This window comes from Caulobacter sp. GW821-FHT12A07, from assembly GCF_058807655.1.
Window position 1 is genome coordinate 1 of the sequence record NZ_JBXAQX010000005.1, and the last position, 112,512, is coordinate 112,512.

The following is a 112,512-nucleotide window of genomic DNA, read 5'->3' on the forward strand; positions in this document are numbered from 1 at the left end:
CGAGATGGCCGGGCCGGTGTTCGTCTATCCGCTGTCGCTGTCGCTGGCCGAGCGGATCACCGCGCCGCGCCCGCGCCTGCCGCCCCGGCTCCGGCCGCTCCGGTCGCCGCCGACGGCTCGCGCGTCTTCGCTTCGCCGCTGGCCCGTCGCCTGGCCGCCGCCGCCAGCCTCGACCTGAAGTCCATCAAGGGCTCGGGTCCGCACGGTCGCGTGGTCAAGTCCGACGTCGAAGCCGCCAAGAGCGGCGGCGCCCCGGCCGCCAAGGCCGCGCCGGCTCCCGCCGCCGCTGCTTCGGCCCCGGCCGCCGAGCCGCGCAAGGTCCAGTCGCTGGAGCAGATGGGCATCCCCGCCGGCTCCTACGACCTCGTGCCGCTGGACGGCATGCGCAAGACCATCGCGCGCCGCCTGACGGAAAGCTTCCGCGACGTGCCGCACTTCCCGCTGACGATCGACATCGAGCTGGACGGCCTGCTGGCCGCCCGCGCGAAGATCAACAGCCTGCTTGAAGGCCAGGGCGTGAAGGTGTCGGTCAACGACATCGTCATCAAGGCCGCCGCCGTGGCGCTGAAGCGCGTGCCGGAGGCCAACGCCTCCTACACGCCTGAAGGCATCGCCATGCACAAGCACGCCGACATCGCCGTGGCCGTGGCCATCGACGGCGGCCTGATCACCCCGATCATCCGCGCCGCCGAGACCAAGGGCCTGGCCCAGATCTCGGCCGAGATGAAGGACCTGGCCGCCCGCGCCAAGGCCAAGAAGCTGAAGCCCGAGGAATTCCAGGGCGGCACCTTCTCGGTCTCCAACCTCGGCATGTTCGGCATCAAGGCCTTCTCGTCGATCATCAACGAGCCGCAAGGCGCGATCATGAGCGTCGGGGCCGGCGAGCAGCGTCCGGTCGTCAAGAACGGCCAGCTGGCCGTGGCCACGGTGATGACCGTGACCCTGACCTGCGATCACCGCGTGGTCGACGGCGCGGTCGGCGCCAAGTTCCTGGCGGCCTTCAAGCCGCTGATCGAGGAGCCGCTGACCCTGATCGTCTAAGGGCGGCCTTTGCCTTGAAATCCTCGCCCCTCGACCAAACGCGGGGCGGGGATTTCGAAAGCGGCCGGGCAGGGTCCCATCCTGGATTTTTCAGGACGGGGACGGCCCCCGGGGAGAACACGCGATGTCGGTCTACGAATTCTCGGCCAAGACGCTCGAAGGCAAGGACGTCAGCCTGGCTGACTATCGCGGCCAGGTGCTGCTGATCGTCAACACCGCCAGCAAGTGCGGCCTGACCCCGCAGTATGAGGGCCTGGAAGCGCTCTACAAGGCCAGCAAGGATCGCGGCCTGACCATCCTGGGCTTTCCCTGCAACCAGTTCGGAAGTCAGGAACCGGGTACGGCGGAGGAGATCGGCAGCTTCTGCTCGCTGACCTACGACGTGACCTTCCCGATGATGGCCAAGATCGACGTCAACGGCCCCTCGGCCCACCCGCTCTACGCCTATCTGAAGAAGCAGCAGAAGGGCGTGCTGGGCACCGAAGGCATCAAGTGGAACTTCACCAAGTTCCTGATCGACCGCGACGGAAACGTCGTCGAGCGTTTCGCCCCGACCACCAAGCCTGAAGAGCTCCAGGCGGCCGTCGAGGCGCTGTTATAGATTTCCCAGGCCGGCCCCGCGGGGCCGGTCGTTCGACGCCGCCGCTCCCCCGTGCGACGTCCAAGCTAGGGTAAGACTACCATGTCCACGGAATTCGATGTCGTCGTCATCGGCGCCGGTCCGGGCGGCTACGTCGCCGCCATCCGCGCCAGCCAGCTGGGCCTGAAGACGGCGATCGTCGAGCGCGAGAACCTGGGCGGCATCTGCCTCAACTGGGGCTGTATCCCCACCAAGGCGCTGCTGAAGTCCGGCGAGATCTTCGAACAGCTGTCGCACCTCGACAGCTACGGCCTGGCGGTCGAGAAGCCTTCGTTCGACTTCAACAAGATCATCGAGCGCTCGCGCGGCGTGGCCAAGACCATGTCGGGCGGCATCGCCTTCCTGATGAAGAAGCACAAGATCGAGGTCATCGAGGGCGAGGCCAAGCTCGAGAAGGGCGCGCCCGCTCCGAAGGTCGTGATCGCGCTGAAGGCCGGCGGCAGCCGCACGGTCCAGGCCAAGAACGTCATCCTGGCCAGCGGCGCCCGCGCCCGCAACATCCCGGCCATCGGCGCCGTCTCCGACGGCGACAAGGTCTGGACCTATCGCGACGCCCTGGCGCCGAAGTCGATGCCCAAGTCGCTGGTCGTGATCGGCTCGGGCGCCATCGGCATCGAGTTCGCCAGCTTCTACCGCGCCCTCGGCGCCGAGGTGACCGTCGTCGAGGCCGTCGACCGCATCATGCCGGTCGAGGACGCCGAGGTCTCCAAGGCCGCCCAGAAGGCCTTCGAGAAGCGCGGCATCAAGTTCCGCATCGGCGCCAAGGTCACCAAGATCGACAAGACCGCCACCGGCGTGTCGGTTTCGGTCGAGGTCGGCGGCAAGGCCGAGCAACTGACCGCCGAGAAGTGCATCGTCGCCATCGGCATCGTTCCGAACACCGAAGGCACGGAAGCGGTCGGCCTGACGCTCGATCGCGGTCACGTGGTCACCGGCAAGCACGGCGAGACCAACGTGCCCGGCCTCTACGCCATCGGCGACGTCGCCGGCGCGCCCTGGCTCGCCCACAAGGCCAGCCACGAGGGCATCCACGCCGCCGAGTACATCGCCGGCTACAAGACGCCGAACGTCCACTCGCCGATCCCGGGCTGCACCTACGCCAACCCGCAGGTCGCCTCGGTGGGCTACACCGAAGCTGGCGCCAAGGCCGCGGGCCTTGAGGTCAAGGCCGGCCGCTTCCCGTTCAAGGTCAACGGCAAGGCCGTGGCCGCGGGCGAGACCGAGGGCTTCGTGAAGACCGTGTTCGACGCCAAGACCGGCGCCCTGATCGGCGCCCACATGATCGGCCACGAAGTGACCGAGATGATCCAGGGCTTCGTCACGGCCATCACGCTGGAAGCCACCGAGGAAGACCTGCACGGCATCGTCTACGCGCACCCGACCATGTCGGAAGCCATGCACGAAGCCTCGCTCGACGCCTACGGCCGCGTCCTGCACATCTGATCCGGCGAGGGTTCCGGAGTTTGTCCGAACCCGGATGAACTCCCGTTCCCGGGGCTCTCCCAGACACACTTTGTCACGGGACAGCAAAGGCCCGGTCGCTATGAAGACCCGCCCGACAGGCCGTCGGGCGGGTCTTCTGCATTCCGGGTGACGATCTTGCGCGCCTCCATACAGCTCCCGCTGGCGACCCTCGTCGCCGGCCTTTGCCTCGCTGCGTCTTCAGCCCAGGCCCAGGATGGGTCGCTGGGCGCCGAGGACGCCGCTGCGCTGCGGGCCGAGATCGCGACCCTGAAGGCCCAGCTCCAGCGGATGGAGCAGCGGCTCGACGGCGCGACCGGCGCGCCCCAGCGCACGGCCCCGCCGACGGCTCCTCCGGCGACGGTCGCGGCCGCCAAGCCCGGGTCGCCGACCGAGATCGCCTGGAAGGGCTCGCCGCAGTTCACCGCCAGCGGCGGGCGCAGCTTCAAGGCCAAGGGCCGCATCCAGACCGACGTCGGCTATGTCGGCCGGCCCGACGGCTCGACCGATCGCGGCCTGGGCTACGCCGCCGAGATGCGCCGCATCCGCCTGGGCGGGGAGGGCGGCCTGGGCGCCGGCATCGGCTACAAGCTGGAGCTCGAGCTTTCCGACAACGGCGTCGACCTGGTCGACACCTTCGTCACCTACAAGACCGGCGGCTGGCAGTTCGCGCTCGGCAACCAGAACCAGTTCCAGTCCCTCGACGAACTGACCGGCGACACCTCCGGCTCGGTCATGGAGCGCGCGGCCTTCACCGACGCCTTCAGCTTCGAGCGCCGCTTGGGTTTGGCCGCCCAATACGAGAAGTCCGCCTGGCTGCTGCAGGCCGGCCTGTTCGCCGACGACATCACCGCCCTGTCCAACGACAGCGACGGCGCCAGCGGCGGCGACGAGAACAACAGCTACGGCCTCGACGGCCGCGTGGTCTATGCGCCCAAGCTCGGCAAGACCCAGCTGCACCTGGGCGGCTCGGCCCACTGGCGTGACCTCAAGCGCGTGGGCGACGCCGGCACGCGCTATCGCCAGCGACCCTACGTCCACACCAGCAACACCCGCCTGATCGGCACCTCGACGCTCGCCGTCAGGGACGAAGCCCACTTCGGCCTGGAAGCCGCCTTCGTGCGCGGCCGCCTGCACGGCGCGGCCGAGACCCACTGGCTGGAGAGCGACCTGGCGTCAGGCCCGGACGCGCGTTTCTTCGGCGGCTATGCCGAACTCGGCTGGTTCCTTACCGACGACACCCGCGGCTACAAGTCCGGCATCTTCGACCGCGCCAAGCCCAGGAAGCCCTTGGGCGGCGGCGGGATCGGCGCGGTGCAGGTCAACGCCCGCTACGACCATCTCGACCTCAACGACGGCCCGATCGTCGGCGGCCGCCAGGATGCGCTGATCGCCGCCCTGATCTGGCAGCCGGTCGAATATCTGCGCTTCAACCTCAACCACGCCTACCTGGCCTACCAGGACGCCACGCCCCTGGCCGACGGCGATCGCGACTATGGCGTCCACGTCACCGGCGCGCGGATGGAGCTGGATTTTTAGATCTGGAACCTCCCCCTTTGGGGGAGGCGGCCGAAGGCCGGTGGGGGGATGTTTTCAGCTTCCGAGACGCTGGCCGATTTTGCAGCCGCTCCCCCCACCGATCGCTTCGCGATCACCTCCCCCAGAGGGGGAGGTTCCTCGGATTTACGGCCGCTTGCGCACCTGCGCATCCACGCTCCATTCCCCCGGACCGGCGAACACCAGGTAGAGGAAGATGAAGCTGAACAGGATCGCGGCCTCGCCGCCGTTCAGCGCCGGCCAGAAGCCCTGGCTGAAGTGGGCCAGGAAATAGGCCACGGCCATCTGGCCCGACAGCAGGAAGGCCACCGGCCGGGTGAACAGACCCAACACCAGCAGGCCGCCGCCCACGACCTCCAGCACGGCCGCGGCCAGCAGCAGCGGCGGTAGCGGATCGGGCGCGCCGGGCTGGGCGGCCGGGAAGTGGAAGAGCTTCATCAGGCCGTGCTCCATGAAGAGCAGGGCGGCGATGATGCGCAGCAGGCTCAGCACCCGCGGGGCCCACACGTACAGTCGTTCCAAGGCTTTCTCCCGTTCCAACGCTTCGGTTCACGCGATCGACCGCCGCTCTTTCCGCAAAGGATCGGAGCGACGGCCGCAAGCTCTACTGAAACGCCCGGGGAGGGGCGAAAGTTCGTCGGGCCATCAGGCCGCCTGGCTGTCGGTCTCGGCCATGCGCTGGATGGCGACATAGTCGGTCTTGCCGCTGCCCAGCACGGGCACCTGGGTGACCTTCAGGATCTTGCGCGGCACCGCCAGCTCCGGCGCGCCGATGGCTTGAGCATGAGCCACCAGCGGCGCGGCCGTGGCGGTCTGGCAGTCGGTGACCAGGATCAGCTTCTCGCCCTTCTTCTTGTCGGGCATCGAGATCACGGCGTGGCGGCCGTTGGGCCACACGGCGACGGCCAGGTCCTCGGCCGCGGTCAGCGACACCATCTCGCCGCCGATCTTGGCGAAGCGCTTCACCCGGCCCTTGATGGTGATCCAGTCGTCGTCGGTCATGGTGACCACGTCGCCGGTGTCGTGCCAGCCGCCCTCGGGAGCGTCCAGGCCGCCGTCCTCGCGCAGATAGCCCGACATGATGTTGGGGCCACGCACGTAGAAGCGGCCGCCCTCGGCGATGCCTTCGACCGGCTCGAGACGGGTCTCGATGCCCGGCAGCAGGCCGCCCACCGTGCCGGCGCGGTTGTCGGTCGGCTTGTTGACCGCGATGACCGGCGAGGCCTCGGTCGCGCCGTAGCCTTCCAGCACCGGCACGTCGCCGAAGCGCTCCTTGATCAGGGCGTGGGTCTCGTCGCGCACCTTCTCGGCGCCGCAGACGATGAACTGCAGACCGCCCAACTCGTCGGTCTCCGAAGCCCGGGCGTACTGGTTGACGAAGGTGTCGGTGGCCAGCAGCAGCGAGGCCTTGCTGTCCTTGATCAGCGGCGGGATCTGCTTGGTGTGCAGCGGCGAGGGATACTCGAACGCCTTCATGCCCTGCAGCAGCGGCAGGATCACGCCGGCGGTGAGGCCAAAGCAGTGGAACACCGGCAGCGGGTTGAACATCACCCAGGCCGGATCCAGCGGAATGTGGGCGGCGATCTGGGCGGCGTTGGAGACAAGATTGGCCTGGCTCAGCACCACGCCGCGCGGCGCGCCGAAGCTGCCCGAGGTGAACAGCACCACGCCCTTGTCCGAGGGCTTGGCCGGGCTGCGGAACTGGCGCGGGAAGGCGCCGGCCGCGGCCGCGAACAGCTTGTCGGTGAGGCCGATCGTCTTGCGGACGTCTTCCAGGTAGACGACCTTGGCCAGGTCGTCGATCGCGTCGACCACGTCGTGCAGCTTGCCCAGCTCGATGAACTTGTGGGCGGTCAGCACGTGCTGGACGTTGGCCAGCTTCACCGCGGCCTTGATGTTCCGCAGGCCCGCCGTGAAGTTCAGCATGGTCGGCACGCGGCCGAAGGCGTGCAGGGCGAAGAACACCACGACCGCGCCGACGCCCGAGGGCAGCAGCACGCCGACATGCTCTCCGGGCTTGGTCATGGCCGCGATCTTGCGGCCCAGGGCGAAGCTCGCCCGGATCAGGTCGGTATAGCTCAGAGGATTGCGGTCCTGGTCCTCCAGGATCGGCTTCTTGGCTCCGAACTTGTCCTTGGCGTCGATCAGGGCGTCGAAGAGCGCCTTTTGGCCGTCTTCGGCTTTAAAAACTACCGGCATGCCGGCGAAACCTCCCACAAAGGCGCGAGTTCCGCCCTCGTTCGATTGAGCAGGGAGCCTAGCGATCCCGGCGGGGTTTGCAAAGATCGGTCACGTTTCGTGATCGAACCCCGTTCTACAGGTGGGATGCAAACCCTTGCGGCTCAAGGGCTGGCGACCGATCGGCGGCCGGCGCCGCGCACGGTCTGGATCACGCCCTCCAGCCAGGGGCCTCGCACCGAATCCCGCTCCAGGTGCAGCGCATGGCGCCCGCCCGGCAAGCGGGTTTCGCGGCAGTCCGCCAGCGCCTTGCAGACGCTGGCCTGGGCCGAAGAGGGCGTCACCATATCGGCGTCGCCGGCCAGCAGCAGGGTGGGGATCTTCACGCCGCCCAGGTCGTGGGCGGCAGCGTCCAGCACGTCGTAATAGGCCGCGTAGAGGCCAAGGCTCGGCGCGCCCATCCGCAGGTCCGGATTGGCCGTCTGCCAGGCGTGATTGACCGCGCCGCGCACCGCATCGCCGGTCAGGCCCAGCGCCTTGTCGTCGGGACCGTCGCGCCGCCAGTCCTGGGCCGTCGGCCAGGCCAGGAACGACAGCCTGGCCTGTCGCGCCAGACGGGCGGTCTTGATCAGCTGGGCCTTTGGGGCGGGCAGGGCGTTGAGTTCGAAGGTCGGCGCCGACAGCACCAGGGCGTCGGCCATCAGGCCTTCCTCGGCCGCGCGCAGGGCCACCAACCCGCCCTGGCCCTGGCCCAGCACCGTCAACGGCAGGCGGCCGTCGGGACGGATCACCGCCTTGACCATGGCCTTGGTCGCCGTGACGTCGGGGGCGTAGCTGAGCACGTGGCCGCGATCGCGCTTGCCGGCCAGCCGCTCGGAGCCGCCCTGGCCCTGGCGCTCCAGGATCCACACCACCACGCCCTTGGCGTTGAGATCCTGAGCGGTCTCGAACCAGGTCTCGGCGCTTTCGCCGTAGTCGGTCAGGATAAGGATCTGGCTGGTCGGCGCGCCGTGCGGCGCCGAGACGCCGTAGCGCTGCACCGCGTCCTCGCCGACCTGCACATAGCCCCAGGCCCAGCCGTTCGGCGGCAGGAAGCGGCGCTCCAGGCCCGGCGGGGTTCGGCTGTCGGCGAAAGGCGCGCGCGATCCTTGCTCGCCGCAGGCGAAAAGGGGCAGGGCGAGCAGCAGGACGAGCACATGGCGAAGCATATAGGCCACTCATTTCGCGCCTTTGCGCCGCATGCAAGATCGAGAGCTTGATCCGGAGGCCAAGAAGGCCGATCTAGGCCCACATGGTCACGTTGATCGATACGCTGAAGGCTCGCGGTCCCGAGGAACGCGCCGTCCGCCACCCCGAAAAGCAGAATCGCCCGGATACGCCGGTCCTGCGCAAACCCGATTGGCTGCGCGTTCGCGCGCCCGGTTCGGGCCAATACAACGAGACCAAGGGCATCGTGCGCGAGCACAAGCTGACCACGGTCTGCGAAGAGGCGGCCTGCCCGAACATCGGCGAGTGCTGGAGCCAGAAGCACGCGACCATGATGATCATGGGCGAGATCTGCACCCGCGCCTGCGCCTTCTGCAACGTCACCACCGGCCTGCCGACCCAGCTGGATCCGGACGAGCCGCGCCGCGTGGCCGAGGCCGTCGCCAAGATGGGCCTCAAGCACGTCGTGATCACCTCGGTCGACCGCGACGACCTGATCGACGGCGGCGCCCGCCACTTCGCCGAGGTCGTCACCTCGATCCGCGCGATGTCGCCCGGCACGACCATCGAGATTCTGACGCCGGACTTCCTGCGCAAGGATCAGGCCGAGAACGTGGTGATCGACTCGCGGCCCGACGTCTTCAACCACAATCTGGAGACCGTGCCGCGGCTCTATCTGAAGATCCGTCCCGGTGCGCGCTACTACAACTCGCTGCGCCTGCTGGACCGCGTCAAACAGCGCGATCCCTCTCAGTTCACCAAGTCCGGCCTGATGGTCGGTCTGGGCGAAACGAAGGAAGAGGTCATGCAGGTGATGGACGACATGCGTTCGGCCGGCGTCGACTTCATCACCATCGGCCAGTACCTGCAGCCGACCCGCAAGCACGCGGCCATCGACCGCTTCGTGACGCCGGAAGAGTTCAAGGCCTATGAGGCGATCGCCCGGGCCAAGGGCTTCCTGATGGTGTCGTCCAGCCCGCTGACCCGCTCGTCGCACCACGCGGGCGAGGATTTCGCCAAGCTGCAGGCGGCCCGCCGCGCGCTCGACGCCAAGGCTCGCTGATCCTTGCACCGCCACGTCGTCACTCGGGTGCTGCCCTACGCGCCCGAACAGCTCTTCGCGCTCGTGGGCGACGTCGAGGCCTATCCGTCGTTCGTGCCGTGGATCACGGCCATGCGCACCTGGAACGCCCACGAGGCCGGCGACGTCTCCAGCCTGGACGCCGAGGCCCAGGTCGGCTTCTCGTTCCTGCGCGAGAAGTTCGCCACCCGCGTCCGCCGCGACAAGGCGGAGCTCAGCGTCGGGGTCAGCCTGCTCTACGGGCCGTTCAAGCGGCTGTCGAACCAGTGGCGGTTCTCGCCGCATCCGGACGGGACCACCGTCGACTTCGCCATCGACTTCGCCTTCAAGTCCAAGGTGCTGGACGCCCTGCTGGCGGCCAACATGGACCGGGCGGTCGACAAGCTGATCGCGTGTTTCGAGGCGCGCGCGGCGCAGCTCTACGGGGCCAAGGCCTAGTCCCGCTTCCCCGCCGTTTCTTCCACACGGTCGGCGAAGTCTCCCAGATTCGCGAACAGGTTTTCCACGGCGAACACCAGGCCGAAGGTCCGCGCCGCGTCGTCGAAGGCCAGCTCCCGCGTCGCGCCGACGTCGCGCATGCCCTCTACGGCGTCCTGGAAGGTCTGATGGCCGGCGGCGAAGGCGATGCGGTCAGGCCGGGCGGTTCCCGACAGGCTCTGGGCCACGCCGCGCAGATAGGCTGACGAGGCCGACAGCATGGCCGCCGTCGGCGGGCCCAGCGTCGGGGCGGGTAGGGCTTCGCGCAGGGCTCGGCCGATCATCACGCAGTCGTTGCGCAGCCTCCACAGGGTGCGGGGCAGGGCGTCCGACACCGAGCGGTCGGAAAGCTTGCTGGCCGTCTCGCGGTCGGCCTCGGTCATCGCCGTCTGCAGCTTCGACAGCGCCTTCAGGGTCTCGTCATAGTGCTCGCGCGGATCCAGGGTGGTCGGCGCCCCCTCCAGCTTGGCGGCGTAGTGCGACAGCAGGTCGGCCAGCAGTCCGGCCGCCTTCTGGCTGCTCGACACCACCGACTGGTGCGCCCGCGCCGGGAAGATCAGCAGGGTGGCGGCGACGCCGACCAGACTGCCGACGGTGATCTCGGCCACCCGCAGGAAGGCCGCCGTCAGCGGGTCCATGTGGGTCGTGGTGCCGATCAGCATGATAACGGCGGTGATCGGCGCGACCTTGAAGGCCGGGCGCACGGCGGCGAGGAAGGCCAGGGCCGCGGCCGTGACCGCCAGGATCGGTCCGCCCCATTCGGGATGACGGCTGTGCAGCCAGGCCGCGACGGCGCCGCCCGCCGCGCCGACCACGGTGCCCATGAACCGCTCGATCGAGGCGGTGATGGTCGCGCCCAGGCTCGACTGCACGACGATGACGGCCGTGAACACCGCCCAATAACCCTGGGGCAGATGCAGCAGCGTGGCCAGGGCATAGGCGACGACGACCGCCGCCGACACCCGCACCGCATGCCGCAGTTCGCTCTTGCGCTTGGCCGCCGCGCCCAGGGCCGACCGCGAGAAGCCCGCCCCGACGAACCGCCGCCAGTCGGAGGGCGCGCTGTCGGGCATCAGGCCACGGCCTCGCGCAGCATCTCCAGCGCCGTGCGGATCGCCGCCAGCTGCACAGCCTCGCGGGTCTGGCCGTCGAAATGCTCGTGGCGATGGACGACCGAATGGTTGGCGCGGGCGACGGCGAAGTGGACGGTGCCGACCGGCTTCATCGGCGTGCCGCCGCCGGGACCGGCGATGCCGGTGATGGCCACGGCCACGTGAGCGTTGCTGTTGGCCAGGCCCCCTTCGGCCATCATCCGCGCCACCGGCTCGGACACCGCGCCGTGGTCGGCGATCAGGTCGCCCGGCACGCCGACCATCTCGCTCTTGGCGCGGTTGGTGTAGGTGACGAAGCCTCGCTCGAAGACGTCCGACGCCCCCGAGATCGCGCAGATCGCGCCGGCCACCAGCCCGCCGGTGCAACTTTCGATCGCCGTCAGGCGCAGCTTCTTCTCGCGCGCCTCGTCGATCAGCAGTCGGGCCAGGGTTTCGATCTCGATGGGAAACATGCCGCGACTCCTTTGAGCGTCACTCTAGAGGGGCGTCTCGACCGTCGCCACCGCCTGGGCGGCGAGGCCCTCGCCTCGGCCGGTGAAGCCCATCTTCTCGGTCGTGGTCGCCTTCACGCTGACGCGGTCGAGCGGCAGGTCGAGGATCTGCGCCAGGCGCGCCCGCATGGCCTCGCGGTGCGGCTTGATCTTGGGTCGCTCGCAGATCAGCGTCACGTCCACATTGATCAGGCGGCCGCCGCGCTGGCGGACCAGATCGACGGCGTGGATCAGGAACTTGTCCGAGGCCGCGCCCTTCCACTGCGGGTCGGTCGGCGGGAAGTGGTCGCCGATGTCGCCATCGCCGATCGCGCCGAGAATCGCGTCGGTCAGGGCGTGCAGGCCGGCGTCGGCGTCCGAATGGCCGATCAGGGTCTCGTCGTGGGCGATCTCGACGCCGCACAGCCACACCGACTCACCCGGACCCCAGCGGTGGGCGTCGAAACCCTGGCCGATGCGGGTGATGCGGGCCGCGCCCGCCAGCCGTTCGGCCATGGCGAAGTCCTCCGGATAGGTCAGCTTGGTCAGCAGCGGGTCTCCCGGCGCGATGGCGACCTTGCCGCCGCCGGCCTCGACGACCTGGGCGTCGTCGGTCGGTTCGGTCTCACCGCTCCAGGCGGCGTAGGCGGCTAGGAGGCGGTCGCGGCGGAAGGCCTGCGGGGTCTGGGCGCGCCAGAGGCCGTCGCGCGACGTCGTGGTCGCCCCCGACTCGCCGCCGCGCTTGCCAACGTACTTGAGCGTGTCGGCCACGGGCAGGGCGGGGACCACGCCGTCGGCGTTTTCGAGGGCGGCCAGCACGCCGTCCACGACGGCCTTGGTCAGGAAGGGGCGGGCGGCGTCATGCACCAGCACCGGCTCGTCGGCCGGGCGATGGGCGAGGGCGGCCAGGCCCGATTGCACCGACAGCGCCCGCGTGGCACCGCCCGGCGCGAACCGCCAGCCGTCCAGGCCGGCCAAGGTTTCGCCCAGGATGTCCTGCATGGTGGGATCGGTAACGATTACGAGATCGGCGGCCCCGGCCGCCAGCAAGGCCTCGACCGACCAGCGCAGGACCGGCTTTCCCGCCAGATCCCGCCACTGCTTGGCCTGGCCGGGTCCGGCACGGGTTCCGCTGCCTGCGGCGACGACGACGGCTGAGAAGGTCATGGCCCGTGTCTAACGTTGTCGTCGCGCATGTCCAGCGAACGGAGGGCTTTACTGCGCTGCACAATGTGCCTAAAAACACAGCGGTGGGGATGATCATAAAATGAGCAAGCAGCTCGCAGTCGGCGCCGTCACGGTGCCCGGACGGGTGTGGATTGCGCCTATGACAGGCGTTTCCGACCTTCCGTTCAGAGAAACGGCCACGCGCCTCGGCGCTTCATACGTGGCCACCGAAATGGTCGCCTGCGCGGAATTCGCGAAGGGCCGGCCCGACGTCGTCCGCCGCGCGGCCGTCGGCGAAGGCCTGCCGCTGATGGTCGTACAGCTTGTCGGCCGCGATCCGGAGCATATGGCGCACGGCGCCCGCCTGGCGGCTGAAGCCGGGGCCGAGATCATCGACCTGAACTTCGGCTGCCCGGCCAAGGAAGTCACCGCCGGCGCCGCTTCGGGCTCGGCCCTGATGCGCGAGCCCGACCTGGCCGAAGCCCTGGTCGCCGCCGCCGTCGAGGCCGTCGACGTGCCCGTCACCGTCAAGATGCGCCTCGGCTGGGACGACGCCAGCCGCAACGCCCCCGAGATCGCCGCCCGCGCCGAAGCCGTCGGCGCCCGCGCCATCACCGTGCACGGCCGCACCCGCTGCCAGTTCTACAAGGGCGAGGCCGACTGGTCCGCCGTCGCGGCGGTCAAGAACGCCGTCTCCGTGCCCGTTCTCGTCAATGGCGACATCACCGACGCTGACAGCGCTCGCCGCGCCCTTGAGCAATCGGGCGCCGACGGCGTGATGATCGGCCGGGGCGTCTATGGCCGCCCGTGGATCGCCCAGGCCATCGAGGCGGCCCTGGACGGTCGCGACTTCGTAGAACCGGGTGTCGACGAGCGCCTGGCGATCGTCCTGACCCATTTCCGTCGCAGCCTCGCCTTCTACGGCGATCGCCTGGGGCTCAAGATGTTCCGCAAGCATCTGGCGTCCTACATCGAGGCCGCGCCTTGGCCGGAGAGCGCCGAAGCGCGCCGCCAGGCGCGCGCCAGCCTTTGTCGCATAGAGGATCCGGTTGTTCTGGAGGCGGCCCTGGCCGATCTCTGGCTCGCCGGCGGAAGGATCGCCGCATGACCGACCGCGCCCGCGCCATTACCGGTCCCGCGCTGGACGCCCTGAAGGCCGCCGCCTTCGAGCTGAGCCCCGAGCCCGCCCTGGTCGTCGACCGCGACGGCGCCCTGGTGGCCGTCAACGAGGCGGCCGAGGCCCTGTTCGGCCATGGCCTGTCGCTGCTGGCCCGCGGCCGCTTCCGCGCCGCCTTGCCGCCCGGCTCGGTGCTGGTCTCGCTGATGGACCGCGCCGTGTTCGAAGGCGCGCTGGTCCGCGAGCACGGGGTCGAGGTCAATCTCTTCGGCCAGCCGCCGTTCGAGGCCGACGGCGCCGCCTCGCCCCTGGGCGACGGCTCGGTGCTGCTGACCCTGCACGTCAAGGGCGCGCTCGGCGTCGAGAACGCCGCCGACGCGGCGGGCCTGCGCTCGGTCGTCGGCCTTGGCCGCATGTTGGCCCACGAGATCAAGAACCCGCTGGCCGGCATCCGCGGCGCGGCCCAGTTGCTGAAGACTGGCGCCAGCGCCGCCGACCAGCCGCTGGCCCAACTGATCGTCGACGAGACCGACCGCATCCGCCGCCTGGTGGACCGCATGGAGGCCTTCTCCGACCAGGCCCCGACCCCGCGCGAGGCCGTCAACATCCACCAGGTGCTCGACCGCGTGCGGGCGCTGGTGGTCAATGGTGTCGCCGACGGCCTGCGCTTCCGCGAGCAGTACGACCCCTCGCTGCCGCCGGTCTGGGGCGACGAGGACCACCTGATCCAGATCTTCCTGAACCTGGTGAAGAATGCCTCCGAAGCCGCCCACATGCGCGGCGACGGCCGTGGCGAGCTGGTCATCCACACCGCCTGGCGCCCCGGCGTGCGGGTGCGGGGCGTGGACGGCAAGCCCGCCTCCAGCGCGCCGATCGAGATCCGCGTGCAGGATAACGGGCCGGGCGTGCCCCAGAGCCTGCGCGAGCACCTGTTCCAGCCCTTCGTGACCACCAAGGCCAACGGCACCGGCCTTGGCCTGGCCTTGGTCACCAAGCTCGTGACGGCCCATGGCGGCCTGATCGATTTCGAATCCGAGCCCGGCCGCACCGTGTTCCGCGTGCTGCTGCCTGTGGCGCCCGAACCCTCCTTGGGAGACGCGTGAGTAGATGAACGCCGCCAACAAGAAGATTCTGATCGCTGACGACGACTCTTCGGTTCGTCTCGTCCTCAGCCAGGCCTTCACCCGTCTGGGCTACCAGGTCCGGGCCACCGGCAACGCCACCACCCTGCTCAAGTGGGTCAGCGACGGGGAGGGCGATCTCGTCGTCACCGACGTGATGATGCCCGACGAGAACGTGTTCGACGTGCTGCCGCGCATCCGCAAGGAGCGCCCGAAGCTGCCGATCATCGTGATGAGCGCGCAGAACACCCTGCTGACCGCGGTCAACGCCGCCGACGCCGGGGCCTTCGAGTACGTCTCCAAGCCGTTCGACCTCGACGACGTCACCGCGGCCGCCCGCCGGGCCCTGTCGCGTCCGGCCGACGCCGAGGCCTCCAAGGCCCAGGCCCGCGCCATGCGCGACGAGCGCCTGCCGCTGATCGGCCGCTCGGCGCCGATGCAGGAGGTCTATCGCACCATCGCCCGCCTGGTCGGGGCCGACCTCACCGTGCTGATCCTCGGCGAAAGCGGCACCGGCAAGGAGCTGGTCGCCCGCGCCCTGCACGACCTGGGTCGCCGCCGCGACGGCAAGTTCGTGGTCCTGAACCTGGCCGCCGTGCCGCGCGAGCGGGTCGAGACGGAACTGTTCGGCCGTGGGGAAGGGGACTTGGGCCGCCTGGTGGAAGCCGATGGCGGCACCCTGTTCCTCGACGAGATCGGCGACATGCCGCTCGACGCCCAGACCCGCCTGCTGCGCGTGATCGACGGCACCGAGCCGGTCGTGAACCCCAAGACCGGCCGTCGCCCTAACGTCCGCATCATCGCGGCCACCAACCGCGACCTGCGCGGCCTGATCCAGCAGGGCCTGTTCCGCGAAGACCTGTTCTTCCGCCTCAACGTCGCCCCCGTGCGCCTGCCGCCGCTGCGCGACCGTTCGGAGGACATCCCGGACCTGGCCCGCACCTTCCTGCTGCGCGCCAACCGCGAAGGCCTGCCGGCCAAGACCATCGACCAGAGCGCGCTCGACCGCATGAAGAGCCACTCCTGGCCTGGCAACGTGCGCGAGTTGGAGAACCTGATCCGGCGGATGTGCGCCCTCTACGCCGAGGAGCTGATCACCGCCCGCATCGTCGATCGCGAGCTGCAGGACCATTCGCCCGCGCCCCGCGCCGACGAAGGCCCGGTCACGCTTGCGGCCCTGGTCGAGCGCCACCTGGCCTCGCACTTCGCCGAACAGCCCGACGGCGTCCCCGCCGCCGGTCTCTACGACCGGGTGCTGCAGGAGGTCGAACGTCCGCTGATCCAGCTGACCCTGTCGGCCACGCGCGGCAACCAGGTGCGGGCGGCCGAAATCCTCGGCCTTAACCGCAATACGCTGCGCAAGAAAATCCAGGATCTGGGCGTCGAGATGAGCCGCGGTCGCCGCTAGGCGCTCAACGGATTTTGTTGCTGACGCTTTTTCAGCACATGGGTGTTGAGTTTGGGGCACACCCCGCCCTAAACTCAACCCGATGTCGTCGATCCCGTCAGTTTCGGAATCGGAAGACCGCCCGCGCCGCTTCAGCCGGCTCTGGTGGCGTGAGCTTCTGAGGTCACGCTACGTCCTCGGCGGCGGTTACGCCCTGGCGGCCGTACTCACGGCCACCGGCGTCGGCCTGGCCTCGTCGCCGCCGACCACCGGACCGATCGGACCGGCCAGCACCGTGATCCTGGTGGTGCTGGGCTTCAACCTGGCCCTCATCCTCTGCATCGCCGCCATCGTCGGCTGGCGGCTGCTCGACCTGATCGACGCCCGCTCCAGCGACGCCGGCGCCCGCCTGCACCTGCGCTTCGTCGGCCTGTTCTCGGTGGCGGCCGTGGCCCCGGCGGTGATCGTGGCCCTGTTCTTCGGGGTGCTGGTCAACCGTGGCGTCGACGGCTGGTTCAGCAAGCGGGTGACGACCGTGGTCGAGAACTCGGCCACCGTGGCGCGCTCCTACGTCTCCGAGCAGACGGCCTATATCAGCCAGCACATGGGCCCGATGGCCGGCATGCTGAACACCGCCGCCCCGGCCATGGCTGAGTCGCCGGTCGCCTTCGGCCACTTCCTGAAGAACCTCGCCGACGACAACGGCTTCTCGGCCGCCTACGTGCTCGACCGCGACGGCCGGATTCTCGCCCGGGCCGAGGCCGAGAACGCCCCGCCGTTCCTGGCCCCGCCGCCCTCCAGCTTCCGCTGGACCGACACCGGCGAGATCACCTCGCAGCGCTTCGTGTCCGAAGACCTGTTCCGGGCGCTCTACAAGCTCAAGGGCTTCGAGGACGGCTACCTCTACATCGCCCGGCCGATCGACAAGGGCATCCTAGCCCACCTGATCGAGTCCGAGGAGTCGCTGATCTCCTATCGCGACGCCGCCGAGAACCGGGCCCGCATCCAGGCGATCTTCGGCCTCAGCTACGCCGAGACCGCGCTGCTGGTGCTGGTCGCCGCCGTCTGGGTCGGGATCGCCGCCGCCAACTCGATCGCCGCGCCCGTCTCCGGCCTCGTCCAGGCGGCCGGCCGCGTCTCGGCCGGCGATCTGGATGCGCGGGTCGATGTCGAGCTCGGCCCCGAGGAGATCCGGGCGCTGTCCAACGCCTTCAACATGATGACGGCCGATCTTCAGGCCCAGCAGGCCGCCCTGAAGGCCGCCAGCCTCGACGCCGAGTCGCGCCGCCAGTTCATCGAGACCGTGCTCTCGGGCGTCAGCGCCGGGGTCATCAGCCTGGACGGCGCGGGCCGGATATCGGCCCTGAACCGCCGCGCCGGCGCCCTGCTGGCGCTCGACGACGAGGCCGTGGGTCAGGACCTCGTCGAGGCCGCCCCCGAGTTCGCCGAGGTGCTGGAAGAGATCAGCCAGGGCCGTCCCAACGCCGAGGTCGAGATCGACGTCGTGCGCGGCGGCGAGACCTTGCGCCTGCGCGTGCGGGCCGCCGGCCACGCCGCCGAGGGTCAGGTCCTGACCTTCGACGACGTCACTCGCCTGATGGCCGCCCAGCGCAACGCAGCCTGGAAGGACGTCGCCCGCCGCATCGCCCACGAGATCAAGAACCCGCTGACCCCGATCCAGCTGTCGGCCGAGCGCATCCGCCGCAAGTACCGCAAGGACATCACCGGCGATCTCGAGACCTTCGACCGCTGCACCGACACCATCATCCGCCAGGTCGGCGACATCGGCCGGATGGTCGACGAGTTCTCGGCCTTCGCCCGCATGCCCGCGCCGCGCTTCGCGCCGGCCGACGTGGCCGAGCTGCTGCGGGCCGGCGTCTTCGCCCAGCGGGTGGTCGACGTCGAGACCGACGTCGTCATTGACGAGCCGGGCGGGGCGGTCTGGGTCAATTGCGACGCCCGCATGATCGGTCAGGCCCTGACCAACATCCTGAAGAACGCCGGCGAGGCCGTGGGCGCGCGACGCCACGCGACGCCCGAGCCGCGCGGCCACATCGACGCGACCCTGGTCTCCGACGACGAGAACCTGTGCATCGTCGTCGAGGACAACGGCGTCGGCCTGCCCGCCAAGGACCGCGACCGGCTGGCCGAACCCTATGTGACCACCCGCGAGAAGGGCACGGGCCTTGGCCTGGCCATCGTCAAGCGGATCATGGAGGACCACGGCGGCGAGCTGGTCCTCACCGACGCGCACGGCCACGCCGGCGCGCGCGTCGTCCTGAAGTTCCCGGCGTCGGCGCGGCTCGCCGCCGCGCCTTCCGTCCACGGCGTAGAGGAGATGACATGAGCGCCGACGTGCTGGTGGTCGACGATGAAGTCGACATCCGCGATCTGGTGGCCGGGATCCTGGAGGACGAAGGCTACGCCGTTCGTACGGCCGCCGATTCCGACCAGGCCCTGGCGGCCATCCGCGCCCGCAAGCCGGCCCTGCTGATCCTCGATATCTGGATGCAGGGCGGCGGTATGGACGGTCTCGAGCTGCTCGACATGATCAAGACGCTCGACGCCGACCTGCCGGTGATCATGATCTCGGGCCACGGCAACATCGAGACCGCCGTCAGCGCCATCAAGCGCGGCGCCTACGAGTTCCTGGAGAAGCCGTTCAAGTCCGACCGGCTGCTGCTGGTGGTCGAGCGCGCGCTGGAGGCGACCAACCTCAAGCGCGAGAACCGCCGCCTGCGGGCCCAGAGCTTCGCCTCCGACGGCCTGATGGGCAAGTCGCAGGCCGCCCAGGCCCTGCGCCAGATGATCGCCAAGGTTGCGCCGGCCAACAGCCGCGTGCTGGTCGCTGGTCCGCCCGGCTCGGGCAAGGAGCTGGTCGCCCGCCTGATCCACAGCGCCAGCGCCCGCACCAAGGCCGAGTTCGTCGCCGTCAGTTCGGCCGGCATGGCCCCCGAACGCCTCGACGTCGAACTGTTCGGCGAGGAGGGCGAGAACGGTCGTCCGCGCAAGATCGGCGTGTTCGAACGCGCCCACGGCGGCACCCTCTATCTCGACGAAGTGGCCGACATGCCGCGCGAGACCCAGAGCCGCATCCTGCGGGTGCTGGTCGAGCAGCGCTTCCGCCGCGTCGGCGGCGACAATGATGTGCAGGTCGACGTCCGCGTGATCTCGTCCACCTCGCGCGACCTGCGCGAGGAGATCGCCGCCGGTCGCTTCCGCGAGGACCTGTTCCACCGCCTCAACGTGGTGCCCGTGCGCGTGCCCGGCCTAGCCGAGCGGCGCGAGGACATCCCCGAGTTGATCAGCTATTTCGTCGAGCGGATCTCCGAGGCCACCGGCATGCAGCGCCGTCGCCTCGGCGAAGACGCCCTGGCGACGCTTCAGGTCCAGGCGTGGCCCGGCAACGTCCGCCAGCTGCGCAACAACGTCGAGCGGATGCTGATCCTGGCGGCGGGCGAGCCCGGCGACCTGATCACCGCCGACATGCTGAACGCGGCCGACCAGCCCTCCAGCGGCGGTTCGGGCGCGATCGGCGCCGAGCGGATCATCGCTCTGCCGCTGCGCGAGGCCCGCGAGCTGTTCGAGCGCGAATATCTCAACGCCCAGATCCTGCGGTTCGGCGGCAACATCTCGCGCACGGCCAACTTCATCGGCATGGAGCGCTCGGCCCTGCACCGCAAGCTGAAGTCCCTGGGCGTGGCCGGCGGCCGCGGCGAGGAAGAAGAGTAAGGACCCCGATGTCGCGTTTCGCTTACGTCAACGGCCGCTTCGTGCGTCACGGCCAGGCCGCCGTGCACATCGAGGACCGCGGCTACCAGCTGGCCGACGGCGTCTATGAGGTCTGGGCGGTGTTCGACGGCAAGCTGGCCGACGCCGCCGGCCACTTCGCCCGCCTGTGGCGCAGCCTCGACGAACTGCGCATCGCCCACCCGATGAGCGAGGCGGCGCTGACCATCGTGCTGCGCGAAGCCATCCGCCGCAATCAGGTGCGCGAGGGCCTCGTCTACCTGCAGGTCACCCGCGGCGTCGCCAAGCGCGACCACGCCTTCCCGAACCCGGAAGTGCCGCCGGCCGTGGTGATCACCGCCCGTTCGGTCGATCGCGCCGCCGCCGAGGCCAAGGCCGCCAAGGGCTCAGGCGTCGTCACCGTGCCCGAGAACCGCTGGGGCCGCTGCGACATCAAGACCATCGGCCTGCTGCCCAACGCCCTGGCCAAGCAGGCCGCCCGCGAGCGCGGCGCCATCGAGGCTTGGTTCGTCGACGACCTGGGCCTGGTCACCGAAGGCGCCTCGTCCAACGCCTGGATCGTCGACGCCGAAGGTCGCCTGCGCACCCGCGACACCCAGGCCAACATCCTGCGCGGCGTCACCCGCCTGACCTTGCTGGACGTCATCGCCGAGACGGGCCTGCCGGTCGAGGAGCGGCCGTTCACCGTGGAAGAGGCCAAGACCGCCCGGGAAGCCTTCATCACCGGCGCCGGCAGCCTGGTCACGCCGATCGTCAGCATCGACGGCGACAAGATCGGGGATGGAACGGTCGGGCCGGTGGCGAGCCGGCTGCGGCGCGCCTATATCGAGCGGGCGAAGGCGGGAGCGATCTAAGCTTCCTCGCCGCCACGCGTGCATTTTTCGCCGAAGGCCATGTCCAACGGCGAAAAATGCTCTAGCATGAACTTGTTTGTGTGGAGGGCGTGTTGCCCTCCGAAATCAACGAGAGGGGAATCCCCAATGTCCGCCGACAAGAAACAAAACCTTCAGGACACCTTCCTGAACAGCGTGCGCAAGTCCAAGACGCCGCTCACCATCTTCCTGGTCAACGGCGTAAAGCTGCAGGGCGTGGTCAGCTGGTTCGACAACTTCTGCGTCCTGCTGCGCCGCGACGGCCAGTCGCAACTGGTCTACAAGCACGCCATCTCGACGATCATGCCGGCTCAGCCCGTTCAGCTGTACGAGCCGAGCGCCGATCAAGACGACTAAGTCCAAGGCTCTTTTGTCAAAATCCACATCTAAGTCCCCCGATGGACTTATCGATCACGCCGACCCGATCCTTAAGGCGTTCGTGATCCACCCGGTGCGGCCTGCTCGTGGGCAGGCCGCTCTCGAGGCGCGCGATCCCAAGGCGCGTCTCGAAGAGGCCGTCGGCCTCGCCGTAGCCCTCGATCTCGACGTTGTCGAAACGGCCATCGCGCCGTTGCGCACCGTCACGCCCGCCACCCTGTTCGGCAGCGGCAAGATCCAGGAATTCAAGGCGATCTGCGAGGTCGAGCACATCGACGTCGCCGTGTTCGACGACCAGCTCACCCCCGTCCAGCAGCGCAATCTCGAGCGCGGCCTGGGGGTCAAGGTCGTCGACCGCACGGGCCTGATCCTCGAGATCTTCGCCCGTCGCGCTCGCACGCGCGAAGGCAAGCTGCAGGTCGAACTGGCGCGGCTCGACTACGAGCGCTCGCGCCTCGTGCGCACCTGGACCCACCTGGAACGCCAGCGCGGCGGCACCGGCAACACCGGCGGCCCCGGCGAAACCCAGATCGAACTCGACCGGCGCCTGATCGCCGGCACGATCGGCAAGCTCAAGCGCGAGCTGGAAGAGGTGCGGCGCACCCGCACCCTGCACCGCAGCGCCCGCAAGAAGGTCCCGTACCCGACCGTGGCGCTGGTCGGCTACACCAACGCCGGCAAGTCGACCCTGTTCAACCGCCTGACCAACGCCGAGGTCGTGGCCCAGGACATGCTGTTCGCCACGCTCGACCCGACCCTGCGGACGGTCAAGCTGCCCGACGGCCGCCCGGCCATCCTGTCCGACACCGTCGGCTTCATCTCCGACCTGCCGCACGAACTGGTCGAGGCCTTCCGCGCCACCCTCGAGGAGGTGCAGGAGGCCGACGTGGTCTTGCACGTGCGCGACGTCGCCAATCCCGACACCGACTCCCAGGCCCGCGACGTCCAGGCGGTCCTGACCGAGCTGAAGGTCACAGCCGACGAGGGCAAGACCGTCGTCGAGGTCTGGAACAAGATCGATCTGGTCGACGACGAGGAACGCGAGATCCTCGAAGGCCGCGCCAAGCGCTCAGACGCCTCTGCGGTCTCGGCCGTCACTGGCGAGGGCTGCGCCGAACTGCTCAAGCGCGTCGGCGGTCTGATCGACGACACCCCGCCCATCGCCCTGCGCCTGTCGCCGGCCGACGGCGAGGCCCTGGCCTGGATCTACCGCAACGGCCGCGTGGTCGAGCGCGACGATCGCGAAGACGGCGAAGTGCACCTGGTGGCCCGCATGGACCCCCAGGCGCTGGGCCGCTTCGAGCGGCAGTTTCCGACCGTCTGGGTGATGCCGATCGGGGAGTAAAAACCCTCTCCCATAGGGAGAGGGAGGGGCCCATGCGCAGCATGGGAGGGTGAGGGGCTACGCCTTTGGACGTCGTGTCGGCACGCCGTCTTCTGTCCCTAACCCCTCATCCGGCGGCCTCCGGCCGCCACCTTCTCCCTATGGGAGAAGGGCTTATTTCCGCTCCGCCGCCTTCGCCGCGTCCCACAGCGCGTCCATCTCCGCCAGGTCCGACTGATCCGGCGTGCGCCCGTCCTTTGCCAGTTCCGCCTCGATGAACGCGAAGCGGCGGGCGAACTTGGCGTTGGTGGCGCGCAAGGCGTCCTCGGGTTCGACGTCGAGCTTGCGGGCCAGGTTGGCGCAGACGAACAGGATGTCGCCCAGCTCCTCGCGGGCCTTGGCCTGATCGCCGGCGTCGATCTCGACCTGCAGTTCGGCGACTTCCTCGGCCAGCTTGGCCAGCACCTCGTCGGTCGAGGGCCAGTCGAAGCCGACGCGGGCGGCGCGCTTGGTCAGCTTCACGGCGCGGGTCAGGGCGGGCAGGCCGGCCGGCATGTCGTCGAGCACGCCGCCCTTCTTCTTGGCCTTGCGCTCCTGAGCCTTGAGCTCCTCCCAGCCGGCCTTCTGGTCGGCCAGATCGTCATAGGCGTGGTCGCCGAAGACGTGCGGGTGCCGACGGATCATCTTGTCGGAGATCGACTGGGCCACGCCCGCCAGGTCGAACGCGCCCTGTTCTTCGGCCATCCTTGAATGGAACACCACCTGCAGCAGCAGGTCGCCCAGTTCCTCCTTCAGGTCCGACAGGTCGTTCCGCTCGATGGCGTCGGCGACCTCGTAGGCCTCCTCGACCGTGTAGGGAGCGATGGTCGCGAAGGTCTGCTCCACGTCCCACGGGCAGCCGTGGTCGGGGTCGCGCAGGCGGGCCATGATCTCCACCAGGGTGAAGAGCGGATGCTCCTCACTCGGCTGCAGAGGACGCGGGGCTGGGGTCGGGGCGGCGGTCATGCGGGCTCGTGTCTGCGGCGGTGGCGGCGTCGGCCGCGTCCCGCGCGTCCAGTTGGGCGCGGATCTCGGCGTGGCGTTTGGCGTCCAGCGGATAGCGCACGATGATCAGGCAGACCAGCACCCCGAGCGCCGCCGGTACGACGGTGTAGAGCGCCACCAGCGCCGCGTCGCCTTGGGCGCTGGGCACCTTGGGATCGAAGCCGAGCTTCTCCAGCACCAGGAAGACGCCGATGGCCAGGGCGAAGCCCAGCTTCACCGTGCCGTTGACGACGGCGTAGAGCAGGCCGGTGCGGTCGACGCCGGTGTTGAGCCGCTCCTCGCCGCCGATGTCGGCCATCATCGAGCGCACCAGCAGCGGCGCGGCCGAATAGGGCAGGCCGGCCAGCACCAGCACCGCCACGCCGAACAGGTTCATGCCCGGGGGCGTCAGGATCGCGGCCATTTGGAAGACGGCGTACATGATCCCGGCGATGGCCAGGGCGGTGTGCTTGCCCAGGGTCTTGGCCAGCCAGGGCCACAGCGGCGCGCCGGCCAGGGCGGCGACGAAATAGATCAGCAGCAGGATCCCCGCCTGGTCCTTGGGGATCCCCTTGATCCGTTCGAAGAAGAAGAAGAACAGCGCCCCGCCGATGCCCGGCGCCAGACCCATCAGCAGGTCGGCCGCCAAGAGCTTCTGCACGCTGGGGCGTGTCAGCAGGCCCAGATACTGCTTGAGACCCGCCTCGTGGCGGTGGGGCGGCGCGGCCGGTTCGCCGACGACGACGCTGGCCAGCAGCGCCGTCAGCGGCGTCAGCACGATGATGAACCAGCCCATTGCCGCGATCCCCGAGGCGTGGTTCCCCTTGAAGGCGAAGGCCATCAGCGGCGGCAGCAGCAGCACCAGGATCATGCCGATCACGTTGCCCGCGCCCCAGAACCCATAGATCCGTGAGCGTTGCTGGTAGTCAGGCGACAGCACCGCCCCCCAGGCCGTCTGCGCCAGCACCGCCATCGAGAAGCCGACATAGGCGATGATCAGCCAGGCCCAGAGGAAGACCGGTCCGATCCCGGGCTTGGCCATGAACAGGGCGTAGGACGCCGCCATCAGCAACGGGGCGCTGGCGATCAGCCAGGGCCGGAAGCGGCCCCAGCGGGTCCGCGTGCGGTCCATCAGGCCGCCCAGGATCGGATCCAGGATGATGTCGGCCAATCGCACCAGCAGGAAGGCTGTCCCGACGACCGACAGCGAAAGGCCAAGCTCGCTGACGTAATACTCAGGCAGGTAGACCACCAGCGGCAGGCCCAGGCCCGCAAGCGGCAGGGTGGGCGAGGCATAGGCCGCCAGGACGGCGTTCGATCGTCGTGGCGCGGCGCTCATGCTTCCTCCCCGGCGCATTACGCAGCGCCTCACTGAACGGCGATCAGACGCTGCGTCGAGGCGTCTGGCAAGCGAGGGGACCGGATCCGCGCCTTCTTCACCGGGACCCCTGCTTTCGCGGGGGTTTTACGGAGACCTGTGCGAATCCTAGTCCTGCGCCAGTTTTCCTTCGCCCAACCGGCGGGCCAGGCGTTCGAAGGCGGTTTCGGCGTCGCTCCAGGTGAGGTTGAAGGCCGCCTGGCGGATGTCGTTCTCGTACCAGCTGTAGCGGATCGGCGAGCGAACGCCGTCGGCGGCCACGTACTCGCCCGATATCTTCGCGCCGCCCAGACTGAAGCTTTCCAGCGACAGGCCGGGCTTGTCGCCCAATTGCTTGGGCGTCGGGCGGTTGGGCTGGGCGTCGTCGATGATCAGCTTCAGCTGGCCGCCGGCGGGCGACAGAGCCCCCCGGGCGCTGAGCCGGCGCTCGACTGTCCTTTTCAGGTCCGCCGTCAGGTAATCGAACTCACGCGCGCCCAACTTGTCGGCCTTGGCGACGAGGTCCGGACCGATGGTCACCTCGACGGTGGCGACGATCGGCGCCTGGGCCCACGCGGTCGCGGGCAGGACGGCGGTCGGCGCGGCCAGCAGGGCGGCGGCGAGGAAGGCGCGCAGCATGGCGATGCTCTCGGCGGGACGTCGGCTCATTGTGGACCCGCCGGCGCCCCCGCGCCAGCCTTGCGGGCGCATAGAGCGAAGATCAGCCAGGCCAGCAGAGCCGACGCCAGCGAGCCGGCCAAGACGCCGATCTTGGTCTCCTCGCGCAGCAGCTCGGCGTCGAAGGCCAGGTTGTTGATGAACAGGCTCATGGTGAAGCCCACCCCGCACAGCGCCGCCACGCCATAGAGCTGGCCCCAGTTCACGCCCGATGGCTTGCGCGCCAGCCCCAGTCCGATGGCGGCGGCGCTGAAGGCGAAGACGCCGACCTGCTTGCCCAGAAAGAGGCCCAGCGCCGCGCCCACCGTCGCCGGCGCGGCCAGGGCCGAGGCGGAAAGGCCGCCCAGGGCGACGCCGGCGTTGGCGAAGCCGAAGACCGGCACGATCAGATAGGCCACCCACGGATTGAGCCCGTGCTCCAGCCGGTGCAGCGGCGAGCGGCCATGGTCGGGCGACAGCGGAATGGTCATGGCCAGCAGCACGCCGGCCAGCGTCGCGTGGATCCCCGACTTGAGGAACAGCACCCACAGCACAGCGCCCAGCAGCAGATAGGCCCACAGCGCCGTCACCTTCAGCCGGTTCAGCGCGACGAGCGCGGCCAGCACGACGGCCGCGCCGCCCAGCGCCCACAGGGTCAGGTGGTCGGTGTAGAAGATCGCGATGATCAGGATGGCGCCCAGGTCGTCGATGATCGCCAGGGCCGCCAGGAAGATCTTCAGCGCGCCCGGCACGCGCGGTCCCAGCAGCGACAGCACCCCTAGCGCGAAGGCGATGTCGGTCGCCGCCGGGATCGCCCAGCCGGCCCGCACGTCCGGCGCGTCGCGGGCGATCAGCAGGTAGACCAGCGCCGGAACGACCATCCCGCCCAGGGCCGCGAAGCCGGGCAGGGCGCGGCGCGGCCAGGTCGAGAGCTCGCCGTCGACGACCTCGCGCTTGATCTCCAGGCCCACCAGCAGGAAGAACACCGCCATCAGCCCGTCATTGATCCAGTGCTCGACCGACAGCGGGCCGAGATAGGCGTGCAGGGCGTGGAAATAGCCGGCCGCCAGCGGCGAGTTGGCCACGACCAGCGCCGCCGCCGCCGCGATCATCAGCAGCACCCCGCCGGCGGCTTCGCTGCGCAGGAAGGCGCGCAGGGCGGATACGGCGCGTCGCGGCATGTCGGCTCCCGGTTCGGATTCGTCGCGAGCAGTTTGGCCGCCGGCGAAGGTCGCGGCCAGGAAAACCGGATCAGGGCAAGCCTGCGATGCGGGCGATGGCCTTGATGTCCAGCGACCGCTCCAGAATCTCGGCGATCTCGTCGAGCGCCGCATCGACCCGCGCCGACTGGTCGAGGCCGTCGGTCGCGACGCCGAGCGGGGCGAGCAGGGCGGTTCGCGCCGAGGCCTTGTCGAACAGGCCATGCACGTAGCCGCCGGCGATCCTGCCGTCGGCCGAGACGGCGCCGTCCGAGCCGTGGCCATCGATGGCCAGCAGCGGCCGCGCGGTCCCGGGGCCGGTCGTGCGGCCGACATGGATTTCGTAGCCCTCGAAGGCCGCTCCGTCGGCCAGACGCCCGGCGACCGGCCGCACCGTCTTGTCGCCGGCCAGCACGGTCTCGACGTCCAGCAGGCCAAGCCCCGCCGCCGCCCCCGGCGCGCCCTCGACGCCGTCCGGATCGCTCACCGTCCGGCCCAGCATCTGGTAGCCGCCGCAGACGCCCAGCACCCGGCCGCCGCGCCGGGCGTGGGCGAGGATGTCAACGTCCCAGCCGTTGGCGCGCAGGAAGGCCAGGTCCGCCAGGGTCGCCTTGGTCCCCGGCAGGATCACCAGGTCCGCGTCCGCCGGCAGCACCCCGCCGGGCGGCAGGAAGATCAGATCGATCGCCGGATCGTTCCGCAGCGGGTCGAAGTCGTCGAAATTGGCGATCCGCGACAGCATAGGCACCACCACCTTGGCGCGGCGGCCTTCGACAGGGGCGGCGGCGCGCTCCAGCACCACGGCGTCCTCGGCCGGCAGGAACCGCACCGGCGGCAGCCAGGGGACCATGCCCAGGTCCGGCCAGCCCGTCCGCTTGACGACCTCGGTCCGCCCGTCGGCGAACAACGCCGGATCGCCCCGGAACTTGTTGATGATGAAACCCTTGATCCGCGCCCGGTCGGCCTCGTCGAGCACCAGGTGCGCCCCGGCCAGGGCGGCGATCACGTGCCCCCGGTCGATGTCGCCGACCAGCGCCACCGGCACGTCGGCGGCGTGTGCGAAGCCCATGTTGGCGATGTCGCCGGCTCGGAGGTTGGTCTCGGCCGGACTGCCCGCGCCCTCGACCAGCACGAGATCGGCCTCGGCCGCCAGCCTTCGATAGCTGTCCAGCGTCGTGGCCAGCAGGTCCGGCTTCAGCCCCTGGAAGGCCCGGGCCTTGTAGTTTCCGACCACGCGGCCCTGCACCACCACCTGGGCGCCCACATCGCTCTGGGGTTTGAGCAGCACCGGGTTCATGTGCACGCTGGCCGGAGTGCGGCAGGCGATCGCCTGCAACGCCTGGGCCCGCCCGATCTCGCCGCCGTCGGCCGTGACGGCCGCGTTGTTGGACATGTTCTGCGGCTTGAACGGCCGCACCACCAGGCCGCGATTGGCGAAAAGTCGACACAGCCCCGCCACCAGGGTCGATTTGCCGACGTCGGAGCCGCAGCCCTGGATCATCAAGGAAGCCATGCCCTCGCGCCTAAAGCCGTCAGCAGGCGCGGTCAATCGACGCCGCAAAGCTGGCGCCCGGCGGCGGCGCGCTCTATATCGGCGGCCGCATGACCATCGATCACGACGCCCGCCTTCGGCGGCTGAAGTTCCGGGCCTGGCATCGCGGCTTCCGTGAAGCGGACCTCATTCTGGGGCCGTTCGCGGATACGCTTGGCCCGACCCTGACCCCCGACCAGCTCGACGTGCTGGAAACCCTGCTCGAACAGTCCGATCGCGAGATCTACGCCTGGATCGTCGGCCAGGAGGCCACGCCCGAGGCCTTCGAGACCGAGATCATGGCCATGATCCGCAAGTTCCGCTTCGAGGCCCACACCTCGCGGCCTGTCGGCGACGGCGCCTGAACCCTTTGCATCTCGGCGGGTTGTTCCTCGCCCATACTTGAAGAGCAGCATGGCCTACGACGCCAAACAGATCGCCAAGGCCGCCGGCGGCCTGACCCTGGCCGGCGCGCCCGAGGGCTTCGACGCCCTGGCGATGGCCGACATCGCCCGCGCCCGCGGCGGCCTGACCGTGTTCGTGGCCCGCGACACCGCCCGGGCCAGCGCCTTCATCGACGCGCTGAAGTTCTTCGCCCCCGAGATCGAGGCGGTGCTGCTGCCCTCGTGGGACTGCCTGCCCTATGACCGCATCGGTCCGTCGGCCGGGGTCGCCGCCACCCGCATGTGCACCCTGCATCGCCTCGCCAACGGCCTTGGCGAGGGCAAGGCGGCCATGCTGGTCGTCGCCGCGCCCGCGCTCCTGCAGCGCGTGCCGACCAGGGAAGTGCTGCTGCGCGCCAGCTACGGCGCCAAGGTCGGCCAGTCGGTCGATATCAAGGACCTTGAGCGCTACTTCGCCGTCAACGGCTATGTCCGCGCCTCCACCGTCTCCGAGCGCGGCGAGTTCGCCATCCGTGGCGGCGTCATCGACGTCTATCCGCCGGCCGCCGAAGAGCCCGTGCGTCTCGACCTGTTCGGCGACACCCTGGAGAGCATCCGCGCCTTCGATCCGGAGACCCAGCGCTCGACCAAGCAGCTGAAGTCGATCGAGCTCTTGCCAGTCAGCGAGGCCCTGCTCGACGCCGACGCCATCTCGCGCTTCCGCGGCTCCTACGTGCGCCTGTTCGGCGCGCCGGGCGATGATGCGCTCTACGCCGCGGTCAGCGACGGCGGCCGCCGCGCCGGCATGGAACACTGGCTGCCGCTGTTCTACGAGCGGATGGCGACGATCTTCGACTATCTGCCGGCCGGAACCCTGGTCGGCGTCGACCACCAGACGGCCGAGGCCCGCGACGAGCGCCTGGCGATGATCGCCGACGCCTATGACGCCCGCGCCGCCGCCGACCGCAAGTCGGCCTACCGCCCGCTGGAGCCGCACGCCCTCTACCTGACCGCCAAGGAATGGGACGAGGCGGTCGCCGACCGCCCGCACCGCCAGTTCACGCCGTTCCAGCCCCAGGGGCTCGACGTCGTCGACATGGGCGCCAAGCATGGCCGGACCTTCGCCGCCGAGCGCGCCCAGGACAGCGTCAACCTGTTCGAGGCCACCGCCGACCACGCCAAAAAGCTGGCCGGGGAGGGGAAACGCGTCCTCTTCGCCTCGTGGTCCGAAGGCTCATCCGAGCGTCTGGGCACGATGCTGGCCGACCACGGCCTCAAGAAGATCCCCTATGCCGGCTACTGGCAGGCGGCCAAGGCCAACGACCCCAAGGTCCCCCAGCGCGTCGTCCTGCCGCTCGACGCCGGCTTCGAGACCGACAGCCTGGCCGTCATCTCCGAGACCGACATCCTCGGCGATCGTCTGGCCCGCCCGCGCAAGAAGCGCCGCGCCGCCAACTTCCTGGCCGAAGCCAGCGCCCTGACGCCCGGCGACCTCGTCGTCCACATCGACCACGGCATCGGCCGCTACGAGGGCCTCAAGACCCTCGACGTCCAGGGCGCGCCGCACGACTGCCTCGACCTGATGTACGGCGGCGAGGCCAAGCTCTACCTGCCGGTCGAGAACATCGACCTTTTGACCCGCTACGGCGCCGACGGCGAGAACGTCCAGCTCGACAAGCTGGGCGGCGCGGCCTGGCAGGGCCGCAAGGCCAAGGCCAAGGAACGCCTGCGGATCATGGCCGAGGGCCTGATCCAGATCGCCGCCGCCCGCTCGCTGAAGTCGGTGGAAGAGACCGATCCGCCGTCAGGCGTGTTCGACGAATTCTGCGCCCGCTTCCCCTACGAGGAGACGGACGACCAGCTCAACGCCATCCACGACGTGCTGGAAGACCTGGCCTCGGGCAAGCCGATGGACCGCCTGATCTGCGGCGACGTCGGCTTCGGCAAGACGGAAGTCGCCCTGCGCGCCGCCTTCGTGGTGGCGATGAGCGGCAAGCAGGTGGCCATCGTCTGCCCGACGACGCTGCTGGCCCGCCAGCACTACAAGACCTTCAAGGAGCGCTTCCAGGGCTGGCCGATCAAGGTCACCCGCCTGTCGCGCCTGGTCACCGGCAAGGAAGCCGCCGACACCCGCGAGGGTCTGGCCAACGGCCAGCTGGAGATCGTGGTCGGCACCCACGCCGTGCTCAGCAAGCAGGTCGCCTTCAAGGACCTGGGCCTCGTCATCGTCGACGAGGAGCAGCACTTCGGGGTCAAGCACAAGGAGAAGCTCAAGGAGCTTCGCGCCGACGTGCACATGCTGACCCTGACCGCCACGCCCATTCCGCGTACGCTGCAGATGGCGCTGTCGGGCATCCGGGAGATGTCGATCATCGCCACGCCGCCGGTCGATCGCCTGGCGGTGCGCACCTACATCACGCCCTTCGACGCCGTCACCGTGCGCGAGGCCCTGCTGCGCGAGAAGTATCGCGGCGGCCAGGCCTATTACGTCGTGCCGCGCCTGAAGGACCTGGAGGACATCGAGAAGTTCCTCCGCACCCAGGTGCCGGAGATCAAGTACGTCGTCGGCCACGGCCAGATGAGCGCCACCCAGCTCGAGGAGGTGATGACCGCCTTCTACGAGGGCCAGTACGACGTGCTGCTCGCCACGACGATCGTCGAGAGCGGGCTCGACATCCCCTCGGCCAACACCCTCGTGGTGCACCGCGCCGACATGTTCGGCCTGGCCCAGCTCTACCAGATCCGTGGGCGCGTCGGCCGCTCCAAGGCCCGCGCCTACGCCTATCTGACGACGCCGGCCGAGAAGCAGATCACCCTGTCGGCCGAGAAGCGCCTGAAGGTGCTGCAGTCGCTCGACAGCCTGGGCGCCGGCTTCCAGCTGGCCAGCCACGACCTGGACATCCGCGGCGGCGGCAACCTGCTCGGCGACGAGCAGAGCGGCCACATCAAGGAGATCGGCGTCGAGCTCTACCAGCAGATGCTGGAGGACGCCGTGGCGGCCCTGCGCGAACGCCAGGGCGCCGAGGCCCTGCTGGAGGACCGCGCCTGGTCGCCGCAGATCAACACCGGCGCGGCCGTGATGATCCCCGACGACTACGTGCCCGATCTCAATGTGCGCCTGTCGCTCTACCGCCGCCTGTCGGAAGCCGAAAAGGCCGCCGACCGCGAGGCCCTGGCCGCCGAGATGATCGACCGGTTCGGCCCGCTGCCGCCCGAGACCGACTCCCTGCTCAAGGTCGTCGGCATCAAGGGCATGTGCCGCGAAGCCAATGTCGCCAAGATCGACGTCGGCCCCAAGGGCGCGGTGCTCAGCTTCCGCAACGACGAGTTCGCCAACCCGCTGCCGCTGATGCAGTTCATCGGCAAGAACAACCTGATCTGGAAGGCTCGTCCCGACCAGAAGGTCGTCGTGAAGGGCGAATGGGATACGCCGGCTCAGCGCCTGGACGCGGCCGAGAAGATCCTGGTCCAGCTGGTCAAGCTGGCGAAGGGGTAGGCCGGTGGATGACCTACCGTCCGACCTGACGGAGGCCTTCACAAGGGCTGGGTGGCGGCCTGGCCGGTACGCAGAGGTGAAGATCGCTGCGCCGGCGGACCACCCCGCCATCGAAATCCTCCAAACCCTTTCAGGCCTGCGGGTCGGAGAGGTGAAATCGGGTGTCGAATGCGCAGCAGGCGATATCGTCTTTACCGGCAAGACTGAGCTTCTGCCTCAGATTCGCGAGGTCGCGCGCATGGCGGGCGAGCACCTTGTCGCGATCGCCAGGACGCATGGGGAGCATGCGGTTCTCTACATCGGAGCGTCTGGGCGATGCTTTGGGGCGAGCGGCTTGATGGAGACCCCGTGGTTCGAGGGAGAAACCTTCGTGGACGCGGTGCGCTCGATCATGCTGGGACGATGCGTCAGGCCGATCCTGTTGCCAGGGCAGAAGAGTGCGACCTTCTACGGCGACGAGTATGCCGAAGGGGATCCGCGTTTCTACGATCTGGGCCAGCGCGGTTGACGGTTTGGCGGCAGTCGGGGCGCCAGATTGTCGCAGGTTAATCTCGGTTAAAGCGCCGTTAGGAATCGAGCGCCACAACCAAGCTTAAGGCTCGGGCTGTGGAGATTCTTTTATGAAGGCGTTCGGTCGGCTGACCATCGCGTGGAAGCTGGTGACGGTGGCGGGTCTGGCCATCGGGCTTCTGCTGATCGCGGCCGCCGTGGCGGTGTCGATGCACACCTCCGGCATCGTGGCGGGGCTGACGCACCGCTACGCCGACGCCGTTGCCGACGACGCCATCGAGCAGATCCGCACCGAGATCGGCCGGGTCGAGGCCACCTCGCGCTCGACCGCCGGCGCGATCGCCGCCGCCCACTCGGCCGGCCTGCGCGACCGCAAGACCTATATCGAGATGCTGCGGCCCCAGGCCGACGCCACGCCCATCGTCATGGGCAGCTGGTTCATGGCCGCGCCCAACGCCCTGGACGGCCGCGACGCCGAGTTCGCCGGCCAGACCGAGATGGGCGCCAATCCCGACGGCAGCTTCACCCCGTACTGGGTGCACGCCGACGGCAAGGTGGTGTTCCAGCCCCTCAACGAGGGCAACGAATACAGCCAGCCCTACTACACGATCCCGCGCGACACCCATAAGGCCGCGCTGCTGGAGCCCTATCCCTACACCGTCGCCGGCAAGACCGAGCTGATGACCTCGGTGGTCTATCCGGCGATGATCGGCGGCCAGTTCCTCGGCGCCACCGGCGTCGACCTGTCGCTGGACGGCGTCTCCAAGCGCCTGGAGCAGCTGAAGCCCCTGGGCGGCGGCCGCGTCATGCTGCTGTCGGCGGCCGGCAAGTGGGTGGCCCACCCCGACGCCGACAAGCGCACCACGGCCTATGCCGACGAAGGCGCCGACAAGGTCAAGGCCGCCCTGAGCGGCGGCGAGGCGGCGCTGTTCAGCGGCGTCAGGGTCGGCGACGAGGAGATGGAGCGGATGGTCCGCCCCATCGCCATTCCCGAACTGAACACCACCTGGGCGCTGGTCATGGACGTGCCGCGCTCGGCCATCACCGGTCCGGCCGACCGCCTGGCCATGATCCTGCTGGTCGGCGGCGTGGTGATCACCGGCGCCGTGCTGCTGGCCCTGTTCCTGGCCAGCGCCAGCCTGGTGCGCAAGCCGCTGTCGGGCCTGACCCAGTCGGTCGACGCCCTGAGCGCCGGTCGCTACGACCAGCCGGTGCCCGGCGTGACCGGCGGCGACGAGATCGGCGCCATCGCCCGCGCCCTCGACGGCTTCCGCCACGATCTCGCCGACGGCCAGCGCCGCCGCGCCGAGCAGGAGGCCGAACGCGCCGCCGCCGAGATCGAGCGCCAACGCCACGCCGAAGAAGCCGAGGCCTTCGCCAAGGCCCAGGCCGCCGCCGTCGCCACCCTCGGCGAAGGCATGGAGAAGCTGGCCGACGGCGACCTGATCTGGCGCATGCGCGAGGACGGCTTCGCCGGCGACGCCCGCAAGATGCCGCGCGACTTCAACGCCGCCGTCGAGAGCCTGCAGCAGACCATGGCCGGCATCCTGTCGGCCGCCCAGAGCATCCGCACCGGCTGCGCCGAGATCAGCCACGCCTCCGACGACCTGGCCCAGCGCACCGAACGTCAGGCCGCCGGCCTGGAGCAGACCGCCGCCGCCCTCGACCAGATCACCGCCACGGTGAAGAAGAGCTCTGACGGCGCCGAGCGCGCCCGACAGCTGACCGAGAGCGCCAAGGCCAACGCCGAGAAGAGCGGCAAGGTCGTCACCGAGGCCGTCCAGGCCATGGGCGGCATCGAGAAGTCGTCGCAGTCGATCACCCAGATCATCGGCGTCATCGACGAGATCGCCTTCCAGACCAACCTTTTGGCGCTGAACGCCGGCGTCGAAGCCGCGCGGGCCGGCGAGGCGGGACGTGGTTTCGCGGTCGTCGCCCAGGAAGTACGGGCCCTGGCCCAGCGCTCGGCCGACGCCGCCAAGGAGATCAAGGGCCTGATCCGCGCCTCCACCGACGAAGTCGGCAAGGGCGTGCGCCTGGTCGGCGAGACCGGCGAGACGCTGCAGCAGATCATGGAGCAGGTCTCCGAGATCAACGCCCTGGTCGGCGAGATCGCCTCGTCGGCCAAGGAGCAGGCCATCGGCCTGGCCGAGGTCAACACCGCCGTCAATCAGATGGACCAGGTCACCCAGCAGAACGCGGCCATGGTCGAGCAGTCGACCGCCGCCAGCCACGCCCTGTCCAGCGAGGCCGCCGAACTCGAACGCCTGATCGGCCGCTTCCAGGTCGGCGCCGAGGTCCGCGAACTGCGCGCGCCGCCGCGCCAGCCGGCCGCCCCGCGCCGCGAGGCCTTCCGCGAACGCTACGTCCAGGGCGCCAACGCCCTGAAGGTGGCCCCGCAGTCGCGCCCCGGCGACTGGGAGGAATTCTAGGAGCTGTGCCATTCCGGGCCGTGCCCGGAACGGGACGGTGAAGCTTGGGGAAAACGCCGTGCGCGGGGGCTCGCTTCCGCGCACGATCACGCTATATCCGGACCATGGCTGAAGCTTTCAACGACAAGACCCTCTCCGCCGACAAGGCCGCCCGCTACGCCGAGGTGGCCGACGAGATCGCCTCGGTGCTCGACGGCGAAGGCAACGTGACGGCCCGCATGGCCACGGTGGCCTCGATGCTGGCCAACAGCTTCGACCACTATTTCTGGACCGGCTTCTACGTCGTCGATCCGGCCAAGGAGCGCGAACTGGTCGTCGGCCCCTACCAGGGCACGCTGGGCTGCCTGCGCATCGCCTTCGGCCGCGGCGTCTGCGGCGCGGCCGCCGAAACCGGCCAGACCCAGCTGGTCGCCGACGTCCACGCCTTCCCGGGCCACATCGCCTGCGACGCCCGCTCGGCCAGCGAGATCGTCGTGCCGGTGTTCGACGGGCAAGGCCGCCTGCTGGCCGTCTTCGACGTGGATTCCGACCGCCCCGCCGCCTTCGACGAGACCGATAAGGTCTGGCTCGAACGCATCCTGGGCGCGACCTTCGTATCCTGAGGTTGGCCCCGAGGTTGCAGAATTGTTTCCATCATTCCTTAGCCGAGCCGGATTAGGACAGGTGGACATGCTGCAAGTCGAGACCCTGCACCCCGCCGACATGGCCCAGGCGGACGTGGCCCTGTGGCGAGCCTTCGCCGCGGCCGATCCGGCCCTGGCCAGCCCGCTGTTGGGTCCTGACTTCACCCAGGCCGTCGGCCGGGTGCGCGAGGACGCGCGGGTGGCGGTGATCCGTCGCGAGGGCGAGACCATCGGCTTCCTGCCGCACCATCGCCGCCCCGGCGGCATGGCCCGCCCGATCGGCGCGCCGCTGTCCGACTATCATGGCCTGATCGCCAAGCCCGGCGTCGAGATCGACGCGGCCCAGGTGCTGCGCGCCGCCGATCTCGCCGTGTTCCGCTACACCGGCCTTGTCGATCCGGCCCACGCCTTCGCCGCCGAGCCGACGACCGCCGCCTACGTCATCGACATCGGCGAGGACGTCGAGGCCTATCTGGAGGCCGTCCGCTCGGGCAGCCCCAAGAAGATCAAGAACTACCGCCGCCTGGACAACAAGCTCGAGCGCGAGATGGGGCAGGTGGCGCTGAAGGCCGCCGACGACTCCCAGGAGTCGTTCGACCAGCTGATCGCCTGGAAGCGCGAGCAGATCGAGCGCACAGGCGTGCACGATTTCCTGCGCCCGCAATGGACGCGCGACCTGTTCCAGACCCTGTTCGAGACCCGCGAGGGCGACTTCCGGGGGCTGATGATCAACCTCTACGCCGGCGGCCAGCTGGTGGCCGGCCACTTCGGGGTGCGCCGGGGCGCGACCTACCATCCGTGGATCGCCTCGACCAATCCGGCCTTCGCCGCCTGGTCGCCGGGCCAGATCTTCTTTCCCCGGGCCATCGCGGCCATGCCGGAGCAGGGCCTGTCGCGCTACGACCTTGGTCCAGGCTCCGACCACTACAAGCACTCCTACGGCCTGACCCAGACCCTGATCGCCGACGGGGCGATCACCTCGGCCAGCATGGCCGGCCGCGTCGCCCACTCGGTGGAAGGCGTCTGGGCTCTGGCCGGCGCCAACGGCCAGGGACCGGTTGCGCGCCTGCGCCGGCGCATGGACATCATCGCCAGCACCGAGCTTACGATGGGCGGGCGCGTGAAGGGGCTGGTCGACGCCGTCGCCTCCCAGGGCCGCCGCCGCAACGCGACGATGGAGATCTGATGGCGCGCGTGACGATCATGATCCCGACCCAGCGTCGGCCCGGCGGCCTCACCGTCGCGGCCCGCTCGGTCCTGGCCCAGGCCGGGGTGGATCACTCGGAACTCGAGCTCGTGATCGTCGACAACGACCAGACGCCCTCGGCCCAACCGGTCGCGGAGGCTCTGGCCGCGCAAGCGCCGTTCCCCGTCCACTACGTGCACGAGCCCCGCGCCGGCGTCGCCAACGCCCGCAACGCCGGCATGACAAAGGCGTCGGGCGAGTTCATCGCCTTCCTCGACGACGACGAGGAGGCCCCGGCCGGCTGGCTGGCCGCGCTTCTGGCGGCTCAGGACCGCTATGCCGCCGATGTCGTCTTCGGACCCGTCCGCGGACGCGCGCCGGAGGGCGCCGCTCATCGCGACTATCTGGAGCGGTTCTTCTCGCGCCTTGGCCCGGATCAGGCCGGCGTCATCGACCACTATTACGGCTGCGGCGACAGCCTGCTGAAGCGCTCCAGCCTGCCTGATCCGCTCGCGCCCTTCGCCGTCGAGCGCAACCATATCGGCGGCGAGGACGACATGCTGTTTGGCCACATGCAGGCGGCCGGCGCGGTCTTCGCCTGGGAGCCGCAGGCGTGGGTCTGGGAAGACCCTCTGCCCGAGCGCCTGACCCTCGACTACACGATCCGCCGCGCCTTCGCCTACGGCCAGGGTCCCTCGGCCCACTGCGCCGCCGCCGTGCCGCCGGATCGGGCGGGCGTCGCCCGCTGGATGGTCGTCGGTGTCGTCCAGGCCGCCCTGTTCGGTGCCGTGGCCGGCTTCAAGTGGCTGACCCGCGCTGGCGACCGGGCCGAATGGCTCGACCGCGCCGCCCGGGGCCTCGGCAAGACCCTGTGGTGGGGCCCCTTCAAGATCCACTTCTATGGACACTCGGCGTGAGGCTGGCGTCATGACCATCATCCACGACTGGACCCCGGAAAAGGCCAAGGCCTTCGGCCGCGAGAACCTGGTCTTCAAGCACGGCCTGCACGAGCGGCCGATGTTCGACGACGAAGGCCTGGCGCGCCTGCTCGACCGCTATCCGCGCGAGCTGCTGGGCGTCTTCACCATGGGCGAGGATCCCAGGGCCTGGACCACCTGGCGCAAGGGCTCGGCGGGCAACCTCTCGGGCGACCAGCTGCTGGAGGCCGCCAAGGCCGGCCGCATCTGGCTGAACCTGCGCCACACCAACGACCACGTCCCCGAATACGCCGCCCTCTGCGACGAGATCTTCGCCGAGAAGGAGAGGGAGGTCCCGGGCCTCAAGACCTTCAAGCGCGATCTCGGCATGTTGATCAGCAGCGCCAACGCCCAGGTCTTCTACCATCTCGACGTGCCGCTGGTGTCGCTGTGGCAGATCCGGGGCGTCAAGAAGGTCTGGGTCTATCCGGTCGCCGATCCTTACGTCGGCGAATTGGCCCTGGAGAAGATCGTGCTGCGCGAGACCGCCGAGCAGTTCGCCTTCGAGCCCGCGTGGGACGCCGGCGCCCAGGCCGTCGAGCTGACGCCCGGCTCCATGGTCACCTGGAAGCAGAACGCCCCGCACCGGATCGAGAACGGCCCGATGCTGAACGTCTCGATCTCGATCGAATTCATGACCCCGCCGGCCCTGATGCGCGCCAATGTCATCTACGCCAACGGCGTGCTGCGCCGCCGGCTGGGCGCCCGTCCCAAGGTCCAGGCGGGCTTTGGCCCCACCGCGCTTGGCAAGCTGGCCATCGCCCGCGGCGCCAAGGCGCTGAACCTGCAGACCCCGCACGTGCGCCACCTGCCGGTGACCTTCGGCCTCGACGCCGCCCGGCCCGGCGTGCTGGTCGAGCACGCCTAGGCGCGGCCCAGGCCCTACGCACCGACAGACCCCGGCGGCGCGCTCCGATCGCGCTCCCGTTCGGCTGACCGTCGTGTGACGCGCTCGGCCGACTCCTCCTGGGGTTGAAGCTGGCGTCGGCTGCTCGTTGGCGCCGCAATCATGATCATCGCGCTGCAAAAAATCATGGCGGGCGCCGTGCAAAGGGGCGCCGACGCGCCTGAAGGCCCCGTTACGCCCCGAGGACGGCGGGAGCTATTGCGCAAGTTGCAAGCCTGACGAACTGTTTCAGCGGCGACATTCTTCGAATGTATCGCCCGACTTTTATTATCAAATAAGAACACTCGAACCGGGAAGCACCACGGAGAAAGCAAACGCGCGCGCATAGCGCCACGAGGGGGTATGCATGACTAAGTGCTCACGGACTATTTTGCTTTCGGGTATTTCAGCGTTTTCTCTGACCTTGGCGTACGCAAGCCTGGCCAATGCGGCCGATCTAGCGGCCGAACCGGCTGAGCCGGCCGTGACCGAGGTCGATACGGTCATCGTCCTCGGCACGCGCAGAACCGACCGGTCGGTGGTGGACTCGCCGTCTCCGATCGATGTCTTCGGCGGCGAAGAGCTTGCCCGCCAGCCGGCCGCCGACATGCTGGACGTCGTCAAGAACCTCGTCCCGTCGTTCTACGTCCCGCAGAACACCATCTCCGACGCCTCGACCTTCGTGCGCGCGCCGTCCCTGCGCGGCCTCGGCGCCGACCAGGTGCTCGTGATGATCAACGGCAAGCGCTACAACCGCTCCGCCCTGGTCCAGGTCGTCACGGGCGGCGATACGGCCCTGTCGCTGGGCGCGCAGGCCGTCGACCTGTCGATGATCCCGTCGATCGCCGTCAAGAGCCTGCAGATCCTGCGCGACGGCGCGACCGCCCAATACGGTTCCGACGCCATCGGCGGCGTCATCAACTACGGCCTGCGCGACGCCGACAGCGGCTTCGAGGCCCAGGCGCGCTACGGCCAGACCTATGCCGGCGACGGCGAGAGCTATCAGTTCGCGGTCAACGGCGGCTTCAAGCTGTTCGACGCCGGTTTCGTCAACGTGTCGGCCGAGTATTTCGACGACGGCGAGACCAGCCGCGGCGCCACGCGGCCCATCGCGGCCGTCTTCGCGGCCAACAATCCCACCCTGGCCAACCAGCTGCCCAACTATCCCGGCCCGGCGCAGATCTGGGGCTCGTCGCCGACCAACGGCTACAAGGTGTTCGTCAACTCCGCCTACGACGTCAACGACAACACCAGCATCTATCTGACGGCCAATGTCGGGCATCGCGAGGCCGATCAGAGCTTCAACTATCGCTCACCGATCTCGGCCCCGACGCCGCTGGCGGTCAATAACGGCACCGGCACGCCGGCCACCGGCTCGCCCGGCCGCAACGGTTCCTTCGCCCCGATCTATCTGACGCCTTGCCCGACCGGCAACGCCACCTGTCCCACGGGCGGCTTCGTCAAGGACGGCAACACCTTCAGCTTCACGTCCATCTATCCGGCGGGCTTCACCCCGCGCTTCCAGGGCGAGGTCGAACAGTTCTACGGCACGATGGGCGTCAAGGGTAAGGCTGACAGCGGCCTGACCTACGATCTCTCGGCGACCGTGGCGAAAAACTCGCTCGACCTAGCGATGACCAAGTCGCTCAACGCCTCCTTCGGTCCGGCCAGCCAGACGTCGTTCAAGTTCGGCAAGCTGATCCAGCGCGAAACCAACCTGAACCTCGACCTGACCTATCCGCTTGAAGTCGGGTTCGCGAGCCCGGTCACCCTGTCGGGCGGCGCCGAGTTCCGGCACGAGGAGTATGAAGCCACCGCCGGCGACCTGCAGTCCTACGCCGCGGGCCCCTACGCCGTGCAGCCGCTGTACGTGCAGGTCTCGCCCGGCGTCTACACGCGCTCGATCGTGGGCGGCAATCCCGAGACGGCCTCGCAGTCGCCCGGCGCCAGCGGCTATGGCGGCACCAGCCCGGCCTCGGCCAAGACCTCGACCCAGAGCAACTACGGCGTCTATCTGGGCGCCGAGACCGACGTCACCGAAGCCTTCACGGTCGGCGTCGCCGGGCGCTACGAGGACTACGACACCTTCGGCGACACCGTGGTGGGCAAGGTCAACGCCCTCTATCGGTTCTCCGGGATGTTCTCGGTGCGCGGCACCGTCGGCACCGGCTTCCACGCCCCGTCGCCTGGGCAGAGCAACACCGAGATCCTGACGACGGCCTTCGCTCCTGGCGGCGAGCAGGTCCAGACCGGCACCTATCCGGTGACCAGCGCCATCGCCCAGTATTTCGGCGCCAAGACCCTGACGCCTGAAGAGTCCACCAACTACGGCGTCGGGTTCATCTTCAACCCGATGAGCAACTTCACCCTCACGGTCGACGGCTACTTCATCAAGGTGAAGGACCGCATCAGCATCACCAGCACCTTCGATGTCACCGCGGCCGACATCGTCGCCCAGCCCGCGCTCGCCGCGGTCGGCGTCGGCGGCGCCGTGGCCTATTTCACCAACGGCTTCGACACCGAGACCAAGGGGATCGACGCCGTCGCCAGCTATCGCACCGAGCTGCTGGACAACCCGCTGAGCCTTACCCTGGCCTACAGCTACAACAAGAGCGAGGTCACCAAGTCCGACCCCGTAGCCATCGGCGCCGACCGGATCTACGACATCGAGAACATCACGCCCAAGCACCGCGCCAATGTCTCGGCCAGCTACGAGATCGCCGGCTTCCTGATCAACGCCCGGGGCAACTACTACAGCAAGTGGAGCACCAACCAGGACTATCCCGGCCAGACGTTCGGCGCGAAGGTCACCGCCGACCTCGACATCAGCTATACGGTCGCGGAGAAGTACACGCTCACCGTCGGGGCCAATAACCTGTTCGACGAATATCCGGACAAGCTGGCCCCGACCACGGCCAACCCGATCTACGCCATCACCGGCAGCACGGCCGACGGTCAGATCTACCCGCGCTCGGGCGGCCCGTTCGGCATGAACGGCGGCTTCTGGTACGCGCGCCTGAAAGTGAAATACTAGGCGCTTCGAACTTGCCGTCTCCACGGGGCGGCGAGACGGGGAGGCGGCCAGGGCGTTCCTGGCCGTCTTCTCGCGTCCTCCAAGGTCGCCAGCGCGCGAACGCGGGTGATCAGCAAGTAAGCAAAAACTTCATTAGAGCGCCGTGACGTCTTCGGGGCGGGATCGCGCCCTTGCCCGTGGCTCGCCTTTGCCTCACAGCTTGGTCACGATGAGTCAGGCAGTCACGATTGAACTTGGGGAAGGCGGCGAACACGACGCTCGCGCCCTGCGCAACGCTTTCGGGTGTTTCACCACCGGCGTCACGGTCATCACGACCTTGGCCGAGGATGGCCGCCGCGTCGGCCTGACCGCCAATTCCTTCACGTCGGTTTCGCTGGATCCGCCGCTGGCCCTGGTCTGCGTCGACCTGAAGTCGTCCAGCCTGCCGGCGCTGGACGCGGCCGGACGCTTCGCCGTCAACGTGCTGCACGCCGACCACCAGGCCCTGGCCCGCCAGTTCGTCCAGAAGGGCGTCGATCGCTTCGCCGGCATCGACACCGAGACCTGGCGCACCGGCGTGCCGATCCTGCCGGGCTGCATGGCCAATTTCGAGTGCGAGACCCACCACGTCTTCGACGCCGGCGACCACCGGGTCTATGTCGGCCGCGTGGTCAAGCTGCGCTACGACCCCGACCATGAGCCGCTGGTCTATCTCCAGGGCCGGTTCCGCCGGGTCCACGTAGACGCTGAATAGGCAAAGCGCGCCAGGGTTAGGTGTAGGCGGCTAACCCGCCCGGGCGCGCGCTAAATGTCTGCCCTGGAACCCGAAGGGATCCAGGGTCAGATTTTCCAGGATACGCGCCGTTTCTCGGATGCTATTGACGCCGAAAAACAGCGTTAGGGAGCGCATCATGCGAGACATCGCCCATTTCGTGAACGGCCAAGCCCTCATCGGCGCCTCGGGGCGCTACGGCGACGTCTTCAATCCCAACACCGGCGAGGTCCAGGCCCGCGTCCAGGTCGCCAGCGACGCCGAGATCGACGCCGCCGTCCAGGCCGCTGCGAAAGCGCAGATCGGCTGGGCCGCCACCAACCCGCAGCGCCGCGCCCGGGTGATGTTCGAGTTCAAGCGCCTGATCGAGCGCGACATGAATTCGCTGGCCGAGATCCTGTCGTCCGAGCACGGCAAGGTCATCGCCGACAGCAAGGGCGACATCCAGCGCGGCCTCGAGGTCATCGAGTTCGCCTGCGGCATCCCCCACATCCTCAAGGGCGAATACACCGAAGGCGCGGGTCCCGGCATCGACGTCTATTCGATGCGCCAGCCGCTGGGCGTCGTCGCGGGCATCACCCCGTTCAACTTCCCGGCCATGATCCCGATGTGGATGTTCGGCGTCGCCATCGCCGTCGGCAACACCTTCATCCTCAAGCCGTCGGAGAAGGATCCCACGGTTCCGGTGAAGCTCGCCGAGCTGATGATGGAGGCCGGCGCGCCCGAGGGCGTGCTGAATGTGATCCATGGCGACAAGAGCGCCGTCGACGCCATCCTGACCCATCCGGAGATCAAGGCCGTCAGCTTCGTCGGCAGCTCCGACATCGCCCACTACGTCTACCAGACCGGCACGGCGCACGGAAAACGCGTCCAGGCCATGGGCGGCGCCAAGAACCACGGCATCGTCCTGCCCGACGCCGACCTCGACCAGGTCGTGAAAGACCTCTCCGGCGCGGCCTTCGGTTCCGCTGGCGAGCGCTGCATGGCCCTGCCGGTCGTCGTCCCGGTCGGCCAGAAGACCGCCGACGAGCTGCGCGAGCGCCTGGTCGCCGAGATCGAGACCCTGCAGGTCGGGATCTCCACCGACCTGGCCGCCCACTACGGCCCTGTGGTCAGCGCCCAGCACCGCGCCAAGATCGCCGACTACATCCAGATCGGCGTCGACGAGGGCGCGGAACTGGTGGTCGACGGCCGCGACTTCTCGCTTCAAGGCTTCGAGAAGGGCTTCTTCATCGGCCCGTCGCTGTTCGACGGCGTCAAGAAGGGCATGAAGACCTACCAGGAGGAAATCTTCGGTCCCGTTCTCCAGATGGTCCGCGCCGAAAGCTTCGAGGAGGCCATCGCCCTGCCGTCCGAGCACCAGTACGGCAACGGCGTCGCCATCTTCACCCGAAACGGCCGCGCCGCCCGCGAGTTCGCCCAGCGTGTGAACGTCGGCATGGTCGGCATCAACGTGCCGATCCCGGTGCCGGTGGCCTATCACACCTTCGGCGGCTGGAAGCGCAGCGCGTTTGGCGACACCAACCAGCACGGCGTCGAGGGCGTGAAGTTCTATACCAAGGTCAAGACGGTCACGGCGCGCTGGCCGGAAGGCGACGTCGAGGACAGCGCCTTCGTCATCCCGACCATGAAGTAGCGGGCAGGGGGCGGCGATGGGCCAGACGCGCAGGACGATCGCCGCCGGCATGCTGGCTTCGGGGCTCTCGCCCGGCTTGGCCCTGGCCGCCGTCGACCTAGCCCTGATCGGCCAGTACGGCGTTCCCGAGGCGCCGGTGACGGTCTTCGAGGCCGACGACGGCGGCCTCGGTCTCTTCGACCATGGCCAGCCGGCCCGGCGGCTGTCGCCGCTGGGGGCGGGCCGCTACGCCGTCGAGGGCGGCGGCGAACTGCTGGTCACGGCCCGAGGGATCCGCAGGGACGGCGCCGTCCTGCCTCGCCGCGACTTCGGGGCCGAGGTCCAGGCCGGCATCCGCCGCGCCGTCCGCGCCGATCCCAAGGCCCTTCGCGCTCGGGCGCTTGCCGCGACGCCGCCGAAGGAGAGCGGCCAGTTCCTGCAGGCCGATCTCGTCGATCTGGCCACGATCGACCCGACGATCGCCTTCGACATCCGCTACGCCGGCCGCGACAACTTCATGGGGCTGAAGCTCTACGAACGTTCGGCCGCCTGGCTCCAGCGTCCGGCCGCCCAGGCGTTGGGTCGCGCCGCCAAGGCGCTGGCGACGCAAGGCTATGGCCTGACGATCCACGACGCCTATCGCCCATGGTTCGTCACCTGGATGTTCTGGGAGGCGACGCCGCCGGCCAGCCGCGTCTTCGTCGCCGATCCGGCCAAGGGCTCGCGCCACAACCGCGGCTGCGCCGTCGATCTGACGCTCCACGACCTTGCGACCGGCGCCGTCGTCCAGATGCCAAGCCGCTACGACGAGATGTCGACCCGTTCCTACGCCGACTTCGCCGGCGGAACGGCCCGGCAGCGGGCGCTGCGCCAGATCCTGCGCGACGCCATGGTCGCTCAGGGCTTCGAGATCTATCCCGAAGAGTGGTGGCACTTCGACTACGGCGACTGGCGCCGCTATCGCATCGGCGTGAAAACCTTCACCGAACTGGCAAGCCCCGCAGGATGATCCTGAACATCATAGACAGCCGTAAGCGCCCGTACCGCTGGAAGAAGGTGCACGCCATCATCGAGGCGACCTGGCACGACAACAGCTGCGCCGATTCGGATCAGGCCGACCGGCCCGACGATGATCACTATGTGATGTTCGACGAAAGGTGCGGCCTGTCGGTCAGCGAGGCCATCGCCTGGGCCAGCGCCATGCCCGACCCTGTCACCCTGTTCTTGCGCGACGATTGAGGCCGCGGGCTTTCAGTCCAGCCACTCGAAGCGCGTCACCGCCCAGCCGTAAGACCGGATCCGCCAGCCGTCGGCCTCGCGGACCTGCACGAACGTCCAGCCGCCATGCTCGACGAACCGCCGCCCGTCGCGCACGCCGGTCCACTGCGTCGGCAGGGTGAAGTGAACCGTCTCGTCGGTCAGCACGAAGTCCTGGGCCGGCCCGAACCCGTGTTTCAGGTCGCCGATGCCGCCCGCGTGCCCGGTCATGATGCCCCGCCATTGCGCCAGGCCCACCTGGCCCAGGAACACATGCGGCGGAAAATTCTCCAGGATCGTCACCTCGCCGGTCGAGAACACGCCGTCGAGCAGGGGCTCGTCCACCGTCTCGAGGAACCGCGCCAGCGCTTGCGGAGCGGCCATCATGGCGGCGTCCGGCCCTTCGGCCTTGGGATGCTCGCTCATCGACGTCGTCTCCTCGTCCGCCCAGCCGTGATTCCGCGCCAGCCTAGCGCGCCGCCTACAGCGAGGCTTGCGCCGCTCGCGGATTTATCACATCAATCAATGTAAAGTTGCGAGCGTTTAGGGGGCGTGAGTGCGTATCGACAGGCGGGCCGTGATCACGGCCGGGACGGCGTCGGCCTGGCTGTTGGCCGCCGGAGCCCAGGCCCAGGAACCCACCGGCCGCTGGGTGCGCGCCGAAAGTCCCCACTTCGTCGTCTATTCCGCCGACGGCGAGCGCGAGGCGCGCGAATACGCCCTGATGCTGGAAGACTTCGACGGCGTCCTGCGCCGCTTCCACGGCAAGCAGGACGCGCCGGCCGGGCGCAAGCTGCCGGTCTATCTGGTTCGCGACAACGAGCAGCTGCAGAGGGTGTTTCCCGGCTCCGACCGCGCCGCCGGCATCTACACCCCGTCTCTGCAGGAGATCTTCATCGTCGCCGTCAAGGGCGTCGGCGACTACAGCACCCTCGACCTGACCGTCGGCGACAACGTCGTGCTGCACGAATATGTGCACCACTTCATCATGCAGTACTTCCCCGACGGCTATCCGGCCTGGCTCTCGGAAGGCCTGCCCGAGTACTATTCGACCATCGACCTCAAGCCCAAGCGGGTGTTCGTCGGCGGCCCCAACAACCTGCGGGCCTTCTCGCTGCGCCAGCGCTCCTGGCTATCGGCGGACAAGCTGCTGAGCAGCAATCGCCGCCAGATCGACGAGCAGAGCGTTGGCGTGTTCTACGGCCAGGCCTGGCTGCTGACCCATTACGTCTGGAGCAACGCCGAGCGGCGCCAGAAGCTGGGCGCCTATCTCGACCGCTACCGCGACGGTCAGGATCCGATGAAGGCCTGGACCGAGGTCTATGGCGACGACGCCAGAGGCCTGGAGAGCAAGCTCAAGAGCTACATGAACACCCGCCTGATGGGCGTGGAGATGACCCGCGACGGCCCGCCGACGCCGCCGATCACGGTGACGGCCATGCCGGCCGGGGCCGACGACCTGCTGCTCGACGTCCAGCTGCTCAAGCGCTTCGTTCCCACGGACAAGGACAAGGTGCTGGCCAGGGTGCGCACCCAGGCCGCCAAGCGCCCCACCGAACGCTTCAGCCGCACGGCGCTGGCCCGGGCCGAGGTGCATCTGGGCGATCGCGACGCTGGCGAGGCGATCCTGGAACGGCTGCTGGCCGAGAAGCCCGACGACCTGGAAGCCCTGCAACTGGCCGCCTTCAGCCGCATCTATCGCTCCGAGAAGGCCCCGGCCCAGGCGCGCGCCCTGTTGAACGAGGCGGCGGTCTATCTCGGCCGGGCCAACAAGCTCGACCCCGACAACTACCTGACCCTCTATGGTTATGGCCGCACCCAGCGCGGCGTCGGCAAACCGACCGAGAACACGCTGAACGTCGTGGCCCGCGCCGTCGAACTGGCGCCCCAGCAGCCGACCCTGCGCATGACCGCCGGCCAGACCTTCATGGAGGCCGGCGCCTACGAGGAAGCCCGCTACTTCCTCGAACCGGCGGCCAACAACCCGCACGGCGGCGGTTTCGCCACGGCCGCCCAGAAGCTGCTCGACCAGATCAACGCCAAGGAAGCCGCCGCCGGAGCCAAGCCGGCCGCCAAGACGAGCTGAAGGCCCGGCCCGTCGGTTTCAGCCCTGCGGCCGCCAGGCCAGCACCTGCGCGCCCTCGACGCCGACGCGCCGGCACTGCGCCTTCAGCGGACAGGCCCCGCACCGGGGCGCGTCGTGCGGGCACAGCATCTGGCCCAGGCCGTGCTTCATCAGGCAGTGCAGTTCGAAGAGGTCGTCGGCCGTCCAGCTGTCGGGAACCAGCGCCATCAGGCCATGGTAGCTGTGCGTCGGATCGCCGGGACCGACCAGGCCCAGGCGCTGTGCGGTGCGGTGCACGTGGCTGTCGACCACCAGGTCGCGCATGGCCAGGGTGCTGAAGTTGAGCACGCTGGCGGCGACCTTCTGGCCGACGCCGGGCAGGGCGCGCAGCTCGTGCCGGGCCTGCTCGACAGTTTGATTGCGCAGGTGGCTGAGCGACAGCCAGCCGACCCGCGCCTCGATCATCCGCAGCGCCAGCGGCAGCCGCCGGGCCTTGTCCTGCGCGAACTGCACGTCCGCGATCAGGTCGAGCACCGCATCGGGCTCGGCTCGCGCCAGATCCTCCCAGTTCCGGAACGCGCCCTGCAGCCGCAGGAACGCCGCCCACGACACCGCATCCAGCGTGCGATGGCTGATCGACGATTTCACCAGCTGCGAGACCGGATCCATCCGCGCCTTGGGGCGCTGCGGGCCGAAGGCCTCGAGCAGGGCGTCGCGCACGCCTTCGAGGGGCGAGCAGGCGAGGTTCAGGGATAGCTGCATGGCGCGACCAATTGGAACATAATGGGAACATTATGCGTCGATCAACAGATTGTCCACAGCCTTAACGCTGTCGGCGCGCGCGTCCCCAGAGGGCGGTGACCCGCCGGCGCAGACGGCCAAACGCCACCTGGACAGGCGTCGGGGCCTGGTCGGGCTCGGGGCGCTCTTCGGCGGGCAGCTCCACGCCGGCGAAGCGGGCGATCAGGTCGCGCAGCTCCGGCTCCTGCACGGCCAGGGCGGCCTCGACCGGGCTCATCCACTTGAGGGTCCGCTGGCCCTTTTCCGGCCAGGTCGCGTGCTCGCCCGTGACCTGCATCGGATAGACGTCGACCTTGACCAGCCGGGCCGCGCCGCTCTTCAGCCGCTTGAGATATTCGTATTCGCCGAAGGCCGCCGGCGCGATCCGACCGTCCAGCCCGGCTTCCTCGTAGGCTTCCTGGGCCGCGGCCTGGGGATCGGCCTTGTCCTTCATCGGCCAGCCCTTGGGGATCACCCAGCGGCGGGTCTCGCGCGACGAGACGAGCAGAATCTCCAGCCCGGCGCCGTCGCCGCGCCAGGGCAGGGCGGCGACCTGGCGACGCTTGCCGCCGCCCTTGCCGCTCCCTTGGCTTCCGCCGGTCTGCTTGACCGTCCCGTCCGTCACTTCATCCAGAACCCGAGATAATAGAACAGCGCCGCCGTCAGGGCCGCCGCCGGAAGCGTGATGACCCAGGCCACGACGATGTTCTTGGCCACACCCCAGCGCACCGCCGAGACCCGGCGCGAAGCGCCGACGCCCACAATAGCGCCCGTGATGGTGTGAGTCGTCGATACAGGAACGCCGATGTGCGTGGCGAGGAACAAAGTGATCGCGCCGCCGGTCTCCGCGCAGAAACCCTGCATCGGCGTCAGGCGGGTGATCTTGCTGCCCATGGTGTGCACGATCCGCCAGCCGCCGAACAGCGTGCCCAGCCCCATCGCCGTCTGGCAGGCCAGCACCACCCAGAACGGGATGTGCCCCGGCTGGTGCGTGGCGCCGTGGGCGAACAGCAGGGCGGCGATGATGCCCATGGTCTTCTGCGCGTCGTTGCCGCCATGGCCCAGGCTGTAGAGCGCGGCCGAAACGAACTGCAGCTTGCGGAACACCCGGTCGGCGAAGAACGGCGAGGTCTTCACGAAGGTCCAGGAGACGATCAGCACCAGGATCAGGGCCAGCACGAAGCCGAAGGTCGGCGACACCACGATGCCGGCCGCGGTCTTGCCCAGGCCCGCCCATTGGATGGCGCCCAGGCCTCCGACCTTGGCGACCGACGCGCCGACCAGCCCGCCGATTAGGGCGTGCGAGCTGGAGGAGGGGATGCCCGCCCACCAGGTCAGCAGGTTCCAGCTGATCGCGCCGCCCAGGGCGCCGAAGATCAGGCGGTCGCTGATGATGTGCGGATCGACGATGCCCGAGCCGACCATCTTGGCCACGCTGGTGCCGAAGAACATGAAGGCGATGAAGTTGAAGAACGCCGCCCAGATCACCGCCCACTTGGCCGACAGCACGCGGGTGGAGACGATGGTGGCGATCGAGTTGGCCGCGTCGTGCAGGCCGTTCAGGAAGTCGAACGCCAGGGCGACGACGACCAGGAACACCAGGATGAGAAGGGTCGGGTCCACGGGGCGGGCCTCTTAGACCTGCTCGACCACGATGCCGCTGATGCGGTTGGCCACGTCCTCGAAGCGGTCGACCACCTTTTCCAGGTGGCTGTAGATGTCGATGCCGACGATGAAGGCCATCGGGTCGGCGTCGCGGTGGGCCAGGAACAGCTCCTTGCGGCCCAGGTCGTACATCTGGTCGGCCTGTTCCTCGATCTGGGTGATCTTCACGGCCAGGTCGCTCAGGCGCTGGGCGTTGTTGCGCATCTTGGGCAGCAGCGACACGGCCTCGGCCGTCAGGTCGGCGGCCTGGACGATGATCTGCGCCATCGCCTTCATCTGCGGCTCGAAGGTCTTGACCTCGAACAGGCTGACCACCTTGGCGGTCTTGCGCATCTGGTCGATGGCGTCGTCCAGCGACGTCGTCAGGTCCTGGATGTCACTACGATCGAAGGGGGTGATGAAGCTGCGGCGGACGGCCTGCATCACCTGGCGGGTGATCTCGTCGGCCTCTTCCTCGTGCAGGTTCACCCGCTGGGTGGCCGCCTCGATGCTGTCGGCGCCGCTCATCAGGTCGCTCAGCGCCTTTGAGCCCGCCACCAGCGTCTGGGCGTGCTGCGAGAAAAGGTCGAAGAACCGGTCTTCCTTCGGCATGATCGCCCGGAACAAACCCAGCATGGTCGCTTCATCCTCTTGTTCGAAGCGCGGCAACGAAAAACGCGGACGTCCGTATCGGGAGCATCCGCGTCATTGGCCGGAGCGGAACCACGGAAGAGCCGGCCGTTCAAGCCCCTCTGTGAAACTTTTGTGACAGTCGCGACGTCAGGGTCGGCCTGGCCGGACGCTTGCGTCGATGCGCCGGCGCGACCTAAACCCCATGGCGAACAGGACGCGGGGGCGAACATGTGGCGTATCTTGGCCTTGATGGCGTTGGCGGCGCTTGCTTCGTTTCAGGCCTTCGACGCCTTGCGGGGCGGACGTCTCGAGTCGACCATCCTGCTGCCGTTGATGCTGCTGATCGCGGTCGGTCTCTGGCGGCGCAAGCGCTGGACCGTGGCCAGCCTGGCGACCCTGGCCTACGCCAACACGGCGACCCTCCTGGCGACCGTGATCATCACCAACCGCGGCCAGCTGTTTTCGGGCTCCGTGATGCAGCTGATATTGAATTGGATCCCCGCCGTCGCATGGCTGTCGGCCTGGAGCTTCGCCGCCTACGCCGCCCACCGGGCGGCGCGGGAAGTCGGCGCCGCGACATAGCGTCCCAAGCGGCCGCAAAACCCTTCGCCGGCCCAAATCTAAACAACGTTCTTAACCTTGCCGTCCGATCCTCGAAGCCTGAATTCGGGGAGGCCAAGATGGGCGAACACGTCGAGACGCTGGTGATCGGGGCCGGGCCCGCCGGGCTTTCGGCCGCTCACGCCCTGGCCTGCGCCGGCCGCACGGTGACCGTGATCGACGCCGACGCGATCGGCGGCGCCGCCCGCACCCTTTCCTTCGATGGCTTCCGCCTCGACGTCTCCGGCCGCCGGCTGAGCTCGGCCGATCCGGCCATCCGCGCCTTCTGGACGGCCCTGCTGCCGAACGACCTGGTCGAGGCCCCCAGCGCCATGCGTCTCGAAGGCGAGCGGGCGGCCCGCGGCCGTCCCGGCGCCGCCATCGGCGCGCTGCTGACCGCCAGGCTGCGCCCGATCGCCAATTCCAAGACGCTGAGCGAGTGGCTGACCCGCCGCTTCGGCCGTCGCGTCGCCCGCCGCCTGGGCGACTACGCCCACAAGCTCTGGGCGCTGCGTCCGGAAGAGACCCCGGCCCAGCCGGCCTGTCCCAGCTTCCAGTCCGAAACCGGCTCTCTTCCGCGCCTGGGTACGGGCCAGCTGTGGGACGCCTGCGCCCAGGTCATTCGCGCCGCCGGCGGCGAGATCCAGCTGGGCCTCAAGGCCACCGGCCTGCGCCGCGACCGCGCCACCGGCGTCTGGACCGTCACGGCTGAAACCGGGGAGGGGGCGACCCAGGCCTTCACCGCCGATCAAGTGATCTCGACCATGCCGCTGCGCGAGCTGATGGGCGCGCTGTCGCCCACGCCGATCAGCCTCTTCCACGCCTGCGAGCTGATGTATCGCGACCAGGTCACCGTCGCCTTCGCCGCCAAGCCTGGCCGCCGCCGCGCCCCGGCGCTTGCCGAGATCCACGATCCGCAGATCAAGGCGGCCCGCGCCCGCGGTCTCGACGGGGGCGCTCTGGCGCTCGACTACTATTGCTTCGAAGGCGACGCCACCTGGGTCTCCGACGACGGCGCCTTGATCGCCCAGGCCGTCGCCGAGGCCGCGCGCCTTGGCCTGATCGCGCCGGGCTCGGCCCGCGACGCCCAGGTCGTGCGCCAGCGCAAGGTCCACCCGATCCACGACGAGTGCTGCGACGAGCATCTGAAGATGATCGGCCTGGACCTGCGGCTCCACTTCGCCGGCCTGCACCTGGCCGGCCGCGCCGGAACCCACGGCGACAGCGCCGACGACCAGTCCATCCGCACCGGCCTCTCCGCCGCCGCCAACGTCCTGGCCCGCGTCCTGGCGCCGGTGAGGGTGGCGGCGTAGCCCCAAGGTTTCTTCTGCCTGGGGTGGGGCTGAGCTCGCCCCATTCCCCCTCCCGTAAAATCCCCGCGTAAGCAGAGCCGCCTGATCCCTCTCCCCTTGCGGGAGAGGGTGGCCTGCGAAGCAGGTCGGGTGAGGGGTCTCTCAAAAATCAAAGCCGCGTACAGCGGTCAGGCCGGGCGGAGCGTCTCAAGTCTGAGAGACCCCTCATCCGTCGGCCTTCGGCCGCCACCTTCTCCCGCAAGGGGAGAAGGATCGTTGACGGGGATAGAGCGCCCTCAATCCCCGGCGATCTCGGATCAAACCCCAACCAATCCAACCCCTTAAAACTTTCTCAGCGCTCCGGATCAGACGCGCTGAAACCCGCTGCATAATCAGAGCTGTCCCGTCGCAGGGAGAGGGCGCAAGGATCCGGCCCGAAGCGTGCGACGTGGATGCGATCGAGCGGGGCTGAAGGAGCGGCGAGAGCCGGGCCTGAAGGCTTAAATGAGGGTGGGGGACGTAAACCCATCCATCGGGGGTCCGCCCAATAGGCTCCCGCCCGTCCAAGGGTTCGCGCCCTGACGCACTTCTGGCCGCATGAACGGGGGAGCCTTGCGTGGGGAAGGGGTGAAGGGCGGAAAAGGCCCGCGCGCCCCGGCCTGAGGCACAACGATCGCGCGGGGCGTTCTGTCTCGTCGAAACGGTATTCAAACTCACAGCTCCGGGCGAGGCCCGGACGCCCCGCGCCCTCTCCGATCAACTCAGCGGTTCACCGCGTGAGCGTAAAGCCGCGCGTCCGGGAACCTCCCCCTCTGGGGGAGGCGGCCGAAGGCCGGTGGGGGGCCGTTTTCAGTTTTCGAGGCGTTGGCCATTCTCGCGCCAACTCCCCCCTCCGATCGCTGCGCGATCGCCTCCCCCACAGGGGGAGGTTCCTCGCAAAACGGCCGCCACCTTCTCCCGCAAGGGAAGAAGGACCCGCTTACTCCGGCCGCTTCAGGTTCCGCGCGCCCCAGCAGGCCAGATGCACGAAGGCGTCGGCCAGGCCGATCGCGGCGACCATCGCCACGATCCCGCACGACACCACGACGACGATCGAAGACATGCCCGTTCTCCCAGCTTTCGGCTGAACGGCGAAGCTGGCCCTGCGGTTCCGCTTGATACCGGTCCCAACAGGAAGAAACGGGCTTAGAGGTTGACAACGTTGTCACGTTCGGGGCGACTACGGCGTCCCGCGAAGACGGACATGGGGAGTGAAAACAGATGGCAGGCATGGGCGGCGCGGCCCCGGTGAACGGCGGCGCGGACGGAAAAGGGGCGGCTCTGCTGCCCTTCGTGATTCTTCTCTTCTTCGCCTGGGGCTTCTCGACCTGCCTGGTCGACCTCGTGGCCCCGGCGCTGAAGTCGCTGTTCTCGCTGACCAACTTCGAAGCGGGCCTGACCCAGTTCGCCTTCTTCATCGGCTACGCCGTCGTCTCGCTGCCGGCGAGCTTCCTGCTGGCCAAGGTCGGTTATCTGCGCACCGTCGTCGTCGGCCTGCTGGTCATGATGGTCGGCTGCCTGATGTTCGCCCCCGCCGCCAACGCCGGCGTCTATGAAGGCTTCCTGGCCGCCCTGTTCGTGCTGGCCTCGGGCATCACCATCCTGCAGGTCGCCGCCAACCCGCTGGTCGCTATCCTCGGCAAGAGCGAGACCGCCTCGGCCCGCCTGACCTTCGCGCAGTTCCTGAACTCGTTCGGCACCTTCCTGGCGCCCTTCGTCGGCTCGGCCCTGATCCTCAGCCACATCGAGAAGGCCCCGGACCCGGCCACCCTGACCGCCGTCCAGCTGGCGGCCGTGCGCCATTCCCAGGCCCAGGCCGTGCAGACGCCCTACCTGATCATCGCCGGCGTGCTGCTGGCCCTGGCCGTGCTGTTCTGGCTGCTGCGCAAGAACACCTCCGCCCCGCAGGCCGAGAAGGCCGTCGGCGTCGGCGAGATGCTGGGCATGCTGAAGTACAAGCGCCTGGCCTTCGCCGTGCTTTGCATCTTCGTCTATGTCGGCGCCGAGGTGTCGATCGGCACCTACATGACCAGCTACCTGACCCAGTCCAACACCCTGGGCCTGACGCTGGCCAAGGCCGGAAGCATGGTCGCCTTCTACTGGGGCGGCGCCATGGTCGGCCGCCTGGTCGGCTCGTTCGTCCTGGCCAAGGTGTCGCCGGGCAAGGTGCTGGCGATCGCCTCGCTGGCCGCCATCGTGCTGATCCTGGTCTCGGCCTTCAGCGTCGGCCCGCAGGCCGGCTACGCCCTGATCGCCATCGGCTTCTTCAACTCGATCATGTTCCCGACCATCTTCACCCTCGGCATCGAGGGGATGGGCCACCGCACGCCGCAGGCCTCGGGCCTGCTGTGCATGGCCATCGTCGGCGGCGCCCTGGTTCCGCCGGCCACCGGCTGGCTGGGCGACCATTACGGCCTGGGCCTGGCCTTCCTGCTGCCGGCCGTCTGCTACCTGGTCATCGCCGCCTTCGGCTGGTCGGCCCGCAAGCCGGCGCCGGCGCTGTTCGTCCAGGACGAACTGGCTCCGGCCGCGGCCGAGTAGGTCGCTCTATCAGAACCGGCCGGGCCTCCACCCGTCCGGACCCGACAGAAAGCGGCGGGGCGCCCAGCGCTCCGCCGTCTTCGCGTCCAGGGCGTGGGCGGTCGGCTCGCGCGCGGCGGGGTCCGCTCCGCGCCCGGTCGAGGCGTATTCGGCGTAGTAGGCCGTCTTGAAGGTCTCGGTCTTGCCCGGCGTCCATTCCCGCCAGCCCTTGGGCTGCAAATCAGCGTCGATCTTCGTGCGCAGGAACACGACGGTCGCATAGGGCCGCCAAGCCCGGCCCAGCCAGAGTTCGCCCACCTTCGGGTCGGCGGTGATCGTGCAGCGGTCGAAGACGTAGCCGCTGTCCTGCTCTGGCGCGTTCTTGCTCTGGGCGGTGATCATCACCGTGGCGTTGGCGATCCCGTGGATCGTGCAGCGGTCGAAGACGGCCTTGCTGTCGCCGAAGATGAAATCGACGTGGCCCTCGATGTAGCAGTCGCGGAAGTACTGCCGGCTCGGCGGCCTGCCCTTGCGGCTGGCGGCGTAGAGCGTGTCCTGCGCGCCCAGAAGGCGCACCTTGTAGAGCTGAGCCCGGTCGCCCATCAGAGCCAGGGCCACGGCCTGCGAGGGCTGGGCTTTCTTGAGATGATAGTCGTTCTGGATGGACAGGTTGCGGGCCAGGAAATCGTCGCCCGACACCGTCACCGAGGAGGATTTCAGCGTCCCGCCGACCGTCGCCGAGGCGTCGCCATAGACCAGCACCACGTCCTGCGGCCGCTTGCCCTTGCCGACCAGCCGCACGCCGTTTCGCGGGATCGACAGCTTCTCGCGATAGGTCCCCGGCGCGATGTCGATCTCGCCGCCGCCGTCGGGCAGGGCGTCGATCGCGGCCTGCAGGGTCCGGTGATCGGCCTTGCCGTCGACGGCCACGGTCAGACGCAGCGGCGCGGCCCCGACCAGGACGGTCAGGGCCGTGGCCGCCAGGGCGAGCCGCCTGGCGAAACTGGAAATGGTCATGGCCCGCGTCCTCCCCGGATCGTTTCGCCAAGGAATATGACACCGGTAGACATCTGGCCAGCAGGATCAATCAGCGTCGGCTATCCGACGGAAGATATTGAGAAATGTTCGCACGGAACGTCCGTGTCGGCGCGAGGGTTTGAATGACCAGTCGGGGAAGCTGAACACTCAGGGAGACGCCACATGGCCGCAGCCGCCAAGTCCACCTCGAAAGCCAAGTCCAAGTCCGCCTCGGCCCGCCGCACGCGCCGCACCGGCCGTCGCGATCCTCTGGCGATCCGCCTGCTGAAGGCCGACCATCGCGAGGTCGAGGCGATGTTCGACGAGTACGAGCAGCTGGAAAGCGACGCCGAGAAGCTGGCGCTGTTCAACAAGATCGCTCTGGCCCTCAAGGTCCACACCCAGATCGAGGAGGAGATCCTCTATCCGGAAAGCCGCGGCGAGGTGGAGGACGACCTGCTGGACGAAGCCTATGTCGAGCACGACGGGGCCAAGAAGCTGATCGCCGAGATCGAGGCGATGCGGCCGTCCGAGGAGTTCTACGACGCCAAGGTCAAGGTGCTGGGCGAGTACATCAAGCACCACGTCAAGGAAGAGGAGCAGCCCGGCGGCGTGTTCGCCCAGGCCAAGCAGGGCGACGAGGACCTCGAGGCAATGGGCGAGCGGCTCGAAGCCCGCAAGGCCGAGCTGATGGAAGAGCTCGGCGGCGAGAAGACCCACTGACGACGCCCTGCCGACACGCAAATAAAACGCCCCCGGCCGGATGGCCGAGGGCGTCTTTCGTTCGACGGGGTGGTCGCGACTAGAGTGCGCGGCGTCCGGCCAGCAGGTGGTAGATGGCCAGAACGATCACCGCGCCGACGGTCGCCACCAGCAGGCTGTAGAGATTGAAGCCCGAGACGCCCGAAGCGCCGAACTGGTTGAACACGAAGCCGCCGACCAGAGCGCCGACGATGCCGAGCACCAGGTCGACAAGCAGACTACCGCCAGTGCGGCTTACGAGTTTGCTGGCGATGAAGCCGGCCACGAGACCCAGAACGATCCAGGCGAGAATGGACATGAGCGCCTCCTGAACATTTCCTGGCGCGCCTTGGCGCGTCCGATGCAGAAGAAAGGCGCTGATCAAGACTTCGTTCCGACACGATCGCGTGTGTGGCCCCGCGAAAACATGGGGCGAGGAACGGAACTTCTTGGCGTGGCGCTCAGCGCTTGCCGATGCGGGCCTGGATCACCGCCAGCAGCTTCTCGGCGGGCGCGCGGCCCAGGACGATGAACAAGGCGGAGCCGATGATCGCGCCGATCAGGAAGGAGGTGCTCATGGCGGCTCCGAGGGTAAGCGGACGGGAGGAGGAAGCGCTTCCAGCCTAGGGGGCGCGATCGGGGTTTACCATGCGACATGCCGCCGCCGCGCCCTCTTGCAGCTTGGCTGGCGCCCGATCGCACAAAAACTGGTTCGACCGCGCGCTTCATATGCGCGAGCAGGAAAATTCCAGATTTCCGGCGTGTCTGCATACGCAGCGACCCGGCATCCGATGTTTTATGAGTTTTGGGGCGGTGTGAGCCGTCTCTTATGAGCAGGAAACAACCCATGGCCCAGGCGACCGCCCCCTCCAGCCGCTTCATCAGCGGCTTCGGCGTCCAGGTGCTGGTCGGCATGCTCGCCGGACTGGGCCTTGGCCTGCTCGCGCGCCGGCTGGGCGTCGAGGAAGGGCAGGCGGGTCACGCCCTGGCCGAGGTCCTGCATCAGGTCGGTTCGATCTTCATTCAGCTTCTGCGCGTGCTGGTGCCGCCTCTGGTGTTCACGGCCATCGTCGCCAGCATCGCCAACCTGCGCGAACTGCAGAACGCCGCGCGCCTGGTCTGGAAGACCCTGCTGTGGTTCGCGATCACCGCCCTGATCGCCGTTGCCATCGGCATCACCCTCGGCGTCGTGCTGAAGCCGGGCGCGCACGCCGTGCTCGACGCCGCGACCGCCGCCGCGCCGCGCACCAACGGCTCGTGGCTCGACTTCCTGACCGGGCTCATCCCGTCCAACATCCTGGGCCTGAACGCCTCGACCAAGGTCGGCGACAGCGGCGCCAGCACCTCGCTGTCGTTCAACGTGTTGCAGATCCTGGTCATCTCGCTGGCCGCCGGCATCGCCGCCCTGCGCGTGGGTCCGGCCGGCGAAGGCTTCCTGGCCTTCAACGCCTCGGCCCTGGCGGTCGTGCGCAAGGTGCTGGGCTGGGTGATCCGCCTGACGCCGATCGGCACCGTGGGCCTGCTCGGCAACGCCGTCGCCCAGTACGGCTGGACGACGCTGGGCCAACTCGGCGCCTTCACCGGCGCGATCTATATCGGCCTCGGCCTGGTGCTGTTCGTCGTCTATCCGATCCTGCTGACCGCGCACGGCCTCAACCCGCTGAAGTTCTTCGCCAGCGCCTGGCCGGCGATCCAGCTAGCGTTCGTCTCGCGCTCGTCGATCGGCACCCTGCCGGTGACCGAGACGGTGACCGAGGCGGGCCTGGGCGTGCCGCGGGCCTACGCCGCCTTCGCCGTGCCCCTGGGCGCGACCACCAAGATGGACGGCTGCGCGGCCATCTATCCGGCCCTGTCGGCGATCTTCATCGCCCAGTTCTACCACCTGCCGCTGGGCGTGGCCGACTATGCCCTGATCGTCGCCGTCTCGGTGCTGGGCTCGGCCGCCACGGCCGGCCTGACGGGCGCGACGGTCATGCTGACCCTGACCCTGTCGACCCTTGGCTTGCCGCTGGAAGGCGCGGGCCTGCTGCTGGCCATCGACCCGATCCTCGACATGGGCCGCACGGCCGTGAACGTCGCCGGCCAGGCCCTGGTGCCGACCCTGGTGGCCAAGCAGGAAGGCATTCTCGACCAGGCCGTCTACGACGCGGCCGCCGGCGTCGCCCCTGAAGGCTCCCTGGAGGAAGGCGCCGTCACGCAGTCCTGACGAGTTCCGGCCGAGCCCGCAGCCGCGTGGCGTCGCGCAGCGGTGGAGCGCCGAACAGCCGGGCGTATTCGCGGCTGAACTGCGAGGGGCTGTCGTAGCCGACGTTGTGCCCGGCGGTGGCCGCGTCCAGGCCCTGGGCCAGGATCAACCGGCGGGCCTCCTGCAGGCGCAGCTGCTTCTGATACTGCAGCGGGCTCATCGCCGTGACGGCCTTGAAGTGCTGGTGCAGGGCCGAAGGGCTCATCCGCGCCTCGGAGGCCAGCGTCTCCATCCGGAACGGCAGGTGATAGTTGGTCCTCAGCCAGTGGATGGCGCGGGAGACCTGGCCCAGCCGGCTTTCGCAGGCGGCGATCTCGCGTAGGCGCGGGCCCTGGTCGGTGCGCAGCAGCCGGTAGAGGATCTCGCGCTGGATCAGCGGCGCGAGGACAGGGATATCGCCCGGCGTCTCCAGCAGGCGGACGAGCCGCACCGTCGCGTCGAGCAGCTCCGGCGTCGTCTCGCTCAGCGCCATGCCGGGCGCCGGGGCGTTGCGGACCGGGCCGGGGTCGATCTCCAGGATCAGTTCGTTCAGCCGGCGCGGGTCGATGTCGAGCCGCACGCAGAGATAGGGCGCGTCTTCGCTGGCCTCGATGACCTGGCCGACCACGGGCACATCGACCGAGACCACCAGGAACCGGGCGTGGTCATAGACATAGACCTCTTCGCCCAGCATCACCTGCTTGCGGCCCTGAGCGATGATGCAGACGGCCGCCTCGTGCACGCCGTGCACCGGCGGGCTGGGCTGCGACATGCGGGCCAGCCACATGCCCGGGATGGCGGTGGGATGCACGCCGTCCGCCGGCATGGATCGTTCAATCGCCTCGGCTAGGGCCGGATGGCGAGGGCAGCCGACAGGCGTCGACGCTGGGGAGGTTTGCATGACGATAGGTTAGCGCCGCGGGGCGTGGAGGCCAATGGCGGCGAGCACGGTTCTGCGGGATCGTGCAAGAATTCCGGGCGATCATGCGCCCGGCCTAGAAACAGGGGTGTGGGCTCAGGGGTGCAGGATCAGCGATCGCGGGGTCGCCTCGAAGCGCGACAGCCGGCCCAGATAGCTCATGCCCAGCAGCGAGGTCTCCAGGCCGCTCTCGATCACCAGGGCGTCGACATTGGCCACCTTGGCGCCGGCGATGGCGACGCTGCCCAGCTTGACCGAGGCGGCGCGGGTGCGGCCGTCGGCGGTGACCACGTCGTACTCGTAGTTCAGCTTGGCGACGTCGATGCCCAGGCGCTGGGCGTCGGCCTTGCTCAGCGAGACGGCGGTGGCGCCGGTGTCGACCAGGAATCGCACGGCGCGGCCGTCGACCTTGGCCTCGGCCCAGAAGTGGCCGTCGGGGCCCTTGGTCAGCTGCGCGGCGCCGGCGTCGCCCAGGGTGGCGGCGGCCGCGGTGGCAGGACCCGGTGACGATTGACGCAGCGAACTGTCCAGCGAGGTCACGGCCTTGGCCGCACCTACCGCCGACAACGCACCGACAATCGCGATCGCCGTGAACTTGAGCATCGAAAGCACCCCGCCTTGCAGGCTTTTCGGCCGTTTCTACGACCATTGACTGCACAGTAGCGCGAAAGGCGTTTTCAAGCCGTGAATCGGAATGCGGATTTACTTGGTTAACAAAGTGTCTTCAGGATTCCCAGTTAACTCGTCGTAACATTCCATCCGCAACATGTAATAAAGTTCATTGACTGGATTTAACTTCAAAGCTCAGCCCCAAGGTCGCATGTTCACCAGCGTTGAAAAGACGCCTCGGGAACAACCTTGATGCAGAGCCTGAAGATACTTTCAAGAACCTGAGGATGCTTCAACCGCGCGAAGCCGACTGGGCGGCCATCAGGCTCTCCATCGGATCGGGGCGAAGGGGCAGGGCGGTCATGATCGCCGCGCGCTCCTCGTCGCTGTAGCGCGACCAGCCGGCGATCTCCTGCAGGGTCCGTCGGCAACCGAGACAGAAGCCGCTCGCGCCATCCACCGCGCACACCTTCACGCAAGGGGTGACGATCGGACGGGGAGGGCGGTTCTCGGAAGTCATGACCGAATGTCGCCGTACGCGGCGTCGCGCGCAAGCCGCTCGACGTCCAGCGATCGCGCGGCCCGATTTCAACCACTGGGGACAATGCCATGCGCACCACCGTCATCCTGCTCGCCGCCGCCTCGCTCGCCGCCGTCGCCGCGCCGGCCCTGGCCGCCGAACGCCTGAACGACGCTCAGTTCGTCCGCGCCAACCGCTGCCTGGGTCTGACCGAAACCAAGGCCTTGGGCGAAGCCGATCCGACCGCCCTGAAATCGCTGATCAAGACTCAGCGTCAGGGACGCCACAGCTCGACCGAAGACCGCGCGGACAGCGCCCGCCTGGACGCCAAGCGCGAAGCCGCCAACGCCGAGGGCGCCGCCAAGTCGGCCCTGGTCGAGGAGCGCGACGGCGCCTGCAAGTCGCTGGGCCAAAGCTGATCTCGCGGGCCTGATTTCTTCGCATCGCGCCAACAATCTGGCGCGATGCGCTTGCATCGGGCGCGGACGGGTTTAAGTCCGCGCCCATGACCGCTTCCGCCGCCGCTTCGCCCTTCGCCGACATCCGCCGCCTGGCCGCCGACCTTCCCGCGCCGGGCGTCTTCGTCCCTCCGGCCGACGGCGGCCGTCTGGCCGAGATTTCGGCCTGGCTGACGGCCTGGACCGGCCGCAATCCCCCTTCGGTCAACCGGCCGGTTATCGCCCTCTATGCCGGCGCTCGGCAGGGTGTCGGTCCGCGCGGTTACGCTCGCGATCGCCTTGAAGCCGTCGCCTCGGGCGGCGCGACCGTCTGCCGCCTGGCCGGCGCCCAGGGCGCGGGCCTGGAGGCCTTCGACCTCGCCATCGACCGCCCGACGCCCGACGCGCGCCAGAAGGCCTCGATGAGCGAGAAGGAATGCGCCGCGACCATGGCCTTCGGCATGGAAGCCCTGGCCAAGCAGCCCGACCTGCTGATCCCCGGCGTGATCGCCGCCGAAGCCCATCGTGACGCCGCCGCCATCGCCCTGGCCCTGTTCGGCGGCGAAGCCGGCGACTGGACCGAGGCGACCGCCGACGTTTCCGCCGCCGTCGAGCGCGCGCGTGGCGAGGGCGATCTCTCCGATCCGCTGGAGGTCCTGCGCCAGTTGGGCGGCCGCGAGACCGCCGCCGTCGCCGGGGCCATCCTGGCCGCCCGCGTCCAGAAGATCCCGGTTCTGCTCGACGGCTACGCCGCCGCGGCCGCCGCCGCCGTGCTGCACGCCATCGATCCCGACCTGATCGCCCACGCCGTCGCCGCGCATGTCGCCGGCCCGGGCCACGCCCGCCTGCTGGAGAAGCTGGGCAAGTCGCCGCTGCTGTCGCTGGAGATCGAGGGCGAGGAAGGCGTCGGCGGCGCATCTGCCGTGGCGCTCGTGCGCCTGGCCTGCGAGGTTCGCTGACGTACTTCCCGAAGCTTGGGTGAACGCCGTTTACGTTGACCCAAGCGTCATCTTTCCAAACGCTCGTTTGGCTCCTATCATCGCCCCGAAACAACAGAGAAGGCCGCCCCAGTCGGCCATGTTCGGGAGCCTGCCATGAACCTCGACTTTTCGCCTGAAGACCTGGCCTTCCGCGACGAGGTTCGCGCCTTCATCGCCCAGAACTACCCCGAGGGCCTGCGCGAGCGGCAGGAGGAGGGCGAGGAGATGTCCAAGGAGGACTTCCTCTCCTGGCACCGCACGCTCGCCAAGAAGGGCTGGGTCGCCCCGGCCTGGCCCCAGAAGTACGGCGGCCCGGGCTGGACCTCGGTTCAGCGCTACATCTGGTCGGAAGAGACCGCCCGCGCCGACTGCGTGCCGATCCTGCCCTTCGGCATCAACATGGTCGGGCCGGTGATCTACACCTTCGCCACGCCCGAGCAGAAGGAACGTTTCCTGCCGCCGACCCTGTCGGGCGAGATCTGGTGGGCCCAGGGCTACAGCGAGCCGGGCGCCGGCTCCGACCTGGCCAGCCTCAAGACCAAGGCCGAGCGCTTCAACGGCGACGACGGCAAGGAATACTATCTGGTCAACGGCCAGAAGACCTGGACCACCCTGGCCCAGCACGGCGACTGGATCTTCTGCCTGGTCCGCACCGACCCGAACGCCAAGATCCAGGAAGGCATCTCGTTCCTGCTGATCGACATGAAGTCGCCGGGCGTCACCGTGCGCCCGATCATCACCCTGGGCGGCGAGCACGAGGTCAACGAAGTCTGGCTCGAGAACGTCAAGGTGCCGGTCGAGAACCGCATCTTCGACGAGAACAAGGGCTGGACCTGCGCCAAGTTCCTGCTGGCCCACGAGCGCTCCGGCATCGCCGGTGTCGCCCGTTCCAAGCGCGGCATCGAACGCATCCGCGCCATCGCCTCGACCGAGCTTTCGGACGACGGCGACGCGCTGATCAAGGACCCGATGTTCAAGCGCAAGATCTCCGAACTGGAGATCGACCTGACGGCGCTGGAATACACCGAACTGCGCACCCTGGCGGGCGAGGCCGCCGGCAAGGGCCCCGGTCCCGAATCCAGCGTCCTGAAGATCAAGGGCACCGAGATCCAGCAGCGGATCACCGAATTGGCCCTCGAGGCGGCCGGCCACTATGGCGCGCCCTATTTCCGCGGTTTCCCGAAGGACGGCGACAACGCCCACCCCATCGGCCCCGACTTCGCCCACCGCGCCGCGCCGACCTATTTCAACGTCCGCAAGACCTCGATCTACGGCGGCTCCAACGAGATCCAGCGCAACATCATCGCCAAGATGGTGCTCGGTCTCTGACGTCTTCTCCCTCCCCGGAAACGGGTAGGGCTTCACAATCCAATCAACGACGCTCCTGGCAGGCCCGGCGGAACGCGGCCTCGGAGCTTTGAGAACAAGGGATTTCAGGGATGGATTTCAACTTCACCGAAGAGCAGTCGATGGTCCGCGACACGGTCGCGAGCTTCCTGCAGGACAAGTACGACTTCGAGACCCGCCGTAAGATCGTGGCCTCGGAAAGCGGCTGGCGCGCCGACTACTGGCAGGCCTTCGCCGAGGAGCTGGGCATCCTGGGGGCCTCGTTCAGCGAGGAGCTGGGCGGTCTGGGCGGCGGCGCGATCGACAACATGATCATCATGGAGGAGTTCGGCAAAGCGCTCGTCATCGAGCCCTATCTGGGCACGGTCGTCATCGGCGGCGGCTTCATGAAGCATTCGGGCTACGCCGGCGCCGCCTCGGTGATCGAGGGCATCGTCGCCGGAACCACGACCATCGCCTTCGCCTATGCCGAACCCCAGGGCCGCTACACCTGGAGCGACCTGAAGACGACCGCCAGGAAGGACGGTTCGGGCTGGATCCTGAACGGCCACAAGGCCGTGGTGGTCGGCGCGCCGTTCGCTTCGCACCTCGTCGTCACCGCCCGCACCGGCGGAAGCCAGCGCGAGGCCTCGGGCGTGTCGGTGTTCCTGATCGACAAGAGCCTGCCGGGCGTCGTCACCCGCGACTATCCCACCGTCGACGGCGGCCGCGCCTCGGAGGTCTATTTCGAGAACGTCTCGATCCCGGCCGACGCCCTGATCGGCGAGGAGGGGGCGGGCCTGCCGCTGGTCGAGAAGGTCATCGACGAGGCCACCGCCGCCAGCCTGGCCGAAGGCGTGGGCGTGCTGCGCAAGCTGCACGAGGGCACCTTGGACTACGCCAAGCAACGCAAGCAGTTCGGCCGCGCCATCGCCGACTTCCAGGTGCTGCAGCACCGCATGGTCGACATGTTCATCGAGCTGGAGCAGTCGGTGTCGATGACCTACATGTCCACCATCAAGCTCGACGAAAGCGACGCCGAGCGCGCCAAGGCCGTGTCGGCCGCCAAGGTGCGCATCGGTCGGGCCCTCAAGTTCGTCGGCCAGAACGCCATCCAGATCCACGGCGGCATGGGCATGACCGATGAGCTGGCGATAGGCCACTACTTCAAGCGCGGCACGATCATCGAGGGCCTGTTCGGCTCGGTCGATCACCACCTGCGCCGCTACGAGGGGCTGTCGTTCGGCGCCGCGGCCTAACACCACCTAAGAAACGGCGCCGCCCACGGAACGACGCTGTTTTTCGAAAGAGGCCGCCTGCGTCACGCCGACGCGGGCGGCCTTTTTTCTGAAAGCGCGATTTTCACCGCCCCGTCGGCGAGGGTGCGACCGTTCAACGCAGCAGAATACCCGATCGACTGCACGGTGAATGTGATGCTCCGCCCCGAAGCCCTCCAAGGTCTCTCCCCGGAAAAACTGGCCGACACCCTGGAGGCCATGGACTCCAGCGCCCGCCTCCTGCTCGACCAGGCCCGCGAGGCCAAGGCGCGCGCCGACAAGCTGGAAACTGCCCTGTCGCTCCTGGTCGGCGTGGTCGCCAACGACCCGGGGCTGGAGGAAAACTACGCCCTGCAACGGATCGCGGGCCAGCTGCGCCTGTGCGCCGACCTGCCGGAACTGGCCGCCGAGCTGGTCGGCTGCGAGGCCGACCGTATCGAACCCGTCATGCTGCGCGCCGCGGCCAACATCATCGCCGCCGCCGGCAAGCCCGACGCGGTGAGCGAAGCCGTCACCCATGAGCTGATGGAGCGGGACGGAGCCACGCTTCACTAATTCATTCGTTGACTGACAATATTCGCGGTGACTGACCTGTCCCGCCGGCGATCATTTTCAGCATGCGGACATCGTCCGAACCCGGAATATTTTGCTTGTCATGGGCGAGCTTGAGCGCATCTTCGCCCATGACGCGCTGACGACTAGGAGGGTGCGAGTCCCTGTAAGCCGCGCGCGTCTCTTTCTGGCTGGGCCGGTCTGCCGACCGGTCCCGTAACAAGTGGAGCGTTTTCAGGAAGCCCTCCTGAACCGCTCCGGGCTGGTCAAGGAGACGCCGCCATGAACGTGACGAAGATGAACCACGCCATGCTGTCCTTCGCCCTGATGGGCGGACTGCTGGTCGGGCCTCGCCCCGGAACCTCCAAGCCGCCGCAGCGGCCGTCCAAGACTTCGGACAGGAAGTAGCGCCTCAGCGCCTCTCACCAAAGAAAAACGCCATCCCGGTCGGTCCGGGATGGCGTGAAATCCGACGCTTTGTCGGGGAGGGCTTACGGCTTGGCCGCCGCGTTGCATTCCTCGATGCCGGCGGCGTCAAGCGCATCGCCGCGCCACGTGAAGGCCGACACGGCCCCGAGCTCGGCCACGATCTTGCGGCAGCTGCGGCCGGCCGGAAGGGCCTTGACCGTCGGCGCCTTGCAGACGGTGCCGGTGCAGCGCCAGATCGCGCCGTCATGAATGAGTTCGGCCTTGGCCGGCGGCGCCTTGAGCACGAGCATGGCGCCTTCGGAAGTCGCGGCCTGGGCCGCGCCGACGAGCGAAATCGCGGCGAAACCGCCGAGCAGAAGCATACGCATGGACATCTCCTATCCCCGCGTCCTATTTCTAGGTGGACGCTGATCACATTGTTCGTTGTGATTGAAAACTAAGTCAATCGGCGAACGTCGATCTCGTGGTCGCGATCGACGTCCAGACCCCAGGCCAGCACGGCCCGCGTCACTTCCGAAGCCTCCGTGACCGAGACCCAGGCGTTGGCCAGCGCCGGCGGCGTCAGCCCGCGCTCGATCGTGTGGTGGAGCAGGGCGAACAGCGGATTCCAGAAGCCGTCGGGATTGTGGAAGACGATCGGCTTGCGATGCAGGTCGAGGCGCCGCCAGGACAGCAGCTCGATGATCTCCTCGAGCGTGCCGATGCCGCCGGGCAACACGACGAAGGCGTCCGAGCGCTCGAACATCAGCATCTTGCGCTCGTGCATCGAGGTGACGATCACCGTCTCGACGTCGTCGAAGGGCTGTTCGCGGCCGCGCAGGAACTCGGGGATGATACCCAGCACCTTGCCGCCAGCGTCGTGCGCGCCACGCGCGGCCGCGCCCATCAGGCCGACGCCGCCGCCGCCGTACACGAGCTTGATCCCCGACCGGGCGAAGTCGCCGCCGATGTCGTAGGCCGCCTGCAGATAGGCCGGGTCGGCCGTGTTCGATGAGCCGCAGTAGACGCAGACCGATCCCAGGGCGCTAGACAGGTCGGGCATCGTCGTCCACTCCAACAAAAGAAAAGGCGCGGCTCCCAGCGGGAAGGGCGCGCCATAGATGTTTCAGGCTCGGCCGCAGGCCGACGCCAGACTGGGAAGGCGCATGATCGGGATTCGCAAGGCCGCTTTCAAGCCGTGGCCCCTGGCGCTCGCAGCGTCCATGGCGCTCGTCGCGACCCTGGCGGGCTGCGACGACGCGGGGCGGCGCAACTGGGGCCGGGAAACGCCGGCCGCCCAGCCGGCCCGCGACCCGGAAGCGGCCTATCTCGCGCCGCCCAAGGTGGTGACCGCAGCGGTCGAGGCCGGCGGCGTGGCCGTGTCTGGATCCGCGGCTCCCGGGGCCTCCGTGCGCCTGGGCTCGCCCACCGGACAGGCCGTCAGCACCGAGGCGGACGCGGGCGGTCTCTGGCGCGCGATCCTGCCCGGCGCGGCCGAACCCCGTCTCTTTGGCCTGTCGATGACCCGCGAGGGTCGCACCGTCCAGGCCGAAGGCTACCTCTTCGTCGCCCCGGAAGGCGCGGTCGCCCTGTTGCGGGCCGGCGGCGGCACCGAGCCGCTGTCGGGACCGTCCGATTCGCCGCGCATCCTGGCCATCGACTTCGACCGCGAGGGCGGGGCGGTGATTTCCGGCGTCGGCCGGCCCGGCGCCGGCTTCGGCGTCCGCGTCGACCGCGCCACCCAGGCCGAAGGCAAGGTCGACGCCCAGGGACGCTTCAGCCTGTCCCTCACCCAGCCACTGGGCCCGGGTTCGCACACCGTGCAGGTGGCCGGCGAGGGCGGCGAGAACCTCGTCCGCCTGGACGTGTCGCCGCCCGGACGGCTGACCGGCGGCCCCCTGCACGCCGAGCGCTTCGAAAGCGGCTGGCGCGCCGACTGGATGACGCCTGGCGGCGGGATCCAGACCACCATGCTGTTCACGCCGGGAACCGGCTCGTGAGGGGCTTTTCTTCGGCCGGTCGTGATCAGGCCCGCACGGCGCCGGAAGCCTCACGCCCGGTCTCCGGCTGGGAGGCGCTGGCGGAGCTGCTGCGCCTCGTCCTGCGCTCGAAGGCGCCGGGCCTGAGCTGGCGACTGACGGCGGCCCTGATCCTGACCTTCGCCGGCAAGGCGCTGGGCGTGGCCGCACCGCTGCTGCTGGGCGCGGCGGTCAACCGGCTGACGGCCGGGCAGGGCGCGGCCACCCAGGTGACCTTGTCGTTCGGCGCCCTGGCGCTGGGCTGGGCCGGCGTGCGCTTCATCGCCGCCGCCGCGCCCCAGGCCCGCGACGCGGTGTTCACGCCCGTCGCCCAGGCGGCCCAGAACCGCGCGGCGACCGAGACCTTCGCCCACGCCCTGTCGCTGTCGATCGACTTCCACCAGACCAAGCGGACCGGCGCCCTGTCGCGGACCATCGACCGCGGCGCGCGGGCCATGGATTTCCTGATCCGGGGCCTGGTCTTCAACATCGCCCCGACCCTGGTCGAACTGGTGCTGGCCGCCGCCGTGCTGGCGCGGGCTTATGACTGGCGGTTCGCGGCGACGGCGATCGTCACGGTCGTGATCTACGGCGTCCTGACCTTCTCGATCTCCAACTGGCGGATCGGCCATCGCCGCGTGCTCAACGAAGCCGACGCCGAGGCGGCCAGCCGGGCCGTCGACGCCTTGCTGAACTACGAGACGGTCAAGACCTTCGGAGCCGAGGACCGGGCGGTCGCCGCCTATGAGCAGGCCTTGAAGACCTACGGCGCGGCCCAGATCAAGGCGACCAACTCGCTGTCGCTGCTGAACGTGGTCCAGTCGCTGGTCATGAGCCTGGGCCTGGCGGTCATGGCCGTGCTGGCCGGCTCGGAAGCCGCCGCCGGCCACATCGGCCCGGGCGACATCACCGCCGTCGTGCTGATCCTCGTGAACCTGTACCAGCCGCTGAACTTCCTCGGCTTCGCCTATCGCGAGATCCGCCAGTCGTTCATCGACATGGAGTCGATGATGGACCTGCGCCGCCAGGGCGCCGACGTCGCCGATGCGCCGGACGCCATCGACCTGCCGCCGACCGGCGACCGCCGGGGCGGGGCCGTGGCCTTCGAGGGCGTCTCGTTCCGTCACGGCGCGCGGTCGGACGGGCTGACGGACGTCGGCTTCGTCGCCAAGCCCGGCCAGACCGTCGCCATCGTCGGCCCCTCGGGCGCCGGCAAGACGACGCTGGTGCGCCTGGCCCTGCGCATGATCGATCCGCAGGCCGGCCGGGTGACGCTGGACGGCCATGACCTGAAGGCGCTGACCCAGGTCTCGCTGCGGCGGGCCGTGGCGCTGGTGCCGCAGGACGTGGCTCTGTTCAACGACACCATCGCCGCCAACATCGCCTTCGGGCGGCCTGACGCGACCGAGGAAGAGGTCTGGGGCGCCGCACGGTCGGCGGAGCTGGGCGACTTCATCGGCAATCTGCCGGAAGGCATGGACACCAAGGTCGGCGAGCGGGGCCTGAAGCTGTCGGGCGGCGAACGCCAGCGGGTGGGCATCGCCCGGGCGCTGCTGGCCGACCCGCGGGTGCTGATCCTCGACGAGGCCACCAGCGCGCTGGACAGCCGCACCGAGGCGGCGATCCAGGCGACGCTGCGCAAGGCCCGGGAAGGGCGCACGACCCTGGTCGTGGCCCACCGGCTGTCGACCATCGCCGACGCCGACGAGATCATCGTCCTGCGCCGGGGCAAGGTGGTCGAGCGCGGTCCGCACGCCGACCTCCTGGCGGCCGACGGCGAATACGCGGCCCTCTGGCGTCGCCAGACGCGCGGCAAGGTCGCGACGGCTTGATCGATCGGCTATATCGGCGCTTCGCAACACTTGGGAGGCTCCCTTGCGCTATCTGCACACCATGGTCCGCGTGAAGGATCTCGACGCCTCGCTGCGCTTCTACTGCGAAGGCCTGGGCCTCCAGGAGATGTACCGGATGGAGAACGAGAAGGGCCGGTTCACCCTGGTGTTTCTCGCAGCACCCGAGGACATCGAGCTGGCCAAGGAGCGCAAGGCGCCGCTGGTCGAGCTGACCTTCAACTGGGACACCGAAGACTATCAGGGCGGCCGCAACTTCGGTCACCTGGCCTATCGGGTCGACGACATCTACGAGACCTGCCAGCGCCTGGCCGATATGGGCGTGGTCATCAACCGTCCGCCGCGCGACGGCCACATGGCTTTCGTCCGCTCTCCCGACGGCATCTCGGTGGAGCTGCTGCAGGACGGCAGCCTGCCGCCCGCCGAGCCCTGGGCCTCAATGCCCAACACCGGCGCCTGGTAGACGCAAGGAAAGGCCCGCCAGCACGGCGGGCCTTTTTCGTTGTGGTCAGCCCCGCGTGCCGAACCGCGCGGCGCGGGCGGCGGTCGAGCGTAGGTCCGAGAAGCTGGCGGCGACCAGCGGATAGTCGTCGGGCAGTCCCCACTTGGCGCGGTATTCCTGCTCGGTCAGGCCCAGGCTGTTGAGGTGGCGCTTGAGCGAGCGGTAGCGGCGGCCGTTCTCGAAGCTGATGATCGCGTCGTCGCTGACGCTGGCGGCGATCTCGTCGGGGCTAGGCCGTTCGACCGGCGCGGCGGGCGTCGAGAACACCGCCTCCAGCGCCGCATAGGTGCGGGCGGCGAGGTCGGGCAGGTCGTCGGTCGAGACGACGTTGTTGTTCAGATAGGCGCAAAGCACCTGGGCCGTCACGTCGGCGGCGCGTTCCTGGGCCTTGTTCATCGGTGAATCTCTAGGGTCTCGCATCGAAAAGAACCCCGGGGACGGCGGGCGGCCGTCCCCGGGGGCGGGGCAGGGTCAGTGGGCGCCGGCGGGCCGCAGGCGGGCGCCGAACACGCAGGCGGGCGGCAGCTCGACCTTCGATCCCGTGCGCTCCTTGCTCTTGACCCACTCGCTGAGCACCTCGGTGGCGGTGTGGTCGAGCACGGTCAGGGCGCTGGTGTCGAGGCGGACGACGCCGCCGTCCGGCGCCGCGTCCAGGGCCTTGGTGATCTTCGGCAGCTGCACGAAGGTCGCCGCGCCCTCGAGGCGGATTTCCTGCTCCTGTTCGCCGACGTCGCGCTGGTCGATGCGCAGGCGCATCTTCTTCAGGTTCGGCAGCAGCTCGACGATGGTCAGGGCCAGGCCGACCAGGACGCCGGTGAGCAGGTCCGTGGCGACGACCATGATGAAGGTCGCGGCCCAGATCAGCGCCGGCAGCAGGCCGTAGCGGGCGAACAGGTGACGCACGTGGTCGAGGCTGACCAGCTTCCAGCCGGTGACCACCAGCACGCCGGCGAGGGCGGCGCTGGGCACCTGGCGCAGGACGAAAGGCAGCAGGGCCACGAAGGCCAGGATCCAGACGCCGTGCATGATCGCCGACAGGCGGGTGACCGCGCCGGCCTGGACGTTGGCCGAGCTGCGCACGATCACGCCGGTCATCGGCAGGGCGCCGACCGCGCCGCACATCATGTTGCCGACGCCCTGGGCGAACAGCTCCTTGTTGTACTTGGTGCGGGGACCATCGTGCATGCGGTCGACGGCGGCCGCCGACAGCAGGGTCTCGGCCGAGGCGATGAAGGCCACCGCCACGGCGGTCAGCACGATCATCGGATCCATCAGCTTGGCGAAGTCGCCAAGGCCGGGGATCGCGATGGCGGCCCCGATCGATTCCGGCACGGCGATCTTCTGAACGTCGAGGCCAAAGCCCATGGCCACGAAGGTGCCTGCCAGCACGCCGAGCAGGGCGCCGGGGACGAGCTTCAGCTTGGCGGGACGGATCTTTTCCCACAGCAGGATCGAGCCGATGGTGACGACGCCGACCAGCAAAGCCGCTTCCGCGCCGCCGAAGGTCGAGGCCGACAGGCCGCCGAGGGCCGCCGGGATGGCCATCAGGTTGTCGAGGCCGTTGGCTTTGGGCTTGTCGCCGAACAGCACGTGCAGCTGGCCCGCGACGATCAGCACGCCGATACCGGCCAGCATGCCGTGGACGACGGCCGGCGAGATGGCGCGGAACCATTGGCCAAGGCGCAGGGCGCCGGCGATCAGCTGGACGAGGCCGGCCAGCACGAGGATCGGCCCGAGGGTCGACAGGCCGTGCTTGGCGACGATCTCGAAGACGATGACGGCGAGACCCGCGGCCGGGCCGCTGACCTGCAAGGGCGAGCCGGCCAGGGCGCCGACGATGATGCCGCCGATGATGCCGGTGATCAGGCCGCGCTCGGCCGGCACGCCGGAGGCGACGGCGATGCCCATGCAGAGGGGCATCGCCACCAGGAAGACGACGATCGAGGCGGTCAGGTCACGCGACAGGAACGCCGTCAGACCGGGCTTGCCACCGTTGGGGGAGGAAACGGCGGGGCGGGTCATTCGGCGGCGATGCCCAGGTGGTCGGCGGCGACCATGCGACGGCTCGGGCGCTGGGCGACGGGGAGGGGCGCGCCTTCGTAGACCTGTTCGAACTGGCCGGTGTCGCCGTTGTAGGCCTGGATCTGGCCGGTCTCGATCTCGAAGAACCAGCCGTGCAGGGTCAGCTCGCCCTTGGCCAGGCCCGAGGCGACCGAGGGGTGCGTGCGCAGGTGGTTGATCTGGACGACGACGTTCTCGAGCGACAGGGCGCGGGTGCGCTCATGGTCGCCCAGGCCGTGATAGGCGTTGCAGACCACGCTGTGGGCGGCGTGGGCGTGGCGCAGCCAGGCGGCGACGTTGGGCATCTTCTCCAGGGCTTCCGGATGCGAGAAGGCCTTCATGGCCCCGCAGTCGGAGTGGCCGCAGACGACGATGTCGCGCACGCCCAGCGCCACGACGGCGTATTCGACGGCCGAGGAGACCCCGCCGTTGGCCTGGGAGAACGGCGGCACGATATTGCCGGCGTTGCGGCAGACGAAGAGATCGCCGGGCGCGGCCTGGGTGATCAGCTCGGGCACGACGCGGCTGTCGGCGCAGGAGATCATCAGGGCCTTGGGGCTCTGGCCGTGGCTGGCCAGGCGCTCGTAGAGGGCGCTCTGGGCGGGAAAGACCTGGCCGCGGAAGAGGGCGGCGCGTTCGAGAAACTGTTCCAAGGGAACCTCCGTGCGATGGCCGCGACGTCCGGGGAAAGGGGGAAACGGACGTCGCGGCGCGGCGCGGCTGGACCGCCACGCTAGGGAGGAAGTTGGGGGGCGGCCTTTGCTGCGATGCAGCGGGTTTGTGTCAAAGGGTGTCTGAGGGCCTGCGAAGACCCCCTCCGGCCCTCCGGGCCACCTCCCCCAGAGGGGGAGGATCTACGCCGCAGATGCTCCCCCTCTGGGGGAGCTGTCGCGGAGCGACTGAGGGGGTTTTGGGCACGGCTTCTCGGCCTCCCGTGAAAACTCACGAAAGTTGATGGGGAGGCGCGGAGCGGCCGGGCGGAGGCCGGAGACCGTGATGTGGTTTAGCGTTTCGGCTTCGTCTGACCGCTCCGCCACATCGTAGGCTCGAAGGACCGGGGGCGCGGGTGCTTTTTCAACCCTGGACCCGGTTGTCCCTCGGACGGGCAGGATCAATAGCCCCGCGGTGATCCGGCGGCGCCTCGGCTGATCCTGTTAGGCCGGTTTGAAACTATCCCGGCCCTGTCGACCCGCAAGTCTCGTCACGGAACGGCTGGCGGCCCAATCACGCCTTCTGAGCGATCCTGCAAACCCGCCCTTCCCATGACGCAACAAGCGGCCCCGCTCGATGCGATCCACAGCCGCTAACTCGGGCCGGTACCAAGAGCCCTCCCCATGGCTGGGATGGCTTTGATTATGGGGCGGGTTGAGCAGGGGAGGATAAGTCGGGGTGATAAAGTTGCAGGACGTTGAGTTGGTTGGACTCTTTTCCAATTACGCCGTGTGAGCAGTGTGCGTAGAGCCCGATCCTTCTCCCCTTGCGGGAGAAGGTGGCGGCCGAAGGCCGTCGGATGAGGGGTCTCTCAGACATCCGACATCGCGCCCGGCCTGGCCGCTGCACGCGGCGTTGAGATCTGAGAGACCCCTCACCCGACCTGCTTCGCAGGCCACCCTCTCCCGCAAGGGGAGAGGGATCAGAGGGCCGGCAGCCGCACCTCGGCGCGCAACCCGCCCTCGGGGCGGTTCTTCAGCACCAGTTCGCCGCCTTCGCGCTTGAGGATCTGCTGGACGATGGTCAGGCCAAGGCCCAGGCCCGCCGTGTTGCGGGCGCGGGCGCTGTCGAGGCGGTTGAAGGGTTCGAGGACGTGGGCCAGTTCTTCCTCGGGGATGCCGGGGCCGCTGTCCTCGACCGCCAGGATCACCAGCCGGCCGTCGCGGACCAGGCTCAGGCGGGCCTCGCCGCCGTAGTGCAGGGCGTTCTCGACCAGGTTGCTGATCGCCCGCTTCAAGGACAGCGGTCGGGCGTGGACCGGCAGGTGTTCAGGACCCTCGTAGCTGGCCTCGCGCTCGGAGTCGGTGGCGTCGTCGACCAGGGTCATGGCGATGGCGGCGATGTCGGTGCGGCGCGGCGGCTCGGGATCCTCCTGGCCGCCGAGATAGGCCAGCAGCGAGTCGAGCATGGCCGTCATCTCGGCGACGTCGGCTTCCAGGGCCTCGCGGGCGGCGGCGTCCTGGACGAAGCCGGCGCGCAGGCTGAGCCGGGCCAGGGGCGTGCGCAGGTCGTGGCCGACGGCGGCCAGGGCCTCGGTGCGGGTCTGCAGCAGGCCGGCGATGCGGTCCTGCATGGCGTTGAAGGCCTTGGCGACCAGTTTCAGGTCGCCGGCCCCGGTCTCGGCGACGCGCATGCGCTCGCCCTGGCCGACCTTGTCGGCGGCCTCGGCCAGCGCTCGAAGCGGCCGGCTGAGGTTGCGCAGCACCAGGGCGGCGGCGGCGATGACGCCCAGGCCCAGAATGAAGGCCGAGCCGAAGCTGCTGAGCACCACGGCCCAGGGCGCGGCGCGGATCTTGGTCTTCATCCACACCCACGAGCCGTCGCGCATCTTCAGCGCCACCTTCAGGTGGGTGTCGCGGGGCAGGGCGTGGTCGGTCTCGGTGTTCATCCGCAGCTCGCGCCGCACGAGGCTGGGCTCGGCGTCGCGGAACTGGTCCTTCAGCTTGCGCTCGGCGGCGCGTTCGCGATCGACCAGGCTCGGCAGGGCGGTCCAGCCGATCTCGTTGGGACGGGCCGACAGGCCGGCGGCGCGGGCGGCCCGCTCGTGCTCGGGGCGGGTCTCGAGGATGGCCTCGGCGGTGACCAGCTGCTCGGCGGCGCGTCGCACCTGGTTGTCGCGATTGGGATAGAGGCGGCTGTTCTCGAACAGGATCGAGCTGCCGACGAATTCCAGGGCCACGGCCAGCATCAGGACCAGGGTGACCTGGCCGACCAGACGCTGCGGCCACAGCCGCAAAGGCTTCATCGACGCTCCACCGCCGCCGTGAAGATGTAGCCGACGCCGCGCACGGTGCGCAGCAGCGCCTCGGCCTGGCCGCTGACCGCCAGTTTGCGGCGCAGCCGGCTGACCAGCACGTCGATGCTGCGGTCCGAGGCGTCGGAGATGCGGGCGCGCGACATTTCCAAGAGGCGCTCGCGGCCGATCACCCGCTGGGGCGACGACAGGAAGGCCAGCAGCAGGTCGAACTCGGCCCCCGACAGGTCGACGAAGGCGCCGTCGGGCGACAGCAGCTCGCGGCGGCCCGGATCGAGCTGCCAGCCGGCGAACACCATCTGCTGATGGCCGCGCGGCTGGCTGGACTGGGTGTTGCCCTGGGCGCGGCGCAGGATGGCCCGGATGCGGGCGATCAGCTCCTTCTGGCTGAAGGGCTTGCCGATATAGTCGTCGGCGCCGAGCTCCAGGCCGATCAGGCGGTCGGTCTCGTCGTCGCGGGCGCTGAGCATGACGATCGGCACGTCGCTTTCACGGCGCACGCTGCGGCACAGGTCAAAGCCGTTGCTGCCGGGCAGCATGACATCGAGCAGGATGATGTCGACGCTGTTGGTCTCCAGCACCCGGGCCATCTCGGCCCCGTGGGCGGCGCTGAGCGGCTGGAAGCCCTCCTCGCGCAGCAGGCGCATCAGGAGGGTGCGCAGGGCCGGATCGTCCTCGACGATCAGGACGACCGGCGCGACGGGGGCGGCAGCGATCTCGCGCTGCAGGGCGATCATTCCGTGGCCTGAGGATTCCATGCGTCCGGGCTATCTAGGAACGACGGCGCCGTGAACAAGGCCGAAAGGGGCGTTTCTTCGCCGGTTTCCACCAGGGGTCGGTCGACCTTCGTCGCTCGCTGAAAAGTAAGGCGCCCTCGCGCGCACTTCGGGGGAAGAGGAACTCGCGCGAGGGCAGGCCGCCGGGGCGGCCGTCTTTGGACCGCTGGCTTAAGCCGCGCGGCAGGCTTCGGAAACAGCGGCCCGCACCGCGCCTTCGTGGGCGGCGGCGTCGGCGGCGCTGTTGAACACCACGTGGACCAGGCCGTCTTGCGGCTTGGCCTTGGACACGCCCTGGCGGCTGGCGACGGCGGTGGCGGCCGACTGGGCGCAGGGGGTCTGGATCTTCACCGTGCGCTTGGCGAGGTTCTGCTTGGCGACGGCTTCGGTGTGGGTAAGGCCGTGGCCGGCGGGACCGGCGACGGCGGGCGAGGCGGCCAGGCACGCGGCCAGGCCGAGGAACGCAACGACTTTCATGGACTTAAGAAGCTCCGGATACTGAACTCAGCCGCCAGCGGCGGTGTCGGCTTTCGCCTGAAGGGCGGGCAGGGTGGCGCGGTAGCCGTCGACGGCCTTCAGCAGGCCGGCGATCTCGGCCGGGGTGATGGCCGTGCGGTGCTCGTAGCCCTTGTCGGACTTGAACTTGAAGCCCCAGGCCGACGGCGCGGCGGCCAGCTTGCGCAGCTCGGTCTCGCTGACGGTGAAGGCCAGTTCCTCGCGGCACAGCTCGGGCGCCTCGAACAGGAAGCACTGACCGGCGTTGTCGCGGATCTTGGTCACCTGAGCCTGCACCGGAAAGGCGCTGGTCTGGTAGGCCACGGCCCCTTCGCCATAGCCGCGCATCGAGCCCTGGTAGGTCAGGGTCTGGCGCACCTCGAAGCGGGTCGAGCCCGTGCGCTTGTCGACGACGGCGCGCAGGTGGTTGTCGTTGGCGGGCGAGCGGAACACGCCCTTGCCGGTCTGGAAGCCGCGCTCGGTGCTGACGACGGTCTCGATGTCGAGCGGATCATCCAGCACCTGGGCCTTGGCGTGGAAGTGCTCGACGCCGAGCGCCGTCTGCTTGGCGGGCAGTTTCACCGTTTCCGCCGCTGCGGCGCCGGCGATCGCGAAGCCGCTGATCACGGTCAGGGCCAGCAGGCGATGACGGGTCTTGTTCATGGTCTTCTCCCGAACGGCGCCGACCGATCCCTCGTTCGACAGGCGCCTCTGAACGTGTGTCAGAGTGGAGAGAGCGCCTTGCGGCTTTGCATCGCGTTCGTGACAAAACGTGTCGGAGCAGGCGTTTCCGCGCGACGGCGTTATGCGGCCGAGCCCAGGTAGCCCAGGCCCGTGGCGCGGTGGATGGCCTGGGCGCGGCCGGCGACGCGCAGCTTCAGGGCCGCGTTCTGAACGTGGAAGCGGACGGTGGGTCCGGAGATGCCGATGATCTGGCCGATGTCGGCGTCGGTCTTGCCGGCCGCGGCCCACTTCAGGCACTGGATCTCGCGCTTGGTCAGCCGGGCCAGGGGCGCGTCGTCGCCGACGCCGTCGCGATAGGCCGAGACCAGGCGCAGGGCCGCGCCGTGCAGCTGGTCGGCGCGGGCCTCGTAGAGCGCCGGCAGGTCGGGAACGGGCTTGGCCGAGGCCCAGACGACGGCCCCGATCACTCCGCCGGTCAGGTAGGCGGGCGCGATGATGGCGGCGGCGACGCCGAAGTCCTCGGCCGCCTCGCGCACGGCGATGGCTTCGAGCCGGGGCAGGGGCCGCCAGCTGGAAAAGCGGCCCTCATGGTAGAAGAATGGGTCGGCGGCGTAGCGGGCGGCCAGGATGAACGGGGCCCGCAGGGCGAAGGAGCGGTCGCGCCAGTAGCGCAGGCCGGCGTCCAGCCACTCGAAAGTGGTCTCGGCCAGGGGCAGGCCGTCCGGGCCGAGCATCGGCTCGGGGCTCGAGATGTCGGCGCTGGCGGCGACGTAGGGCAGGCCGATCTCGGCCCCGAGGTCGCGGACCCGCACCGCCAGGTCCATGACCCGCGCCAGGCGTTCGTCGATTCCCCCCAAGGTCTGGACCGTGGTCGCCGTCATGCGGGCGCTCTTTCCCTATCGGTTCCGATAGCTTGCGCACCCGGGTCAGGCTTTCGCAAGTTTCCCCGAGGGCGTGGGATGGGAGTGAGCGCGTGGACCTGGAACTGTCGGCCGAGGACCTGGCCTTCCGCGACGCGGTGCGCGCCTTCATCGACGCAAACCTCAGCCCCGAACTGCGCGAGGCCGGGCGGCGGATGACCAGCGTGTTCTGCGACAAGGCCAACAGCCTGGCCTGGCAACGGATCCTGGCCGCCCAGGGCTGGGCCGCGCCGACCTGGCCGGTCGAGTACGGCGGGCCGGGCTGGAGCGAGATCCAGCGCCACGTGTTCTTCGCCGAATGCGCCCGGGCCGGAGCGCCGGGGCTGGCGCCGATGAGCCTGAGGATGGTGGCGCCGGCGATCATGCGGTTCGGCAACCCCGAGCAGAAGGCCCGCTACCTGCCGCGCATCCTGTCGGGCGAGGACTATTGGTGCCAGGGCTATTCGGAGCCCGGGGCGGGGTCGGACCTGGCCTCCCTGCGGATGAAGGCGGTCGCCGACGGCGACGACTACGTGCTGAACGGCTCGAAGATCTGGACCACCCATGCCCACTGGGCCACGCACATGTTCTGCCTGGTGCGCACCTCGACGGAGGGCAAGCCGCAGGCGGGCATCACCTTCCTGCTGGTCGAGATGGACCGGCCGGGGATCCGCGTCGATCCGATCATCACGATGGCTGGCGAGCACGAGGTCAACCAGGTGTTCTTCGACGACGTCCGCACGCCTAGGGCCGACCGGCTGGGCGAGGAGAACCAGGGCTGGACGGTGGCCAAGCATCTGCTGGAGTTCGAGCGGGGCGGCGGCTATGCGGCCGGGCTGGAGGCCGGACTGGAGCGCCTGCGCGGGCAGGTCGAGCCGGACGACCTCGATCACCGCCGGCGGCTGGCCGAGGCGCAGATCGCGGCGCTGGCCATCGACGTCACCGAGCGGCGGGTGCTGAGCGCCTTCGCCAGCGGGGCCAATCCGGGGCCGGCCTCGTCGATCCTGAAGGCGCAGGGTTCGGAGGCCTTGCAGCGGCAGGACGAACTGGCGCTGGACGCCCTGGGCGGCTACGCGGCCGTGCATCAGCCGAAGGCGCGCGAGGCGGGCTCGAACGAGGTCTTCGTCGGCCCCGAGAGCGGCCTGACGACCACGGCCCGCTATCTCAACAACCGCGCCGCCTCGATCTATGGCGGCTCCAACGAGATCCAGCGCGACATCATCGCCCGGCTGGTGCTGGGGCTGTGACCCTATCAGTTCCGATAGCTTGTTAGAGTCCCCAGCCCACCGCACGCTCCGATAGAGCCAGCGTCCAATGAAGGCGCGGCCGGAGGGAGGTTTCGCATGCGAGGACTTCGTGTCGCGCTGACGCTAGGGGTGTCCGCGGTGGCTCTGACGATGGCGGCGCCGGTCTGGGCGCAAGGGGCCAAGCCCGTCCAGGACGATAAGGACAGTTTCGCCATCGAGACCGTCGTGGTCACGGCCCAGCGCCGCGAGGAGGCGGCCAACGACATCGGCATGCCGATCCAGGCCTTCAGCGGCGACGCCCTGAAGCAGCTGCGGGTGACCGACCCGAAAGACCTGTCGACCGTCGCGCCCAGCTTCACGGTCAGCCAGAGCTACCAGGGCGTGCCGACCTATACGCTGCGCGGCATCGGCTTCAACACCATCAACCTGTCGGCCACCTCGACCGTCGGCACGTATGTCGACGAGGTCGCCTACGCCTATCCGTTCATGAACACCGGGCCAATGTTCGACCTGGAGCGGGTCGAGGTGCTGAAAGGCCCGCAGGGAACGCTCTACGGCCGCAACACCACGGCGGGTCTGGTCGACTTCGTGACCAACAAGCCGACCGACCAGTTCGAGGCTGGGCTGACGGCCGAGGCCGGCAACTACGAGACCCGCAATCTCGAGGGCTATTTCAGCGGCCCCTTAAGCGACAAGGTGCAGGCCCGAGTCGCCTTCCGCGCCGAGCATAGCGGCGAGGGCTGGCAGAAGAGCAATTCGCGCGACGAGCGGCTGGGTGAGGTGCATCGCCAGGGCTGGCGGCTGTCGCTGGCCGCCCAGCCCAGCGAGAAGGTGGATCTCGATTTCTCCTACGCCGGCTGGCGCAACCGGTCCGACACCGTGGCCGCCCAGGCGGTCGGCTTCACCCCGGCCACGGCCGCCAGCCCGTTCAACGCGGCGGGCCTGGCAGCCTACGTCGCCAACAACAAGCCGACCAAGTCGACCCAGGCCGACTGGGCGCCGCTGTCGGTGCGCGGAACCGACGTGGGCACGGGCCTGGGCATCAGCGATCCGGCCGAGGAGGACGACCGCTTCGACGCCGCCAAGCTGCGCTTTTCCTGGCACCTCTCTGACGACGTCAGCCTGATCTCACTGACCAGCTACAACAAGCTCAAGCGCGACGCGGTGTTCGACTGGAGCGGCGCGCCCTACGAGATCCTGGTCCAGAAGGCGCACGGCGACATCGAGTCCCCGGCCGAGGAGCTGCGGCTGGAAGGCCGCACGGAGAAGGGCTCGTGGCTGGTCGGCGTCTATGTGGCGCATGACAAGATCCTCGACATGAACCGCACGATCCTGGGCCAGAACGCCAATGTCGGCCTGATCCGCTTCTATGGCGCGACCCTGCTGGCGACGCCGTTCAACAGCGGCGCGTACACGGCGCTGCAGATGAGCCAGGCGTTCCGCACCTACGAGGACGTCGGCAATATCGAGACCGACACGGCCAGCCTCTTCGCCAATGCCGACCGGCAGCTGACCGACAAGCTGAAGCTGACCGTCGGCCTGCGCTACAGCCAGGACAAGCAGGACTATGTGGGCTGTTCGCGCGACTTCAACGGCAACATGCTGCCCAACGTCAATGTCGTGAACCGGGCGCTGTTCTTCGGGGTCTACGGCCTGGTGGCGCCGATCACGCAAGGCTCGTGCAACACCTTCGATCCGGCGACGGCCAGCTTCGGCTTCGTGAAATCGACGCTGGACGAGGACAACTTCGCCTGGCGCGTGGCGCTGGACTGGCAGGCGTCGGACGACGTCTTGGTGTTCGGCTCGATCTCGCGCGGGGCCAAGGCCGGGGCGACGCCGATCAACGCCGCCAACATCTCGACCCAGAACGCCCCGGCGCGGCAGGAACTGCTGACCGCCTACGAGTTGGGCGTGAAGGCCGCCCTGTTCGAACGCCGGGTGCAGGCCAACCTGGGCGTCTTCTACTACGACTACACCGACAAGCAGCTCAGCGTGTATTTCGCCGATCCGATCTATACGGCCCTGTCGCGCCTGGCCAACGTGCCGGAAGGCGAGGCCAGGGGCCTGGACGGCGACATCACCTGGCGCGCCACGCGGTCTTTGACTTTCCTCGCCTCGGCGACCTGGCTGCACACCGAAGTGAAGGGCTACACCGGCATCAACGCCGCCGGTCAGGCTCAGAACTTCGATGGGCGGCCCTTTCTATACAGCCCGAAGTTCCAGGGCGGCCTGACGGCCCTGTTCGACCACGACCTCAGCAATGGCCTGAAGCTGCAGGCGGCGCTAAACGGCCGCTGGCAGGACAAGTCGAGCGCCGACCTGGAGGGCAATCCGCTGTTCGCCATCGACAGCTATGGCCTGCTCAACGCGAGCCTGGGACTCTCCTCGCCGGAAGCCGGCTGGGAGGTCTCGCTGTGGGGCCGCAACCTGACCGATGAGTACTACTGGACCGCCGTCAGCAGCAACGCCAACACCGTGGTCCGCTTCCCCGGCAAGGCCCGGACCTGGGGCGCGGCGCTGAGCTGGAAGTTCTAGACGGATCAGGGGCGAGGCGGAGCCGATCCGCGTCGCCGCCTCGCCGTCGCCCAGCGGCCGTTGGCCAGCGGCCGTTGGCCAGCGGCCGATCATCGCGCCTGGAATTGATATGGCTCTGGGGCTGGCGTTCTCGCCCGACCCAAGCTAGCAGACCGCCCCATGATCCGCCTCGACAACATCTCCAAGCAGAACGGCCACCAGATCCTGTTCATCGAAGCCTCGATGGGCATCCAGAAGGGTGAAAAGGCCGGCCTCGTCGGCCCCAACGGCGCCGGCAAGACGACGCTGTTCCGCATGATCACCGGTCAGGAGCAGCCCGACGATGGGCTGGTCGCGATCGATCCCGGCATGCGGATCGGCTATTTCAGCCAGGATGTCGGCGAGATGTCGGGCCAGAGCGCGGTCGCCGCGGTGATGGACGGCGTCGGCCCCGTCAGCGCGCTGGCCGCCGAAATGGCCGCGCTCGAGGCGTCCATGGTCGATCCGGACCAGGCCGACCAGCTGGACGCCGTCATGGAGCGCTATGGCGAGGTGCTGGAGCGCTTCCAGGAGCTCGACGGCTATGCGCTGGAGGCGCGGGCGCGCGAGGTGCTGGCCGGCCTGAGCTTCAGCCAGGAACGCATGGACGGCGACGTCGGCATGCTGTCCGGCGGCTGGAAGATGCGCGTGGCGCTGGCCCGCATCCTGCTCATGCGGCCCGACGGCATGCTGCTGGACGAACCCTCCAACCACCTGGACCTGGAAAGCCTGATCTGGCTCGAAGCGTTCCTGAAGAACTACGACGGCGCGCTGCTGATGACTTCGCACGACCGCGCCTTCATGAACCGCATCATCGGCAAGGTGGTCGAGATCGACGGCGGCCAACTGATCACCTATTCGGGCGATCTGGACTTCTACGACCAGCAGCGCGCGCTGGGCGAGGCGCAGCGCCAGGCGCAGTACGAGCGCCAGCAGGCCATGCTGGCCAAGGAAATCAAGTTCATCGAGAAGTTCAAGGCGCGCGCCTCGCACGCCGCCCAGGTGCAGAGCCGGGTCAAGAAGCTCGACAAGATCGAACGCGTCGAGGCCCCGCGCCGTCGCCAGGCGGTGCAGTTCGAGTTCCAGAGCCCGCCGCGCTCGGGCGAGGACGTGATCAGCCTGCGCAACGTCCACAAGGGCTATGGCGACAAGCCGATCTACGAGGCCCTGGATTTCCTGGTGCGCCGCAAGGAGCGCTGGTGCGTTCTGGGCGCCAACGGGACCGGCAAGTCGACGCTGCTGAAGCTGGTGGCCGGCGACGCCAAGCCCGACCAGGGCGCGGTCAACATCGGCGCCAGCGTCAAGATGGGCTATTTCGCCCAGCACTCCATGGACCTGCTGGACGGCGAAGAGACGATCTTCGAGTCCCTGGAGCGCTCGTTCCCGCAGGCCGGGCAGGGCGCCTTGCGCACCCTGGCGGGGTGCTTCGGCTTCTCGGGCGACGACGTCGAAAAGCCCTGCCGCGTGTTGTCGGGCGGCGAGAAGGCGCGCCTGGTCATGGCCAAGATGCTGTTCGATCCGCCGAACCTGCTGGTGCTCGACGAGCCGACCAACCACTTGGACATGGCGACCAAGGAAATGCTGGTCGCGGCCCTGGCGGACTTCGAGGGCACCATGCTGTTCGTCTCGCACGACCGCCACTTCCTGGCGGCCTTGAGCAACCGCGTGCTGGAGCTGACGCCCGAGGGCGTTCACCAGTACGGTGGCGGCTATACGGAATACGTCACCCGCACGGGCCAGGAAGCCCCGGGGCTGCACCCGGGCGGGTAAGAACCGCCTGACCGTTTAGCGGGCGACGAGGGCGCGACGAGACCCTCGCCGAGCCGGCGTCAGCTTCCCGGCGTCAGCTTCCCGTCGGGGGCTTGGTGATCAGGAAGCGCGGCAGCAGGCTGGCCACGACGCGGCGGGCCGCGTCGTCGGGCTGGTCGAGCATGTCGCGCAGGGGCGGGCCGATCAGAGCCTCGCCGAAGGCGCTGAGCGCGATGAACAGCACCGCCGCCCCCATGCCCTGACGGGCCTGGGCGTCCTGTACGCCCATCTTGTCGCTGATCGCGTCGACCAGGTTCTGCACCGCGGCCCGCACGGGCTCCAGGTGCGAGAGGTCGCCGGACAGCGCTATCCAGGCGGCCAGACGGCCGGCGCCGCCGGTCGAAAAGGCGTCGAACACCGCATTGACCAGCTCCAGCGGCGCGCCCTCGTCGGTGCGCAGGCGGGCGACCGCCTCGTCGAGGGCCTGGGTCAGGTCGGCGACCATCGAGGCCATCAACGCCGACTGCAATCCAGCCGCCGATCCGAAGTGGTGGATCAGGTTGGCGTGGGTCACGCCGATCTCGCCGGCGACCGCCGACAGCGTCACCGCGTCGGGCCCGCCCGACAGCAGCAGGGCGCGCGCCGAGGTCAGCGCTTCGCGTCGCGCCTCCTCGGGCAGGCGTCGACGACGACGCGTGGCGGTCTTTTCAATTGACATCGATGTAAATGACATTCATGTAGATAAGGCGAAATTCTTAAGCCCGGACAAGGGGAACCGCAAGTGCAAGCTTCGCCGTCATCACCCGTGTTGCAGCCCGTTGCCGGGCATGAGCGGCTGCCATCCCTGACCGCGCCGCGTCGCGTGCAGCCCGTGCGGGCGGCCCGCGCCTTCGGCCGGCTGGTGGCCGACAAGGAAGACACCCGGCAGGTGTTCGAGATCATGAACGCGCTGGCGGGCCGTTCGATCGACTGGGGTTATCAACGTCTGCTGGAGACGCCGGAGGGCGGCCAGCAGGCCTACGCCCAGGTCGAGCTGTCGGACCGGCTGCAGGACCGCGACTGGCTGGCGGGCTTCGCGCCCGGGAGCGTCGGCGCGGCCTATCTAGCCTTCATCGACGTGCGCAACCTCTCAGCCTACGGCCTGGCCGACGAGAGCCGCAAGGTGGCCGACAGCGAGATCGAGGCGGCCCATCCCCGCGCCTGGTACGCCCGCCGCATCCGCGACGTCCACGACATCTGGCACGTGCTGACCGGCTACCAGACCGATGCTCTGGGCGAGGCCTGCGTGGTGGCCTTCTCGCTGCCGCAGACCAAGAGCGCGGGCTTTGGCCTGATCGCCGCCGGCGGGGCGGTGCAGTTCATGCGGGCGCGCACCGGCTATCCCTGCGGGCGGGCCGTGCTGCAGGCCTGGCGCAACGGTCGCCGCGCGGCCTGGCTGCCGGGCCAGGACTACGAGGCTTTGATGGCCGAGCCGCTGGAAGCGGCGCGCAAGCGGCTGAAGATCCCGCGCCCGAGCGTCTACGAGCAGGTGCCGCCGACCGTGCGCAACGCCTATCTGGGAGGCGCCGGATGAGGCGCGCGGCGACGGGGCTTCTGGTCGGGCTGGCCGTCCTGGCGACCGGCGCAGCGCCTGCCCTGGCGCAGGAGGACGCCTTGGTGGGCCGCTGGCGCACCTCGGCTCGTGACGGGTTGGTCGGCATCGAGCGCTGCGGCGGGGCCCTATGCGGGCGGGTGCTGGACGCAGCCCCTCTGCGGACCAATCCCGACCAGCGCGACATCCACAACAAGAAGCCGGCGCTGCGCACCCGGCGGGTGATGAACCTGCTGGTGCTGGAGAACTTCACCGGCGGTCCCAAGGCCTGGAAGGGCGGACCGCTCTACGACCCCGACAGCGGGGACCGGGCCGGAACCGGAACCCTGACCCTGATCGACGACGACACCCTGGCGGTGAAGGGCTGCATCGCGCCGCTGCTTTGCCGGACCCAGACCTGGAAACGCGCGCGCTGAGTATCGGGCGCGCGGGCCCAATGAGTGCCCAGTAACGGGCGGCCCAGGCCGCCGCTTTTCATCCGATGGCTTCGAGGAAGCCGGCGTCGAAAGGGACGCCGGACGGGGGATTGCGACCATGCTGATCTGGATCGGCGCGCTTGCGCCTGTGGTGTTCCTGCTGGCCTTCGTGCAGGGCAGAGCCCTGGCCTGGGGCGCGGCCCTGGCGGCCTGGATCGCGGCGGGATGGGCCCTGGGCCTGGTGGGCGCGACGCCGGCCCTGGCGGCGGCGGCCGTTGTCGCGGTCTTCACCGCATTGTTCGCCCTGAGGCCGCTGCGCGCCGCCGTGCTGTCGGCGCCGGCCATGAAGGCCTTCGGCGCGATCATGCCGAAGATGAGCCCCACAGAGCAGGCCGCCGTCGAGGCCGGCAACGTCTGGTGGGACGCCGAACTGTTCGCCGGGCGCCCCGACTGGAAGAAGCTGCTGGCCACCCCGGCGCCGAAGCTGAGCCCCGAGGAGCAGCGCTTCGTCGACGTCGAGACCGAGCACCTGTGCGACCTGTCCAACGACTGGGAAAGCACCGCCGTCTGGCAGGACCTGCCGCCGGCCGCCTGGGCCTACGCTCGCGACAAGGGCTTCCTCGGGATGATCATCCCCAAGCGCTACGGGGGCCTGGGCTTTTCGGCCTACGCCCACAGCCAGGTGGTGCAGAAACTGTCGACCCGCTGCTCGGCGGCGGCCGTGTCGGTGATGGTGCCCAACTCGCTGGGTCCGGCCGAACTGCTGCTGCACTACGGCACGGAGGCTCAGAAGGACCACTACCTGCCCAGGCTGGCGAGCGGCGACGAGATCCCGTGCTTCGCCCTGACCAACCCCTATGCCGGCTCGGACGCCGCCTCGATCACCGACACCGGCGTGGTTTGCCGGGGGACCTGGCAGGGCCGCGAGACCCTGGGTTTCCGCATCAGCTGGCGCAAGCGCTACATCACCCTGGCCCCCATCGCGACGGTGATCGGTCTGGCCTTCCGCGCCGTCGATCCGGACGGCCTGCTGGGCCTGGGCGCCGAGCCCGGCATCACCTGCGTGCTGATCCCGCGCGAGCATCCGGGCGTCAATATCGGCCGCCGCCACTGGCCGCTGAACGCGGTGTTCCAGAACGGCCCGATCACCGGTGACGACGTGTTCGTGCCGATGGAGATGGTGATCGGCGGCCAGGCCCAGGTCGGCCATGGCTGGCGGATGCTGATGGAGTGCCTGGCGGCCGGGCGGGCGATCTCGCTGCCGTCGTCCAATGTCGGCATGTCCAAGCTCGCGGTCGGCATGGTCGGGGCCTATGTGGCGATCCGCCGGCAGTTCAACATGCCGATCGGCGCCTTCGAGGGCGTGCAGGAGCCGCTGGCCCGCATGGCCGGCCACCTCTACGCCGCCGACAGCGTGCGACAACTGGCGGCCGCGGCCCTGGATCAGGGCGAGAAGCCGTCGGTGGTCTCGGCCATCGCCAAGTACCACGTCACCGAACGCGCCCGCATCGTCGTCAACGAGGCGATGGACGTGGTCGGCGGCAAGGGCGTGTGCATGGGTCCTGGCAATTTCCTGGCCCGCGCCTACCAGCAGATCCCCATCGCCATCACGGTCGAGGGGGCCAACATCATGACCCGCACCCTGATCATCTACGGCCAGGGCGCGATCCGCTGCCATCCCTACGTCTTGACGCTGATGCGAACGACGAAAGAGCGCGACCTGAAGGCCTTCGACGCGGCGCTGTTCGGCTATGCCGGCTTCCTGTTCAGGAATCTGGCCCGCTCGGCCGCCTTCGCCCTGACCGGCGGCGCGCTGATAGCCGCCCCGGCCGGCGCCGCGCCGCAGCTGGCCCGCTACTACCGCGCCGCGACCCGGTTCTCGACCCTGCTGGCCCTGGCCTCGGACCTGTCGATGGCGACTGTAGGCGGCGCGTTGAAGCGCAAGGGCGCGTTGACTGGGCGGCTGGGGGACCTGCTGTCGCAGCTGTTCATCCTGTCGAGCGTGCTCAAGCGCTTCGAGGACGAGGGCCGGCCGGCCGAGGACCTGCCGTTCGTCCACTGGGCGGCGCAGGACGCCCTGGCAAGGGCGGCGATCGCCTGGACGGCGCTGCTGGCCAACCATCCCAGTCGCGTCGTCGCCGGGCTGCTGGGCCTGGTTGGGGCTGGCCTGTCGGGCCTGACGCGCGGACCCAATGACGATGTCGCCTCCGCCGTCGCGGGCCTGATACAGCGCCATGGTCCGGCGCGCGATCGCCTGCTGGCCGGATCGTGGACGCCGCGCATCGAGGTCGATCCGATCGCCGCCACGGCCGTCGCCTTCGACCTCCATCCGCAGGTGGAAGCCATCGAGCGTCGCCTCAAGCCCGCCATCACGGCCGGAACGATCGCCCGCGCGCCGCAGAACCTGACCCTGATGGACGCCTGGGCTGCCGACGCCGAGGCCAAGGGCCTGATCGACGCCGCCGAACGCGACCTGATCGGCCGCTTCGCCCATCTGGCCGATCAGGCGATCCAGGTCGACGACTTCCCGCAGGACTTCGGCCTGGGCGAGGGTCTGGCCCGCCGCAACGGGATCAAGGGCGCGGCGCGCGCCAAGAAGGAAGGGGTCGCCTGATGCCCGACCGCTATCTGGAGTTCGCCAGCAGCGGCCTGGGCGGCTGGGTGGTCGAGGCCCTGGGCCTGCCCAAGCCCGCGCCGCTGCTGCGGCGAGGCGAGGGGGAGACGCCGCCGACCCTGCCGTTGCTGCTGGGCCCGCCGACGGCGGACGGACGCATGGGGCCGGTGCTGGAGCGGCTGGCGGCCGCCTCGGGCGCCGAGATCCACCAAGCCTGGAGGCCGGACGTGCGCTATGGCGGCCTGGTGTTCGACGCCTCGGCCTGCCTGGACGTCGCCGCGACGCAGGGGCTCTACAGGTTCTTCCACCAGGCGATCCGCTCGGTGGCCGAGCATGGTCGCATCGTCGTGGTCGGCGTTCCGCCCGAGACAGCCAAGACCGCCGAGGGCGAGGCGATCCAGCGCGGGCTGGAGGGCTTCGTGCGGTCGCTGGCCAAGGAGGCGCGGCGCAGCATCGCCGTGCAGCTGCTCTACGTGACGCCGGGCCGCGAGGATCAGGCGCAGAGCACCCTGGCGTTCCTGCTGTCGCCGCGCTCGGCCTATGTGTCGGGCCAGGTGATCCGGGTGGGCGCCGCCGCCGTGGCGGCGGATCCCGCCGTCGGCCACGCCGGCCGCCAGGTGCTGGTCACGGGGGCCGCCCGAGGGATAGGCGAGGCGATCGTCCGACTGTTCGTCGCCGAGGGCGCCAAGGTCACGGCTCTGGATGTGCCCAGCGCCCAGGACGACCTGCGAGGCCTGGCTGCCGAACTGGGCGTCGATCCGCTGGCGCTGGACATCACCGCGCCGGAGGCGGCCGGCGTGCTGCTGAAGACGGCGCGGGCGCGGGGCGGGTTCGACGTGGTGGTGCACAACGCCGGCATCACCCGCGACCGCACGCTCGGCCGGATGGACGAGCGCGAGTGGAACAGCGTCATGGCCGTCAATCTCGGCGCGCCCCTGGCCCTGACCCGCGTGCTGCTGGAGGCCGGCGCGGTGCGCCGCAACGGCCGGATCGTGGCGGTCTCGTCGCTGAGCGGCGTGGCCGGCAACATGGGCCAGACTAACTACGCGCTCTCAAAGGCTGGCTGGATCGGCGCGGTCGGTCGGATGGCGCGCGACGGGCTGGACCACGGCATCACCGTCAACGCGGTGGCGCCGGGCTTCATCGAGACCCGCATGACCGCCGCCATCCCCTTCGCCATCCGCGAGGCCGGGCGGCGGATGAACAGCATGGGGCAGGGCGGCAGTCCGGTCGACGTGGCCGAGACCATCGCCTGGCTGGCCCACCCGGCCAGCGGCGGCGTCAACGGCCAGGTGGTCCGCGTCTGCGGCCAGAGCCTGCTGGGGGCCTAAACCATGTCCAACGCCGAGCCGGTGTCGCCCCTGGGCCTGGCCTGGGGCGCGGCGCGAGGGCTGCTGCGCGCCGGAACGGTCAGCGACCTGCCGTCCGTCAGCCTGCACGCCGATCAGGTCTGGGTGCGCGCCGAGGCCGTCAGGGCCTATGCCGAGGTCTGCGGCTTCGCGCCCGAGGCGGGCGTGCCGCCGACCTTCGCCCACGTTCTGGCCTTCCCGCTGCAGATGCGGATCATGCTGGCGGCGGGCTTTCCGTTCCCAGTGATGGGCCTCGTGCACATCCACAACCGCATCCGCCAGCGCGCGCCTCTGCGCATCGGCGAGAGCCTGACGATCGGCGCGCGGACCGGCCGCCTGCTGGCCCACGACAAGGGCCAGGCCTTCTCGCTGGAGACCTGGGTCCTGCGCGACGGCGCGACGGTGTGGGAAGGAACGAGCGTCTATCTGCGCCTGGGCAAGCCCGGTCGCGGCGAGCCGGCTCCAACGCTCGATGCGGGCGAGGCGAGGGCGCCGGTCGAGACCTGGCAGGTCCCCGCCGATATCGGCCGGCGCTACGCCCGGGTGTCGGGCGACGCCAACCCGATCCACACCTCGCCCCTGGGCGCGCGGCTGTTCGGCTTTCCGCGTCCGATCGCCCACGGCATGTGGGCCAAGGCCCAGGCCGTGGCGGCCTTGACCCGAGGCCAGGCGGTCGAGGCGATCGAGATCGAGACGGCCTTCCGCGCCCCCCTGCTGCTGCCCGGCGAGGCCCGCCTGTCGAGCGGCCCCGCCGGCGCCTTCGAACTGACGGACGCCTCGGGCGGCCGCACCCATCTGCGCGGGCGCCTGATCAGCGCGCCCCAATCACAGGATCCTTCCCCATGCTGACCTTGCCCGCGCCTCGGGGCGTCGCCGTGATCGGCGGCCGCCGCATTCCCTTCGCGCGCTCCAACACCGCCTATGCCGAGGCCTCCAACCAGGACATGCTGACCGCGGCCCTCCAGGGTCTGGCCGACCGCTTCGACCTGCACGGCCTGCGGCTGGGCGAGGTGGCGGCCGGCGCGGTGCTGAAGCACTCGCGCGACATCGCCCTGACCCGCGAGAGCTTGCTCTCGACCACCATCGGCCACGACACCCCCGCCTACGACGTGCAGCAGGCCTGCGGCACCGGGCTGGAGGCGGCGGTCCTGGTGGCCAACAAGATCGCCCTGGGCCAGATCGATGTTGGCATAGCGGGAGGCGTCGACACCACCTCGGACGCGCCGATCGCCCTCAACGAGGACTTCCGCAAGGCGCTGCTGTCGGCCAATCGCCAGAAGACGACGGGGGCCAAGGTCAAGGCGTTGGCGGGCGCGGGCCTGACCGCGCCGTTCCGCCCCGAGCCGCCACGCAACGCCGAGCCGCGCACGGGCCTCTCCATGGGCGAGAGCTGCGAGTTGATGGCCAAGCGGTGGGGCATCGCCCGCGAGGAGCAGGACGCCCTGGCCGTCCGCAGCCATCGTCGGATGGCCAAGGCCTATGACGACGGCCTGTTCGACGATCTGGTCACGCCGTTCCGGGGCCTGAAGCGCGACAACAATCTGCGGCCCGACATCGACCCCGCCAAGCTGGCGACGATGAAGCCGGTGTTCGACCGCGAGCACGGCACGCTGACGGCGGCCAATTCCACGCCCCTGACCGACGGCGCCTCCGTGGTGCTGCTGGCCAGCGAGGACTGGGCGAGGGCGCGGGGCCTGCCGGTGCTGGCCTACCTGCGGGCGGGCGAAACGGCGGCGGTGGACTTCGTGGGCGGCGACGAAGGCCTGCTGATGGCGCCGGCCTACGCCGTGCCGCGCATGCTGGGGCAGCTGGGCCTCTCCTTGCAGGACTTCGACTACTACGAGATCCACGAGGCCTTCGCCGCCCAGGTGCTGTGCACCCTCAAGGCCTGGGAGGACGACGACTACGCCCGCACGCGGCTGGGGCTGGAGCGCGCACCGGGAGCCATCGACCGCGAGAAACTGAACGTGCACGGCAGCTCGCTGGCCGCTGGCCATCCGTTCGCCGCCACCGGCGGCCGGATCCTGGCCCATCTGGCGACTATGCTGGACCGCAAGGGATCGGGGCGAGGCCTGATCTCGATCTGCGCGGCCGGTGGCCAAGGCGTCGTGGCGGTGCTGGAGAAATGACCGGCGCGCCGATCATCGAGGGCGTCGTGGGGGCGAACGCCGAGCAGCTGTGGGCCGAGCGCTTCTGGACCCGCGCCTATCGCCCCGACGTGCCGGCGACGATCGACGACGAGCTGGCCCTGTGGCGGTCGGTCGGCCAGCTGTTCGAGCACGACGCCGCGCGTTTCGCGCAACGCACCGGCTTCGTCAGTATGGGCTCGGGAGTCGACTACGGCCGCGCCCTGAAGGACGCGCGGGTCTTCGCCGCCTGGCTGCAGGCGGCGGGCGTGCGCCAGGGCGAGCGGGTGGCGCTGATGATGCCCAACTGCCTGCAATATCCGATCGCCCTGTTCGGCACGCTGATCGCCGGCGCCGTAGTGGTCAACGTCAACCCGCTCTACACGCCGCGCGAGCTGCGCCACCAGCTGGAGGACAGCGGCGCGGTCGCCATCGTGGTCATGGACATGTTCGCCCACACGCTGGAGCAGGCGATCGAGGGCACGGCGCTGCGCCATGTCGTGGTGACCTCGATGGGCGACATGATGGGGCTCGCCAAGGGGACGGCGATCAACGTCCTGATGGGCCATGTGGAGAAGCTGGTCCCGAAGTGGCGACTGCCCGGCGCCCTGCGCTGGCCGGCGATGATGCGGCGGGCGCGGCGGCGGACATTCACGCCAGTAGACGTGCGGCCCGAGGACCTGGCCTTCCTGCAATATACCGGCGGCACCACGGGGGTGGCCAAGGGGGCCATGCTGACCCACCGCAACATCCTGGCCAACGTGTTGCAAGGCCGCGCCTGGATCATGACCCAGATCCCGCACGACCAGGCGGTGGGCAACGTGACCATGCTGCCGCTCTACCATGTGTTCTCGCTGACCGCGAACCTGCTGATGTTCGTCGGGGTGGGCGGGCGCAACATCCTGATCGCCAATCCGCGCGACGCCAAACGGGTGGAGTGGGTGCTGCGCAAGGAGCGGTTCGCGGGGCTGGCGGGGCTGAACACCCTGTTCGCCAGCCTGCTGAAGAACGATGCTTTCCGTGGACGCGACTTCTCGGAACTCAGCCTGACCATCGCTGGCGGCATGGCCACCCAGCGGGCCGTGGCCGAGGAGTGGGAGCTGGTCACCGGCTGCCCGGTGATCGAGGGCTATGGTCTGACCGAGTGCTCGCCGATCGTCTGCGTCGGCTATGTCGATCTGGAGCGCCCCGAGACCATGGCTTTCGACGGCACGGTGGGCCTGCCGGTGCCCTCGACCGAGGTGCGCATGCGGCGCGAGGACGGCTCCTGGTGCGGCGTCGACGAGCCGGGCGAGCTGTGCGTGCGCGGGCCGCAGGTGATGAAGGGTTACTGGAACCATCCAGGCGAGACCGCGCGGGTGCTGTCGGCCGACGGCTGGCTCTCGACGGGCGACGTCGCCGTGATGCAGGCCGACGGCCGCGTGCGGCTGCTGGACCGACTGAAGGAGATGATCCTGGTCTCGGGCTTCAACGTCTATCCCAGCGAGATCGAGGACGTGGTCGCCGCCCACCCCCTGGTCGACGAGGTCGCCGCCGTCGGCGTCCCCGATCCGGTCCAGGGCGAGCGGATCAAGGTGGTGGTCGTGCCGCGCTCGGCCGAGCTGACGGCCGAGGCGGTGATCGCCCACTGCCGCGAGCGGCTGACGGGCTACAAGGTGCCGCGCATCGTGGAGTTCCGGGCCGAGCCCCTGCCGAAGACGGCGGTGGGCAAGGTGCTGCGGCGGGAGTTGCGGTAGGGTTCCTGGCGAACCTCCCCCCAGGGCCGCGCCTCGCGGCCCGCCCAAGGGCATGCTTCGACAGGCTCAGGGTGAGGTTCTATTGAGCCGCCGCGCCTGAAATGATCCTCATCCTGAGCTCGTCGAAGGACGAGGATCACGTACGGCGCCCCGCGTCACCACCAGCCCGAACAGCGCCGCCAGCGGGAACGCGGCCACGCCGTAGACGGCGGCGGGCAGGCTGACCTCGGGGCGTTGCAGCACCGACTGGGCGATGACGATGGCCAGGGCGGCGTTGTGCAGCCCCACCTCGAAGGCGCTGGCGATCGCCTGGTCGCGGGGCACGCGCAGCAGGCGCGGCACGACGAAGCCGAGGCTCAGGCTGGCCAGGCAGAAGACGACGGTGACGCCGGCCAGGGCCAGGATCTCGTCGCGCAGTTCGGCCAGGTTCGAGGCGACGGCGCCGATGACCAGCACGGCCAGGAACAGGCTGGAGGCGATGCGCACCGGCCTGTCCATGGCCCGGGCGAAGCGCGGCTTCAGGCGTCGGGTCAGCATGCCCAGCGCCACGGGAACCAGCACCACCAGGAACACCTCGACCGTCTTGTCCAGCCGCAGGCCGACCCGCCCGTCGCCCGGCTCGAACCCGGCGATGGCCAGGTTGACGACCAGCGGCAGGGTGACGACGGCCAGCACCGAGTTGATCGCCGTCAGGCTGACGTTCAGCGCCACGTCGCCGCGAAAGAGGTGACTGTAGAGATTGGCCGCTGTGCCGCCCGGCGAAGCCGCCAACAGCATCAGCCCGACCGCCATGGCCGGCGGCAGGTCGAACAGCAGCGCCAGGGCGAAGGCGACGAGCGGCAGGATCAGCACCTGGCAGGCCAGGGCGACCAGGGCCGCGCGCGGTTGGCGGGCCACGCGGGTGAAGTCGGCCGGGGTCAAATCAAGCCCCAGCCCGAACATGATGATCCCCAGCGCCGCTGGCAGGCCGGTGGTGATCAGCGGCGAGGCCAGGCCCTCCAAGGCTCAGACCGCGCCGGCCAGGGCCAGGCCCGCCGCCCGTCCCGAAAAGATGCAGCCGCCGAGGAAGGTGCCCTCCAGGGCGTTGTAGCCGTGCAGGCCGCCGCCGCCGAAGCCCGCCGCCTCGCCGGCCGCGTAGAGTCCCTCCAGCACCTGGCCGTCGGGAGTGAGCACTCGGCTGGAGAGGTCGGTCTGCAGCCCGCCCAGCGACTTGCGGGTCAGGACGTGCAGCTTGACCCCGATCAGCGGCCCGGCGGCGGGATCGAGGATCCGGTGCGGTGCGGCCGTGCGGGCCAGGCGGTCGCCCAGCGACCGGCGACTGTTATAGATGCCCATCACCTGCAGGTCCTTGGCGAAGGGATTGGCGATCTGGGCGTCGCGGTCCTCGATCTGGCCGCGGATCAGGGCGGCGTCGAGCAGCGGCGCCTCGGTAAGCCCGTTCATCTTGGCCACCAGATCCTCCAGCCGCTCGGCGACCACGAAGTCGGCGCCGTTGCGCTTGAAGGCGTCGACCTCGGGCGGCGCGCCCTTGCCCAGGCGCGACTTCAGGAGAGCAAGCCGCCGGCGGTTGGTGATGTCGCCGTTCTGCTCGGAGCCGGATAGGGCGAACTCCTTCTCGAGGATCTTCTGGGTGACGATGAACCAGCTGTGGTCGTGCGCGGCGAGGTCCGGCGTCGTGCGCAGGTGGCGCAGGGTGGCGATGGTGTCGTAGCCGGGCAGGGCGGGGAAGGGCAGGCGCCGGCCCAGGGCGTCGAACCACATCGACGAGGGGCCGGGCAGGATGCGGATGGCGTGGCTGGGCCAGATCGGCGCCCAGTTCCGCACGCCTTCTACGTAGTGCCACATGCGGTCGCGGTTCACGAGGCGCGCTCCGGCGTCGCCGGCGATGTCGAGCATGCGGCCGTCCACATAGGCCGGCACGCCGGTGATCATGCTGGCGGGCGCGGTTCCCAGGCGCTCGGGCCAGTAGCGGCGGACGAGATCGTGGTTGCCGCCGATGCCGCCGGTGGCCAGGACGACGGCCTGGGCCTTCAGCGTGAAGTCGCCGACCACGTCGCGGTTGGACGGCGCGCCGCGCGGGGCGTCGTCGGGCGCCAGCACCGCGCCGGAGACGCCCGTGACCCGGCCGCCCTCGACCAGCAGGTGGTCGACCCGGTGGCGGTGATGGAAGCTGAGCTTTCCTTCGGACGCGGCGCGGCGGGCGCTGTCGGCGAACGGTTCGGAGACGCCGGTGCCAGTGCCCCAGGCGACGTGGAAGCGGGGAACCGAGTTGCCGTGGCCCCGGGCCTGGCCGGCCCCGCGCTCGGCCCAGCCGACCATCGGCGTCAGGCTGATCCCGTGGCGACGCAGCCAGTGACGCTTCTCACCGGCGGCGAACTCGACATAGGCCCGGCCCCAGCGGATCGCCCATTCGTCTTCGGGCAGGGAACCGTCCAGCCGGTCCCAGCCGGCGCTGCCGGTCCAGTCGCGCCAGGCCAGATCGAGGCTGTCGCGGATGCCCATGCGTCGCTGCTCGGGCGAATTGACGAGGAACAGCCCGCCGAACGACCAGAAGGCCTGGCCGCCCAGGTTGGCGGGGTTCTCCTGGTCGAGCAGGGCGACCCGCTTGCCGGCCCGGACCAGTTCGTCGGCGGCCACCAGCCCGGCCAGTCCGCCCCCCACGACGATGACGTCGGCATCCATGTTTCGCCCTCCCGATCGGCGCTGAACCTTGGCTATTTTTACAGTGATGTAAATATTAATTCGAGGTCAGGAACAGGCCCGATCGTCCGGCCCCGGAGGGCCGTGGAGAGCGGTCTTCGACACGCGACGCCTTGCCCCAAAAGGCGCGCCGCCAGACTGCCGCAGCGTAACTGAACATCGATGTAAGTAATGTATTGACATGCTAGTGAATAGGTAGATCGTACAACCCAACCGTGGGGCGGAGCCGCCATGCCGCGCGGAGATTGATGAGGGGCGGGGGAAACGTTCACCGGGCCAGACGCAGAGCTGGCCGGGGCAGGGGAGGATAGGGCATGGCTGCAAAAGCCTGCGTGCGCGCGCGTCTGGCCGTCACCGCATCCGCCATGGCGCTCGCCGTGGCGGCGGGGCCGGCTTTGGCGCAGGAAGCGACGACCCAAGTCGAAGACATCGTCGTCACCGCGCAGAAGCGCGAGGAATCCATCCAGCAGGTGCCGATCGCCGTAACGGCCCTGTCTTCGGAAGCGCTCAACGAACGCAAGATCGAAGGCGGCTCCGAACTGATGCGCGCCGTGCCGAACGTCTCGTTCTCGAAGGCGAACTTCAGCATGTACAACTTCTCGATCCGCGGGGTCGGGACCAAGGCGATCTCGGCCAGCAGCGATCCCGCCGTGGCCGTCAGCTTCAACTCCACGCCGCTGATCCGCAACCGGCTGTTCGAGCAGGAATACCTGGACGTGGCGCGGGTCGAGGTGCTGCGCGGGCCGCAGGGCACGCTCTACGGCCGCAACGCCACGGGCGGCGTCGTCAACATGATCCCGAACCTGCCGGGCCGGGAATTCGAAGGCTCCATCAAGGGCGAGGTCGGCAACTACGACAGCCGGCGGATGCAGGCCCTGATCAACGTGCCGATCGGCGAGACCTTCGCCCTGCGCCTGGCCGGCTCGGCCACCAAGCGCGACGGCTTCGACTACAACAGCTTCAACGACACCAAGGTGAACGACCGCGACCTGTGGTCCACTCGCCTGTCGGCGGCCTGGCAACCGACCAGCCGCCTGCGCACCAACGCGATCTGGGAGCACTTCGAGGAAGACGACAACCGCTCGCGGACGGGCAAGCAGCTCTGCACCACCGATCCGGGGCCGACCAAGGTCGGGGCCGTGACGATCACCTCGTCGCTGCTCCGCAACCGCCTGAGCCAGGGCTGCCTGCCGGGCTCGCTGTACGATGACGCGGCCTATGGCGTGCCCAATGGCGGCGCCTTCGCGCACATCTTCCTGGCCTCGGTGTCGCTGGGGCAGAACGCGTCCAACCAGACGGTGTTCGCCGTGCCGCTGGGCACCGACCCCTATGCCGGCCTGACGCAGTCGAAGGACCTGCGCGAGATCGCCACCAGCTACGACCCGGTCTTTCGCGTGAAGAACGACGTCTTCCAGTTCAACGTCGAGTTCGACCTGACCGACAAGCTGAAGCTGATCTCGCAGACGGCCTACGCCAAGGACGACTACTACTCGAGCCAGGACTACAACCGCTTCGTCTCCAACCCGATCTTCAGCAGCACCGACGGGCTGCGGGACGTGCTGGGCCAGCCGATCGTGGGCAAGTCGTTCCTGTCGGGCGGCTACTACACCGACCCGCAGCTGGGCACGTCGAACCGCATGGTCTCGGCCGACCTCAGCCGTTCCGACAATCGCCAGTGGACCCAGGAACTGCGCCTGCAGTCGGCCTTCGACGGGCCGTTCAACTTCAGCCTCGGCGCCAACTACATCGACTTCAAGTCGGCCGACGACTACTTCGTGTTCAACAACGTGTTCACGTTCCTGGCCGAGTACTACTACAACGTCGACATCACCCTGCCGAGCAACCAGGGCCGCCAGACCGCGCCCTGTACGCCGACGACGGCCAAGGAATGCGTCTATGTCGACTATTCGTCGCTGGATAACCTGGCGGGCGACGGCCACAACTACTTCCGCAGCAAGAACGCCATCCACACCCGCTCATGGGGCGTGTTCGGCGAGGCCTATTACGACCTCTCGCCCACCTGGCGGCTGACCGCGGGCCTGCGCTACACCGACGACCGCAAGGTCAGCACGCCCTATCCCAGCCAGCTGCTGCTGGGCGCCGACAGGGGCACGCCAGGCACGTCGTCGGGCGGATATGTCAGCCGCGGCTATCCGGCGCTGCCGGACATCGACCAGCAATGGGACGCGCTCACCGGCCGCCTGGTGGTCGACTGGAAGCCGGACTTCAGCTTCACCGACGACACCCTGATCTACGCGTCCTATTCACGCGGCTACAAGGGCGGCGGCGCCAACCCGCCGCGGGTCGACATCAACCCGACGGTGATCCAGTACCAGCCGCTGGCCGAGACCTTCGATCCCGAATACGTCAACGCCTTCGAGATCGGCACCAAGAACACCCTGGCCGGCGGCATGGTCCGCTTCAACGCCACGGCCTTCTACTACGACTACAAAGACTACCAGGTGTCGCAGATCGTCGACCGCATCTCGCTGAACGAGAACTTCGACGCCCGCACCTGGGGCGTGGAGCTGGAGACCGTGTTCCGGCCCACCCGCGACTTCCGGCTGGACGCCAACCTCGGCTATCTGAACACGCGGATCGCCGACGGCGAGGGCTCCATCGACGTCATGAACCGCACCCAGGGCAACGCCGACTGGATGGTGCTGCGGCCCTGGCTGCAGGTGCCGTCCAACTGCGTGGCGCCGACCAAGTACGTCGAGACCGTCCTGTCCCGGCCGTTCCCGGTGGAGCTGACGACCCTGGCCCTGCAGGCCCTCTGCGGCGGCTCGCTGCGGACGGGGACGTTCAACCCGAACTTCACCTCGACGCTGCCGTTCTGGCGGCTGTACGGCTTCACCTACGACCCTCTGACCGAGGCCCCCAACGGCGGTCGCGGCTTCGAGGCCGATCTCAGCGGCAACGAACTGCCCAACGCCCCGAACTGGACCGCCAACATCGGCGCCCAGTACACCTTCCACAAGGACGACTGGGCCCTGACGCTGCGCGGCGACTACTACTACCAGGGCAGCAGCTACGCCCGCGTCTACAACACCGAATACGACCGGCTGAAGTCGTGGGACAGCGTGAACATCTCGGTGACGCTGGAGAAGCCCTCCGACGGGCTCGTCTTCCAGGCCTACGTCAAGAACCTGTTCGACAAGACCCCCATCACCGACAGCTTCACCAACAGCGACGACACCGGCCTGACGGCCAACGTCTTCACCCTCGATCCAAGGCTCATCGCGGTCAGCGTGTCCAAGCGCTTCTAGGCCCTCTCGGTGACTCGCCGCCCCACGTTCGGGGCGGCGATTTTTTCGCCCGACGCCCTTGGGAAAGGACGCCGGGCGCTGGCGCGACTCTCGATATAAGCCATTGAAAATACTGCATTATTTTGTTTGACTCCCTTTGCATTTCGCAGTTGCATCATCCCGCCGCCCCAATGCGCGGTTGTAACAAAAAACATCGGAGGAAGACGTCATGTTGAAGACCGCTTCTGTTCTCGCCGCCGCCGCCCTGGGCTTCGCCGGCCTGGCCGGCGCCAGTTCCGCCTCGGCCGCGACCATCGCCCCGGCCGGCGCCAGCTTCACCCTCACCGGCAACCTGAGCCTCAGCCAGACGACCAACGTCACCTGCGCCGTCACCCTGACGGGCACGGTGAACTCGACCGGCACCGCCGCCACCATCACCGGCGGTTCGTTCGCTCCGGGCTCCTGGCAGTGCGGCTGGCTGGTCGTTCCGTCGGGCTTCCCGTGGACCGTCACCCCGGGCGCGGGCCCCACCGTGACCGTGGCCGGCATCGCCGCCACCTCGATCGCCGGCAGCTGCTCGGGCACCATCACCGCCGCTCCGTGGACCAACGGTCCGCCGAGCAGCGTGACCTTCTCGAGCGCCTCGATCCCGGGCTCGCCGAGCGCCTGCACGATCAGCGGCACCCTGACCAGCAACGTCACGCTGACCGTTTCCTGATCATCCCCCAGGACGAACCCTCGTCCCTCGACTCGCCGGGGGCCTTCGGGCTCCCGGCGTTTCTTGCTCCAGGGGAGCGGCGATCCGCTCCCACGACAGGTCATTCGGGAGAAGACATCATGTCGAAGAGCGTTTCACTCGCAGCCGCGGCCAGTCTCTGGATCGCCGCCCTGGCCGGCCCCGTATCGGCCGCCACCTTCACGCCCAACAGCCCCACCAGCACCACCCCGGTCGCCTTCGGGGGCACGCTGACCATCGGTCCCCCGTCGATCAGCTGCTCGGTGAGCCTGACCGGCGTCGTGAACCCGGGCGGCTCCAGCATCACCATCACCGGCGGCTCGTTCACCCCGGGCAGCTGGCTGTGCGGCATAGGGGCCTATCCGGCCGGCTTTCCGTGGACCCTGACGCCGACCACCACCACGGCGGTCACCTTCACGCCGTTCAGCGTCGCGGGCGGCGCCATCAACTGCTCCGGCGCGACCACCGTTCAATGGGTCAATCCGGGCACGATCGTCTTCAACGCCGTCGTCGTCCCCGGCTCGCCCAATCCGTGCCAGATCAGCGGCACGCTGAACACCGCGCCGTCCCTGTCGATCTACTGACCCGTTCGCCATCGCGCCCTGAAAAGGAGACCGCCATGTGGAAGTGGATTTCCGCCCTGTCGGCCATCGTCCTGGCCACGACCGGCGCCGCGTCGGCCCAGACGATCTATCCCAACAGCCCGACGGCACACACCTACATTACGCTGACGGGCAACTTGGCTCTCAGCCAGACGACATCCGTAAGTTGCAACGCCACCATGTACCTGGACATCGCGCCCGGCGGAGCATCGGCTGCGATCACGGGCGGTTCGTTCAGTTCGGGCAGCTGGCAATGCGGGTGGCTGGTGTTCCCAACGGGCTTTCCCTGGACCGTCACGCCGACCTACAGCTCGCACGTCAGCGTCTATGGGGTCTCGGCGACCAGTGTCGTCGGCTCGTGCTCGGGGAGCCTGAACCTGCAAGTACAGAACGGCGTCGTGGACCTCACCTACGTGTCTATCCCCGGCTCCCCCGCGGCCTGCTGGATCGACGGGGCTCTCATCACGGGCCGACCGCTCAACGTCTTCTGACGACGAGCGCCCCCCCTTGAGGGCGCGGCGGAAAAGGAAACGACGCTTCGCCGCTCACGACCCGAAGGTCCCGTTTCCACCCGGGAGAAAGCCCATGTTCAGACATCTAGCCGTCGCGGCGGGCGCGATCCTGGCGATCGGCGCAAGCGCCGACGCCGCCAAAGCCGCCAAATTCGTCCCGAACAGTTTTTCGCTGCCCATATCGTTCAGAATGACCGGCACGCTGACCCTGCAGCAGACGACCACCATCCGTTGCGCGGTCCAGCTGGATGGCATGATCGCGCCAGGCGGAGCCTGGGCCGACATAATCAGCGGCTCATTCACCGGTGGCGACTGGCAATGCGGATGGCTGGTCAATCCCAACGGCTTTCCCTGGTTTGCGATCCCGAGCACGCCCTCGCTAGTCTCGATCTCAGGCATATCGGCCAACACCATCGCAGGGTCCTGTTCGGGCTCGCTGTCCTACATGACCTGGAGCGTCTCTCCTCTTCCGTCGGGCGTGAGCTTGTCCTTCGAAACGATCCCGGGCTCGCCCAACGCGTGCACGATCACCGGCACGCTCACCAGCAGCCCGACGATCAGCATCATGTGACGGTCAAGCCGGCGCTTGACGTCGCGCGCCGTCCGGCCGACCGTCGGAAGGCGGATGAGCGACCGGATGCGGTCGCCGAGGTCGGGGGAGATGGCCGGTGTCGTTCTTGAAGTCGGGCGTCGCCGTCCTGGCCACGCTGATGCTGGGTTCGGCGGCGACAGCCCAGCCCCAGACGCCCCAAGGGCCCGACATCTTCGGCGTCTGGCGCAATCCCAAGGACAGCGTCCATGTCGAGATCAAGCCGTGCGGCGGCGAGGTCTGCGGCTATGTGATCTGGGCCAATGACGAAGCGCGGACCGACGCGCGCAAGGGCTCGGGCGGCGAACTGGTGGGCCGGCAGCTGCTCAGCGACTTCTCGCGCGCAGACAAGGGCGAGTGGCGCGGCAAGGTCTTCGCGCCGGACGTCAACATGACCTTCTCGGGCCGGGTGCTGGTGCTGGACGCCGGCAAACTGAAGGCGCGTGGCTGCGTGCTCGGCAACTTCCTCTGCAAGACCCAGGTCTGGACGCGGGTGGCCTAGGGCTGGGCGCGCACGCCGGCGAGGAAGGCCCAGCGGACCGACAGGCCGGGCTGCAGGGTGCCGGCGTCGACGAAGGCGTGGCCGAAGCGGTCGTCGGCCTTGCGATACGCCAGCTCGACCATGCCGCCGCGCGAGCACAGCACCGAAGCCCGGGCCCGGTAGCCGCAGCGAAGCACGACCTCGACGGTGTCGCCGTCCGCCACGGGGAAGGGGGTCTTCTGGGATTTCTTGCGGGCAAGCATGGCGGGCACTCGTGGAAGGGGCCGGGGACGCATCCCCGGCGTTTGCATCCACGATGAACGGCGCGTGATTAATCGTACCTGAACAGCGGCTTAAGGCCGCAGCTTCATGCTCAAGCTTCCCGATCAGGCCTCATCGACCACCGTGTTCGACAGCAGGCCGACGCCCGTGATCTCGACCTCGACGACGTCGCCGGCCTTCATCCAGAGCGGCGGTTCGCGCTTGGCGCCGACGCCGCCCGGCGTGCCGGTCAGGATCAGGTCGCCCGGCGACAGCGGGGTGAAGCCCGACAGATAGGCGATGATGGTCGGCAGCGGGAAGATCAGGTCGGCCAGGCTGGCGTGCTGCACCTGCTGGCCGTTCAGGCGAGTGGTGACGGTGACGGCGTTCAGGTCGTCGATCTCGTCGGGCGTGACCAGCCAGGGGCCAAGGCCCCCGGTGCCGGGGAAGTTCTTCCCGGGCGTGAACTGCTGGGTGTGCCATTGCCAGTCGCGCACCGAGGCGTCGTTGGCGCAGGCGAAGCCGGCCACGTGACTCATGGCGTCGGCCTCGCTGATGTGGCGGCCGCCCTTGCCGATGACGATGGCCAGTTCGCCCTCGTAGTCGAGGCTGGTCGAGCTCTTGGGCCGCACGATCGGGCCGCCGTGCGGGGTCAGGGTGTCGGCGAAGCGGGTGAAGATCGACGGGTGGCCGACCTTGGCCCGGCCGGTTTCCTGGCGGTGGGTCTCGTAGTTGTGGCCGACGCAGAAGATCTTGCCCGGGGTGGTGACGACCGGCAGCAACTGGATCTCGGAGACCGGCACGTCGAAGGCGGCCTCGGCGGCCAGGGCCGGGATGGCGTCCAGGCGCAGGGCGGCGACAAGGTCGTGCTCGTCCGGACCGGCGATGGCTCCGAAGTCGGCGACGCGGTCGCCCTGGATCGCGCCGTAGGAGGCGACGCCATCACGCAGGAAGCTGATCAGTTTCATAAGCTTGGTCTCGATTCTTGAGGTGCGTTGCGTCTTAGGCGACAGGCAAGGGGGCGTGGCCGAAGGTGCGCTCGGCCTGGGTCAGGGCGGCGAAGTCCTTGCCGGACAGGCCCCACTGGTCGATGCGGCCCTCGGGCCAGGTCCAGTCCTCGGGGGCGCCGACCTTGTAGTCGTCGGGGATGATCTCGACGGCGGTCGAGAACTCCACGACCGCGCCGAACGGGGCGATGAAATAGGCGAAGACGTTGTCGCCCGGACCATGGCGGCCGGGCCCCCAGGCCGGGACCGCGCCGGTGTCGCGCAGACGGCCGACGCCGCGCATGACCGCGTCGAGGTCGGCCATCTCGAAGGCGATGTGGTTCAGCGAGGTGAAGCCGGCGCGGGCGAAGGCGGTGGAGTGGTGCGAGGCGTTGCAGCGCACGAACACCATGCCCTTGGTGCGGTCGGAGACCTTGAAGCCCAGGGCCGCCTCGGCGAAATCGGCCGTGGCCTCGGCGTTGGCGGCGTTCATGACCACGTGGGTCAGCTTGACCGGCAGGTCGCGACCCTCGATCGGCTCGGCCAGGGCCGCGCCGTGCAGGAAGCGGAACACCTCGCCCTCGGGCAGCTGGACCAGGACGCCCCGGCCGCCGCCGAGATCCTCGGACACGGTCTCGACCACCGGAGCGCCGGCCGCGCGGGCCTTGGCGGCGATGGCTTCGACCTCGGCTTCCTCGCCGACGAAGGTGGTGCAACGCACCGACGGGCCGGCCGTCTCGGTCATGGCCACGAGGTAGGGGAACGGCCCCGAGCCGCGCAGGTAACGGGTCTCGCCGGCGGTCCCGGCGTCGGCCAGGCCCCAGGTTCCGGTCAGGAAATCGACGGCCGCGGCGGTGTCGGGCAGGTTCAGTTCGATGCTGCGAAGACGCATGGCGGCTCCTTTAAGCTTGGGGAGCGGGCGCGCCGCCGGGATCGGGGGTGAGGCTGGCGGCGATCACGCCGGCGATGGCGCAGGCCTCGTCAGCGTCGCCGGTGTCGCCGCTGATGCCCACAGCGCCGATGATCCGCCCGTCGGCGTCACGGATCAGCACGCCGCCGGGCGAGGGGGCCATGGCCCCGCCGCTGATGGCGAACAGGGCCGAGTAGAACACCGGGGCGGCGTTGGCGCGCTTGGCCAACTCGCGGCTGCCATAGCCCATGCCGAGCGCGCCGGTGGCCTTGGCGACGGCGATCTGCGGCCGCATCAGGCTGGCGTCGTCCTCGCGCTTGAGGGCCACCAGGTGCGCGCCGGCGTCGAGCACGGCCACGGCCAGCGGCTGGCAGCCGTCGCGACGGGCTTGGGCGAGCGCCGCGTCGACGATGATGGAGGCGGCCTCCAGGGTCAGGCGGGACATGCGGTCTCCTTGGGCGCTTCGACCTTGAGGGAGAGGTCGGCGCAAAGCTGGTCGATCAGGGCGAGCAGGGCGTCGGCCGTTTCGGCGACGCCGTAGACGTAGCGGTCGGGGCGCAGCAGCACGGCGGCCGCGCCCTTGGCGTCGAGCCAGGCGGCCAGGGCGCCGTCGGCGTCATCGAAACCCTGGCCGATCACGTGAACCGAGCCGCCGATGCGGGCGAAGTCCGGCGATGCGGCGACCGGTTCGCGGGCGATGACGGCGAAGCCCTCGCCCAGAACTTCGTCGAGCAGGACGCCGCCGACGCGGGGATGGATGAAGCGCTCGCCGGAGCCGGGGCGAGCGACGCCGGCCTGGTAGGCGGGGATCAGGTCGGCGGCCGTGGTTCCGGGCTTGGCGGCGGCCATGACCTCGCGCATGTGGGCGTCGCGCTCGGCGGCCTTGGCCGGGTCGAGCTGGCAGATATAGCGGCCCGCGTTCACGGCCGCGCCGATCACGCCGCGCACGTGCGGGTCGCGCTCGGGCTGGTAGGTGTCGAGCAGGGCGTCCTCGGCCAGGCCGGCGATCACCAGTGGCAGCTTCCAGGCGAGGTTCGAGACGTCGCGGAGGCCATGGCACATGCCCTGGCCGAAGAACGGCGGGGTCTGGTGGGCGGCGTCGCCGGCCAGGAACACCCGGCCCACGCGCCAGCGCTCGGCCACCAGGCCGTGGAAGCGATAGGTGGCGGCGCGCACCAGGCGGTAGGTCGAGCCTTCCACCCACGGGGCGATCAGGGCCTCGACCTGCTGCGTGGCCATCATCGCCTGGTCGTCCTCGCCGGGCAGCAGCATGAACTCCCAGCGGCGGTGATTGCCGCGACCCGGCACGATGGTGGCCGGACGACGCGGGTCGCACAGCATCACCGACAGCTGCTGCAGATCAGCGCCCGACGGCAGGCCTGGGATGTCGGGGAAGACGATCGGGCCGTCGACCTCGGCGTCGACGACGAGCCAGGGCTCCTCGAAGTCGAGGTCGTCGAGCTTGACGCCCAGGCTCTTGCGCACGGCGCTGCGGGCGCCGTCGCAGGCGATCACCCAGCGGGCGCGCAGGGTTTCGCCGTCGACCAGGACGAGGTCGGCGCCGTCGGCGTCCTGGGCCAGGCTTTCCAGCTTGGCGCCCAGGCGCAGGGTGACGGCCGGGAAGCGGGCCAGGGCGTCGCGAAGCTCGGCTTCGAGTTCAGGCTGGTAGAAGAAGTAGTCGTTGGCCCAGCCGAAGCGCTTGGCCTGGCCGGCGGTGCCCATGTAGCGGATCACTCCGCCGTCGGCGCCGATGTGCAGGTGGCCCTGCGTCTCGCGCATCAGCGGATGCAGGCGCTCGACGAGACCCGCGCCCTGGAAGATGCGCATCATCTCGTGGTCGAGGTGGACGGCGCGGGGCAGGGGATGCGGATCGCGCTCCTGCTCCAAGACGAGAACGCTGAGGCCCGCCTGGCCCAGGAGATTGGCGGCCAGGGCCCCGACGGGGCCGCAGCCGACGATGGCGACGTCGTAAATCATCACAGGTGCTTGTCGAGGAAACGGACGATGGCGGGGGCGACCCGGCCGGCGGCGGTGTGGGGCGTGTCGACCTCCTCCTCGCTGAACCAGAAGTGGCCGGCGTCGGGCACGGGCAGGGTGCGCACGAAGAAGCGGGCCTGTCGCAGGGCGCGGGCGAAGGCTTCCGACTGGGCGGGATCGATGTCGTGGTCGCGCTCGCCCCAGATCACCAGCGCCTTCAAGGCGTTGCGGTCGTAGCGCACGTGGCGCAGCGGCGAGGCGGCGACATAGAGTTGCGGATCCTCGTACGGATCCGCGCCCAGCATGCGGAAGGTCGGGTCGGTTCCCGGGGCGGCGTTCTTGGCCAGGTCCGCCTGCCAGTGAGCGAAGAGGTCGTAGACGCCGTAGACGGCGACCAGGGTCTTGAACTGGACGGTCTCGCCATAGAGCCAGGGCTGGCCCTGGGCGAGAGCCGCCAGCGCCGTCAGGTGCGCGCCGGCCGAGGCGCCGAGCAGGCCGATGCGGTCGGGATCCACACCGAGGCCAGCGGCCTCGCGTTTCAGAAAGCGCGCGGCCTCGACGACGTCCTGGACGTTGCCCGGGAACGACTTGCCGTTGGTCGAGCGGCGGTAGTCGATGGCGAAGACGGCGTAGCCCTGGGCGGCCAGATACTTTCCCCAACGCGCCAGCTGGGCCTTGTCGTTGCGCAGCCAGGCGCCGCCCGGCGCGGCGACCAGCACGGGATGCGGGCCGGGCGCGTCGGGCAGGTAGAGGTCGCCCTTCAGCTCGGCCGAACCGGCCACGCCGAAGACGATGTCGGAACGGACGCTCATCAGGCGGCGGCCCGCGAAAGCGGCTGGGCCGGCGCCTTGTGCATCTTGCCGTCCTTCATGATCATCAGCAGACGATCGCGGCGCTGCAGGATCGAGACGTCCTGCGTCGGATCGCCATCGACCAGCAGCAGGTCGGCCAGGTAGCCCGGCTCGACCAGGCCCAGTTCGTCGGCGCGGCCCATCAGCTCGCCGCCCAGCTTGGTGGCGGCCACCAGGGCCTCGGTCGGGGTGTAGCCGAACAGATCGACGAAGTGCTGCAGGTCGCGGGCGTTGGCGCCGTTGGGATTGAACGGGAAGCCGTAGTCGCCGCCGGGCAGCACGCGCACGCCCCGGCGCTTCAGCTCGGGGATCAGCACCTTGCACTTTTCGACAACCGGAACAGCGGCTTCCTTCATCGAGGTCATGTCGATGTGGGGCGGCGGCTTGGCCTCGAGGGTGGCGACGATGACGCCGATGGCCGGGGCGACGAAGATCTCGTCCTTGTGCGCTTCCAAGAGGTCGAGCGCTTCCTCGTCGGCGTAGGTGCAGTGGTAGAGCACCCGCACGCCGGCCCGCAGGGCCATCTTGATCGCCTCGCCGGCCTGGGTGTGGGCCGACAGCCAGATGTCGCTCTCGCGGGCCTGCTCGCCGGCCGCCTGGACCTCTTCCTCGGTATAGAGGATGTGCTGCGAGGAGCCGGGCAGCAGGGCGTCCTCGCCCGAGATGACCAGCTTGACCTGGTCGATGCCGATGGTCTTGCAGTGCTTGACGAAGGCCTTCATCGCCTCGGGACCGCGGCCGTGCTCGACGGCGCCGGTGTCCTGGCCTTCGGGGCTGCGTTCGATGGTCGAGGCGCGCAGGCGCGGACCTGGGGTCCAACCGCCCTCGATCTCGTTGCGGACCACCACCTCGATGCGTTCGCCCAGGGCCCCGGCCGAATAGGCGCTGGTGAAGCCGCTTTCCAGCAGGACGCGGGCGTTGCGAACCGTGGCCAGCAACTGTTCTTCCGGCGGCAGGATGAATTCGGGGATGAAGCGCTCGATCGACGAGGGCCAGGACAGGTGGGCGTGGGCCTCGATCAGCCCGGGCATCAGGGTCGCGCCGGCGCCGTCGATGACCGTCGCCTCGGCCGCCTCGATGCGGCCTTCTGAGGCCGTCTGCGCCACGCGGGCGATGCGGTTGTCCTCGATCAGGACCTCGCCGGCGAAGGGCGCGCGGCCCGTGCCGTCGAAGACCTGGATATTGGTGATGAGCGTACGCGCCACGTGGATTCCACCCTGCCGATTTTTGTTCGCGGGCGGCGGTCGATGATGCGCCGCGCCCCTTGCCGCCATTTACGGGGAGGGGACCGGTCGAAAAAAATTCAATCGGGGAATGTCTCGCATCACCGGCGATGATGGGGCCGCTGACGCGGGGAAGCCTTCATGCGGCTTATGGCCGCCATTCAGCGATTGAATTGGCGGATAGTGAGTATCGCGAGGAAGCTCCTCCCATGCCGCCATCAGAGCGGTCTTGGGAGGAAACAGGACATGACCATCGACATGGTCTCGCGTCGCCAGCGCCGCGCGCACGGGCTGACCAGCAGCCTCTTCTGCTTCACCACGATCATCGCCGGCCTGACGGCCGCCGCGGTCGTGCTCAAGATCCTGATCGGCCTGGCGACCTAGGGCCGTTCACCGACCCTCGCCCCTAAAGGCTCTGGGCGTGCTCGATCAGGAAGTCGCGCAGCCACAGCGTGCCCGCGTCGGTTTCCTTGTTCTTGTGCCACTGCAGGAACTCGGTGAACGTCGCGATCTCCACCGGCGGCGCCAGCACCTTCAGCGGCAGGCGCTTTGCCAGGATGGCCGCGTTGCGGGCGTGGACGGTGGCGATCATGTTGGTGCCCACCACGATCTCGGCCACGCAGTTGAAGGTGGGCGCGTGGACGACGATGTTGCGCTCCACACCTTGGGCGTCCAGCGACTCCTGCTCGATGTGCGGAGGGTTGTGCGGGCCCAGCGTCACCGACACGTGCTCCAGCTCCAGGTACTTCTCGAGGCTGAGGCTGGCGCCGACCAGCGGGTTGTCGCGCCAGGCGATGCAGGCGAAGCGGTCGCTGAACAGCGGGCTCTTCGGATGGCCCGGATCGCACTTGCGCTCGGGCGAGATCATGAAGTCGATCTTGCCTTCGCCCAGCAGGGCCGCGCTCTGGTCGGAGGTCAGCAGCACCACGATCTTCAGCCGCGGCGCGACAGTGACGAGCTTGCGGATGGCCCCGGTCATCAGGACGTTGAAGACGTAGTCCGAGCAGACGAACGTGAAGGTGCGGTCGGCGGCGGCGGGATCGAATTCCGAGCGGTTGACGACGATGCGGCGCAGGCCGTCCAGGGCCTCGCGCACCGGTACGGCCAGGCTTTCGGCGAACGGGGTCGGGACCATCTTGCGGCCGACCTGGACCAGAAGGTCGTCCTCGAAGTGCTGGCGCAGGCGCGAGAGGGCGTTGCTGATCGCCGGCTGGGTGAGGCGCAGGGCCTGGGCCGTCTGGCTGACGCTGCGCTCCTGAAGCAGGGAATCCAGCACGACCAGCAAGTTCAGGTCGAGGTTGTGAAAGCGCACGGCGGGATCCTCCTGAGACGTCGGGCCTTCTGTGGACCCTGACATTTCAAGCGGCTTAGACCGAGCGACGCCATTGGGGCAAGCCTGTTGTCGGTTTCATTATATGAAATGCAGTCCCGCATAATCTTGAGTGATAGTTGCTGTTCAACGATTGAATTGGTCGGTGCGGGACCCCCTCGCTACCGTTCAGCTCAACACCAACGTCGGCGCCAAGCCGGGGTCCAGGGAAACGGAAACGAAGCCGGACGACGAAGATCGCCGGCTCGCAGGGAAGGGGAACCCCCATGAACGCATTCAAGCTCAGCCTGCTGGCCGCCACCAGCCTCACCGTCGCCATCGGCGGCGCGGCCCACGCGCAGGACGCCTCGCCCGCCAGTGGCGCGACCACCGAGTCGCCGATCGCCATCGAAGAAGTGGTGGTCACCGCCACCCGCCGCTCCGAACGCCTGCAGGACGTGCCGCTGGCCGTCTCGGCCGTCAGCGGCGACCAGCTGGCCGCCACCGGCGCCAAGGCCGTGACCGACCTGCAGTATTCGGTCGCCGGCGTGCAGTTCGGCACCACGCCCAACGACTCCGGCTTCCGCCTGCGCGGCGTCGGCTCGGCCGGCGGCTTCACCTCCAGCTCGGAATCGCCGGTCGGCCTGGTGGTCGACGGCGTCGTGGTTCCGTTCGGCTCGCCGGTCGACAGCCTGGGCGACCTGGAGCGCGTCGAAGTGCTGAAGGGCCCGCAGGGCACCCAGTTCGGCAAGAACGCCTCCAGCGGCGTCATCTCGATCACCACCCGCAAGCCCAGCCTGACCACGGCGACGGGCGACTTCTTCGCCTCCTACGGCTCGCTGAACGAGCGCGACGTGCATGGCGGGGTCACCGCGCCCCTGTCGGACACCCTGGCCGTCGGCATCTTCCTCTACGACAAGGCCTATGACGGCTACGTCCACAACGTGGTGCGCAACGAGGACTGGGGCGGCATCCACAACAACGGCGCGCGCGGCAAGCTCTACTGGAAGCCCAGCGACACCTTCAGCGCCTACCTGATCGGCGACTATTCGCGCCAGCGCCAGAAGGGCCCCGGCCAGCTCTGGACCCTGAACAAGGCCCCGACCACCGACGCCAACTTCCTGGCGCCCTTCACCAGCCTCTCGGCCCTGGGCGTCACGGCCAGCGCCTCGAACGACAAGTCCATCGAGGACGGCGGCGGCAACCTGGGCACGACCAACTACGGCGCCTCGCTGGAACTGAACTGGGAGCTGGGCGAGTACACCCTGACCTCGCTGAGCGCCTATCGCGGCTACAAGGACGATCCGTACAACTACTCGATCGACGCCTCGCCGCAGTCCAAGTTCACCGCCCAGGCCCGCGGCCAGGTCAAGACCCAGGCCTCGCAGGAATTCCGCCTGACCTCGCCCAGCAGCGGCCGCCTCAGCTATGTCGCCGGCCTGTTCGTCTCGCGCCTGGAGACCGAGAACACCGGCGAGAGCGCCCAGCTGCGCCCGGCCACGCCCTACAGCACCGCTCCGGTGGTCTCGATCACCGCCGGCCTGAACCACGGCAAGACCACGACCGATAGCGCCGCGGTGTTCATCGACGGCCGCTACAAGCTGAGCGACACCCTCAGCCTGCTGGGCGGCGCGCGCATGACCAAGGACAAGGTCGAGGCCTCCAACTGGTCTGAACTGGATCCGTCGCTGCCGGCCTTCCTGACGGCCGGCGGGACCACCGTGCCCTATACGCCGCGCGCCCTGCAGACCGGCGAGACCTCGAAGTCCAGCCCCTCGGGCCGCATCGGCCTCGACTGGAAGCCTTCGGACAACGTGCTGATCTTCGGCACCGTGGCTCGCGGCTATCTCGGCCCGACGGTGACCTTCTCGGCGCTCAGCGGCACCAAGACCAACGTCGCCCCGCAGACCGTCGACGACGTCACCATCGGCGCCAAGACGACCCTGCTGGATCGCCGCCTGACGCTGAACGGCAACATCTTCTACGACAAGTACACCGACCTGCAGACGGCGGTGCTGCGCAACAACGAGTTTGTCACCGAGAACGCCGGCGGCCTGGAGGCCAAGGGCTTCGAGATCGAGGCCAACCTGCGGGTCAACAGCTCGCTGAAGCTGAACGCCTCGACCACCTATTCCGACGCCAAGTACACCGACTACATCACCAGCTGCCCGAACAACCTGATCCTGGCCGGCTACGTCGGCTGCACCCTGAACAACGGCACCTACGTCTACCAGGCCAAGGGCCAGACCCTGGCCGGCGCGCCGAAGGTCACCGTCGTGCTGGGCGCCAACTACGAGCACGCGATCACCGACGCCCTGACGTTCGACGCCGCGGCCAACTACTCCTACCGCACCAAGACCCAGAACAGCGTCGGCGATCCCAACACCATCCAGAAGGGCTACGGCGTGCTCAACGTCTCGGCCGGGATCGGTCCGGAAGACCGCCAGTGGCGCGTCGGGGTGTTCGCCCGCAACCTGCTCAAGCAGGACTTCAACGCGGCGATCATCACCCTGCCGTTCCAGAGCGGCTATGACGGCTACATCAACTGGCGCACCCGCGAGGCCGAGCGCACCGTCGGCGTGACCCTCGAAGGCCACTTCTGATGCGGGGCAGGCTTTTCCTTCTGGTGGGCGCGGCTCTCGCCGCGTTCGCCGGGA

At 69.1% G+C, this 112,512-nt stretch carries 104 protein-coding genes (1 of these 104 only partly in view); 61 read left to right on the forward strand and 43 right to left on the reverse strand.

Translation table 11 applies throughout. The features are described from left to right. The 4 genes from AC1RRS_RS11655 to AC1RRS_RS11670 all read left to right on the forward strand — a co-directional run. A partial coding sequence (locus AC1RRS_RS11655; protein ID WP_492855313.1) for a 2-oxo acid dehydrogenase subunit E2 occupies positions 1 to 1,041 on the forward strand: 1,041 nt, incomplete at its 5' end. A gap of 124 nt (positions 1,042 to 1,165) precedes the next feature. Then, positions 1,166 to 1,642, forward strand: coding sequence for a glutathione peroxidase (locus tag AC1RRS_RS11660; protein WP_492855315.1), 477 nt, complete (start codon positions 1,166 to 1,168; stop codon positions 1,640 to 1,642). Between the two features lie 81 nt (positions 1,643 to 1,723). Further along, a complete protein-coding gene (lpdA, locus tag AC1RRS_RS11665) occupies positions 1,724 to 3,124 on the forward strand; it encodes a dihydrolipoyl dehydrogenase (protein ID WP_492855316.1) in 1,401 nt (466 codons plus the stop codon). Between the two features lie 156 nt (positions 3,125 to 3,280). Beyond that, entirely contained in the window at positions 3,281 to 4,681 is a 1,401-nt protein-coding gene (locus tag AC1RRS_RS11670) for an OprO/OprP family phosphate-selective porin (protein ID WP_492855317.1), read from the forward strand. A 144-nt stretch (positions 4,682 to 4,825) separates the two neighbouring features. Here the strand turns inward: AC1RRS_RS11670 and AC1RRS_RS11675 are convergent, their stop codons facing one another. From AC1RRS_RS11675 to AC1RRS_RS11685, 3 genes are all read right to left on the reverse strand, one after another. After that, positions 4,826 to 5,221, reverse strand: coding sequence for a DoxX family protein (locus AC1RRS_RS11675; protein ID WP_110122073.1), 396 nt, complete (start codon positions 5,219 to 5,221; stop codon positions 4,826 to 4,828). 123 nt (positions 5,222 to 5,344) lie between these two features. Further along, complete coding sequence (locus AC1RRS_RS11680) at positions 5,345 to 6,898, reverse strand: AMP-binding protein (protein ID WP_487289231.1); 1,554 nt, start codon at positions 6,896 to 6,898, stop codon at positions 5,345 to 5,347. Positions 6,899 to 7,041: 143 nt separating this feature from the next. Further along, a complete protein-coding gene (locus AC1RRS_RS11685; RefSeq protein WP_492855318.1) occupies positions 7,042 to 8,085 on the reverse strand; it encodes an alpha/beta fold hydrolase in 1,044 nt (347 codons plus the stop codon). An 83-nt stretch (positions 8,086 to 8,168) separates the two neighbouring features. On the opposite strand from AC1RRS_RS11685, the gene lipA reads away from it, so the two are divergent. Together lipA and AC1RRS_RS11695 are read left to right on the forward strand one after the other, a co-directional pair. Then, positions 8,169 to 9,146, forward strand: coding sequence for a lipoyl synthase (gene lipA, locus AC1RRS_RS11690; RefSeq protein ID WP_487289234.1), 978 nt, complete (start codon positions 8,169 to 8,171; stop codon positions 9,144 to 9,146). Positions 9,147 to 9,149: 3 nt separating this feature from the next. Continuing rightward, a complete protein-coding gene (locus tag AC1RRS_RS11695; RefSeq protein WP_492855319.1) occupies positions 9,150 to 9,602 on the forward strand; it encodes a type II toxin-antitoxin system RatA family toxin in 453 nt (150 codons plus the stop codon). Here AC1RRS_RS11695 and AC1RRS_RS11700 read toward each other — a convergent pair. The 3 genes from AC1RRS_RS11700 to AC1RRS_RS11710 are packed head-to-tail and all read right to left on the reverse strand — an operon-like array spanning position 9,599 to position 12,390. After that, positions 9,599 to 10,714, reverse strand: a complete 1,116-nt coding sequence (locus AC1RRS_RS11700; protein ID WP_492855320.1) for an FUSC family protein — start codon at positions 10,712 to 10,714, stop codon at positions 9,599 to 9,601. The genes AC1RRS_RS11695 and AC1RRS_RS11700 overlap by 4 nt on opposite strands. Continuing rightward, the gene (locus tag AC1RRS_RS11705; RefSeq protein ID WP_492855321.1) at positions 10,714 to 11,205 is read right to left on the reverse strand and encodes a CinA family protein; all 492 of its coding nucleotides are present in this window, start codon (positions 11,203 to 11,205) and stop codon (positions 10,714 to 10,716) included. Before AC1RRS_RS11705 ends, AC1RRS_RS11700 begins: the two co-directional genes overlap by 1 nt. 24 nt (positions 11,206 to 11,229) lie before the next feature. Then, positions 11,230 to 12,390 (reverse strand): bifunctional 2-C-methyl-D-erythritol 4-phosphate cytidylyltransferase/2-C-methyl-D-erythritol 2,4-cyclodiphosphate synthase, encoded by a 1,161-nt coding sequence (locus tag AC1RRS_RS11710; protein WP_492855322.1) that lies wholly within the window; start codon positions 12,388 to 12,390, stop codon positions 11,230 to 11,232. A 100-nt stretch (positions 12,391 to 12,490) separates the two neighbouring features. On the opposite strand from AC1RRS_RS11710, the gene dusB reads away from it, so the two are divergent. The 8 genes from dusB (at position 12,491) to hflX (ending at position 22,360) form a co-directional block, all read left to right on the forward strand. Further along, positions 12,491 to 13,498, forward strand: coding sequence for a tRNA dihydrouridine synthase DusB (dusB, locus tag AC1RRS_RS11715; RefSeq protein ID WP_487289242.1), 1,008 nt, complete (start codon positions 12,491 to 12,493; stop codon positions 13,496 to 13,498). Beyond that, complete coding sequence (locus AC1RRS_RS11720; protein WP_487289244.1) at positions 13,495 to 14,610, forward strand: two-component system sensor histidine kinase NtrB; 1,116 nt, start codon at positions 13,495 to 13,497, stop codon at positions 14,608 to 14,610. Before dusB ends, AC1RRS_RS11720 begins: the two co-directional genes overlap by 4 nt. A 4-nt stretch (positions 14,611 to 14,614) precedes the next feature. After that, positions 14,615 to 16,036 (forward strand): sigma 54-interacting transcriptional regulator, encoded by a 1,422-nt coding sequence (locus tag AC1RRS_RS11725; protein WP_110122062.1) that lies wholly within the window; start codon positions 14,615 to 14,617, stop codon positions 16,034 to 16,036. A gap of 82 nt (positions 16,037 to 16,118) precedes the next feature. Further along, positions 16,119 to 18,362, forward strand: coding sequence for a sensor histidine kinase NtrY-like (locus AC1RRS_RS11730; protein ID WP_110122061.1), 2,244 nt, complete (start codon positions 16,119 to 16,121; stop codon positions 18,360 to 18,362). Then, entirely contained in the window at positions 18,359 to 19,747 is a 1,389-nt protein-coding gene (gene ntrX / locus AC1RRS_RS11735) for a nitrogen assimilation response regulator NtrX (protein WP_110122060.1), read from the forward strand. Before AC1RRS_RS11730 ends, ntrX begins: the two co-directional genes overlap by 4 nt. Before the next feature lie 8 nt (positions 19,748 to 19,755). Further along, positions 19,756 to 20,619, forward strand: a complete 864-nt coding sequence (locus tag AC1RRS_RS11740; RefSeq protein WP_110122059.1) for a D-amino-acid transaminase — start codon at positions 19,756 to 19,758, stop codon at positions 20,617 to 20,619. 126 nt (positions 20,620 to 20,745) lie between these two features. Then, entirely contained in the window at positions 20,746 to 20,994 is a 249-nt protein-coding gene (hfq, locus tag AC1RRS_RS11745; protein ID WP_058348899.1) for an RNA chaperone Hfq, read from the forward strand. Between the two features lie 13 nt (positions 20,995 to 21,007). After that, complete coding sequence (gene hflX, locus AC1RRS_RS11750) at positions 21,008 to 22,360, forward strand: GTPase HflX (RefSeq protein ID WP_492855323.1); 1,353 nt, start codon at positions 21,008 to 21,010, stop codon at positions 22,358 to 22,360. A 153-nt stretch (positions 22,361 to 22,513) separates the two neighbouring features. Here hflX and mazG read toward each other — a convergent pair whose 3' ends face one another. From mazG to AC1RRS_RS11775, 5 genes are all read right to left on the reverse strand, one after another. Continuing rightward, positions 22,514 to 23,344: a nucleoside triphosphate pyrophosphohydrolase gene (gene mazG, locus AC1RRS_RS11755; protein ID WP_492855324.1), complete on the reverse strand. Its 831-nt coding sequence runs from the start codon at positions 23,342 to 23,344 to the stop codon at positions 22,514 to 22,516. Continuing rightward, complete coding sequence (locus AC1RRS_RS11760; protein ID WP_492855325.1) at positions 23,298 to 24,701, reverse strand: MFS transporter; 1,404 nt, start codon at positions 24,699 to 24,701, stop codon at positions 23,298 to 23,300. The genes mazG and AC1RRS_RS11760 overlap by 47 nt, the downstream gene beginning before the upstream one ends. Positions 24,702 to 24,848: 147 nt before the next feature. Then, complete coding sequence (locus tag AC1RRS_RS11765; protein ID WP_492855326.1) at positions 24,849 to 25,388, reverse strand: hypothetical protein; 540 nt, start codon at positions 25,386 to 25,388, stop codon at positions 24,849 to 24,851. Then, complete coding sequence (gene nhaA, locus AC1RRS_RS11770; RefSeq protein ID WP_492855327.1) at positions 25,385 to 26,557, reverse strand: Na+/H+ antiporter NhaA; 1,173 nt, start codon at positions 26,555 to 26,557, stop codon at positions 25,385 to 25,387. The genes AC1RRS_RS11765 and nhaA overlap by 4 nt, the downstream gene beginning before the upstream one ends. 70 nt (positions 26,558 to 26,627) lie before the next feature. Then, positions 26,628 to 28,088 (reverse strand): cobyric acid synthase, encoded by a 1,461-nt coding sequence (locus tag AC1RRS_RS11775; RefSeq protein ID WP_492855328.1) that lies wholly within the window; start codon positions 28,086 to 28,088, stop codon positions 26,628 to 26,630. 89 nt (positions 28,089 to 28,177) lie between these two features. Here AC1RRS_RS11775 and AC1RRS_RS11780 point away from each other — a divergent pair, with 89 nt between their 5' ends. The 13 genes from AC1RRS_RS11780 (at position 28,178) to AC1RRS_RS11840 (ending at position 45,238) form a co-directional block, all read left to right on the forward strand. Next, positions 28,178 to 28,471, forward strand: coding sequence for an FAD assembly factor SdhE (locus AC1RRS_RS11780; RefSeq protein WP_110122052.1), 294 nt, complete (start codon positions 28,178 to 28,180; stop codon positions 28,469 to 28,471). A 49-nt stretch (positions 28,472 to 28,520) separates the two neighbouring features. Continuing rightward, the gene (mfd, locus tag AC1RRS_RS11785) at positions 28,521 to 31,985 is read left to right on the forward strand and encodes a transcription-repair coupling factor (RefSeq protein ID WP_492855330.1); all 3,465 of its coding nucleotides are present in this window, start codon (positions 28,521 to 28,523) and stop codon (positions 31,983 to 31,985) included. Positions 31,986 to 31,989: 4 nt separating this feature from the next. Beyond that, positions 31,990 to 32,493 carry an SUKH-3 domain-containing protein gene (locus AC1RRS_RS11790; RefSeq protein WP_492855331.1) on the forward strand — a complete coding sequence of 168 codons (504 nt, stop codon included), beginning with the start codon at positions 31,990 to 31,992 and terminating at the stop codon, positions 32,491 to 32,493. 112 nt (positions 32,494 to 32,605) lie between these two features. Next, the gene (locus tag AC1RRS_RS11795) at positions 32,606 to 34,927 is read left to right on the forward strand and encodes a methyl-accepting chemotaxis protein (RefSeq protein WP_492855332.1); all 2,322 of its coding nucleotides are present in this window, start codon (positions 32,606 to 32,608) and stop codon (positions 34,925 to 34,927) included. Positions 34,928 to 35,031: 104 nt separating this feature from the next. Beyond that, a complete protein-coding gene (locus AC1RRS_RS11800; RefSeq protein WP_492855333.1) occupies positions 35,032 to 35,529 on the forward strand; it encodes a GAF domain-containing protein in 498 nt (165 codons plus the stop codon). Positions 35,530 to 35,596: 67 nt separating this feature from the next. Beyond that, positions 35,597 to 36,736 carry a GNAT family N-acetyltransferase gene (locus AC1RRS_RS11805; protein ID WP_492855334.1) on the forward strand — a complete coding sequence of 380 codons (1,140 nt, stop codon included), beginning with the start codon at positions 35,597 to 35,599 and terminating at the stop codon, positions 36,734 to 36,736. Next, a complete protein-coding gene (locus AC1RRS_RS11810) occupies positions 36,736 to 37,653 on the forward strand; it encodes a glycosyltransferase family 2 protein (protein WP_492855335.1) in 918 nt (305 codons plus the stop codon). The genes AC1RRS_RS11805 and AC1RRS_RS11810 overlap by 1 nt, the downstream gene beginning before the upstream one ends. Positions 37,654 to 37,663: 10 nt before the next feature. After that, complete coding sequence (locus tag AC1RRS_RS11815) at positions 37,664 to 38,581, forward strand: hypothetical protein (protein WP_492855336.1); 918 nt, start codon at positions 37,664 to 37,666, stop codon at positions 38,579 to 38,581. A gap of 502 nt (positions 38,582 to 39,083) precedes the next feature. Continuing rightward, a complete protein-coding gene (locus AC1RRS_RS11820; protein ID WP_492855337.1) occupies positions 39,084 to 41,633 on the forward strand; it encodes a TonB-dependent receptor plug domain-containing protein in 2,550 nt (849 codons plus the stop codon). Between the two features lie 208 nt (positions 41,634 to 41,841). Next, positions 41,842 to 42,366, forward strand: coding sequence for a flavin reductase family protein (locus tag AC1RRS_RS11825; RefSeq protein WP_492855338.1), 525 nt, complete (start codon positions 41,842 to 41,844; stop codon positions 42,364 to 42,366). Between the two features lie 157 nt (positions 42,367 to 42,523). Next, the gene (locus AC1RRS_RS11830) at positions 42,524 to 44,020 is read left to right on the forward strand and encodes a CoA-acylating methylmalonate-semialdehyde dehydrogenase (protein ID WP_492855339.1); all 1,497 of its coding nucleotides are present in this window, start codon (positions 42,524 to 42,526) and stop codon (positions 44,018 to 44,020) included. Between the two features lie 16 nt (positions 44,021 to 44,036). Beyond that, a complete protein-coding gene (locus AC1RRS_RS11835) occupies positions 44,037 to 45,008 on the forward strand; it encodes a M15 family metallopeptidase (RefSeq protein ID WP_492855340.1) in 972 nt (323 codons plus the stop codon). Continuing rightward, positions 45,005 to 45,238, forward strand: a complete 234-nt coding sequence (locus AC1RRS_RS11840) for a hypothetical protein (protein WP_492855341.1) — start codon at positions 45,005 to 45,007, stop codon at positions 45,236 to 45,238. The genes AC1RRS_RS11835 and AC1RRS_RS11840 overlap by 4 nt, the downstream gene beginning before the upstream one ends. Before the next feature lie 12 nt (positions 45,239 to 45,250). On the opposite strand, the gene AC1RRS_RS11845 is transcribed toward AC1RRS_RS11840, so the two are convergent. Continuing rightward, the gene (locus tag AC1RRS_RS11845) at positions 45,251 to 45,682 is read right to left on the reverse strand and encodes a hypothetical protein (protein ID WP_492855342.1); all 432 of its coding nucleotides are present in this window, start codon (positions 45,680 to 45,682) and stop codon (positions 45,251 to 45,253) included. Between the two features lie 130 nt (positions 45,683 to 45,812). On the opposite strand from AC1RRS_RS11845, the gene AC1RRS_RS11850 reads away from it, so the two are divergent. Beyond that, positions 45,813 to 47,342: a DUF1570 domain-containing protein gene (locus AC1RRS_RS11850; protein WP_492855343.1), complete on the forward strand. Its 1,530-nt coding sequence runs from the start codon at positions 45,813 to 45,815 to the stop codon at positions 47,340 to 47,342. A gap of 18 nt (positions 47,343 to 47,360) precedes the next feature. Here the strand turns inward: AC1RRS_RS11850 and AC1RRS_RS11855 are convergent, their stop codons facing one another. The 4 genes from AC1RRS_RS11855 to AC1RRS_RS11870 form a co-directional block, all read right to left on the reverse strand. Further along, positions 47,361 to 48,083, reverse strand: coding sequence for an endonuclease III domain-containing protein (locus AC1RRS_RS11855; protein WP_492855344.1), 723 nt, complete (start codon positions 48,081 to 48,083; stop codon positions 47,361 to 47,363). Between the two features lie 61 nt (positions 48,084 to 48,144). Then, complete coding sequence (locus AC1RRS_RS11860; protein WP_492855345.1) at positions 48,145 to 48,726, reverse strand: NUDIX hydrolase; 582 nt, start codon at positions 48,724 to 48,726, stop codon at positions 48,145 to 48,147. Further along, positions 48,723 to 49,724, reverse strand: coding sequence for an inorganic phosphate transporter (locus tag AC1RRS_RS11865; protein ID WP_110122037.1), 1,002 nt, complete (start codon positions 49,722 to 49,724; stop codon positions 48,723 to 48,725). Before AC1RRS_RS11865 ends, AC1RRS_RS11860 begins: the two co-directional genes overlap by 4 nt. A 12-nt stretch (positions 49,725 to 49,736) precedes the next feature. After that, the gene (locus tag AC1RRS_RS11870) at positions 49,737 to 50,381 is read right to left on the reverse strand and encodes a DUF47 domain-containing protein (protein ID WP_492855346.1); all 645 of its coding nucleotides are present in this window, start codon (positions 50,379 to 50,381) and stop codon (positions 49,737 to 49,739) included. Positions 50,382 to 50,606: 225 nt separating this feature from the next. Here AC1RRS_RS11870 and AC1RRS_RS11875 point away from each other — a divergent pair, with 225 nt between their 5' ends. Further along, positions 50,607 to 50,960 carry a hypothetical protein gene (locus AC1RRS_RS11875; protein WP_492855347.1) on the forward strand — a complete coding sequence of 118 codons (354 nt, stop codon included), beginning with the start codon at positions 50,607 to 50,609 and terminating at the stop codon, positions 50,958 to 50,960. Between the two features lie 98 nt (positions 50,961 to 51,058). Continuing rightward, positions 51,059 to 52,291, forward strand: a complete 1,233-nt coding sequence (locus tag AC1RRS_RS11880) for an FAD-dependent oxidoreductase (RefSeq protein WP_492855348.1) — start codon at positions 51,059 to 51,061, stop codon at positions 52,289 to 52,291. 958 nt (positions 52,292 to 53,249) lie between these two features. Here AC1RRS_RS11880 and AC1RRS_RS11885 read toward each other — a convergent pair. After that, the gene (locus AC1RRS_RS11885) at positions 53,250 to 53,372 is read right to left on the reverse strand and encodes a hypothetical protein (protein ID WP_487289282.1); all 123 of its coding nucleotides are present in this window, start codon (positions 53,370 to 53,372) and stop codon (positions 53,250 to 53,252) included. A gap of 158 nt (positions 53,373 to 53,530) precedes the next feature. Here AC1RRS_RS11885 and AC1RRS_RS11890 point away from each other — a divergent pair, with 158 nt between their 5' ends. Continuing rightward, on the forward strand, positions 53,531 to 54,850 hold the full coding sequence (locus AC1RRS_RS11890) for a sugar MFS transporter (protein WP_487289283.1): 1,320 nt from the start codon (positions 53,531 to 53,533) through the stop codon (positions 54,848 to 54,850). A gap of 9 nt (positions 54,851 to 54,859) precedes the next feature. Here AC1RRS_RS11890 and AC1RRS_RS11895 read toward each other — a convergent pair whose 3' ends face one another. Beyond that, complete coding sequence (locus AC1RRS_RS11895; RefSeq protein WP_492855349.1) at positions 54,860 to 55,846, reverse strand: pectinesterase family protein; 987 nt, start codon at positions 55,844 to 55,846, stop codon at positions 54,860 to 54,862. A gap of 183 nt (positions 55,847 to 56,029) precedes the next feature. Here AC1RRS_RS11895 and AC1RRS_RS11900 point away from each other — a divergent pair, with 183 nt between their 5' ends. Beyond that, positions 56,030 to 56,569, forward strand: coding sequence for a hemerythrin domain-containing protein (locus AC1RRS_RS11900; RefSeq protein WP_492855350.1), 540 nt, complete (start codon positions 56,030 to 56,032; stop codon positions 56,567 to 56,569). Positions 56,570 to 56,648: 79 nt separating this feature from the next. On the opposite strand, the gene AC1RRS_RS11905 is transcribed toward AC1RRS_RS11900, so the two are convergent. After that, positions 56,649 to 56,906: a GlsB/YeaQ/YmgE family stress response membrane protein gene (locus AC1RRS_RS11905; RefSeq protein ID WP_487289288.1), complete on the reverse strand. Its 258-nt coding sequence runs from the start codon at positions 56,904 to 56,906 to the stop codon at positions 56,649 to 56,651. A gap of 528 nt (positions 56,907 to 57,434) precedes the next feature. On the opposite strand from AC1RRS_RS11905, the gene AC1RRS_RS11910 reads away from it, so the two are divergent. Then, on the forward strand, positions 57,435 to 58,793 hold the full coding sequence (locus AC1RRS_RS11910) for a dicarboxylate/amino acid:cation symporter (protein ID WP_492855351.1): 1,359 nt from the start codon (positions 57,435 to 57,437) through the stop codon (positions 58,791 to 58,793). On the opposite strand, the gene AC1RRS_RS11915 is transcribed toward AC1RRS_RS11910, so the two are convergent. From AC1RRS_RS11915 to AC1RRS_RS11925, 3 genes are all read right to left on the reverse strand, one after another. Beyond that, positions 58,780 to 59,637 carry an AraC family transcriptional regulator gene (locus AC1RRS_RS11915; RefSeq protein WP_492855352.1) on the reverse strand — a complete coding sequence of 286 codons (858 nt, stop codon included), beginning with the start codon at positions 59,635 to 59,637 and terminating at the stop codon, positions 58,780 to 58,782. The two genes, AC1RRS_RS11910 and AC1RRS_RS11915, sit on opposite strands and share 14 nt — an antisense overlap. Positions 59,638 to 59,826: 189 nt before the next feature. After that, positions 59,827 to 60,342, reverse strand: coding sequence for a TIGR02281 family clan AA aspartic protease (locus tag AC1RRS_RS11920; protein WP_110121651.1), 516 nt, complete (start codon positions 60,340 to 60,342; stop codon positions 59,827 to 59,829). 289 nt (positions 60,343 to 60,631) lie between these two features. Further along, the gene (locus AC1RRS_RS11925; protein WP_110121652.1) at positions 60,632 to 60,859 is read right to left on the reverse strand and encodes a DUF1289 domain-containing protein; all 228 of its coding nucleotides are present in this window, start codon (positions 60,857 to 60,859) and stop codon (positions 60,632 to 60,634) included. A gap of 89 nt (positions 60,860 to 60,948) precedes the next feature. On the opposite strand from AC1RRS_RS11925, the gene AC1RRS_RS11930 reads away from it, so the two are divergent. From AC1RRS_RS11930 to AC1RRS_RS11955, 6 genes are all read left to right on the forward strand, one after another. Continuing rightward, a complete protein-coding gene (locus AC1RRS_RS11930; RefSeq protein WP_487289292.1) occupies positions 60,949 to 61,278 on the forward strand; it encodes a hypothetical protein in 330 nt (109 codons plus the stop codon). An 86-nt stretch (positions 61,279 to 61,364) separates the two neighbouring features. After that, positions 61,365 to 62,255 (forward strand): nicotinate-nucleotide--dimethylbenzimidazole phosphoribosyltransferase, encoded by an 891-nt coding sequence (locus AC1RRS_RS11935; RefSeq protein WP_492855353.1) that lies wholly within the window; start codon positions 61,365 to 61,367, stop codon positions 62,253 to 62,255. Positions 62,256 to 62,390: 135 nt separating this feature from the next. Further along, entirely contained in the window at positions 62,391 to 63,605 is a 1,215-nt protein-coding gene (locus tag AC1RRS_RS11940) for an acyl-CoA dehydrogenase family protein (protein ID WP_492855354.1), read from the forward strand. Positions 63,606 to 63,715: 110 nt separating this feature from the next. Then, positions 63,716 to 64,861 (forward strand): acyl-CoA dehydrogenase family protein, encoded by a 1,146-nt coding sequence (locus AC1RRS_RS11945; RefSeq protein WP_492855355.1) that lies wholly within the window; start codon positions 63,716 to 63,718, stop codon positions 64,859 to 64,861. Positions 64,862 to 65,035: 174 nt separating this feature from the next. Further along, entirely contained in the window at positions 65,036 to 65,434 is a 399-nt protein-coding gene (locus AC1RRS_RS11950; RefSeq protein ID WP_492855356.1) for a hypothetical protein, read from the forward strand. Between the two features lie 279 nt (positions 65,435 to 65,713). Continuing rightward, positions 65,714 to 65,839, forward strand: coding sequence for a hypothetical protein (locus AC1RRS_RS11955; RefSeq protein WP_492855357.1), 126 nt, complete (start codon positions 65,714 to 65,716; stop codon positions 65,837 to 65,839). Positions 65,840 to 65,922: 83 nt separating this feature from the next. Here the strand turns inward: AC1RRS_RS11955 and AC1RRS_RS11960 are convergent, their stop codons facing one another. Next, the gene (locus AC1RRS_RS11960; protein ID WP_487289297.1) at positions 65,923 to 66,228 is read right to left on the reverse strand and encodes a DUF8200 family protein; all 306 of its coding nucleotides are present in this window, start codon (positions 66,226 to 66,228) and stop codon (positions 65,923 to 65,925) included. 68 nt (positions 66,229 to 66,296) lie between these two features. Continuing rightward, positions 66,297 to 66,902 carry an LOG family protein gene (locus tag AC1RRS_RS11965; protein WP_492855358.1) on the reverse strand — a complete coding sequence of 202 codons (606 nt, stop codon included), beginning with the start codon at positions 66,900 to 66,902 and terminating at the stop codon, positions 66,297 to 66,299. A 103-nt stretch (positions 66,903 to 67,005) separates the two neighbouring features. Between AC1RRS_RS11965 and AC1RRS_RS11970 the strand changes: the two genes are divergently transcribed. The 3 genes from AC1RRS_RS11970 to AC1RRS_RS11980 are packed head-to-tail and all read left to right on the forward strand — an operon-like array spanning position 67,006 to position 70,170. Continuing rightward, positions 67,006 to 67,839, forward strand: coding sequence for a hypothetical protein (locus AC1RRS_RS11970; RefSeq protein ID WP_492855359.1), 834 nt, complete (start codon positions 67,006 to 67,008; stop codon positions 67,837 to 67,839). After that, positions 67,764 to 69,689 carry an ABCB family ABC transporter ATP-binding protein/permease gene (locus AC1RRS_RS11975; protein WP_492855618.1) on the forward strand — a complete coding sequence of 642 codons (1,926 nt, stop codon included), beginning with the start codon at positions 67,764 to 67,766 and terminating at the stop codon, positions 69,687 to 69,689. The genes AC1RRS_RS11970 and AC1RRS_RS11975 overlap by 76 nt, the downstream gene beginning before the upstream one ends. Before the next feature lie 43 nt (positions 69,690 to 69,732). Further along, entirely contained in the window at positions 69,733 to 70,170 is a 438-nt protein-coding gene (locus tag AC1RRS_RS11980; RefSeq protein WP_492855360.1) for a VOC family protein, read from the forward strand. Between the two features lie 45 nt (positions 70,171 to 70,215). Here AC1RRS_RS11980 and AC1RRS_RS11985 read toward each other — a convergent pair whose 3' ends face one another. The 8 genes from AC1RRS_RS11985 to AC1RRS_RS12020 all read right to left on the reverse strand — a co-directional run bounded on the left by AC1RRS_RS11985 (position 70,216) and on the right by AC1RRS_RS12020 (position 78,071). Next, entirely contained in the window at positions 70,216 to 70,605 is a 390-nt protein-coding gene (locus tag AC1RRS_RS11985) for a Ros/MucR family transcriptional regulator (protein WP_158285938.1), read from the reverse strand. Between the two features lie 75 nt (positions 70,606 to 70,680). Then, positions 70,681 to 72,231 (reverse strand): SulP family inorganic anion transporter, encoded by a 1,551-nt coding sequence (locus AC1RRS_RS11990; RefSeq protein WP_492855361.1) that lies wholly within the window; start codon positions 72,229 to 72,231, stop codon positions 70,681 to 70,683. Then, positions 72,228 to 72,923: a carbonic anhydrase gene (locus tag AC1RRS_RS11995; protein WP_492855362.1), complete on the reverse strand. Its 696-nt coding sequence runs from the start codon at positions 72,921 to 72,923 to the stop codon at positions 72,228 to 72,230. Before AC1RRS_RS11995 ends, AC1RRS_RS11990 begins: the two co-directional genes overlap by 4 nt. Positions 72,924 to 73,903: 980 nt before the next feature. Further along, on the reverse strand, positions 73,904 to 75,226 hold the full coding sequence (locus AC1RRS_RS12000; protein ID WP_492855363.1) for an ATP-binding protein: 1,323 nt from the start codon (positions 75,224 to 75,226) through the stop codon (positions 73,904 to 73,906). After that, positions 75,223 to 75,972, reverse strand: a complete 750-nt coding sequence (locus AC1RRS_RS12005; protein WP_487289305.1) for a response regulator — start codon at positions 75,970 to 75,972, stop codon at positions 75,223 to 75,225. The genes AC1RRS_RS12000 and AC1RRS_RS12005 overlap by 4 nt, the downstream gene beginning before the upstream one ends. A 210-nt stretch (positions 75,973 to 76,182) precedes the next feature. After that, positions 76,183 to 76,488, reverse strand: a complete 306-nt coding sequence (locus AC1RRS_RS12010; protein ID WP_487289306.1) for a hypothetical protein — start codon at positions 76,486 to 76,488, stop codon at positions 76,183 to 76,185. 27 nt (positions 76,489 to 76,515) lie between these two features. Beyond that, positions 76,516 to 77,169 carry a hypothetical protein gene (locus AC1RRS_RS12015; protein WP_492855364.1) on the reverse strand — a complete coding sequence of 218 codons (654 nt, stop codon included), beginning with the start codon at positions 77,167 to 77,169 and terminating at the stop codon, positions 76,516 to 76,518. A gap of 140 nt (positions 77,170 to 77,309) precedes the next feature. Beyond that, entirely contained in the window at positions 77,310 to 78,071 is a 762-nt protein-coding gene (locus tag AC1RRS_RS12020; protein WP_492855365.1) for a helix-turn-helix transcriptional regulator, read from the reverse strand. Positions 78,072 to 78,163: 92 nt separating this feature from the next. On the opposite strand from AC1RRS_RS12020, the gene AC1RRS_RS12025 reads away from it, so the two are divergent. The 3 genes from AC1RRS_RS12025 to AC1RRS_RS12035 all read left to right on the forward strand — a co-directional run bounded on the left by AC1RRS_RS12025 (position 78,164) and on the right by AC1RRS_RS12035 (position 83,659). Next, entirely contained in the window at positions 78,164 to 79,336 is a 1,173-nt protein-coding gene (locus AC1RRS_RS12025) for an acyl-CoA dehydrogenase family protein (protein ID WP_492855366.1), read from the forward strand. 96 nt (positions 79,337 to 79,432) lie between these two features. Continuing rightward, positions 79,433 to 81,871, forward strand: coding sequence for a TonB-dependent receptor (locus tag AC1RRS_RS12030; protein WP_492855367.1), 2,439 nt, complete (start codon positions 79,433 to 79,435; stop codon positions 81,869 to 81,871). A gap of 159 nt (positions 81,872 to 82,030) precedes the next feature. After that, the gene (locus tag AC1RRS_RS12035; RefSeq protein WP_492855368.1) at positions 82,031 to 83,659 is read left to right on the forward strand and encodes an ABC-F family ATP-binding cassette domain-containing protein; all 1,629 of its coding nucleotides are present in this window, start codon (positions 82,031 to 82,033) and stop codon (positions 83,657 to 83,659) included. Positions 83,660 to 83,732: 73 nt separating this feature from the next. On the opposite strand, the gene AC1RRS_RS12040 is transcribed toward AC1RRS_RS12035, so the two are convergent. Further along, entirely contained in the window at positions 83,733 to 84,356 is a 624-nt protein-coding gene (locus tag AC1RRS_RS12040) for a TetR/AcrR family transcriptional regulator (protein WP_110121411.1), read from the reverse strand. A gap of 87 nt (positions 84,357 to 84,443) precedes the next feature. Here AC1RRS_RS12040 and AC1RRS_RS12045 point away from each other — a divergent pair, with 87 nt between their 5' ends. The 7 genes from AC1RRS_RS12045 to AC1RRS_RS12075 all read left to right on the forward strand — a co-directional run bounded on the left by AC1RRS_RS12045 (position 84,444) and on the right by AC1RRS_RS12075 (position 93,470). Further along, complete coding sequence (locus tag AC1RRS_RS12045) at positions 84,444 to 85,211, forward strand: Coq4 family protein (protein WP_492855369.1); 768 nt, start codon at positions 84,444 to 84,446, stop codon at positions 85,209 to 85,211. Continuing rightward, entirely contained in the window at positions 85,208 to 85,645 is a 438-nt protein-coding gene (locus AC1RRS_RS12050) for a DUF2147 domain-containing protein (protein WP_492855370.1), read from the forward strand. Before AC1RRS_RS12045 ends, AC1RRS_RS12050 begins: the two co-directional genes overlap by 4 nt. A gap of 118 nt (positions 85,646 to 85,763) precedes the next feature. Further along, positions 85,764 to 88,259, forward strand: coding sequence for an acyl-CoA dehydrogenase (locus AC1RRS_RS12055; protein ID WP_492855371.1), 2,496 nt, complete (start codon positions 85,764 to 85,766; stop codon positions 88,257 to 88,259). Then, a complete protein-coding gene (locus AC1RRS_RS12060) occupies positions 88,259 to 89,590 on the forward strand; it encodes a 3-oxoacyl-ACP reductase (RefSeq protein ID WP_492855372.1) in 1,332 nt (443 codons plus the stop codon). Before AC1RRS_RS12055 ends, AC1RRS_RS12060 begins: the two co-directional genes overlap by 1 nt. 3 nt (positions 89,591 to 89,593) lie before the next feature. Continuing rightward, positions 89,594 to 90,457, forward strand: a complete 864-nt coding sequence (locus AC1RRS_RS12065) for a MaoC family dehydratase (protein WP_492855373.1) — start codon at positions 89,594 to 89,596, stop codon at positions 90,455 to 90,457. Then, positions 90,451 to 91,737 carry an acetyl-CoA C-acetyltransferase gene (locus AC1RRS_RS12070; RefSeq protein WP_492855374.1) on the forward strand — a complete coding sequence of 429 codons (1,287 nt, stop codon included), beginning with the start codon at positions 90,451 to 90,453 and terminating at the stop codon, positions 91,735 to 91,737. The genes AC1RRS_RS12065 and AC1RRS_RS12070 overlap by 7 nt, the downstream gene beginning before the upstream one ends. Further along, positions 91,734 to 93,470, forward strand: coding sequence for an AMP-binding protein (locus tag AC1RRS_RS12075; RefSeq protein WP_492855375.1), 1,737 nt, complete (start codon positions 91,734 to 91,736; stop codon positions 93,468 to 93,470). The genes AC1RRS_RS12070 and AC1RRS_RS12075 overlap by 4 nt, the downstream gene beginning before the upstream one ends. Before the next feature lie 108 nt (positions 93,471 to 93,578). On the opposite strand, the gene AC1RRS_RS12080 is transcribed toward AC1RRS_RS12075, so the two are convergent. Next, positions 93,579 to 94,472, reverse strand: coding sequence for a bile acid:sodium symporter family protein (locus AC1RRS_RS12080; protein WP_492855376.1), 894 nt, complete (start codon positions 94,470 to 94,472; stop codon positions 93,579 to 93,581). Between the two features lie 3 nt (positions 94,473 to 94,475). Beyond that, positions 94,476 to 96,152 (reverse strand): FAD-binding dehydrogenase, encoded by a 1,677-nt coding sequence (locus AC1RRS_RS12085; protein ID WP_492855377.1) that lies wholly within the window; start codon positions 96,150 to 96,152, stop codon positions 94,476 to 94,478. Between the two features lie 332 nt (positions 96,153 to 96,484). Between AC1RRS_RS12085 and AC1RRS_RS12090 the strand changes: the two genes are divergently transcribed. From AC1RRS_RS12090 to AC1RRS_RS12115, 6 genes are all read left to right on the forward strand, one after another. Beyond that, on the forward strand, positions 96,485 to 99,439 hold the full coding sequence (locus AC1RRS_RS12090; protein ID WP_492855378.1) for a TonB-dependent receptor: 2,955 nt from the start codon (positions 96,485 to 96,487) through the stop codon (positions 99,437 to 99,439). 208 nt (positions 99,440 to 99,647) lie between these two features. Further along, the gene (locus tag AC1RRS_RS12095) at positions 99,648 to 100,136 is read left to right on the forward strand and encodes a PraA/PraB family alkane oxidation protein activator (protein ID WP_492855379.1); all 489 of its coding nucleotides are present in this window, start codon (positions 99,648 to 99,650) and stop codon (positions 100,134 to 100,136) included. A gap of 119 nt (positions 100,137 to 100,255) precedes the next feature. Next, positions 100,256 to 100,738: a PraA/PraB family alkane oxidation protein activator gene (locus AC1RRS_RS12100; RefSeq protein WP_492855380.1), complete on the forward strand. Its 483-nt coding sequence runs from the start codon at positions 100,256 to 100,258 to the stop codon at positions 100,736 to 100,738. A 35-nt stretch (positions 100,739 to 100,773) separates the two neighbouring features. Beyond that, a complete protein-coding gene (locus tag AC1RRS_RS12105; protein WP_492855381.1) occupies positions 100,774 to 101,247 on the forward strand; it encodes a PraA/PraB family alkane oxidation protein activator in 474 nt (157 codons plus the stop codon). Between the two features lie 94 nt (positions 101,248 to 101,341). Beyond that, the gene (locus AC1RRS_RS12110; protein ID WP_492855382.1) at positions 101,342 to 101,839 is read left to right on the forward strand and encodes a PraA/PraB family alkane oxidation protein activator; all 498 of its coding nucleotides are present in this window, start codon (positions 101,342 to 101,344) and stop codon (positions 101,837 to 101,839) included. A gap of 97 nt (positions 101,840 to 101,936) precedes the next feature. Beyond that, positions 101,937 to 102,359: a DUF2147 domain-containing protein gene (locus AC1RRS_RS12115; protein ID WP_492855383.1), complete on the forward strand. Its 423-nt coding sequence runs from the start codon at positions 101,937 to 101,939 to the stop codon at positions 102,357 to 102,359. Here AC1RRS_RS12115 and AC1RRS_RS12120 read toward each other — a convergent pair. The 7 genes from AC1RRS_RS12120 to AC1RRS_RS12150 form a co-directional block, all read right to left on the reverse strand. Further along, on the reverse strand, positions 102,356 to 102,601 hold the full coding sequence (locus AC1RRS_RS12120) for a hypothetical protein (RefSeq protein WP_492855384.1): 246 nt from the start codon (positions 102,599 to 102,601) through the stop codon (positions 102,356 to 102,358). The two genes, AC1RRS_RS12115 and AC1RRS_RS12120, sit on opposite strands and share 4 nt — an antisense overlap. A 123-nt stretch (positions 102,602 to 102,724) precedes the next feature. After that, entirely contained in the window at positions 102,725 to 103,567 is an 843-nt protein-coding gene (locus AC1RRS_RS12125; RefSeq protein WP_110120549.1) for a fumarylacetoacetate hydrolase family protein, read from the reverse strand. Positions 103,568 to 103,601: 34 nt separating this feature from the next. Next, positions 103,602 to 104,477 carry a VOC family protein gene (locus AC1RRS_RS12130; RefSeq protein ID WP_492855385.1) on the reverse strand — a complete coding sequence of 292 codons (876 nt, stop codon included), beginning with the start codon at positions 104,475 to 104,477 and terminating at the stop codon, positions 103,602 to 103,604. Between the two features lie 10 nt (positions 104,478 to 104,487). Further along, on the reverse strand, positions 104,488 to 104,940 hold the full coding sequence (locus AC1RRS_RS12135; protein ID WP_492855386.1) for a GlcG/HbpS family heme-binding protein: 453 nt from the start codon (positions 104,938 to 104,940) through the stop codon (positions 104,488 to 104,490). Beyond that, on the reverse strand, positions 104,928 to 106,472 hold the full coding sequence (mhpA, locus tag AC1RRS_RS12140; RefSeq protein ID WP_492855387.1) for a bifunctional 3-(3-hydroxy-phenyl)propionate/3-hydroxycinnamic acid hydroxylase MhpA: 1,545 nt from the start codon (positions 106,470 to 106,472) through the stop codon (positions 104,928 to 104,930). Before mhpA ends, AC1RRS_RS12135 begins: the two co-directional genes overlap by 13 nt. Beyond that, positions 106,472 to 107,284: an alpha/beta hydrolase family protein gene (locus AC1RRS_RS12145; RefSeq protein WP_492855388.1), complete on the reverse strand. Its 813-nt coding sequence runs from the start codon at positions 107,282 to 107,284 to the stop codon at positions 106,472 to 106,474. Before AC1RRS_RS12145 ends, mhpA begins: the two co-directional genes overlap by 1 nt. After that, positions 107,284 to 108,528 carry an amidohydrolase family protein gene (locus AC1RRS_RS12150; RefSeq protein WP_492855389.1) on the reverse strand — a complete coding sequence of 415 codons (1,245 nt, stop codon included), beginning with the start codon at positions 108,526 to 108,528 and terminating at the stop codon, positions 107,284 to 107,286. Before AC1RRS_RS12150 ends, AC1RRS_RS12145 begins: the two co-directional genes overlap by 1 nt. Before the next feature lie 264 nt (positions 108,529 to 108,792). On the opposite strand from AC1RRS_RS12150, the gene AC1RRS_RS12155 reads away from it, so the two are divergent. Continuing rightward, entirely contained in the window at positions 108,793 to 108,930 is a 138-nt protein-coding gene (locus AC1RRS_RS12155) for a hypothetical protein (RefSeq protein ID WP_158285872.1), read from the forward strand. Between the two features lie 22 nt (positions 108,931 to 108,952). Here the strand turns inward: AC1RRS_RS12155 and AC1RRS_RS12160 are convergent, their stop codons facing one another. Next, positions 108,953 to 109,858 (reverse strand): LysR family transcriptional regulator, encoded by a 906-nt coding sequence (locus AC1RRS_RS12160; protein WP_487289343.1) that lies wholly within the window; start codon positions 109,856 to 109,858, stop codon positions 108,953 to 108,955. Positions 109,859 to 110,142: 284 nt separating this feature from the next. On the opposite strand from AC1RRS_RS12160, the gene AC1RRS_RS12165 reads away from it, so the two are divergent. Beyond that, positions 110,143 to 112,458 (forward strand): TonB-dependent receptor, encoded by a 2,316-nt coding sequence (locus tag AC1RRS_RS12165; RefSeq protein ID WP_492855391.1) that lies wholly within the window; start codon positions 110,143 to 110,145, stop codon positions 112,456 to 112,458. Continuing rightward, a protein-coding gene (locus AC1RRS_RS12170) for an alpha/beta hydrolase (protein ID WP_492855392.1) crosses the window boundary here: on the forward strand, positions 112,458 to 112,512 show its 5' end (the start). 884 nt of this gene lie beyond the right edge of the window; the window shows 55 of its 939 coding nt (coding positions 1-55); it begins with the start codon at positions 112,458 to 112,460; the stop codon falls past the right edge of the window. Before AC1RRS_RS12165 ends, AC1RRS_RS12170 begins: the two co-directional genes overlap by 1 nt.

Excerpts from the sequence above, each read along its gene's own strand:
- AC1RRS_RS11660 (WP_492855315.1), top strand. The coding sequence starts at position 1,166 with ATGTCGGTCTACGAATTCTCGGCCAAGACGCTCGAAGGCAAGGACGTC.
- lpdA (WP_492855316.1), top strand. The coding sequence starts at position 1,724 with ATGTCCACGGAATTCGATGTCGTCGTCATCGGCGCCGGTCCGGGCGGC.
- AC1RRS_RS11680 (WP_487289231.1), bottom strand. The coding sequence starts at position 6,898 with ATGCCGGTAGTTTTTAAAGCCGAAGACGGCCAAAAGGCGCTCTTCGAC.
- AC1RRS_RS11685 (WP_492855318.1), bottom strand. The coding sequence starts at position 8,085 with ATGCTTCGCCATGTGCTCGTCCTGCTGCTCGCCCTGCCCCTTTTCGCC.
- lipA (WP_487289234.1), top strand. The coding sequence starts at position 8,169 with ATGGTCACGTTGATCGATACGCTGAAGGCTCGCGGTCCCGAGGAACGC.
- AC1RRS_RS11700 (WP_492855320.1), bottom strand. The coding sequence starts at position 10,714 with ATGCCCGACAGCGCGCCCTCCGACTGGCGGCGGTTCGTCGGGGCGGGC.
- AC1RRS_RS11705 (WP_492855321.1), bottom strand. The coding sequence starts at position 11,205 with ATGTTTCCCATCGAGATCGAAACCCTGGCCCGACTGCTGATCGACGAG.
- AC1RRS_RS11710 (WP_492855322.1), bottom strand. The coding sequence starts at position 12,390 with ATGACCTTCTCAGCCGTCGTCGTCGCCGCAGGCAGCGGAACCCGTGCC.
- dusB (WP_487289242.1), top strand. The coding sequence starts at position 12,491 with ATGAGCAAGCAGCTCGCAGTCGGCGCCGTCACGGTGCCCGGACGGGTG.
- AC1RRS_RS11720 (WP_487289244.1), top strand. The coding sequence starts at position 13,495 with ATGACCGACCGCGCCCGCGCCATTACCGGTCCCGCGCTGGACGCCCTG.
- AC1RRS_RS11725 (WP_110122062.1), top strand. The coding sequence starts at position 14,615 with ATGAACGCCGCCAACAAGAAGATTCTGATCGCTGACGACGACTCTTCG.
- AC1RRS_RS11730 (WP_110122061.1), top strand. The coding sequence starts at position 16,119 with ATGTCGTCGATCCCGTCAGTTTCGGAATCGGAAGACCGCCCGCGCCGC.
- ntrX (WP_110122060.1), top strand. The coding sequence starts at position 18,359 with ATGAGCGCCGACGTGCTGGTGGTCGACGATGAAGTCGACATCCGCGAT.
- AC1RRS_RS11740 (WP_110122059.1), top strand. The coding sequence starts at position 19,756 with ATGTCGCGTTTCGCTTACGTCAACGGCCGCTTCGTGCGTCACGGCCAG.
- hfq (WP_058348899.1), top strand. The coding sequence starts at position 20,746 with ATGTCCGCCGACAAGAAACAAAACCTTCAGGACACCTTCCTGAACAGC.
- mazG (WP_492855324.1), bottom strand. The coding sequence starts at position 23,344 with ATGACCGCCGCCCCGACCCCAGCCCCGCGTCCTCTGCAGCCGAGTGAG.
- AC1RRS_RS11760 (WP_492855325.1), bottom strand. The coding sequence starts at position 24,701 with ATGAGCGCCGCGCCACGACGATCGAACGCCGTCCTGGCGGCCTATGCC.
- AC1RRS_RS11765 (WP_492855326.1), bottom strand. The coding sequence starts at position 25,388 with ATGAGCCGACGTCCCGCCGAGAGCATCGCCATGCTGCGCGCCTTCCTC.
- nhaA (WP_492855327.1), bottom strand. The coding sequence starts at position 26,557 with ATGCCGCGACGCGCCGTATCCGCCCTGCGCGCCTTCCTGCGCAGCGAA.
- AC1RRS_RS11775 (WP_492855328.1), bottom strand. The coding sequence starts at position 28,088 with ATGGCTTCCTTGATGATCCAGGGCTGCGGCTCCGACGTCGGCAAATCG.
- AC1RRS_RS11780 (WP_110122052.1), top strand. The coding sequence starts at position 28,178 with ATGACCATCGATCACGACGCCCGCCTTCGGCGGCTGAAGTTCCGGGCC.
- mfd (WP_492855330.1), top strand. The coding sequence starts at position 28,521 with ATGGCCTACGACGCCAAACAGATCGCCAAGGCCGCCGGCGGCCTGACC.
- AC1RRS_RS11795 (WP_492855332.1), top strand. The coding sequence starts at position 32,606 with ATGAAGGCGTTCGGTCGGCTGACCATCGCGTGGAAGCTGGTGACGGTG.
- AC1RRS_RS11800 (WP_492855333.1), top strand. The coding sequence starts at position 35,032 with ATGGCTGAAGCTTTCAACGACAAGACCCTCTCCGCCGACAAGGCCGCC.
- AC1RRS_RS11805 (WP_492855334.1), top strand. The coding sequence starts at position 35,597 with ATGCTGCAAGTCGAGACCCTGCACCCCGCCGACATGGCCCAGGCGGAC.
- AC1RRS_RS11810 (WP_492855335.1), top strand. The coding sequence starts at position 36,736 with ATGGCGCGCGTGACGATCATGATCCCGACCCAGCGTCGGCCCGGCGGC.
- AC1RRS_RS11815 (WP_492855336.1), top strand. The coding sequence starts at position 37,664 with ATGACCATCATCCACGACTGGACCCCGGAAAAGGCCAAGGCCTTCGGC.
- AC1RRS_RS11825 (WP_492855338.1), top strand. The coding sequence starts at position 41,842 with ATGAGTCAGGCAGTCACGATTGAACTTGGGGAAGGCGGCGAACACGAC.
- AC1RRS_RS11830 (WP_492855339.1), top strand. The coding sequence starts at position 42,524 with ATGCGAGACATCGCCCATTTCGTGAACGGCCAAGCCCTCATCGGCGCC.
- AC1RRS_RS11835 (WP_492855340.1), top strand. The coding sequence starts at position 44,037 with ATGGGCCAGACGCGCAGGACGATCGCCGCCGGCATGCTGGCTTCGGGG.
- AC1RRS_RS11840 (WP_492855341.1), top strand. The coding sequence starts at position 45,005 with ATGATCCTGAACATCATAGACAGCCGTAAGCGCCCGTACCGCTGGAAG.
- AC1RRS_RS11845 (WP_492855342.1), bottom strand. The coding sequence starts at position 45,682 with ATGAGCGAGCATCCCAAGGCCGAAGGGCCGGACGCCGCCATGATGGCC.
- AC1RRS_RS11855 (WP_492855344.1), bottom strand. The coding sequence starts at position 48,083 with ATGCAGCTATCCCTGAACCTCGCCTGCTCGCCCCTCGAAGGCGTGCGC.
- AC1RRS_RS11870 (WP_492855346.1), bottom strand. The coding sequence starts at position 50,381 with ATGCTGGGTTTGTTCCGGGCGATCATGCCGAAGGAAGACCGGTTCTTC.
- AC1RRS_RS11875 (WP_492855347.1), top strand. The coding sequence starts at position 50,607 with ATGTGGCGTATCTTGGCCTTGATGGCGTTGGCGGCGCTTGCTTCGTTT.
- AC1RRS_RS11880 (WP_492855348.1), top strand. The coding sequence starts at position 51,059 with ATGGGCGAACACGTCGAGACGCTGGTGATCGGGGCCGGGCCCGCCGGG.
- AC1RRS_RS11885 (WP_487289282.1), bottom strand. The coding sequence starts at position 53,372 with ATGTCTTCGATCGTCGTCGTGGTGTCGTGCGGGATCGTGGCGATGGTC.
- AC1RRS_RS11890 (WP_487289283.1), top strand. The coding sequence starts at position 53,531 with ATGGCAGGCATGGGCGGCGCGGCCCCGGTGAACGGCGGCGCGGACGGA.
- AC1RRS_RS11895 (WP_492855349.1), bottom strand. The coding sequence starts at position 55,846 with ATGACCATTTCCAGTTTCGCCAGGCGGCTCGCCCTGGCGGCCACGGCC.
- AC1RRS_RS11900 (WP_492855350.1), top strand. The coding sequence starts at position 56,030 with ATGGCCGCAGCCGCCAAGTCCACCTCGAAAGCCAAGTCCAAGTCCGCC.
- AC1RRS_RS11905 (WP_487289288.1), bottom strand. The coding sequence starts at position 56,906 with ATGTCCATTCTCGCCTGGATCGTTCTGGGTCTCGTGGCCGGCTTCATC.
- AC1RRS_RS11910 (WP_492855351.1), top strand. The coding sequence starts at position 57,435 with ATGGCCCAGGCGACCGCCCCCTCCAGCCGCTTCATCAGCGGCTTCGGC.
- AC1RRS_RS11915 (WP_492855352.1), bottom strand. The coding sequence starts at position 59,637 with ATGCCGGCGGACGGCGTGCATCCCACCGCCATCCCGGGCATGTGGCTG.
- AC1RRS_RS11925 (WP_110121652.1), bottom strand. The coding sequence starts at position 60,859 with ATGACTTCCGAGAACCGCCCTCCCCGTCCGATCGTCACCCCTTGCGTG.
- AC1RRS_RS11930 (WP_487289292.1), top strand. The coding sequence starts at position 60,949 with ATGCGCACCACCGTCATCCTGCTCGCCGCCGCCTCGCTCGCCGCCGTC.
- AC1RRS_RS11935 (WP_492855353.1), top strand. The coding sequence starts at position 61,365 with ATGACCGCTTCCGCCGCCGCTTCGCCCTTCGCCGACATCCGCCGCCTG.
- AC1RRS_RS11940 (WP_492855354.1), top strand. The coding sequence starts at position 62,391 with ATGAACCTCGACTTTTCGCCTGAAGACCTGGCCTTCCGCGACGAGGTT.
- AC1RRS_RS11945 (WP_492855355.1), top strand. The coding sequence starts at position 63,716 with ATGGATTTCAACTTCACCGAAGAGCAGTCGATGGTCCGCGACACGGTC.
- AC1RRS_RS11950 (WP_492855356.1), top strand. The coding sequence starts at position 65,036 with ATGCTCCGCCCCGAAGCCCTCCAAGGTCTCTCCCCGGAAAAACTGGCC.
- AC1RRS_RS11955 (WP_492855357.1), top strand. The coding sequence starts at position 65,714 with ATGAACGTGACGAAGATGAACCACGCCATGCTGTCCTTCGCCCTGATG.
- AC1RRS_RS11960 (WP_487289297.1), bottom strand. The coding sequence starts at position 66,228 with ATGCGTATGCTTCTGCTCGGCGGTTTCGCCGCGATTTCGCTCGTCGGC.
- AC1RRS_RS11965 (WP_492855358.1), bottom strand. The coding sequence starts at position 66,902 with ATGCCCGACCTGTCTAGCGCCCTGGGATCGGTCTGCGTCTACTGCGGC.
- AC1RRS_RS11970 (WP_492855359.1), top strand. The coding sequence starts at position 67,006 with ATGATCGGGATTCGCAAGGCCGCTTTCAAGCCGTGGCCCCTGGCGCTC.
- AC1RRS_RS11985 (WP_158285938.1), bottom strand. The coding sequence starts at position 70,605 with ATGAACAAGGCCCAGGAACGCGCCGCCGACGTGACGGCCCAGGTGCTT.
- AC1RRS_RS11990 (WP_492855361.1), bottom strand. The coding sequence starts at position 72,231 with ATGACCCGCCCCGCCGTTTCCTCCCCCAACGGTGGCAAGCCCGGTCTG.
- AC1RRS_RS12000 (WP_492855363.1), bottom strand. The coding sequence starts at position 75,226 with ATGAAGCCTTTGCGGCTGTGGCCGCAGCGTCTGGTCGGCCAGGTCACC.
- AC1RRS_RS12005 (WP_487289305.1), bottom strand. The coding sequence starts at position 75,972 with ATGATCGCCCTGCAGCGCGAGATCGCTGCCGCCCCCGTCGCGCCGGTC.
- AC1RRS_RS12010 (WP_487289306.1), bottom strand. The coding sequence starts at position 76,488 with ATGAAAGTCGTTGCGTTCCTCGGCCTGGCCGCGTGCCTGGCCGCCTCG.
- AC1RRS_RS12015 (WP_492855364.1), bottom strand. The coding sequence starts at position 77,169 with ATGAACAAGACCCGTCATCGCCTGCTGGCCCTGACCGTGATCAGCGGC.
- AC1RRS_RS12020 (WP_492855365.1), bottom strand. The coding sequence starts at position 78,071 with ATGACGGCGACCACGGTCCAGACCTTGGGGGGAATCGACGAACGCCTG.
- AC1RRS_RS12030 (WP_492855367.1), top strand. The coding sequence starts at position 79,433 with ATGCGAGGACTTCGTGTCGCGCTGACGCTAGGGGTGTCCGCGGTGGCT.
- AC1RRS_RS12035 (WP_492855368.1), top strand. The coding sequence starts at position 82,031 with ATGATCCGCCTCGACAACATCTCCAAGCAGAACGGCCACCAGATCCTG.
- AC1RRS_RS12040 (WP_110121411.1), bottom strand. The coding sequence starts at position 84,356 with ATGTCAATTGAAAAGACCGCCACGCGTCGTCGTCGACGCCTGCCCGAG.
- AC1RRS_RS12050 (WP_492855370.1), top strand. The coding sequence starts at position 85,208 with ATGAGGCGCGCGGCGACGGGGCTTCTGGTCGGGCTGGCCGTCCTGGCG.
- AC1RRS_RS12055 (WP_492855371.1), top strand. The coding sequence starts at position 85,764 with ATGCTGATCTGGATCGGCGCGCTTGCGCCTGTGGTGTTCCTGCTGGCC.
- AC1RRS_RS12060 (WP_492855372.1), top strand. The coding sequence starts at position 88,259 with ATGCCCGACCGCTATCTGGAGTTCGCCAGCAGCGGCCTGGGCGGCTGG.
- AC1RRS_RS12065 (WP_492855373.1), top strand. The coding sequence starts at position 89,594 with ATGTCCAACGCCGAGCCGGTGTCGCCCCTGGGCCTGGCCTGGGGCGCG.
- AC1RRS_RS12070 (WP_492855374.1), top strand. The coding sequence starts at position 90,451 with ATGCTGACCTTGCCCGCGCCTCGGGGCGTCGCCGTGATCGGCGGCCGC.
- AC1RRS_RS12075 (WP_492855375.1), top strand. The coding sequence starts at position 91,734 with ATGACCGGCGCGCCGATCATCGAGGGCGTCGTGGGGGCGAACGCCGAG.
- AC1RRS_RS12085 (WP_492855377.1), bottom strand. The coding sequence starts at position 96,152 with ATGGATGCCGACGTCATCGTCGTGGGGGGCGGACTGGCCGGGCTGGTG.
- AC1RRS_RS12090 (WP_492855378.1), top strand. The coding sequence starts at position 96,485 with ATGGCTGCAAAAGCCTGCGTGCGCGCGCGTCTGGCCGTCACCGCATCC.
- AC1RRS_RS12095 (WP_492855379.1), top strand. The coding sequence starts at position 99,648 with ATGTTGAAGACCGCTTCTGTTCTCGCCGCCGCCGCCCTGGGCTTCGCC.
- AC1RRS_RS12100 (WP_492855380.1), top strand. The coding sequence starts at position 100,256 with ATGTCGAAGAGCGTTTCACTCGCAGCCGCGGCCAGTCTCTGGATCGCC.
- AC1RRS_RS12105 (WP_492855381.1), top strand. The coding sequence starts at position 100,774 with ATGTGGAAGTGGATTTCCGCCCTGTCGGCCATCGTCCTGGCCACGACC.
- AC1RRS_RS12110 (WP_492855382.1), top strand. The coding sequence starts at position 101,342 with ATGTTCAGACATCTAGCCGTCGCGGCGGGCGCGATCCTGGCGATCGGC.
- AC1RRS_RS12120 (WP_492855384.1), bottom strand. The coding sequence starts at position 102,601 with ATGCTTGCCCGCAAGAAATCCCAGAAGACCCCCTTCCCCGTGGCGGAC.
- AC1RRS_RS12125 (WP_110120549.1), bottom strand. The coding sequence starts at position 103,567 with ATGAAACTGATCAGCTTCCTGCGTGATGGCGTCGCCTCCTACGGCGCG.
- AC1RRS_RS12130 (WP_492855385.1), bottom strand. The coding sequence starts at position 104,477 with ATGCGTCTTCGCAGCATCGAACTGAACCTGCCCGACACCGCCGCGGCC.
- AC1RRS_RS12135 (WP_492855386.1), bottom strand. The coding sequence starts at position 104,940 with ATGTCCCGCCTGACCCTGGAGGCCGCCTCCATCATCGTCGACGCGGCG.
- mhpA (WP_492855387.1), bottom strand. The coding sequence starts at position 106,472 with ATGATTTACGACGTCGCCATCGTCGGCTGCGGCCCCGTCGGGGCCCTG.
- AC1RRS_RS12145 (WP_492855388.1), bottom strand. The coding sequence starts at position 107,284 with ATGAGCGTCCGTTCCGACATCGTCTTCGGCGTGGCCGGTTCGGCCGAG.
- AC1RRS_RS12155 (WP_158285872.1), top strand. The coding sequence starts at position 108,793 with ATGACCATCGACATGGTCTCGCGTCGCCAGCGCCGCGCGCACGGGCTG.
- AC1RRS_RS12165 (WP_492855391.1), top strand. The coding sequence starts at position 110,143 with ATGAACGCATTCAAGCTCAGCCTGCTGGCCGCCACCAGCCTCACCGTC.